This window comes from Streptomyces sp. P9-2B-2 (assembly GCF_030406865.1).
Lineage (GTDB): Bacteria > Actinomycetota > Actinomycetes > Streptomycetales > Streptomycetaceae > Streptomyces > Streptomyces platensis.
In genome coordinates this window covers 5,109,714-5,222,119 of sequence record NZ_CP129126.1, presented here as the reverse complement: position 1 = coordinate 5,222,119, position 112,406 = coordinate 5,109,714, and the positions used below count along the sequence as shown (strand labels likewise).

The window sequence follows — 112,406 nt, the reverse complement described above, 5'->3', positions numbered from 1 at the left end:
CCGCCCCGCTTGGCCTGCGCATAGTCCTCGGCGTCGGTGGCGTCGGGGGAGCCCTCCACCACCGGGGCCTGCTCGCCGTACGGGGGCGTGGGCGGAAAGGCGTACACCGAGTTGCTTGAGACGTACGCGTACCTCCCGACCCGCCCGGCCAGCAGCCGCGCCGTGTCCCGCACCGCCGACGGCGCACCGCTCCAGGTGTCGACGACGGCGTCCCACTCCCCCACCTCCAGAGCCGCGAGCCCCGCCGCGCTCCCACGGTCACCGTGCAGCGCCGCCGCCCCCTCCGGCGGAGCATGCTTCCCCCGGTGGAACACCGTCACCTCCCACCCCCGCGCCAGCGCCGCCTCGGTGACAGCCCGCCCCACGAACTCCGTACCGCCCAGCATCAGTAGCTTCATAACGCCGACTGTGCCGGACGCCGCCACCCGCGACCACCAACGCACGCTCTCAGCGGAATCCCTCTGGGCGGAATAAGGGGAGGGGACCCTTCCGCACCTGCGGCGGCCGGGCATTCAGCGCTGGTTGGCAGCGATCGGTGCTGGTCGGTGCTGGGCGGTGCTGCTCGGGACCGGCCGGTAGTGGTCGGCTTCGGTTGGTGCCGGTCGGGCTCGATTCGCGGCGGCGGCTCCGGTCCGCAGGGGCCGGCCGCAGCTCTCCGCCTCGGGCGCCGGTCTCAGCCGTCGATCTCAGCCGTTCTGCCTCAGGCGCGGGCCCGGCCGTTCTGCCTCAGGCGTGGGCCCGGCGTCTGCCACAAGCCCTCACCCGCAGCCGACCGCCTCAGCTCGCAGCCCTCAGCCCTCAGCCCTCAGCCCTCAGCCCTCAGCCCTCAGCCCTCAGCCAGGACGAACGTCGTACGGACCGCCTCCAGCCCTGGCACCTTCGCCTCGATCTCATACTTGCCGGCGGGCACCTTGGCCGAACTCGGCGTGGCGCACTGCGGGCCGCTGGCGCGCCGGTCCCACACGATGGTGCGCTGCACGGACCCCTTGGCCGGCACCTGCAACAGCGCGGGCGCGGTGCCCGACGGGCAGTCGTTCGAGGCCCACACCCGTTCGTCGCCCGCGGCGTCGCTGATGGTGAGCACCGCGGCCTTCTGCCCGAGATCCACCTTGCAGGCGGCCCCGTCCGCATTCTCGATCGTCAGCTCGAACTTCGGCCGAGTACCGGGCGCGTAGGAGTGCTTGACGCTACGAAGATCCAACTCGGCCTTGCCGGAAACGCAGTTGGGGAGCGACGAACCGGCCACGACCGCATTCTTCCCGGAGCCCTGCCCGATCGGCCCGCTCCCGGAACCGGAACCGCCGGACCCTCCACTGCCACCGGAACTTCCACTGCCGCCACCCGCGGCGCCCGACCCACCGGAACCGGAGCCCGACCCACCGTCGTCGCCCGACTCATCGCGCCCGCCCGGCTTTTGATCGCTCGCCGGTCCACTGCCGGAGGGCCCTGGCGTGATGGACGTCGCGGGACCATTGCCGTGCGACCCCTTGCCCTCATCGCCGCTCTTTCCGGCGCCCCCGCCCCAGTTGACGGCCCACACCACCAGGAGGGTGAGCAGGACGACGATGGCCAGCGCAACGGCCCTCCGCCGCCAGTAGATGGAGGAGGGAAGCGGCCCGATCGGATTGCGCAGTGATCCCACGCGGAAACTCTACGAGAGATCGGCACCCACACAGGCCAGTACCCGCCGCTTCCGGCTGCAACTTTTCCCATGATCGGCCCGGAGCCGACCCCCAACCGGCCCCCAACCGCATTTCCGACCCCAACGGGCCTGATACCCCACTAGCGCTCGACCTGCTCCACCCCCGCCTCACTTTCGTCAGCTCCACCCCTGCCGATCGTCAGCAGCCGCACAACCTGACCGGCCCATACGGCCGTTGATCATGAACAGCACCCCTCTCTACGGCGCCCTCACCAACCTCGCCCGCCCCAGGGGTTTCACCGCCCGCGGAGCTCACCGCCCGCGGAACTGACTGCCCCAGCGGCCTCAGCTCCGCGACCACTCCTCCTTGTGGCCGAAGCCCTGGCCGTTGTCGATCAGCCGCAGCCAGTCGGGGCGCAGCTCCCAGAGCGTGGTCCGCTCCAGGGCGGCGCGCAGCCGGTCGCTCGCCGCGACGAACGGAAAGCGCTCGATATAGACCTGCCAGCCGGCCGCCCGCTCGGCACCGGTCAGCGGACGGCAGCACCCCCGCCCCTGAAGCCCCGTCAGACCGCTCCACTCCTGCCCGTCCCGCTGCGCCGTGAACGCGACCCGCGCGCCGGGCTCGGCGAGGGCCCGTCCGTGCCGCGTCGTGGTCGCGGTGACGAAGTACAGCGCGGGCCCGGCACCAGCCTCCAGGCCGCCCGTCACACCAGCGGCCCCGCCGGCCGCCACGCCCGACACGCCGGGCGCGACCGACACATCGGCTCCGTCGGCATCGTCGGCCGCGCCGGGCGCCTCGGTCGCGCCGGCCGTGGCGGCCCCCTCGGCCCCCTCAACCGCCCCGGTCGCGTACAGCACCGCGCAGGCCTGCGGCCCGTCCTCGTCCACATACGCGAGCGTCATCGTCGTATGCGCGGCCAGCGCCCGCAGGATGACCTCCGGGCAGACCGCCCCGGCCGCCGCGGCGCCTTCCTGCCCCACGGCGCCACCCGCACCCGCAGCACCTCCCGAGCCCGCCACGCCACCCGGCCCCGCCGCAGCCCCCGCCCCCGCCGCGCGGTCCGCGTCGCCCGCACGCCCCGCGCCTTCCGCCTCGCCCGCGCCTTCCGCCCCGTCCGCTCCGCTCATCTCCGCCATGTCCGCATCCTCGCTTGTTGTCTCCTTGGCCTCGCTTGCCGCCTCCTTCTATTCCAGCAACGATTACGGAGCGTAACGAGTTCCTGGCGTAGCGTGGCCGCCGAGACGCCACGCCGACCCACACACCTCGCACCCCGCCCCACCCACCGCCGGCCCGCCCCCCCGGCCGAGGGCTCACCTCCCCCATGCCCCGCCCCACCCCTCCCTACCCCCAGTAGGCCCCACCCCGGAGTGGTTGGTCGTCCTGCGTGTGGGTGGGCGTGCGGCGGGGCGGGCCCGGTGCGTTTCCTGGGCGAGGCCGGACGTGCCAGGATCGGCATGCCATGACTTCGACGCCTGTCACCACCACTGCCACGACCGCCGCCGCCGAGACCGCTTCCGCCGCCGACGCGGCCGCGGAAGCCGCCGACGGGACCGCGCTGCACGGCCCGGTCACCGACTGGTTCGACGAGCACGCCCGCGATCTGCCCTGGCGCCGCCCCGAAGCGGGCGCCTGGGGTGTGATGGTGAGCGAGTTCATGTTGCAGCAGACCCCGGTCAGCCGAGTGCTGCCGGTGTACGAGCAGTGGCTGGCCCGCTGGCCGCGCCCCGCCGACCTGGCCGCCGAGGCGCCCGGCGAAGCGGTCCGGGCCTGGGGCCGGCTCGGCTATCCGCGCCGCGCGCTGCGGCTGCACGCCGCCGCGTCCGCGATACAGGAGCGGCACGGCGGCGACGTACCGCGTGAGCACGGCCAGTTGCTGGCGCTGCCCGGCGTCGGCGAGTACACGGCCGCCGCGGTCGCGTCCTTCGCGTACGGGCAGCGGCACGCGGTGCTGGACACCAATGTGCGCCGGGTGTTCGCCCGCGCGGTGGCCGGCCGCCAGTACCCGCCGAACGCCACCACCGCGGCGGAGCGCAAGCTCGCCCGTGCGCTGCTGCCCGAGGACGAGCAGCTGGCGGCGCGCTGGGCGGCGGCCACGATGGAGCTGGGTGCGCTGCTGTGCACGGCGCGTACGCCGGAGTGTCACCGTTGCCCGATCGCGGCGCAGTGCGCGTGGCGGCAGGCCGGGTCGCCGGCGCACGACGGTCCGCCGCGTCGTACGCAGACCTATGCCGGTACCGACCGGCAGGTGCGCGGCAAGCTGCTGGCCGTGCTGCGCGAGGCGGTCGCACCGGTGCCGCAGCAGGTGCTGGACACGGTGTGGGACGAGCCGGTGCAGCGGGCGCGGGCGTTGGACGGGCTGGTCTCGGACGGTCTGGTCGAGCCGCTGGCCGGAGGCCGCTACCGGCTGCCGCTGACGTAGCCCGGCTGTCATCTACCCAAGAGCGTCATCCCCCCAGCACCGCAACCGTCACAACCACAACAAACAGAAGGCGCGACCGCTTCGGCGGTCGCGCCTTCTGTCGTGACGGGTCGCGTCTTGTGGCTGCGACGGTTAACCACCTGATGTGGTGTCACTTTTAGGGCAGCCTGTCCGGAAGGTGCCGCGATCCGGCCTGAAGAAGGCGCTCGTCGGGCACGGTTGCCGTCGCGTCACGGCCGATCGGTCTTGTGGCGGGGGTGCGTCTCCCCCCGGAGTATGACGTGGACAGGCCTGCCATCCATCCGAAGTAGGACCCCTGGCGCGCTGTTACACAACCGAGGGTTTTCCGTGCACTCGCTGTGGGGCCCACGCACATTACGTCGCAACACCCCCTCCGTAGCGTCTTCCTCGTGCTGGAGATGACCGCCGGCACGGTCAACGTGGGGAAACGAAAGCGGATCGGAGGCGTCGAGATGGCGACCAGCGGCGGCAAGGTACTGGACTTCGAAGAGTACGTTCGTACGCGGCAGGAGGCCCTGCTGCGGAGCGCCCGGCGCCTCGTGCCCGATCCCGTGGACGCGCAGGATCTGTTGCAGACCGCACTGGTCCGCACCTACGGCCGCTGGGACGGCATCGCGGACAAGTCGCTGGCCGACGCCTACCTCCGCCGCGTCATGATCAACACCCGGACGGAGTGGTGGCGGGCGCGCAAGCTGGAGGAGGTGCCCACCGAGCAGCTCCCGGACGCGAGCGTGGACGACGGCACCGAGCAGCGCGCGGACCGTGCCCTGCTGATGGACATCCTGGGGGTGCTCGCTCCGAAGCAGCGCAGCGTCGTGGTGCTGCGGCACTGGGAGCAGATGAGCACGGAGGAGACCGCGGCGGCGCTGGGGATGTCGACGGGTACCGTCAAGAGCACGCTGCACCGTGCGCTGGCGCGGCTGCGTCAGGAGCTTCAGATGCGCGACATCGACGCCCGGATGCTGGAGCGCGGCGAGCGGGAGCGGGAGCGGTGCGCGGCCTGACGGGCGGCGCACGGCACGCGGGACACGGCACGACGTACAGCATCACGCCAGTTACCACACGAAAACTATCCTTACCGGTGAAAACGGGCAGAACGACAGGCGCCTTACGGCTCCGGGCTCGACGCGCGACAATCACTTCAGGAACAGCAGCGGGATCAGCGGCTGTGCGAGCAGCACGGTGAGCGGGAGCGGATTGTCCAGGTACAGGTTGACCAGGATCGGGTTGACCAGAGGCGGCGCGGCCACGGCAGGAGTGGCCGCCGTCGGCCTTTTGCTGGCCGGATGCAATCCCGGGGGCGAGGGTGTGCGCAGCGAGGGCTCCGCGACCAGCACCCCGGTGCCCCCGAAGGGCCCGGTGAGCAGTTCTCCCGGCCCGTCCTCGACCGCGGACTACAAGAAGGTCGACGCGGTCCAGCTGCTGAAGGACGACCCGAAGGTCGGCGCGTTCGTGAAGAAGTCCCTGGCCAAGCCGTGCGCCGCCGATGAGTACCCGGTCGAGGTGACCTATGCGTCGCTGACCGGCGGGAAGTCCCCCGATGTCATCGTCAACGTCATGACCTGCGCGGATTCCGTCGGGATCGGCTCGTACGTCTACCGCAAGCACAGCGGCGCGAAGCACGGGTATGACAACGTGTACACGAACGAACAGCCGTCGGTCTCCGCCGGGGTCAACAAGGGCGAGCTGGAGGTCTCCAAGCAGACCTATGACACCGGCGACAAGGTGTGTTGCCCTTCCGGTGAGGACGTGATGCCCTACCGCTGGTCGGGGGGCCGCTTCGTCGAGAACCACGGCTATCACACCGACTACAGCAAGACCACCGTCGACGGCGCCACGCCGGACGACGGCACGGGATCGGAGGGTTGAGACAACCGCATGGCCGAGACCCATGTGCTCTTCGTCGAGGACGACGACGTCATCCGCGAGGCCACCCAGCTCGCTCTGGAGCGGGACGGCTTCGTGGTCACCGCGATGCCCGACGGGCTCGCGGGGCTGGAGGCGTTCCGCGCCAACCGTCCGGACATCGCCCTGCTGGATGTGATGGTGCCGGGGCTGGACGGCGTCAGCCTGTGCCGGCGGATCCGCGACGAGTCGACGGTGCCCGTCATCATGCTGTCGGCGCGTGCCGATTCCATCGATGTGGTGCTCGGTCTGGAGGCCGGCGCCGACGACTATGTCACCAAGCCGTTCGACGGTGCGGTGCTGGTCGCCCGGATCCGTGCCGTGCTGCGCCGCTTCGGCCACGCCAGCGGGCCGGAGCGCGGCGGAGCCGCGGCGGCCGAGGCGGATGATCCCGCCGAGGCGGTGCTGCGGTTCGGTGATCTGGAGGTCGACACCGAGGGCATGGAGGTGCGCAAGGACGGCCGGAATGTCGCGCTGACGCCCACCGAGATGCGGCTGCTGCTGGAGTTCTCCAACGCGCCGGGCACGGTCCTCTCGCGCGACCGGCTGCTGGAGCGGGTCTGGGACTACGGCTGGGGCGGTGACACCCGGGTGGTGGACGTCCATGTCCAGCGGTTGCGCGGCAAGATCGGCCAGGACCGGATCGAGACGGTCCGCGGCTTCGGATACAAGCTGAGAGGCTGACACCTCCGGTGGTCAGACTGGCCCTGCGGACGGGGCTGAGATGGAAGCTCAGCGCCGCGATCGCGCTCGTCGGAGCACTGGTCGCGATCGCGCTGAGCCTTGTCGTACACAACGCCGCCCGGCATTCCATGCTCGACAACAGCCGGGATGTGCAGATCGAGCGGCTCAACTTCACGCAGAAGATCTTCGAGTCCACCAACCGGCTCCAGTTCGGCGCGAAGATCGATGATCCGTCGCTGCCGCCGCCGCTGCGTGACGAGGTCGCCGAGAACAAGCGCGCCACCTACCTCCAGGACACCGGGCAGACCGCCCCCGAGGTGTGGGCGGCCTCCCCGCTCAGCAACGGCCGGGTGCTGTCCATCCACGACAGTTTCCCGGACCGCTTCACCGTCCTGGACGATCTGGACCAGGCGCTGGTGATCGGCTCGACCGCGGTGGTGGTCGGCGGATGTGCGCTGGGCGTACTGGTCGGCGGGCGGCTCTCCAAGCGGCTGCGCAAGGCGGCCGCGGCGGCCGGCAAGCTCGCCGACGGCGACACCTCGGTCCGTATCCGCGACGAGGTCGGCATCGGCCGGGTGCGGGACGAGACCGATGATCTGGCGTGGGCCGTGGATGCCATGTCGGACGCCCTGCAGGAGCGGATCGAGGCCGAGCGGCGGGTCACCGCCGATATCGCGCATGAGCTGCGCACTCCGGTCACCGGTCTGCTGACCGCGGCCGAGCTGCTGCCGCCGGGCCGCCCGTCCGAGCTGGTGCGCGACCGGGCGCAGGCGCTGCGCACCCTGGTCGAGGACGTGCTGGAGGTGGCGCGGCTGGACGGCCATGCGGAGCGCGCCGAGCTCCAGGACGTGGTGCTCGGGGAGTTCGTGGCGCGGCGGGTGCGGGCCCTGGACCCGGACATCGTCGTCGACGTCGTACGGGAAGCCGATGTCACCACCGATCCGCGCCGACTGGAGCGGATCCTCGGCAATCTCATCGCCAACGCGGCCCGGCACGGCCGGCCGCCGATCGAGGTCACCGTCGAGGGCCGGGTGCTGCGGGTGCGCGACCACGGTCCGGGTTTCCCCGAGGCGCTGCTGCGGGAGGGCCCGAGCCGGTTCCGTACGGGCAGCAGCGACCGGGCGGGCCGCGGCCACGGGCTGGGGCTGACGATCGCGGCCGGTCAGGCCCGGGTGCTGGGCGCCCGCCTGACGTTCCGCAACGCGGATGAGCTCACGGATGGTTCGACGGGGGCGGTGTCCGTTCTCTGGCTGCCGGAGAACGCTCCTACCAATACGGGGAGCTTTCCGGTTATTCAGCTTCCTGAGCGGTAGCCGCGCGTTCGGCGGCGCTTCCCACGTTTTTGGCGTTCCCGCCGTGGTTGTTGCTCGCCGTTTTGTGGCCCGCTGCCGCGGTGCCCCCGCCGTTGCGCCTGCGGCGGGCCTTGTCCGCTGCGCGGGGCTGTTGGGGTGCGGTGACGGGCCGGAGCGGGTGGGGAAAGAAAAGGCCGGTGGGGGTGCGCGTGATGGTCACGGGCACCCCCACCGGCCTGTTGCTCAGACGGATTCGGGGACTGCTATTCGGTCTGCGGGAGCGTCGTTGTTCTGCGGGTTTTCCGCCGGGGTGGTGGGGGCGCCGCGGAGGGGGACCTCCTTGAGGAACCAGGCGGCGGCGAAGCCGGCGATGCTGATCACGGCGGCCCACAGGAAGACGTGGTGGGTGCCGGTGGCGACCGCGTGCGTGTAGGCGTCCTTGATCATCGGCGGGAGCTGGGCCAGGCCCTTCGGGTCCATCTGGGCGCCGCCGCTGGTCATCTTCTCGCCGGCCTTGCCGATCCGTTCGACCATCGTGGCCTGCACCTGGTGGGTGAAGATCGCGCCGAGGATGGCGACGCCGAAGGAGCCGCCGATCGTACGGAAGAGGGTGGCCGAGGACGAGCCGACGCCCATGTCCTTCATCTCGACGCTGTTCTGCGCGATCAGCATCGTGGTCTGCATGAGGAAGCCCATACCGGCGCCGAGCACCGCCATGTAGACGCCCGAGGTGAAGCGGGTGGTGTCGGTGTCCATCAGGGACAGCAGGGTCAGGCCGGCGGTGATCAGTCCGCCGCCGACCACGACGAAGATCTTGTACTTGCCGGTCTTGGTGGTGACCCGGCCCGCGAACAGCGACACCGCCATCATGGCCAGCAGCATCGGCAGCAGCAGCAGACCGGAGTTGGTGGCCGAGGCGCCCTGCACGGTCTGCTGGAACAGCGGCAGGAAGGTCATCGACCCGAACATCACGAAGCCGACCAGGAAGCCGATGAGCGTGACGAGCGAGAAGTTGCCGTTACGGAAGATGTGCAGCGGCAGCACCGGCTCGCTGACCTTGCGCTCGACGAACACGAAGAGGGCGAGCGCGACCACACCGAGGACGCCGAGGCCGATGATCTGGCTCGACAGCCAGTCGTACTCGGTGCCGCCCCAGGTGGTGATCAGCACCAATGAGGTGATGCCGACGGTGAGCAGCGTGGCGCCGACGTAGTCGATCCGGGTCTGCGACCGCTTCTTCGGCAGGTGCAGCACCGCGGTGACCATGATCAGCGCGATCGCGCCGAGCGGCAGGTTGATGTAGAAGCTCCAGCGCCAGCCGAGGTGGTCGGTGATGCTGCCGCCGACGAGCGGTCCGCCGATCATGGCGACGGCCATGACGCCGGCCATCATGCCCTGGTACTTGCCGCGCTCCCGCGGCGGAATCAGATCGCCGATGATCGCCATGACGCCGACCATCAGACCGCCGGCGCCCAGGCCCTGGACGGCGCGGAAGCCGATCAGCTGCCCCATGTCCTGCGCCATGCCGGAGAGTGCGGAGCCGATCAGGAAGATCACGATGGAGGTGAGGAAGACGCCCTTGCGTCCGTACATGTCGCCGAGCTTGCCCCAGATCGGTGTCGAGGCCGCGGTGGCGAGCGTGTACGCGGTGACCACCCAGGACAGATGTTCCAGTCCGCCCAGTTCACCGACGATGGTCGGCATCGCGGTGCCGACGATCATGTTGTCCAGCATCGCGAGCAGCATCGCGATCATCAGCGCGAAGAGCACCATCCGCACGCTGGCCGGCTGCTTTTCCTGCCCCTTGCCCGGTGCTGCGTCCTGCCTGGCCTTCCCGGCCGAGGTCTTTCCGTCCCCCGTCGGGGTCGCATGAAGCGACTTCCCCATCACTCACTCCCACTTACTTGCCGCCCGGCTAGTTCAGTACAGTGAGGAAGGTAGGCTACGAACTAGCCGGGCGTCAAGTAAGTTTCTCTGGTGCCCCGCTGGGCAGCCCTCTGACCAGTACCGACGACGCAGGAGAGCACCATGAGCACACAGGCGCGCAGGGGAAACACCCGCCAGCGCATCCAGGACGTCGCTCTGGAGCTGTTCTCCGAACGGGGCTATGAGAAGACGTCGCTGCGGGAGATCGCGGAGAAGCTCGAAGTCACCAAGGCGGCGCTGTACTACCACTTCAAGACCAAGGAAGACATCGTCATCGGCCTGTTCCAGGACCTGGGCCGGCCCATCGACGAGCTGATCGCCTGGGCCGAGGAGCAGCCGCGGACCCTGGAGACGAAGCAGGAGCTGCTCCGCCGCTACAGCGCGGCGCTGCACTCGGCCGCGCCTCTCTTCCGCTTCATGCAGGAGAACCAGGCCGCGGTGCGCGATCTGAGCATCGGCGAGACCTTCAAATCGCGCATGCTGACCCTCTTCGGGCTGCTCAGGGAGCCCGAGTCGGAGCTGACGGATCAGGTGCGCTGCATCACGGCACTGTTCTCCATGCATGCGGGCATGTTCGCGATGCAGAACCTGGAGGGCGACCCCGAGGAGAAGCGCAAGGCCATCCTCGAGGTCGCCACAGAACTGGTCACGGCGGCAAACCCGCCGAACCGCCGGCCAGCCCGGCCGGATTCAGCTCAGACGGCGTCGCCGTGAGCCCGCAGGAATCCGGTCGGCTCGATGCCCGTCCCGTAGTCAGGACCGGTGCGGACCTCGAAGTGCAGGTGGGGGCCGGTGGAGTTACCGGTGCTGCCGGACAGGCCGATCTTGTCACCGGTACCGACCTGCTGGCCGACGTTCACGCCGATCTGTGACAGGTGCGCGTACTGGGTGTACATGCCGTTGTCGTGCCTGATCACAATGGCGTTGCCGTAGGCCGGGCCGTCGCCGCCGCCGTAGGGACCGGCCTTGACGACGGTGCCCTTGTGGACGGACTTGACCGGGGTACCGGTCGGCACGACGAAGTCCTGGCCACTGTGGTTGTGCGACCAGTGGCTGCCGGCCAGACCGAAGGTCGAGCCCAGGGTGTACTTGTCGACCGGCTTGACCCAGGAGTCGGCCTTCTTGGCCGCGTCCTTCTTGGCCTTGGCCGCGGCGGCCTTGGCGTCGGCGGCGGACTTGACCTGTGCGTCGGCCTGCGCGGAGACGGTCGAACCGACGCCCGTGGTGAGGTTCTGCAGACCCGCGTCGGCGGCGGTGGCTATACCGGCGCCCAGGGCGGCGGTAACGCCGACACCGGCGGCGACAACGGCGACGCGATTGCGCAGCGCGAACTTCTTCGAATTGCGGAGAGCGGTGAACTTCGACATGCGGGTTTCCTCCAGTGAATTGATTGGTTTCCCGGCTGCGGACCGGGATCGCCATTCCTTGGTAACCCGCCTTCGCCGCCCCGCCAAGGGGCCTTTCTACTAACCCGGCCCGTACGAGAAGCCGGGTGACGGAGGCCCTTGCGTGCCCGTCGACGCTCTGCGCGAAACCCCCGAATTCGGACATCTCGCCACGCCCTTCGCGCCTGCCGCATACCCCCTGAGCAGCCCGTTTCCCCATGCGTCGCACGGGGCCAGCCTCCCCCGTGCCGCTCACTCGCCTCCAGCCCCTCGCCCGGCCCGGGGAACCCCCGCACCACCGCGCCCCCATTCCCCTAATTCTTTTAGTAGGCCCCAAAACGCTTGTGTGCCATGTCACCGATAACCAAGATCCAACCCCTTTTTCCACCCCTTCCGGACGCTCGATTCGGGGTTCCGGGATCTTGCGAGGCGGGCGACTCGGGCATTTGTGACGTGGCTTACCCAGCCTTTGTGACCCGGATTACCCGCTATTTGTGACCCGGGTTACTCGGCCTTTGTGACCCGGGTTACCCGGGCCCGCCAAATGTCCGAATTGGCCGGTAATGGCGCCCTGGAATCCGTGACCGCCACCACAGCGGGCCGCCCCGCAGGTGTACCTGGCCGATCACCATCCGCCGCCCCGACCGCCGCTCTAGCCTGGCCCGACGGCAGCACCGGCCAGGGGGAGGGCGGACCGCACGATGGACCCGTCAGCAGTGGGTGTCCGACTCGCCTCCGGCGTCGTCGCACCGCTCATCAGGAAGCTCTTCGTCAAGGAGGGGCCGGGCGCCGGCCTGGTGGCGAAGCCGGTACGGATCTCCGGGCTGGTCAGCTTCACGGGCGAACGGCGGACCCTGTCCGACAAGGACCTGCACAAGCTCGCGGCGGAGCTGGTCGACCGGGCCGTACGGAGCGCCGGTCCCGGCGAGCGCCCCCTGGCCACGGACGAGGACCCGGCGGTGGCCGAGGCCCTGGCCACCACGCTGCGCCGTCTGGGCGATCTCGACATGGACGACGTACAGGCCGTCCGCCTGGGCGCCACCGCCCTCGCCGAACGTCTGGAGGCGGCGAGCCCGCACGCCGTCCGCGGCCTCTCCCGGGACGCCGAGCTGCTGCACGCGACCCTGCTCGGCACCGCCTGCCTGCACATCGTGCACTTCTTCACCCAGCGGTCCGCCTTCGTGGCCCGCACCCTGGTCCAGCAGAGCAGGACCCTGGACACCCTGATCACGCTCATCGACGAGTTCCTGGCGCGGCATCCGTCCCCACGGGCCGCGGACGCCGCGTTCGAGCGCGGCTATCTCGCGTACCTCGCCCGTAAGCACGGCCGGCTGACCATCTACGGCATCGATCTCGCCCACTCCCCGGACCGGTGGCCACTGGACGCGGCGTACATGAGCCTGGAGGCGACCGCCCCGGCCGCCCGCGAGGCCACCGCCGCCGGCCCGTTCGACGAGGTGGGCGGCCCCGTAGGCGCCTCGCCGGTTCCGGCCCCCGTCCCCGTCCCCGCCGACCAGGCCCTGGCCGGCCGCGACCGGGTACTGCTGCGCGGTGTCGCCGGCTCCGGCAAGAGCACCCTCGTCCAGTGGCTGGCCATCTCCTGCACCAAGTCCCCCGGTGACACGGCCCTCCCCCACCTCTACGGCCGGATCCCGTTCGTCCTCCCGCTGCGCACCCTCACCCGCGACGGGGCGCCGCCGCCCACCCCCGACCAGTTCCTGGCATCCGTCGGCTGCCCGGTGTCCGGCTCGCAGCCCGAGGGCTGGGCCGACCGCGTGCTGTCCTCCGGGCGGGCGCTGCTGCTGGTCGACGGCCTGGACGAGATCCCCGAGCGTGAGCGCGAGCTGACCCGCCGCTGGCTGCGTGATCTGACCGACGCCTTCCCGGACAACCTGTGGCTGGTCACCTCCCGCCCCTCCGCCGTACGCGACGACTGGCTCGCCGCCGACGGCTTCGGCGAGCTGACGCTGTCCGCCATGAGCCGCACCGAGGTCGCCGCCTTCATCGGCCGCTGGCACGCCGCGGCCCGCTGCGACGCCGACGACCCCGCACTCCTCGACGCCTATGAGCAGTCCCTGCTGGCCGCCGTCCACACCAAACAGGACCTCGCCCGGCTCGCCACCAACCCCCTCATGTGCGGCCTGATCTGCGCACTCCACCGGGACCGCCGCGGCTATCTGCCCACCGGCCGCAAGGAGCTGTACGACGCCGCCCTCGGCATGCTGCTCTCCCGCCGCGACCGGGAACGCGATATGGCCGCCCCCACGGGCATCGAGCTGAGCGACGGCCCACAGATCCAGCTGCTCCAGCGGCTCGCCTACTGGCTGATCCGCAACGGCCGCAACGAACTCGACCGGGAACGCGCCGAACGCATCCTCGGCGAGGCACTCCCGGCCGTGCCCGCCGCGGCGGAGCAGGGCGATGCGACGGCGATTTTCCGCCATCTGCTGCTACGCAGCGGCCTGCTGCGCGAACCGGCCCCCGGCTCCGTCGACTTCGTCCACCGGACCTTCCAGGACTACCTGGGCGCCAAGGCGGCCGTGGAGGACGGCGACTTCGGACTACTGGTGGCGCATGCGGAGGACTCCCAATGGGAGGACGTGATCCGGATGGCGGTGGCACATGCGAGGCCGCGGGAACGGGCGGAGATCCTGCGGGGGCTGCTGGAGCGCGGGGACGGCCTCGACGACCGCGCCACGGGACTGCGGGTCCACCTGCTCGCCATGGCCTGTCTGGAGCATGCGACGGAGGTCGACCCACGGGTGCGGGACGAGGTGAACGCACGGGCACGGGCGATTCTGCCGCCGCGCAGCCGCGAGGAATCACAGCTGCTGGCCGAGGTGGGACCGCTGGTGCTGGAACTGCTGCCGGGGCCGGAGGGGCTGGAGGAGGACGAGGCGCAGGAGGTGGTGGCGACTGCTGCGCTGATCGGGTCGGATGCGGCGCTGGAGGTTTTGAAGCGGTTCCGGGAGCATCCGGCGAGCGGCGTGGGGATGCAACTTGCCGTGTCCTGGCCGCAATTCGATTCCGAGACGTATGTCCGTGAGATCGTCCAGCACCTCGGCTCAAAGGTGACCGTCACCGCGACGTCCACCGCCGAACTGCATGCAGTCCGGGCACTCGGCCGACAACGCGTCTCGGTGAGCGGACCCTTCACGGCTGCGGAACTCCTCGGTGCCTTGCCGCTCGGCCTGATCGAAAGCCTGACCCTCACGGAGAACCCGGAGATCGCTGATCTCTCATTCCTCCGTGAGTTCCCCTCGCTGGAGTGGCTGTCGCTCTTGGACTGCCCGGCGGTCGAAGACGTCGCCCCGCTCGCAGACCTTCGCCTCCATACGCTGGGCATCTCCGGGCCGTATAAGAAGAGCGTGCCGATTCCGCACGGGCTTCATCGTCTGCGCCACCTCCGCACCCTGCTGCTCCACGGCACATTTCCGCCTGAGGGCTTGGCAGCACTCCCCACAGATGCCGCGTTGAGGCACTTGACGCTCAGCCTCCCCGTGGGCGCCGAATTCACCGGTATCACGCGCTGGCCCCGCATACGCGGCATGCAACTGCAGCGCCTCACCCATGGCTTCGGCGCGAACCAATGGGACGCGTTGGCGTCACTGAGTGAGCTGGAGGATTTCTCGTTCGGTCTGGCAGAAGAAGGCACCCCCTTGCACCGGCCGGCCGGCCTTCAGCTTCCACAGGTGAAAACACTCAGCCTCATCAACGTGGAGCGCCTCCCCCTGTCCGAAATGGGCCGCCTCCTGCGCACGGCCCTCCCCGCTTTCCCAGGTGTCCGCAAACTCCAGCTCTACGGCCTCCGCGATGGCTCCATCGACCTCTCCCCCGCGTCCCTCCTGCCAGAACTCCAAGAGGTCTATCTCTCCTACCTCCGCCCGGACCCCGGCCACTCCCCCCCTCCCCACATCAAACTCACCCACTACCCCCGCCCCCGCACATAGGCTGGCCGACAGCGCACCCCCTCAACCCCCCATATTCAGCACCGCAGTTACGGGGAACCCATGGATCCCACGAACATCGTTGCCCGCCTCACGCCCCAGATCGTCGATCCGCTGATCCGCAGGCTCTTCGCCCCGGACGGGCCGGTCTCCGAGCCGGTCGACCGGCCCGTCCGGATCTCCCGGCTGCTCTCCTTCACCGGCGAGAAGCCGACCCTGAGCGAGAAGGAACTGCACGGCCTCGCCGCGGCCCTCGTCGAGCGGGCGTCGGCCGGAAGGACCGACGCCGAGAACCAGGCCGTCGCCGCCGCCCTGGCCCGTACCCTGCACGCCCTCGCCGAGATCGAGATGGACGATCTCGATGCCGCCCGTCTCCTCCCGGCCGAGTTCGCCCGGCGACTCTGCGGGACGGTGCCCGAGGCCACCCGGGAGCTGACGCACGACGGCGCCCGGCTGCACGGCCTGCTGCTGGATGTCGCCGCCCTGCATCTGCTGTACCTCTTCACCGAGCGGTCGGCCTTCGTCGCCCGGACGCTCGTGGAGCAGACCCGTACTCTCACCGAGCTGATCCACGGCCCGGACGCCGCTCCCGCCGTCGCCCTGCCGCCCCGTACCGCCGGAGCCCCGGCCACCGAGGCCACCGAGGCCACCGCAGAAGACGACGCCTTCCAGGACAGCACCACTCCCTCACCGGATCTCGCCTCCCAGGACTCGGCGTTCGAAGCCCGCTACGCCCAAGACACCGCCGCCCTCCACAACCACCTGACGATCTTCGGGATCGATCTGACGCACTCCCCCGACAGCTGGCCGCTGGACGCCGCCTATCTGGGGCTCCAGTGCGAGCCCGGTCCCCCGGAGGCCGAGGGTTCGCCGGACGCCTCCGGGCAGGACGACCCGCCGCTTCCCGCGGAGCAGGCGCTGTCCGGCCGCGGGCAGGTCCTGGTGCGCGGGGTGGCCGGGTCGGGCAAGACGACCCTGCTTCAGTGGCTGGCCGTCGCCACCGCCCGGGACGAGCTGCCCGAGGCGCTGGCGGGGCTGCGTGGCCGGGTGCCGTTCCTGCTGCCCGTACGCCGCTTCGCCCGTGAGGGCCTGCCGTCCCCGGGCACGTTCCTGAGTGCCGTCGGCCACCGGGACGCCGAGGCGGCGCCGGCCGGGTGGACGGAGCGGGTGCTCGGCGCGGGGCGTGCGCTGCTGCTGATCGACGGGATCGACGAGGCCCCGGAGAGCGAGCGCGAGCAGGTGCGCCGCAAGCTCGCCGAGTGGACCGCGCGCTATCCGGAGAACGTCTGGATCGTCACGTCCCGGCCGTCCGCGGTCCCCGGCAACTGGCTGGCCGGTGAGGGGTTCAGCGAGCTGTCGCTGGCGCCCATGGGCCGCGAGGACGTCGCCGCGTTCATCCAGCGCTGGCACCGTGCCGCGGCCCAGCGGTGTCCGGCCGACCTCGACCGGCTCGGCCAGTACGAGCGCACGCTGCTCAATGCCGTACGGATCACCCGCGATCTGGGGCGGCTGGCGACCAATCCGCTGATGTGCGGGCTGCTGTGCGCCCTGCACCGTGACCGCCGGGGCTATCTGCCGCACGGTCGGAAGGAGCTGTATGACGCGGCGCTGTCGATGCTGCTGGAGCGCCGGGACCGGGAGCGGGCCATGGTCCCCACCGACGGGGTGGAGCTGACCCGGCAGCCCAAGATCCAGCTGCTGCAGAAGCTCGCCCACTGGATGCTGGTCAACGGCCGCTCGGAGATGGACCAGGCGACCGCCGTCGACACCCTCGCCCGGCATCTGCCCTCGATACCGGACGCGGCCCGGCAGGGCGGCCCCGAGGACGTCTTCCGGCATCTGCTGAACCGCACCGGGCTGCTGCGCGAGCCCACCCCCGGCACCGTCGACTTCGTCCACCGCACCTTCCAGGACTATCTGGCCGCCCGCGCGGCCGTGCAGCGGCACGATTTCGGGCTGCTGCTCGATCATGCCCATCACGACGACTGGGAGGACGTGATCCGGATGGCGGTGGCGCTGGCCCGCCCCGATGAGTGCGCGGCGCTCCTCGACGGCCTGCTCGCCCCGCACCCCGGCGTACGCGCCGCCGAGGCCCGGCACCGCAAGCTGCTCGCGGCGGCCTGCCTGGAGCACGCCACGGAGCTGGACCCGGCGGTCCGGGCCCGGGTGCAGCGCTTCACCCGTGACATGGTCCGGCCGAGTACCCCGGCCGCGGCCCGTGCGCTGGGCTGGATCGGGCCGATCGTGCTGGAGATGCTGCCCGATCCCGCCCAGGTCTCCGACCATGAGGCGTATCTGCTCGCGATCACCGCCACCTCGATCGCCGACGACATGGCGATCGACTATCTGACGGGACTGCGCGACCGGGCGCATCACGACGTACGGGCGCAGCTCGCCGGGGCCTGGCGGCGCCATGACACCGCCCGCTACGCCCGCGAGATCATCGCCCACCTCGAACCGGCCGAGCTGTATTTCCCGGTCGCCGACCTGGAGGAGCTGCATACGCTGCGCCGGCTGGGCGGCCGCCCGCATCTGCGGATCGCCGGGCCTTTCACACCGGACCAGCTGGTGGAGGGCATCGCCCCTGCCGGGGGTCTGACGCGGCTGTGGCTCGCCTATGACCTGGGTGTTTCCATGGAGTGGCTGTCTGCTTTTCCCCAGCTGGACACCCTGCGGATCGGCCGCCGTATTCCGCCGGTGAGTGGTGTTCCCGAGGGCATTCGCGTCGTGGAGATGTAGGTCGTGCAGATGTAGTGCGCGGCCGGTGTACGCGCGGCATCTGCCGTACGCCGCCTGTGCACGAATGACCGAAAATGATCCTTGGCGAATATGTGCTGCTTTTCCGGCGCCTAAAGAACGGGGCGGGAAAGCGCGGACTCCTTACGGAACAGCACTGCCCCGGAACCGTAAGAAACGATTCCGGGGCAGTGCCTCAGGCGGTTATCCGCGTGTGGTGCGGTGCCGCTCAGGCGTCCTTGCTGAGGTTCGGACCCGAACCTCCGGCGGTGGACTCGATCGGCGGGGCATCCGGCAGGGCCGACTTCTCCTCGCCGCGGAAGGTGAACTTGGCGGTCTCACCCTCGCCCTCGACATCGACGACCACGATGTGGCCCGGACGCAGCTCGCTGAAGAGGATCTTCTCCGAGAGGGCGTCCTCGATCTCGCGCTGGATCGTGCGGCGCAGCGGACGGGCGCCGAGCACCGGGTCGTACCCGCGCTTGGCCAGCAGCGACTTGGCCTCGCTGCTGAGCTCGATGCCCATGTCGCGGTCCTTGAGCCGCTCGTCCACCTTGGCGATCATGAGGTCGACGATCTGGATGATGTCTTCCTCGGTCAGCTGGTGGAAGACGACGGTGTCGTCGACACGGTTGAGGAACTCGGGGCGGAAGTGCTGCTTGAGCTCTTCGTTGACCTTGTTCTTCATCCGCTCGTAGCTGGACTTGGTGTCGCCCTGGGCCGCGAAGCCGAGGTTGAAGCCCTTGGAGATGTCCCGGGTGCCGAGGTTGGTCGTCATGATGATGACCGTGTTCTTGAAGTCCACGACCCGGCCCTGGGAGTCGGTCAGGCGACCGTCCTCCAGGATCTGCAGCAGCGAGTTGAAGATGTCCGGGTGGGCCTTCTCGACCTCGTCGAAGAGCACGACGGAGAACGGCTTGCGGCGCACCTTCTCGGTGAGCTGGCCGCCCTCTTCGTAGCCGACGTAGCCGGGAGGCGAACCGAACAGCCGCGAGACCGTGTGCTTCTCGCTGAACTCCGACATGTCGAGGGAGATCAGCGCGTCCTCGTCGCCGAAGAGGAACTCCGCCAGCGTCTTGGACAGCTCGGTCTTACCGACACCGGACGGGCCGGCGAAGATGAACGAGCCACCGGGACGCTTGGGGTCCTTCAGGCCGGCACGGGTACGGCGGATGGCCTGGGAGAGCGCCTTGATGGCGTCCTTCTGGCCGATGACGCGCTTGTGCAGCTCGTCTTCCATCCGCAGCAGCCGGGAGGACTCCTCCTCGGTGAGCTTGAAGACCGGGATGCCGGTGGCCGTCGCCAGAACCTCGGCGATCAGATCCTCGTCCACCTCGGCGACGACATCCATGTCGCCGGCCTTCCACTCCTTCTCCCGCTTCGCCTTCGCGGCCAGGAGCTGCTTCTCCTTGTCGCGCAGGCCCGCAGCCATCTCGAAGTCCTGCGAGTCGATCGCGGACTCCTTCTCCCGGCGCACATCGGCGATCTTCTCGTCGAATTCGCGGAGGTCCGGCGGCGCGGTCATCCGGCGGATGCGCATCCGGGAGCCGGCCTCGTCGATCAGGTCGATCGCCTTGTCCGGCAGGAAGCGGTCCGAGATGTAGCGGTCGGCCAGGGTGGCGGCGGCGACCAGGGCGGAGTCCGTGATGGAGACGCGGTGGTGCGCCTCGTAGCGGTCCCGCAGGCCCTTGAGAATCTCGATGGTGTGCGGCAGCGACGGCTCCGCGACCTGGATGGGCTGGAAGCGGCGCTCCAGGGCCGCGTCCTTCTCCAGGTGCTTGCGGTACTCGTCGAGCGTGGTGGCACCGATGGTCTGCAGCTCGCCTCGCGCCAGCATGGGCTTGAGGATGCTCGCGGCGTCGATCGCGCCCTCGGCGGCGCCCGCACCCACCAGGGTGTGGAGCTCGTCGATGAACAGGATGATGTCGCCGCGGGTGCGGATCTCCTTGAGGACCTTCTTCAGGCGCTCTTCGAAGTCACCGCGGTAGCGGGAGCCGGCGACCAGGGCACCGAGGTCGAGGGTGTAGAGGTGCTTGTCCTTGAGGGTCTCGGGCACCTCGCCCTTGACGATGGCCTGCGCCAGGCCCTCGACGACCGCCGTCTTGCCGACGCCGGGCTCGCCGATGAGGACCGGGTTGTTCTTGGTACGGCGGGACAGCACCTGCATGACCCGCTCGATTTCCTTCTCGCGCCCGATGACCGGGTCGAGCTTGGTCTCGCGAGCGGCCTGCGTCAGGTTGCGGCCGAACTGGTCCAGAACGAGGGACGTCGAGGGCGTGCCCTCGGCGGGGCCGCCTGCGGTGGCGGCTTCCTTGCCCTGGTAACCGGAGAGCAGCTGGATGACCTGCTGCCGCACCCGGTTCAGATCGGCGCCCAGCTTCACCAGGACCTGGGCGGCGACGCCCTCGCCCTCGCGGATCAGGCCGAGCAGGATGTGCTCCGTACCGATGTAGTTGTGGCCGAGCTGGAGGGCCTCGCGGAGCGAGAGCTCCAGGACCTTCTTGGCACGGGGGGTGAAGGGAATGTGCCCGGACGGAGCCTGCTGGCCCTGCCCGATGATCTCCTCCACCTGCTGGCGGACCGCCTCGAGCGAAATCCCGAGGCTCTCCAGGGCCTTAGCGGCGACACCCTCACCCTCATGGATCAGGCCCAGGAGGATGTGCTCGGTGCCGATGTAGTTGTGGTTGAGCATCCGGGCTTCTTCCTGAGCCAGGACGACAACCCGCCGCGCGCGGTCGGTGAACCTCTCGAACATCGTTAATCGCTCCTCAGAGCGGTCAGGCAGTTAGGGGTCGGTCCCCTCCCTGTCCTTCCGCATGCTAGTCCCGCGGGGCGGGACAGCTCATTCCAACTGCCGACACCCGTCCGGATCACCCCCGCTCCGGCGGGGAAATTTACTGCCGAACAGCTGACATCTGCTCCAACTCGATGGTGCGAGACGATGTTCCCGCAGGCCAGGCATATACGCCCTCTGCCACTACGCCCGTGGCGAACGCGCCCGTCACCGACACGCCGTCCGCCGTCGGTCATCGGCCGGGGCGGAGCGCCTCGGGCGCCGGTCACACCGTCTCTTCCCACTGAGACTGTCTTACCCGCTGCCACTGACACTCCATGCGGCGCGGGCCGCTTCCATCCGCTACGGGCGAACATCCGCACGCCGTCGAGTACCGCTCCGCGCCCCTACTGCCGCGACGGTGCGTATCCATGGCTCTACCCAGCGTAACTTCCTGGGTTTTCGGGAGTTGCACCGGGCATGGCCCGCGTGCTTCCGCGCCCCCGCAGCCCCCTCGCCGCCGTTCTCCGGTGGTACGAGGAAGAGCTGGGCTGGCCGACCACCGGAACGGAGCCGGTGGAGCTGCTCACGGGGCGGCGCTTCGATGTGCTGGAGATGCCGGCCGGGGCGGGAAGTGCCGTACTCCGGCGATTGCCGCACACCGGCCCGGTGGCGCTCGTTCGGGCCGGATGCGACGGGAATCACCTCGGTGATCGGCCGAAATTGCTCATGCTCATCGCGGCCGGCGGCGCCGAGGAACTCCCGGGAATCCTGGAATGGCTGGAGTGGGGTGCGCTTGTCCCGGATCTCACGGCGCGTGGGACCGGAGACCGGATGCCCGCGCCGGCGTTCCCCACTGGCGCAGCACCGTCATACGGATTCGGTTCCCGGGAGGCCGCGCGATGGGTGCGACCTCCCCGGCCCGGGTACGAAGCGGAGAATTCCCTGCCCACCACGGGGTTCGGGGCGGGAAACGGGGACGACAGGGGCGTCCCCGACCTCGTACGACTCGTGAGCGCGGCGGCGACGGAGTGCCACCGTGCCCGGTTGATGCGTGCTGGTAATACCCAATCGGACCGCGCGTACAGCGATCAGCCGTTGGCCTTCTCGAATGCCTCGCGAATGTCGGCGGGGACACGGCCACGGTCATTGACGTTGTAGCCGTTCTCCTTGGCCCAGGCGCGGATCTTCGCGGTGTCCTGGCTGCCACCGGAGGCCGCACCACGCGACTTGCCGCGACCCGAAGAAGCGCGGCCACCGGTACGGCGACCCGCCTTCACGAAGTCGGCGAGGGAGTCGCGCAGCTTCTGGGCGTTGCTGTCGGAGAGGTCGATCTCGTAGGACTTGCCGTCGAGAGCGAACGTCACCGTCTCGTCCGCCTCGCCACCGTTGAGGTCGTCGACAAGAAGAACCTGAACCTTCTGTGCCACCGGTTTCCCTTTCATCGAATGCGGATTACGACGGAAAGCAAACCGCTTTTCCGGGAAAAACACAAACCCTTGGGTAGGGTTCACTTGCCCACACAGCGGGGAACGCATGCTTCCGTACCCATGAGATAGGGGAGCGATTCGGACATAGAACACCCATCACAGGTGCAGAAGCATCCGGCTGTTACCCAGGGTGTTGGGCTTCACTCGTTCGAGGCCCAGGAACTCCGCAACGCCCTCGTCATAGGAACGCAGCAGCTCACTGTAGACATCACCGTCTACCGGAGCTTCGCCGATCTCTACGAAGCCGTGCTTGGTGAAGAAGTCGACTTCGAAGGTGAGACAGAAAATGCGCCGCACTCCGAGCCAGCTCGCGGTGCGCACCAGCTTGTCGAGGACTTGGTGGCCGACTCCGGAGCCCTTCAGCCGCGGATCCACGGCCAGGGTGCGGACCTCCGCCAGGTCTTCCCACATCACATGGAGTGCTCCGCAGCCGACGACCTCGGCGTCTTCGTCGCGCTCGGCCACCCAGAACTCCTGGATGTCCTCGTAAAGCGTGACGGTGGCTTTGTCGAGCAGGATCCCGTCGCGTGAGTAGGAGTCGATGAGGCGGCGTACGGCCGGTACATCGCTGGTCCTGGCCCGGCGGACGGTGAGGCCTTTTGAATGCGGGGGCATGCCGGGACGCTATCGCCCCTTGCCGGTGGCACTCGCCCCGGGTTCATCCCCTTCGGCGGGCCCGGCTTCCGCTGCCGGTTGCGGTGCCGCTTCTGCCGCGGGTTCTTCCGCCGGCGTGCTCTCTTCCGTCTCTTGTGCCGGTTGTTCCGCGTCTTCCGCCGGTTCGTCGACTTGGACCATCCGTACGGCGTCGCGCAGGGCATGTCGCTGTTCCGGCGACATCATGCCGAAGAAGGCGACCAGAGCGGCCGCGGGGTTGTCGCTGGCGGACCATGCCTCGTTCATGAGTGCGGCCGCGTAGGCGGCGCGTGTGGAGACCGCCTCATATCGATAGGCGCGGCCTTCTGCTTCGCGGCGCACCCAGCCCTTCTGGTGAAGGTTGTCCAATACGGTCATGACCGTGGTGTAGGCGATGGACCGTTCCTTCTGCAGATCTTCCAGGACTTCGCGAACGGTGACCGGGCGGTTCCACTCCCAGACCCGCGTCATGACCGCGTCTTCCAGATCACCCAAGCGTCTCGGCACACAAGAACAATAGTGGGAGATGTCGCGAATGCCCGTTGATCTCGTTGCGTTTGGGCCGGAAAAAGGATGTACGACCCGGGACGGTCAATCCCGGGTCGTACGGTGCGCGCGGGCCGCCGAAAAGGCGGCGGGCGGCTCAGGCGCCGTGCGCGGTGGGCTCCTGACCGGCGGATTCGGCGCGCGCCAGGGCAGCGTCCACCGCGGCGTCCTCCTTGGCCTTGTTCTCGCCGCCCTGGCTCTTGATGATCGTCACGATCAGGGCGGTGAAGGCCACGGCCATCACTACGGGCGGGAGCAGCGCTGCGACGTAATCCATGGCGTTCGGCCTCCTTTGGGGCGTGAGATTCCAGAGTACGCAGCGCTCAGGCGGTGCGGCTCTCGGGGGGCGGGGCGGGCTTGCGGCGGGGCGGGAAGACCTCGCCCGGCGTGGGGATGGGGCGGTCCCGCTGCGGGCGCTTGGGCCGCGGTGCCGGCGCGGGCTCCGGTTTGCGCTCCGGCTTCGGCTCCCGCTCGGGCTCCGGCTCCCGCCCGCCGCGGGTGACCGAGCGCCCGCCTGGCAGCGCGCGCAGCCGGGTCCGTACGGAATGTTCGGCGAGCTGCTCGCAGTGGCGCAGCAGGGCGCTGCGGCGCTCACACTCGGCCTTTGCGCCGGAGCGCGGCAGTGAGCGAAGTGCGGCGAGATCGTCGGGGCCGGGGACATGGCCCACTGCCAGCGCCTCCTTGAGCTGCGCGAGATAGCCGGTGGCCGAGCCGGGCAGGGCCTCGCGGTAGCGGGCGAGGTCGGCGAGGAGGAAGGCGCGCAGCCGGCCGCCTTCGCGGACCGCCTCGTCGACCGCCTCGGCCAGCCGGAGGTATTCCTGGATGTCCTGGGACCAGTCGGGCCCGAGGGCGCCGAGCGGGGCGGACGGGGACGTCGTCTGCAGGGCATGGGCGAGGGCGCGACGGAGCACACGCAACTCATCGGCGCTGAACGCCATGCCGCCGCGGGTTCCGTTTGGCATTGGCATGTGGCGACTTTACGACCAATTCCGACAAAAGCCGCTTAATTCGTGAACGGTGGCGCGGCCGCGAGCCGCACCACCGATCATCCGGCGCGGGAATGCCGTCCGCGGACCGGGCGGCGTTCCGCCAGGAGTGGGTGGTGTTCCCTCGGGAGCGAGCGGCGTTCCCTTAGGAGCGGGCGATATTCCGCTCGTAGACCAGCCGCAGGCCGATCAGGGTGAGCCACGGCTCGTGCTCGTCGATCTCCGACGACTCACCGAGCACCATCGGCGCCAGCCCGCCGGTCGCGATCACGGTCACGTCGTCCGGGTCGTCGGCCAGCTCCCGCGCCATGCGCTGGACCACGCCGTCGACCTGGCCGGCGAACCCGTAGAGGATGCCGGACTGCATGGCCTCCACGGTGTTCTTGCCGATGACGCTGCGCGGCCGGGCCAGTTCGATCTTGCGGAGCTGGGCGCCCTTGACGCCCAGCGCGTCCACGGAGATCTCGATGCCCGGGGCGATCACGCCGCCGACGTACTCGCCGCGCGCGCTGACCGCGTCGAAGGTGGTGGCCGTACCGAAGTCGACGACCACCGCGGGACCGCCGTAGAGCTCGACGGCCGCCAGGGCGTTGATGATCCGGTCGGCGCCGACCTCCTTGGGGTTGTCCATGAGGATCGGCACGCCCGTCTTGACGCCCGGCTCCACCAGGACGGCGGGTACGTCGCCGTAGTAGCGGCGGGTGACCTCGCGCAGCTCGTGCAGGACGGAGGGCACCGTCGAGCAGATGGAGATGCCCTCGATGCCGTCGCCCAGGTCGTCGCCGAGCAGCGGGTGCATGCCCATCAGGCCCTGGAGGAGGACGGCGAGCTCATCGGCGGTGCGCCGGGCGTCGGTGGAGATCCGCCAGTGCTCGACGATCTCTTCGCCGTCGAACAGGCCGAGGACCGTATGGGTGTTTCCTACGTCGATGGTCAGGAGCATGGCGGTCAGCGGTCCTCACGCACATCGTCGGCTGCGCCCCGGTCGTCCTCGTCCTCGCGCAGGTCGAGGCCGATGTCGAGGATCGGGGAGGAGTGGGTGAGCGAGCCCACCGCGAGGTAGTCGACGCCGGTCTCGGCGTAGGCGCGGGCGTTGTCGAGGGTCAGCCGGCCCGACGACTCCAGCATCGCCCGGCCGGCGACCAGGGCCACGGCCTCCCGGGTCTGCTCGGGGGTGAAGTTGTCCAGCAGGATCAGGTCGGCGCCCTCGGCGAGGATCGGCGGGATCTGGTCGAGCCGGTCGACCTCCACCTCGATCGGCACCCCGGGGAACTCGGTCCGTACGGCCGTGAACGCCTCGGCGACGCCGCCCGCCGCGACCACGTGGTTGTCCTTGATCAGCGCCGCGTCGGACAGCGACATCCGGTGGTTGACGCCGCCACCGCAGCGCACCGCGAACTTCTCCAGGGCGCGCAGCCCCGGCGTCGTCTTACGGGTGTCGCGGACCTTGGCCTTGGTGCCTTCGAGGACGTCCGCCCAGGCCCGGGTCGCGGTCGCGATACCGGAGAGCCGGCACAGCAGGTTGAGGGCGCTGCGCTCGGCGGTGAGCAGGTCGCGGGTGCGGGTGGTGACGCTCAGCAGCTTGGTGCCGGCCGCGACCCGGTCGCCGTCCTCGACGTGCCGCTCGACCGCGAACTCCTCGGTGCACACGAGGGACAGCACCGCCTCGGCGATCCGCAGACCGGCGACCGTACCGGCCTCGCGGGCGGTGAAGTCGCCGGTGGCGACGGCGTCCTCGGGGACGGTCGCCACGGTCGTCACGTCCACGCCCTGGTCGAGGTCCTCCTCGAGGGCGAGATGGGCGATGTCCTCGACCTGGACGGGGTCGAGACCGGCGGCCACCAGGAGCGCGGCCAGGTCGGGGTCGAGACCGCAGCTCAGCGGGTCGAGCTCGAACGAGCCGTCGTCGCCACCGCAGCCACAGGCATCGCCGCAGCCACCGGCGGAGGCGCCGCCGGTGGGCCCGCCGATCTGGAGGAGGGGGAGGTCGTCGGGGGTGCTGCTCACGGGGTGGGCTCCGTATTCGGGGAGGTGGGGTGTGCGGTGCGGTCTGTCTTGGCAGGCGGTGGGAGCGGTGGCTACGAGGTGGCCGTCGGCGGGAACTCGGCGGTCTCCGTCGTATGCAGGGTCAGCGCGCGGTCCGCACCCAGGGTGATGCGGAAATGGCGGCGCCAGGAGACATCGTCCCGGTCCGGGTGGTCCTCGCGCCAATGACAGCCGCGGGTCTCCGCCCGGCGCTGCGCCGCGGCGACCAGCACCCGGGCCACGCACAGGAGGTTGGTGGCCTCCCAGGCTTCCACCCCGGGCTCGGGGGTCTTGCGGTCGGCGAAGCCGGCGGCGCTCCCGGTGGCGGCCGCACCGGCCGGTTCGCCGCCGACCGTGGGGCCGGCCGCCACGGTCGCCTCCCGGTGGAGACGGTCCAGTTCGGCGGCCGCACGGGCGAGGCTCTCCGCGCTGCGCAGCACACCGGCACCGGCGGTCATGATCCGCTGCACGGCCGTACGGGTCTCCGGGGCGAGCAGCGGAAGGGTGGTGCGGGGCGCGGACACGGCGGGCTCGGGCGCGGGGCGCGCGCCGTCCGCCGGTGCGCCGTCCGCGCCGCTCGCCGCTGCCTGCGGGACGGGGGTCGCGGCGATGTCCGCGGCGATCCGCTCCGCGAACACCAGGCCCTCCAGGAGGGAGTTGGAGGCCAGCCGGTTGGCGCCGTGCACGCCGGTGCAGGCGACCTCGCCGCAGGCGTAGAGACCGGGGACGGTGGTGCGCCCGCGCAGATCGGTGCGGACGCCGCCGGAGGCGTAGTGCGCGGCCGGGGCGACCGGTATCGGCTCGGTGACCGGGTCGATGCCATGGCTGCGACAGGCGGCGAGGATGGTCGGGAAACGGGTCTCCCACATCTGGGCGCCGAAGTGCCGGCCGTCCAAATACATGTGCTCGACGCCCTGTTCGTGCGCCCGGCGCATGATCTCCTTGGCGACGATGTCGCGCGGGGCCAGCTCGGCGAGTTCATGCCGGCCGACCATGAAGCGGGTGCCGTCGGCGTCGACGAGGTGGGCGCCCTCGCCCCGTACGGCCTCGGAGATCAGCGGCTGCTGGCCTTCCGCTTCCGGACCCAAATACAGGACGGTGGGGTGGAATTGGACGAATTCCAGGTCGGAGACCTCGGCGCCGGCACGCAGCGCCAGGGCCACCCCGTCCCCGGTGGAGACCGCCGGGTTGGTGGTCGCGGAGAACACCTGCCCCATGCCCCCGGTGGCGAGCACCACCGCCGGGGCGTGTACGGCCCCGACCCCGTCGTGCTGGCCCTCCCCCATGACGTGCAGGGTGACACCGGCCGTACGGCCCTCGGCGTCCGTGAGCAGGTCGAGGACGAGCGCGTTCTCAATGGTGCGCAGCCCGGCGGCGCGGACCGCCTCGACGAGCGCGCGGGAGATCTCGGCCCCGGTGGCGTCACCGCCGGCGTGCGCGATACGACGGCGGTGGTGGCCGCCCTCACGGGCGAGCGCTATCTCGTCGCTGCCCGGTGCGGTGTCGAAGCGGGCGCCGGTGCCGATCAGCCGGTGGACGGCGTCCGGGCCTTCGGTGACCAGGGTGCGTACGGCGGCCTCGTCGCACAGTCCGGCGCCCGCGACGAGGGTGTCGGCCAGATGCTGCTCCGGGGTGTCGCCGTCGCCGAGCGCGGCCGCGATCCCGCCCTGTGCCCAGCGCGTGGAGCCGTCGTCCAGACGGGCCTTGGTGACGACGACGGTCCGGCGGCCGGCCGCGGCGCAGCGCAGCGCGGCGGTCAGTCCGGCCACCCCGGAGCCCACCACGACGACATCCGCCGCGATGGACCAGCCGGGGGCGGGGGCGGCCAGGCGTATACCGGTGCCTGCTGCGGGGCCGGGGCCGGTGCCTGTTCCGGTGGCGGTCATCGCGTCGCTCCGAGGGGGCCTTGGGGGGTGGTGGAGGGAGGTGTGGCGGGGGCGTCGGAAGGGGCGGCGGCCGTGCGGGTGCCGTCCTGGTGGGCGGGCGCCGGGCCGGAGCGCCCGGCTCCGAAGACGAGACGGATGTTGTCGATGAGCCTTGTGGTGCCGACCTTGGCCGCGACCGCGAGGATCGCCTCGCCCTCGTAGCTGTCCGGGATCTCGGTGAAGTCGGACGGGTCGACCAGCGCCAGGTAGTCGAGGGTGAGCGGCGGTTCGAGCCGGGCGGCGTCGTCCAGGACGGCCTGGGCGGCGGCGCGGGCCACGGAGGGGCCGTGCGGGGGTCCCGCGGCGGCGTAGGCGACGGCGTGCGCGTCGGCGGCGGCCCGGTCCTCGCCGAGGGCGGCCAGCGCCGCGGCCCGGTCCTGGGCCGCGTGGCCCGTGGAGGCGGCGCGGGCACGCAGCGCCTCTTCGGCGGCGAGCCGGTCGCGGGCCGCGAACAGCGCGGCGGACAGCGCGAGCGCGGTACGCCGCTCCGGGAGGGAGAGGTAGCGGTTGCGGCTGGAGAGGGCGAGGCCGTCCTCCTCGCGCACCGTGGGGACGCCGATGATCTCGACGGGGAAATTGAGGTCGGCGGCCATCCGGGTGATGACGGCGAGCTGCTGGGCGTCCTTCTGCCCGAAGAAGGCGAGGTCCGGCGCGGTCAGATGCAGCAGTTTGGCGACGACGGTCAGCACCCCGTCGAAGTGCCCGGGGCGGCTGGCGCCTTCCAGGAGGGTGCCCATGGGGCCCGCGGCGACCCGGATCTGCGGTTCGCCGCCCGGGTAGACCTCGTCGGCGGACGGGGCGAAGACGACGTCCGCGCCGGCGGCGGCCGCCAGCTCCGTATCGGCGTCCAGGGTGCGCGGATAGCGGTCCAGGTCCTCGCCCGCCCCGAACTGGAGCGGATTGACGAAGACCGTGACGACGACCTGGCCCTGCGGGCCGACCCGGCGGCGGGCGGCGCGGATCAGGGTGGCGTGGCCCTCGTGGAGCGCGCCCATGGTCATGACGACGGCGCGGGCGCCGGTGCCCCTGGGCTGTTCACGGAGGGCGGCGGCGGTGTGGAGGAGCTGTACGGGCCGGGTGCGGGCCGGCGGGGTGGGGCGGCTCTCGTCCATGGGCTGGTCCGGCTCCTGGTCGACGGGCTCCTGGTACACGGACATGTGCGGTGCCGGAGTGGCGTCCGGGTGGGGGCCCGGTTCGGGCGGCGGGCTCAGGGGCGAGGCGGTCATCGGTCGCCTTCCTCAGGGCCGTGGCCGGGGGCGTCGGGGTCCGGGCCGGAGGCGTCGGGGGCGTCCGGGGTGGTGCCGGGGCCGTCGCCGGAGTCGGCGAGCACTTCGAGCAGGTCCTCGGCCAGCTCCGGCTTCAGCAGTCCGTGGTCCAGCGCCCGGTCCGCGGTCGTACGGGCCATGGCGAGGTACCCGGCGACGCTCTGCGGTGCGTGCCGGCGCAGCTCGGCGATATGGGCGGCGACGGTGCCGGCGTCGCCCCGGGCGACCGGGCCGGTCAGCGCCGCGTCACCGGACCGGAGCGCGTTGTCCAGGGCGGCGCCGAGCAGCGGTCCCAGCATCCGGTCCGGGGCCTGCACCCCGGCCTCGTGGAGCAGTTCCATCGACTGGGCGACGAGCGTGACCAGGTGATTCGCGCCGATGGCCAGCGCCGCGTGGTAGAGCGGACGGGCGGATTCCGCGATCCACTCGGGCTCCCCGCCCATCTCGATGACCAGCGCCTCGGCGGCCATCCGCAGCTCGTCGGGCGAGGTCACACCGAACGAGCAGCCGGCCAGCCGCTGCACGTCCACGGAGGTGCCGGTGAACGTCATGGCCGGGTGCAGGGCGAGCGGCAGGGCGCCGGCGCGGGTGGCCGGGTCCAGGACCGCCGTTCCGTACCGCCCCGAGGTGTGCACCAGCAGCTGGCCGGGCCGTACGGCACCGGTCTCGGCGAGGCCGCTCACCAGGCCGGCCAGGGCGTCGTCGGGGACGGTCAGCAGCACCAGGTCGGCGCGGGCGAGGACCTCGGCCGGGGGGACCAGCGGAACGTCGGGCAGCAGCTCGGCGGCGCGGCGTACGGAGGTGTCGGACACGCCCGACACGGCAACCGGGCGATGGCCTGCGAGCTGGAGCGCAGCGGCCAGGGCGGGCCCGACACGGCCCGCACCGACGACCCCGATGGTCAGCCGGGCAGGGCGATCCTGGGCCTCGAGGGGTGGGAGTGCATTCACGCGGCGATGGCCTTCCGTTCCAGTCCGCGGGGGGTACCGGACGATTCCTCGCCATGCTACGCGAGTGTTTCCGGTGACTTTCAGAGCTGTACGGAAGGTGAGACCGGGGTCTCTCCCGGGAGTTATCCACAGGGGTCGCGGGGCCGCGCGGGGCTGGGCGACCATCGATGCGACGGCACGCGAAGGGCGCGGGGCGCGGCAGGACCGGGGGGTGTGAGGCGGATGAGGGAAGCAGGCGGACGCGGCACGGAGGAGGGCTCGCGGAGGGCTTCGGGCGGGGCGCCGGGCGGCACGCCGGGTGACGCTTCGAGCGGGGTGGCGGGCGGCGCTTCGAGCAGGGTGGCGGGCGGCGCTTCGAGCGGGGTGGTGGGGGGGGGCTGGGGGGGGGGCTCGGGGGGCGGGGGGGGCGGTGCGCCCGGGGGCGCTGCGGCAGGCGGCGCCTCGGCCGGGGCCGGTGGCGCTCGCGTGGGGCGGGAGCGGATGCGTGCGGCGTTCCGCGGCGCGCGGCGGGTGCTGCCGGCCGGCGCCCGGGAGACGGTCCGCGAGCGGCTGGACCGCCTGGTGGCCGAGGCCCCGGCCGCCTACGACCTGGACGACTGGACGGACTTCTACGGCAACGACGACGGCATCATCGGCGAGCTGGAGCGCCGGACCGCCGACGCCCTGGGCACCGAGGCCGCCGTCTTCTTCCCGACCGGCACGATGGCCCAGCAGGTGGCGCTGCGCTGCTGGGCGGGGCGTACGGGCAATACGACGGTCGCCGGCCATCCGCTCTCGCACATGGAGGTGCACGAGGGCGATGCCTGGTCGGTGGTCAGCGGGCTGCGCATGGTGCATCCGACCCACGCGCCGCGGCCACCGACCGCCGCGGAGATCTACGACCTGCCGGAGCCATTCGGGGCCCTCGCCCTCGAACTCCCGCTGCGGGACGCCGGCTTCGTGCTGCCGACGTGGGACGAGCTGACCGCGACGGTGGAGGCCGCGCGGGACCGTGAGGCGGTGGTGCACTTCGACGGCGCGCGCCTGTGGGAGTGCGGTCCGCACTTCGGCCGCCCGCTCCCGGAGATCGCGGCCCTCGCGGACAGCGTGTATGTCTCCTTCTACAAGTCGCTGGGCGGCATATCGGGGGCCGCGCTCGCGGGCACCGAGGACTTTGCCGACGAGGCGCGGGCCTGGCGGCACCGGTACGGCGGCCGGCTGTTCCAGCAGTGGCCGGCCGCGCTGGCCGCCCTGGCCGGGCTGGACCGTGAGCTGCCGCGGCTGCCCGAGTACGTGGCTCACGCCAAGGTGGTGGCCCGCGCGCTCGGCGAGGGCCTGGCCGAGGCCGGTGTGCCGTGGTTCCGCGTGCACCCTGGGGTGCCGCACACCCACCAGTTCCAGGTGTGGCTGCCACACCCGCCCGAGCTGCTCAACGAGGCCGTCGTGCACCAGGCGGAGCAAACCGGCACAGCGCTGTTCAGGGACTGGGCCGAGCCGGGCCCGGGCGGCCCACCCGGGGTGGCGATGACGGAACTCACCGTCGGCGCCGCCGCCCTGGACTGGACGGAGGAGGAAATCCGGTCGGCGACCGGGGAGTTCGTGGACTTCGTGCGGCGTGCGGGAGGGAGTGCGGCGGAGGGACGTGGTGAGAGCTGAGGCGGGTGGGCGGCGCGGCTAGGGGTGAGGTGGGCGTCAGGAGCTGAGGCGGGTGGGCGTGGCAAGGGGGAGGTGGGCGTCAGGAGGCGACGCGGGCGGGTGCGCCGTCCCGGGGTCCGGTGGCGTCGGCATCGCGGCGGAGCAGGGCCGTGGCGGCTGAGCGTACGGCGCGGCGGATGCGGGACGGCAGGCGGTCGGCGGGGGCCGTGACGACGGCTCGGAAGTGGTGCCACTGCTGGATCTCGCGGGCGGTGCGGACGGTGTGGGTGCCCGGGGCGGGGGGCGCGGCTTCGCCTCGCTGGGCGGCGCGGTAGAGGTCGAGGAGGTGCTGCTGACCGGCGTTCATGTCCTTCACTGTGCGGCGGTCCGGCCGCTCGGGGCACGTCGATTGACGAGAGCCGTCAATTGGCGTCCGCGCAGGTGGGAGCCTCGCGCATGATGTGCGCATGGCCAACGTCATCGACATCACCGGACTGCCGCCGGAGCGGGTCGTCTTCACCCCGTCCCCCTTGGCGGAGCTGGGCGCCGCGCTGCATGCGCTGTCCGAGCCGGGACACCACCCCGGGCTGCACGGCTGGGTCACCGCCACCAACGCGGCGCTGAAGACCGACCTCGCCGACCGGCTGTGCGAGGCGGACATCCTGTGGCGGTCCTCCCGTTCCGACATCCTGCTGCCGGCCCGCCCCGGGGCGACGCTGGCCGAGGACCTGGACGAGCTGGACAAGATCGACGACGAGCGGTTCGTGGCCGCCGCGTTCGAGATCACCTGCTCGCCCCGCTACACCCGCCTCACCCCGTCACCCCTGGTCGACGCGGGCGAGCGGGCACGCATACGGGAGATGGCCGCCGCGCGCGGCCCCCGGCAGGCGGCCTTCACCGACCGGATGCTCACCGACCCCGACGGCCTGCGGGTGTGGCTGCGCCGGCTGTTCGAGGACTGCGAGGAGGCGTTCTTCGGGGACATCTGGCGGCGGGTGAGCATCCAGCTGGCGGCCGATGCCCGGCACAAGACCGAGTTGCTGCGCCGCAAGGGTCTGGCCGAGACACTGTCCGCGACCTCACGGGCGTTGTGGCTGGAGGACACGCAGGACCACAGCGGCAGCGGCAGCGGCAGCGGCAGCACCCGCATCGTCCTCGACAAGCTGGCCCAGGGGCGTACGACGGCGTTCGCGGACCCCTCGGATCCGGGCGTCACCTTCCTGCCGACGTCGTTCGGCTGGCCGCATCTGGTGTTCGCCCATGCCCAGGGCTGGCGGCCGGTGCTCCAGTACCCCGTCGCGAGCCCGGAGTTGCCGGCGCCGGCCGCGCTGGAACTCGTCCAGCAGCGGCTGGAGGCGCTGGGCCACCCGATGCGGATGCAGCTGTGCCGGACGCTGTCGCGGGGGCCGCATTCGACGGGGGAGCTGGCGGAAGCGTTCGGCATCACCCCGCCGGAGGTGTCCCGGCATATCGCGACGCTGAAGAAGGCCGGCCTGATCCAGACCCGGCGCCGCGGGCGCTACGTACTCCACCAGCTGGACCTCCAGGTGGTGGCCCGCCTGGGCAGCGACTTCCTTGAGGGCGTGCTCCGCTGAGGGCAGGGGCCTAACGGCTCCGGCCCCGGGGCCACGCCCAACTGGTACCGCTCCCGGCCTGCCGCTCCCGGCCCGCCGGTTGCCAGCCACCCGACGGCCCCGGCTCCCGGGACACGCCCGGCCGCCCACTACCCGCCGGGCCAGTACCGCCAGCCCCGCACCGCCGAACCCACGACCACCGAGCCCCGACCGCTCCCAGCCGCCCCACGCCCCGCGCCCCACGCCCCACGCCCACCCAGCGTCAGCCCCCAACAGGCAGCCCCTAAGCCCCCGAGCCCCCCGCCCGCACCAGTCCCGTCTCATAGGCCAGTACCACCGCCTGGACCCGGTCGCGGAGGCTCAGCTTGGTGAGGATGCGGCCGACGTGGGTCTTGACCGTGGCCTCGGAGAGCACCAGGCGGGCCGCGATCTCGCCGTTCGACAGGCCCTGGGCGACCAGCAGCAGGACCTCCCGCTCGCGGTCCGTCAGCCGGTCCAGTTCGGGGCGGGAGGGTTCGCCGGAGGTGGCGGGCAGCATCGGCGTGAAGCGGTCGAGGAGCCGGCGGGTGGTGGACGGGGCGACGACCGCGTCGCCGCTCTCCACCGCCCGGATCGCGGCGAGCAGTTCGCTCGGCGGCACGTCCTTGAGCATGAAGCCGCTGGCCCCGGCCTTCAGCGCGGAGAAGGCGTACTCGTCGAGGTCGAAGGTGGTCAGGATGAGCACCTTCGGGGCGTCCTTCTTCTGCCCGCCCTCACAGATCCGGCGGGTGGCCTCGACCCCGTCCAGATGCGGCATACGGACGTCCATGAGGATCACGTCGGCCTGGACGCCGCGCAGCACCTCCAGGGCCTCCACACCGTTGCCCGCCTCCGCGACGACCTCCATGTCCGGCTGTGCGGCCAGCACCATCCGGAAACCGGTGCGGAGCAGCACCTGGTCGTCGACGAGCATCACGCGGATGGTCATGTGCAAGGGTCCCTTCGGACAGGAGTGGGGCTGAGCGTACGGGGTGGATGCGGGTGGCGGGTGTGCCGGTGGTCCGCACCCAAGGACGCCGTCCCGGCCGCCCCGGTTGGCATCCTCACCGGCCCGATTTCAGCGGGAGCACGGCGCTGACCCGGAAGCCGCCGCCCGGCCGGGGCCCCGCGGCCAGGGTGCCGCCGACCATGCCGACCCGCTCGCGCATCCCGATGAGGCCGTGGCCGAGGCCGTCCGACCCGCCCTCCTCGTAGAGCTCGCGCTGCGCGCCGCGTCCGTCGTCCTCGACGAGCAGATCGAGATCGTCGTCCCGGTAGGAGAGCCGGACGGTCGCGCCGACATCGGGGCCGCCGTGTTTGCGGGTGTTGGTGAGCGCTTCCTGGACGATGCGGTACACGGTCAGTTCGACGCTGCTGGGCACCTCACGGGGTTCGCCCTCCCGCCGGAAGTCGACCGGCAGTCCCGCGCTGCGCACCTGGTCGATGAGGTCGGTGAGCTGCTCGACGCCCGGCTGGGGAACGTATTCGCCGCTCTCGGGCTGTTCGCCGGTGCGGAGGACACCCAGCAGGCGGCGCATTTCGGCCAGCGCCTGGCGGCCCGTGCCGGAGATCGTCTCCAGGGCCTTCCGGGTCTGTTCGGGGGCGGCGTCGAGCACATAGGCGGCGCCGTCGGCCTGGACGACCATCACCGAGACGTTGTGGGCGACGACATCGTGCAGTTCGCGGGCGATACGGGCGCGCTCGGCCGCGACCGCGATCCGGGCCTGTGCCTCGCGCTCCTTCTCCAGGCGGGCGGCCCGCTCCTCCAGCTGGGCCCAGTAGGCGCGGCGGGTGCGCATCGAGTCGCCGAGCACCCAGGCCAGCACGAAGGGCACGGTGAGCAGCACGGTGACGAACAAGTTCGCCCCCACCCGCTGGCCGCCGACGGAATCCCCGAAGCGCCAGAAGGAGAGCGCGGGGCCGAATATGGCGCCGACGAGCGCACAGCGGGAGGCCCAGCGGGGGACCGTGGGCCCGGACGCGACGGTGTAGGTGATCACGAACATCGCGGCGTCGCCGAGGTTGGCCTCGATGCCGAAGGCCAGTTGGCCGACGCCGATGGCGGCCGTCAGCAGCAGCATCTTCACCGGGGCCTTGCGGCGCAGCGCGACGACCAGGCACAGGCCGATCGTGAAGATCGCGGCGACGGGCCGCTGGCCGCCGGAGAGCTGGAACACGACCCACAGGCTGGTGAACCCGAAGAGGAGGACGGCCCAGAAGGTGTCCACCCCTGTCGGGTGCCTGCGGAGGAAGTCATAGAGGCGCTGCACGTAACCCAGCGTAGGCACTCTGGATACGTGTACGAGTCAACCGAGCGAGCGATCCTGGGCGCCGTGCCTACTCCCCAAGGTGGAGGCCCTCTGCATCAAATGTGGCGGACCGCTGGACGGGCGGCACCTCGTGCCGCCCGTCCGGCCGGGGCCCGCCCGTACCGTGGGGCAGATGACGAACGAGTGGTGCGGGTGGCGCGAGGCCACGGAGCGGGCGCTGTACGGCCCGGACGACGGCTTCTACACCCGGCCCGGCGGCCCCGGCCCGGCCGGCCACTTCCGCACCTCCGTACATGCCTCGCCGCTCTACGCGGGCGCCGTCGCCACGCTCCTGTGCCGCGTCGACACCGCGCTCGGCCGGCCGGACGAGCTGGCGCTGGTCGACGTGGGCGCGGGGCGCGGCGAGCTGCTCACGGGCGTGCTGGCCGCGCTGCCCGCGGACGTGTCCGCGCGGGTGCGCCCGTACGCCGTCGAGCGCGCCGCGCGCCCCCGGGGGCTCGATCCGCGGATCGACTGGCGGGGCGAGCTGCCCGCGCCGGGTGCGGTCACCGGGCTGCTGTTCGCGAACGAATGGCTCGACAATGTGCCGGTCGAGGTCGTCGAGACGGATGAGGACGGTGTGCCGCGCCGGGTGCTCGTCCGCGCCGACGGCACGGAGCGGCTGGGCGAGCCGGTGGACGGCGCGGACGCGGACTGGCTCCGCCGCTGGTGGGCACCGCCCCTCACTGCCGACGCCGCCGGTGGCGGCTCCCCCGGGCTGCGCGCCGAGATCGGCCGCCCCAGGGACGAGGCCTGGGCACGGGCCGTCCGTACGCTGCGCGCCGGACTGGCCGTCGCCGCCGACTACGCGCACGAACGGGGCGACCGCCCGCTGTTCGGCACCCTCACCGGTTTCCGCGACGGCCGCGAGGTGCCGCCCGTACCGGACGGCAGCTGCGACATCACGGCACATGTGGCGCTGGACGCCTGCGCCGGGCCGTCGGCGGAGCGGCTGACCCAGCGCGCGGCGCTGCACGCCCTGGGGGTGGCCGGCCGCCGCCCGCCGCTCACCCTGGCCGCCACCGACCCGTCCGGGTACGTACGGGCCCTCAGCGCGGCCGGCGCGGCGGCGGAGCTGACGGACCCGGCGGGCCTGGGCGGTTTCGGCTGGCTCATGGAGCCGGTGGGCGGGGAATGCGCGGGGCTGCTCAAGGGGTGGGACGCCTGAGGGCCATGGCTTCCGCCCGGCGGGCGTCCTGCAAGACTGTTCCCATGACGGAGACGACGGTCGGCATCGGCGGCGCGGCGGAGAGCACCGACATGGTGCTGAACATCGGCCCGCAGCATCCCTCGACGCATGGCGTGCTGCGGCTGCGCCTCGTCCTGGACGGCGAGCGCATCCAGCACGCCGAGCCGGTGATCGGCTATATGCACCGCGGCGCCGAGAAGCTCTTCGAGGCGCGCGACTACCGCCAGATCATCATGCTCGCCAACCGGCACGACTGGCTGTCGGCGTTCTCCAACGAGCTGGGCGTGGTGATGGCCGTCGAGCGGATGCTGGGCATGGAGGTGCCCGAGCGTGCCGTCTGGACGCGGACCCTGCTCGCCGAACTGAACCGCGTGCTGAACCATCTGATGTTCCTCGGCTCGTACCCTCTGGAGCTGGGCGGCATCACCCCCGTCTTCCACGCCTTCCGCGAGCGGGAGGAACTCCAGACCGTCATGGAGGAGATCTCCGGCGGCCGGATGCACTACATGTTCAACCGCGTCGGCGGCCTCAAGGAGGACCTGCCGGCCGGCTGGCTCGGCCGGGTCCGGGAGGCGGTGGCCGATGTGCGCTCCCGGATGGACGTCTACGACAACCTGGTTCTTGGCAACGAGATCTTCCGCGGCCGTACCCGCGGCGTCGGTGTACTCGCGCCGGAGACCGTGCATGCGTACGGGGTGTCCGGGCCGATCGCCCGCGCCTCCGGAGTCGACTTCGACCTGCGGCGCGACGAGCCGTATCTGGCATACGGGGAGCTCGGGTCCACCCTTGAGGTCGTCACCCGCCAGGAGGGCGACTGCCTGGCCCGCTTCGAGTGCCTGCTGGCGCAGAGCCACAATGCGCTCGACCTGGCCGACGCCTGCCTGGACCGCATCGCGGAGCTGCCGCCGGGCCCCGTCAACCAGCGGCTCCCCAAGGTCCTCAAGGCCCCCGAGGGCGCGACCTACGCCTGGACCGAGAACCCCCTCGGCATCAACGGCTACTACCTCGTCTCCAAGGGCGACAAGACCCCCTACCGCCTCAAGCTGCGCTCGGCGTCCTTCAACAACATCCAGGCCCTGGTGGAACTCCTCCCCGGCACCCTGGTCGCCGACATGGTCGCCATCCTCGGCTCGCTGTTCTTCGTGGTCGGGGATATCGACAAGTAGGCGGGCGGCGCGCTCGCTATGCCTCCTTGCGGAGGGTCCGCAGATGGCGGCGCAGGACGTTCCGGAGGGTTTCCGGTGTGATGCGTTCCGGTTCCAGCGTCGCCTGGAGCGTGAGGCCGTCGAGCAGGGCTGAGAGCCGTAGCGTCTCCAGTTCCGGATCCAGGTCGTCCAACAGGCTGCCCGCCTCCTGAGCGCCGCGCAGCACCCGCTTCACCAGGTCCCGCATACCGGCTTCCAGCTCGACCGCATGCGGCCGCAGGACGGGCCGCGTACGGGCCGCGGTCGTGAACGCCTGCCAGAGCATGGCCTCCTCCCGCCGCTCCTCGTCCAGCGGCAGGAATTCGCTGAGCAACTCCTCCGCACGGGCCCGGTGTTCGCCGGCCGCCCCGGGGTCGAGCAACCGCTCCGCATGGATCCGCACACGGCCCTCGATACGGGCACTCAGCTCCGTCATCGCGAAGATCAGCACTTCGTCGTGGCCGGCGAAGTAGTGGCGGACCGATCCGACGGCCAGCCCCGCCTCCTCGGCGACGTTGCGGAGCGACGCGCCCTCCACCCCTTCCCGCTGCACCACGCGGAGCACGGCCTCGGCAACGGCCCGGCGGCGGGCCCCGGGATCGACGATCTTCGGCATATTGCGATTGTGGCACGCCCGGGCTAAATTATTTTTTGGCACGAGTGAGCTAAATAATGCTGCCGCTCGGCCGCCGCGCCGGCGTGCCCGTACGCCCGCCCCGTCGCACCACACACCCAGGGGGACCCATGAATGGCTGGCTGCTGACCGCGCTCATCCTTGTCGGCGTCATCGCCGTGATCATCAAGCGACTACGGGGCGAAGCGGTCAACGCCCGCGAGCTGTTCGCACCACCGGCCGTCCTCATCACCATCGGCGTCTTCACCCTGGCCAGGACCGAGGGCGTGACCGGCACCGATATCACCTGGACCACCGCCGGCGCCCTCCTCGGCGGTGCGCTCGGTGCGCTCCGGGGCGCCACCGTCCAACTGTCCGCCCGGGACGGCGTCCTGTGGCAGCGCTATACGGGCCGTACCTTCCTCGTCGCCCTGCTCTCCCTGCTCGCCATGGCCGGTTTCGGCCTGCTGGCGGCGAGAATGGGGATGCATGAGTACGCCCGCCCCGTCCAACTCGCCATCGGCGTCAGCTTCCTGGGCGAGGCGCTCGCCATCGGGTGGCGGGGACTGGCGAGCGGCACCCCGTTCGCACCGGAACGCCGCAAGGTCTAGCACGCGGTCTTCCCGCTCGCACGCAGGCCATCCACACCCTGTGGACAGCGAGCCGCCGCCACCCCACGCGACAGCCCCCGGAAAACGGTCCGGCCCCGGAGCTTCGGAACGCTCCGGGGCCGGGTGACGTCGGGGCCGCTGTGCGGTCGACCTGTGTGGTCGGGTCAGGAGATGGCGGTGCGCAGGGGGGCGAGGTCGAGTTGTTCGGTTTCGTCGTGGGCGGTCAGGTCGATGACCTCGCCGCTGCCGGTGGTCGTCGCCCCGTCGGTCTGCGTGTCCTCCGCCGCGGCGGGCTCCGCGGGCTGCGTGCGGGCGGACTGTTCGGCGAGGGCCTCTTCGCCGACGACGTCCGCCAGATCCTCCTCCAGCGGGGCGGTCAGCTGCTGGGGTCCTGCGTCGGTCGCGTTGCCGAAGAAGTCGAAGCCGCCCGTCGCACGGGACGCGGCGGGGCGGGACGGGGCGATGGCAGCGGCGGTGGCCGGCACCGGGCGGAGCGCGGGTCCGGCGGCGGTGGCCGTACGGGCGGGACCGGCCTCGCCCGTGCGCGGTGCGGCTGCCGCCGAGGTCTTCCCCCGGCCCTTCTCACCGTCCTGGCCGCCCCCGTCACGGGGGGCGGGCGGTCCGGAGCGGGCTGCCCCGGCACCGTTCTTCGACAGCTGCGCGGCCTTCTGTGCGGCGCGCTGCCGGGCGGCGTTGCGCGCCAGCCGGCGCAGCGCCTGGTCGGCCTGCGCGAAGGTGGCGGGGGCCGGGCGGTCCGGGGTCGTGGCGGGCGCGCGCCGGGCCGGGACGGTGGCCGCCCCCGTACGCGGCGCTCCGCCCTGCGCGGGACCGTCGCCCTTGTCCGAGCGCAGGGGGGAACTGGGGTGCGGGGTCGCGAGCTTGGGGGACGCGTGCAGCGCCAGGGAGAGACCGGCGACGGCCGGCAGGGCCTTGGCGGGGGCGGCGGCCTCAATGGCGAGCAGCCGGCGGCCCTCCAGGGCGCTGGCCCGCTCGGTCTCGGCGGTGGCGTATCGGCGGAGCAGATCGGCGTGTTCGCTGCGCAGCCGGGCCAACTCCGCGCGCTTGGCGCGCAGTTTGGCCTCCAGGCCGGCCCGGATCTCGCGGGATTCCTCGACGTCCGTTTCGAGCTCGGCTATCCGCTCCTCGGTACGCCACTCGTCGCGCACCCGGGCGCGGTTGAGTTCGGCGACCTGCCGGCCGGCCGTACGGTCCCAGGTCCGCAGAAGGACGGCGCCGGTCAGTGCGGCGGCGGCCGCGCCCGCGGCGAGCACCCGTTGCACCAGATCGTCGCCGACAAACCACGCGCCCGCGGCGCAGGCGAGTGACGCACCGGCGACCGTCGCGGGAGGAAGCAGCCGGTGGAGGGGTGGTGATTGGCGGTGGCGTCCTCGTGGCATGGCCAGAAACTTACCGTGCGTGCGGGACCTATGGGGGCGCGCACGCCGATCCGTTTCACGCTGGTTACTTCTTCACCAGATTCCCGCACTCCGCATAAGCCTGCGCGACATCCGCGGACTTGAGTCGTTCGCCACCGACCTTGCTGATCAACCTGAACAGCGTCTTCTTCGCGTTGCGGAATTCGGCGAGGGTGGAGGCGTATTCCGGAAGGACATCGACCTGACCCTTCTCCAGGGCCGGTTCATACGGCTCGCGATGGGCCGGGGTCTGCACCCGCGTGCGGTATCCGGGGCGCCCCCGGCCCCGCCCGGCGTCACACCGCCGCGTCGACCCCGCCGTTCCCGTTGCCGTCGTCGTCGGGCAGCTTGCACACCCGCTCCAGGAAGATCGCCGCGGCGATCACCGCAGCCCCGGCGAGCACCGACAGCCCGGCGTAGATCGCCTGGTCCCGGCGCGGCGCGACATCGAGCCCGGCGGTCAGCAGGAAGACGCCGACACCGCCGTACAGCCCCGCGACCAGTGCCGCCACCAGCGCGCTGGCCTGCCCGAAGACCACCGCACGGGCGGCCACCAGCGGCTCGACGCCCTTGGCGTCCGGCCGGCGCTCGCGCTGGGCGCGCAGCCGCGAGCGGAACGAGAACCCGGTGGCGGCGAGCACCGCGGCGATCAGTCCCAGCACGATCGGGGCGGCCACCGGAACGCTGGGCAGGGTGCCGAACGAATCCCACAGCCGGGCGCCGCCCCAGGCCAGCACCCCGGCCGCCAGAAACAGCCCGACCAGCACCTTGATATGTAGCTGCTTCACCGAGCGATCGCCCCTCGCGCCGTCATGACCTTCCCTGCCGTCACGGCCGTCCTTGTCGTCCTGGCCGCCTCGTCGGGTCCGTACGGATGCATCCCGCAGAGAGCCGACCCGCAACCTTAACGACTACTCCGGCAGCCGCAGTTCCAGGTCCGCCCGCGGTTCCACGCCGTCGGCGCCCACCGCGGACAGCAGTTCGGACACCGCACCGCGCCCGGGGACCACGGCCTCGGGGTCGATGTCGTGCCACGGCACCAGCACGAACGCCCGCTCATGGGCGCGCGGGTGCGGCAGCGTCAGCCGCGGGTCGTCGGAGACCACGTCCTGATAGGCCAGGATGTCGACGTCGATGGTGCGCGGGCCCCAGCGCTCGTCGCGGACCCGCTCGAAGGCCTCCTCGATCGCCTGCCCGCGCTCCAGGAGGGAGGACGGCGGCAGCGTCGTCTTGATCAGCACCACGGCGTTGAAGTACGACGGCTGGGAGCCGGGGTCCACGCCCCACGGCACGGTCTCGTAGACCGGGGAGACCGCCTTGACCCGCAGCCCGGGGGTGTCCTCCAGCGCGTCGACGGCGCCCTGGAGGGTCTCCAGGCGGTTGCCGAGATTGCTGCCGAGGGAGATCACGGCGCGTTTGGGGTTGGAGAGCGTCACATCGGCGGCGTCCACCTGCTCCACAACGGAGGCGGGCACCGGCTGCACGGTCGGGTCACCCATACCGGGATGCCCGGCGGCGGCCCCGTGCGGAGTGGTGATCGGGTGGCGGGTGGGCTTCATACTCGGCTCCGAGTGATGGTGATGGTCACGTCGTCGAAGGGGACGGTGATCGGCGCGTCGGGCTTGTGCACCACCACCTCCACCTCCTGCACGCCCTCGTGCTTGAGGCACTGCTCGGCGATGCGCTCAGCCAGGGTCTCGATGAGGTCGACGGGCTCGCCCTGGACGACGGCCACCACCTCCTCGGCCACGACGCCGTAGTGCACGGTCTTCGCGAGATCGTCGCTCGCCGCGGCCTGGCGGGTGTCCAGACCGAGCACCACGTCGACGATGAAGGTCTGGCCCTCCTCGCGCTCCCGGGGAAACACCCCGTGGTGACCTCGGGCCTTCAGCCCACGCAGCGCGACACGATCCACGCGAATCACTCCCACTGGTCCACGGCACCTCTGGCGCCACTGTTCGTCGGATTCCGGGCAGCCGCCGGAGCGATCCGGCAACACTGCCCCGCCGTCGAATCTACCTTCGAGTACCGGCAGTCCTCGCCCACGGGGGCTATGGACAAGACCCCGTCCTGCTGCTAAGCGCTGCCTGGCGGGGCAACAGCCAGCGGGCCGGGAGATCGTCCGCGCGGCCCTCTTACCCCCCTGCCCACGCCCCACCCCTACCCGTGCCGCACTTGGCTCGAACGGGTGCGCCCTCCGCCGGATGGCTGACGCCCGCCTCCGACGGCCGCGCAGGCCCTCACCCCGGACGCAAGGGCGGGGGTCCATGGCAAGGCTCACACCGGCCCGCGAGGGGGCCGCCCGTCGCGATCCCAGGCTCCCGCCCGGCCAGGGCCCCCGGCTCCCGGGAAGGCGCTCAGAGGGCCTCCTCGCCGCCCTCGCCGGGTCCCCCGCCCTCGTCGTCCTCGTCCTCGTCGTCGCGGTCCGCCAGCACCGGCGAGCCGTGGTGCGACCACACCCGCCAGCCGTCCTCCGTACGCCGGAAGACATTGGTCGCCACGACCAGCTGGCCGATCAGCGGCCCCACCGAGCCGTCGTCCTCGGCGGGCCCGCCGCTGAGGATGTTCTCGGTACAGGTCACCAGGGCGGTGTCCCCGACGACGTCGATCTCCACGTCCGTGAGGAAGAACTGGATGTACTCGGTGTTCGCCATGATCAGGGCGTACGAGCGCAGCACCTCGCCGCGCCCCCGCAACACCGGCCACCCGGGGTGGACCACACTCACCTGGCCGTCCAGCCACAGTCCGGACAGCGCCTCGTGATCACCGCGCTCGATGGTCTCGTACAGGGTGGTGTTCGCCTGCTCGACCAGTTCGATGTCCGTCTGCGGGCCCAAGCCGCTCACACCGTTCCCGTCGTGTTCGCCGTCGTCCCGCTCGCTTCACTACTGCCGGACGCTGCCGCGCTCTCCACGGCACGGGCCACCCGTACCGCGTCCGCGCTCGCCCTGACCTCGTGCACCCGCACCGCCCAGGCCCCCTCTCGCGCCACGATCGCCGACACCGCCGCCGTCGCGGCATCCCGCTCCCGGGCCGGCGGTGGGGCGGCTCCCTCGCCACCTGCCAGCACCCTGCCCAGGAACCGTTTCCTCGATGCCGCCACCAGCAGCGGGCGGCCCAGCGCCCGCAGCCGCGCCAGCTGGGCGACCAGCGCGAGATCGTGCCCGGCCTCCTTCGCGAAGCCCAGGCCGGGGTCGATCACGATCCGGTCCGGGTCGATACCGCCGGACACCGCACGCTCCATGCTCTGCCCGAGCTCGTCCACGACCTCGGCGACCACGTCCCCGTAGACGGCACGGTTGTTCATGTCGATGGACTGGCCGCGCCAGTGCATCACGACGAACGGGACCTGATGGGCGGCCACCACCGGCACCATCGCCGGGTCGGCGGCGCCCCCGCTGACGTCGTTGACCAGCCGCGCCCCGGCCGCCACGGCCTGCTCGGCGACCGCGGCCCGCATGGTGTCCACGGAGACCACGACACCGGCCGCGGCCAGTTCCCGGACGACCGGAACGACCCGGCGCAGCTCCTCGGCCTCGTCCACCCGCGCCGCGCCCGGCCGGGTCGACTCGCCGCCCACGTCCACCATGTCGGCGCCCTGTGCCACCAGGTCGAGACCGTGTTTGACGGCGAGTTCGGTATCGAACCAGTCACCGCCGTCGGAGAACGAATCGGGCGTCACATTGACGACGCCCATCACCGCGCAGCGTTCCCAGTCCGGCAGTCCGGCCACCCGGCCACGCAAGGTACTCATGGCACCAGCGTAGGCCGTGTGCCGACCGGCCGGATTGCGGCCGCCGCATGCGGGGACTTCAGGGGCGCCGGCCCGTCGGAGGCCCTCCGGGAGGGCCCGGCCGACCGGCCGGCGGGGCCTTGGTCAGGCCGCCCGCTCGACCGCTTCCGGCGCGGTGGCCGGCCGCGGCACATGGGCGCACGGCCGCGGCTCGACGGTCTTCCGGCGCCGCAGTACGCGCGGCAGGCTCAACTCCAGATAGCCCTCGGCCTGGAGCGCCGCCAGGCCGATCCGGGGGATGTCGCGGCTGTTGCGGAAGACCACGAAGCGGGGCTCCCAGCGCGGCCGGAACTTGTCGTTGAACTTGTACAGCGACTCGATCTGGTACCAGCGGGACAGGAAGATCAGCATCCCGCGCCAGACCCGGATGACCGGCCCGGCGCCGAGCTTCTCGCCGCGCTCCAGAGAGGAGCGGAAGACCGCGAAGTTCAGCGAGACCTGCTTGATCTTGAGGTCCGGGGCGGCCTGCAGCGCGGCGACGATCAGCAGCTCGTTCATCCCGGGGTCGGCGCTGCGGTCGCGCCGCATCAGCTCCAGGGAGATCCCGCTGTCGCCCCACGGCACGAAGTGCTGCATCGCCTTGAGGTCGCCGTACGGGCCGGGCTCCTCGCCCTCGGCCGGTTTCAGATGCGCGGTGGCGATCACCGCGTCACCGTCGGCCACCGCGTCGATCCGGCCCAGCGCCATGGAGAAGCCGCGCTCGGTGTCGGTGTCCCGCCAGGCGTCCGCGGCCTTCTGGAGCTGCGCCAGCTCGTCCGGCGCCAGGTCGCGCACCCGCCGCACCCGCGTCTCGTAGCCGTTGCGCTCGATGCGCTTGACCATCTGTCGTACGTTGCGCATCGCGCGGCCGGTGAGGGTGAAGTCGGCGACGTCCACGATCGCCTCGTCGCCGAGCTCCAGCGCGTCCATGCCGGTCTCCCGGGTCCACACCTGGCCGCCGGTCTCGCTGCAACCGGTGACCGCCGGGGTCCAGGAGTGCGCCTTCGCCTCCTCCATGAAGCGCTCTATGGCGCCCGGCCAGGCCTCCACATCGCCGATCGGGTCGCCGCTGGCGAGCATCACCCCGGAGATCACCCGGTAGCAGACCGCGGCCTTGCCGGTCGGGGAGAAGACCGCGCCCTTGTCGCGGCGCAGCGCGAAGTAGCCGAGCGAGTCCCGGGCGCCGTGCCGGTCGAGCAGGGCGCGCAGCTGCTGCTCGTCCTCGTCGGTCAGCCGGGCCGCCGGGTGCTCGGGGCGGAAGGCGAGGTAGGCGGTGGTGGCGACGGTCAGCAGGCCGAGTGCGCCGAGCGAGTAGCCGACGGTGTAGTCGACGTGGTGGGTGTAGGCGACCGGGCCCTCGAAGCCGAACAGGCCCCACAGGACGTGCTCGGCGCGCTCCCAGAGGGAGGGCGAGCCGATGGTCTTGTGGGGGTGCGAGCTGACGATGACCAGGCCGATGCCGAAGCTGACCCCGCCGAGGACGACGAGGTTGGCCAGCGCCTTCCAGCGGCTGCGCGGGTCGGGCAGGGCCGCGAACTCCCGCCGGTGCCACACCAGGAACACCAGGAGCGCCAGCGAGAGCACCGCCCCGAACACGGAGTGCCGGTAGACCAGCTGGGCGGCGATCCCCACCGGCAGCAGCGCCACGGCCGCTCCCCAGGCCCGCCGCTTACGCCGCTTGAGCCCGTGGGCCAGTAGGAGCAGCAGGATGCCGACGACGATGGAGGCGGCGGCCGCCAGCGGGCTCACCGCGCCCGGCAGCACCTCCGCCAGGGCGTGCATCCGGCTGTGCCGGAACCGCGGGAACACCCCCGCCGCCAGGTTCAGCAGGCCGACGACCACGCCGGCCGTACCGACGATCCGCGGCACCGCTTCGGGCCGCGGTCCACGGAGCCAGCGTGGTCCACGCCACGCAACCGTCTCCGACTTTTCGCCATCTAGCCTGTCAGACATCACTTTCCCGTCGCCCCGGTCGAGAGAACGTGCGAGCCTTGTCGCAGCATCTGGACTTTTTGCGCCCTGTATGACGGCGTTTCAGGGCTCGGGGTTCCACTAGCGGTACGGATGGCCCGGCCGCCCGGAAGAAAGCACCACATGGGTCTCACCAGTCAGAAAGTGCTGCTTCTTGCCGTCCTCGTCGCGGTGGCACTGTTCGTCCTCACCATTTGGCTCTGGCCGCGCCTCTCCCAGGGGAACTGGCGCACGGTGCTCGGGCGTATCGGGCTCCTGGTGGCGACACAGCTCTCCCTTTTCGCCGCGATCGGCCTGTACGCCAACAATTCCTTCGGTTTCTACGCGTCCTGGGCCGACCTCTTGGGCCAGGAGCAGGAGCCGGGCGTGGTGACCGACTACCAGACCGGGCCGGGCGGCACCAAGCTGCGGATGCTGGGAACCGAGCGGGTCAGCGTACAGAACGGCTCCCGGCCGGCGACCGGCGGCCGGATCGACAAGGTGCTGGTCCGCGGCGAACACTCGCAGATCGCCAGCCCGGCGTATGTCTATCTGCCGCCGCAGTACTTCCAGAAGAAATACGCCCAGAAGAAATTCCCGGCGGCCCTGGTGCTCACCGGCTACCCGGGCACCGCCGAGGCGCTCTACAAAAAGCTGCATTTCCCGCAGACCCAGCACGACCTGCTCAAGAAGCAGAAGATGCGGCCGACCGTCCTGGTCATGATGCGCCCGACCGTCGCACCGCCGCGCGACACGGAGTGCATGGACATACCGAACGGCCCGCAGACCGAGACCTTCTTCACAAAGGACCTGCGCGCAGATATCTCCGAGCACTACCGAATAGGCAGCGAGGCCAAGAGCTGGGGTGTCGTGGGTGACTCCACCGGCGGCTACTGCGCGCTGAAGATGACCATGCGCCACCCCGAGGCGTACTCCAGCGCCGTCGCCCTCTCCGGCGCCTACAAGGCCCCGCGGGACGCCACCACCGGCGACCTCTTCGGCGGCAACCGGCAGCTGGAGCGCGAGAACAATCTGCTGTGGCGTCAGCGGCACCTGCCCGCGCCCCCGGTGAACCTGCTGGTCACCAGCAGCAAGCAGGGCGAGGGGAATTACCAGCAGACGCTGCGGTTCATCGAGCAGACGAAGTCGCCGAGCCGGGTCTCGTCGATCATCCTCGACAGCGGCGGCCACAACTTCAACACCTGGCGCCGCGAGATCCCCGCCGCCCTGGAGTGGCTGGGCAACCACCTCAGGGCCTGACGGGCCGGCGCCTCGGCGCCCCCGGCACCGGCGACGGCCGGGTCCCTCCTGCGAGGGGCCCGGCCGTCCTGTTGTCTGTGCCGCCGGCCGTATGGGAGACGCGCGACGGGGCGGCCCTACGGGCCCGGGGCCCGCGACCTCAGCGGGCGAGTATCAGGCTCATCGCCTCGGCGCGCGTGGCGGCGTCCCGCAGCTGGCCGCGCACGGCCGAGGTCGTCGTCTTGGCACCCGGCTTGCGCACCCCGCGCATGGTCATGCACATGTGCTCGCACTCGATGACGACGATCACGCCGCGCGGCTCCAGGATCTGCATCAGGGAGTCCGCGATCTGCGTGGTCAGCCGCTCCTGGACCTGCGGGCGCCGGGCGAACACATCGACCAGCCGGGCCAGCTTGGACAGGCCGGTGATCTTGCCGTCGGTGGACGGGATGTAGCCGACATGGGCCACCCCGACGAACGGGACCAGGTGGTGCTCACAGCTGGAGACCACTTCGATGTCCTTGACCAGCACCATCTCGTCGTGGCCCAGGTCGAAGGTGGTCGTCAGCACGTCTTCCGGCTTCTGCCACAGCCCGGCGAAGATCTCCCGGTACGCCCGTGCCACCCGCGCCGGCGTCTCCAGCAGCCCCTCACGGTCCGGGTCCTCGCCCACCGCGATGAGCAGCTCGCGTACGGCGTTCTCGGCACGCTTCTCGTCGAAAGTGCCGATCTTGCCGCCGACGTCCAGCGTCACAGGGTCCGTCATGTGGTGCCTCGTTCCTTCTGCGCCCGCTCGAATCGCGGTGGAAACACGGAATGCCGCGCCCCCCAGGCTAAACCTGGGGGGCGCGGCATTTATTCCGGGGCCCCTGAAGGCCCGCGGGATCAGCTCTCGGGACGCTGCTCCTCGGGTGCTTCCGCCTTCTTCTCCGTGGAGACGGTGGCGGTCGTGGTCACCGCGCCGTTGGCCGGGGCCAGCTCCTTCGGCGACAGCACCGGCGGGCGGCTGGAGGGCGTACGGCGCGACGAGCCGGTCCACGCCGGGCGGGCCGGGCGCTTGACCACGTGCTTGAAGAGATCGGCGATCTCCTCCTTGTTGAGCGTCTCCTTCTCCAGGAGCGTCAGCACGAGGTTGTCGAGCACATCGCGGTTCTCGACCAGGATCTCCCACGCCTCGTTGTGCGCGGTCTCGATGAGCTTCTTGACTTCCTCATCGACCAGCGCGGCGACCTCTTCCGAGTAGTCGCGCTGGTGACCCATCTCACGGCCCAGGAAGGGCTCGGAGTTGTCGGTGCCGAACTTGATCGCACCGAGCCGCTCGGTCATGCCGTACTGCGTGACCATCGCGCGGGCCGTGGCGGTGGCCTTCTCGATGTCGTTCGCGGCGCCCGTGGTCGGGTCGTGGAAGACCAGCTCCTCCGCCGCGCGGCCGCCCAGCATGTACGCCAGCTGGTCGAGCATCTCGTTGCGGGTGGTGGAGTACTTGTCCTCGTCGGGCAGGACCATGGTGTAGCCCAGGGCCCGGCCGCGGGACAGGATCGTGATCTTGTGGACCGGGTCGGAGTTCGGTGAGGCCGCCGCGACCAGGGCGTGTCCGCCCTCGTGGTACGCGGTGATCTTCTTCTCCTTCTCGGACATGATCCGGGTCCGCTTCTGCGGGCCGGCCACGACGCGGTCGATCGCCTCGTCCAGGAAGTGGTTGCTGATCAGCTTCTCGTCGCTCCGGGCCGTCAGCAGCGCGGCCTCGTTCAGGACGTTCGACAGATCAGCACCGGTGAAGCCGGGGGTGCGCTTGGCGACGGCCTTGAGGTCGACGTCCTGGGCGACCGGCTTGCCCTTCTGGTGAACCTTGAGGATCTCCAGACGGCCCTGGAGGTCCGGACGGTCGACGGCGATCTGCCGGTCGAAACGGCCGGGACGCAGCAGCGCCGGGTCGAGGATGTCCGGGCGGTTCGTGGCGGCGATCAGGATCACGCCGCCCTTGACGTCGAAGCCGTCCATCTCGACCAGGAGCTGGTTGAGGGTCTGCTCACGCTCGTCGTGGCCACCGCCCAGGCCCGCACCGCGGTGCCGGCCGACGGCGTCGATCTCGTCGACGAAGACGATCGCCGGGGCGTTCGCCTTGGCCTGCTCGAAGAGGTCACGGACCCGGGAGGCACCGACACCGACGAACATCTCGACGAAGTCGGAACCGGAGATCGAGTAGAACGGGACGCCCGCCTCGCCGGCGACGGCACGCGCCAGCAGCGTCTTACCCGTTCCGGGCGGGCCGTACAGCAGCACACCCTTCGGGATCTTGGCGCCGACGGCCTGGAACTTCGCCGGCTCCTGGAGGAACTCCTTGATCTCGTGGAGCTCCTCGACGGCCTCGTCCGACCCCGCGACGTCCGTGAAGGTCGTCTTGGGGGTGTCCTTGGTGATCAGCTTCGCCTTGGACTTCCCGAAGTTCATCACCCGGGAGCCGCCGCCCTGCATCTGATTCATCAGGAACAGGAAGACGACCACGATGAGGACGAAGGGGAGCAGCGAGAGCAGCACACCGACGAACGGGTTCTGCTTCGACGGGGAGACGGTGTACCCGTCCTTGATCTCGCCGGTCTGGTACTTGGCCTGAAGGTTCTTGGCCACGTCGACGCCCTGGTCGCCGATGTAGCTCGCCTGGAGCTTGTTCGAGCCCTCAACCTTGTTGGAGCCCGACAGCTCAATCTTGATCTTGTTCTCGTCACCGGTCGTCAGCTCGGCGGATTTCACCTTGTTGTCAGCGATCGCCTTGACGACCTGACCGGTGTCCACCGTCTTGTAGCCGCCGGACGAGCCGACGACCTGCATCAACACGACCACGGCGAGGACGGCCAGCACGATCCACATGACCGGCCCACGGAAGTATCGCTTCACGTCCATCCATACGGAGCCGTTGAGGCCCCGTCCCTCCTGCCACAGTGAGGCACAACGCCCTTGGGAGGGCTGGTCGTGCGTACGGTGTATTACTGGCCCGAAAAAGAACTGCCTTCGGACGGTACCCCAGCATTGTCACCCGGCGCCTGCGCCGACGGTGAACATGCAGCCGGGGATTCCGCTCTCCCTGCTCCAACGGCGGGAGGCCCCGAAGGGTTCCCGCCGGGCCGCAGCGGACGGTCCGAGGCCCGCCCGGCCACCGCGGCCGGACGAGCGCGGGACGCCCTCAGCCGCCGTAGACGTGCGGCGCGAGGGTACCGACGAACGGCAGATTGCGGTACTTCTCCGCGAAGTCGAGGCCGTATCCCACGACGAATTCGTTGGGGATGTCGAAGCCGATCCACTTCACGTCGATGGCGACCTTCGCCGCGTCCGGCTTGCGCAGCAGCGTGCAGACCTCCAGCGAGGCCGGCTCGCGCGAGCCGAGGTTCGACAGCAGCCACGACAGCGTCAGACCGGAGTCGATGATGTCCTCGACGATCAGGACGTGCTTGCCCTTGATGTCGGTGTCGAGGTCCTTGAGGATGCGGACCACGCCGGAGGACTGGGTGCCCGCGCCGTACGACGACACGGCCATCCAGTCCATCGTGACGGGGGTGGACAGCGCGCGCGCCAGATCCGCCATCACCATCACGGCGCCCTTGAGCACGCCGACGATGAGCAGGTCCTTGCCCGCGTACTCCGCGTCGATCTTCGCGGCCAGCTCTGCCAGCTTCGCGTCGATCTCTTCCTTGCTGATGAGTACCGACTGAAGGTCGGAACCCATGTCCTTGTCGTCCACCCGTGCCACTCTCGCTCTGTTCGGTGTTCGCGTCAGTCGTGAGACTTCGGTGCGGGGCAGCGTCTGCGGCTCAGCCCTGCCGAATGACCAGTCTGCCACCCTGCCGTCGCACACCCACTCGCCCGGGGAGGTTGATGGCCCCCTGTCCCCGCCAGGCGGTGATCAGCCGGTCCACTTCTTCGATGTGGCGGGCGAAGAGCGAACCGGCCGGTGAACCGGCGCCGATGACCGCCCGGCGCAGCACCCGGCGGCGCACCGCGGGGGGCAGGGCGAACAGGGCGGCGATGTCGAGGGAGCCGCTGTCGTCGAGGACCGAGCCCTCGGCGTCGGCGGCCCAGGCGTCCAGGGCGTCGGCGTCGTCGCGGGAAAGCTGGGCGGTACGGGCCAGCGCCTCGACAACGCCCTTGCCGAGCGCCTTCTCCAGGGCGGGCAGGCCCTCGTGGCGCAGCCGTGAGCGGGTGTAGGCGGGGTCGGCGTTGTGCGGGTCGTCCCAGACGGGCAGCGCCTGGATCAGACAGGCCTTACGGGCGGTCTGGCGGTCCACGTCGAGGAAGGGCCTGCGATAGCGCCCGTCCCGGCCGCTGGTCGCGGCCATACCGGAGAGCGAACGGGTCCCGGAGCCGCGGGCGAGGCCGAGCAGCACCGTCTCGGCCTGGTCGTCGCGGGTGTGGCCGAGGAGGACCGCGGTGGCGCCATGGCGTTCGGCGGCGGCGTCCAGGGCGGCGTAGCGGGCGTCCCGGGCGGCGGCTTCCGGTCCGCCGGACTGCCGGCCGCCGCTTCCGCGGTACCCGGTGCCGTGCGCCACCCGGTTCGGTTCGTCCACGTCGACGGCGACGGCCTCTACGGGGTCGAGCCCCAGGGCCCGCAGCCGCAGGGCGACCTCGGCGGCGCGGAGGTCCGAGCCCTCCTGGAGACCGTGGTCGATGGTCACGCCCCCGGCGCGGACCCCGAGCTTGGGGGCCTCGAAGGCGAGGGCGGAGGCGAGCGCCATGGAATCGGCGCCGCCGGAGCACGCGACGAGCACGAGCGGGGGCTCGTGCCGGTCCTGCGCGCAGTGGTGGGTGAGCACGTCGTGGAGTACGCGGCGGACCGCCAGGCGTATCGCGGCGACCGCTGGATGGGGACCCATGTCCGTTTCCAATCGTTCAGCTGGGGAGCCTCGAGCCGTGGACGACTTCGTCACACAGAGTGCCTAGATGGTGACAGAGGCGAGCGGTTCCCCGAGCATTGCACGCCTATCCCTCGGTAACGGTCCCTCAGACGGGTGATTGAAGGGGCGCTCTACTGCCACGTGGCGTGCCCAGCTCACACCATTCGCTTACGGTGCCCCGTCCGCTTTGCGGTGCACCCGCGCGATCCAGTCCGCCGGTTTGGCGATCTCTTGTTTGGTCGGGAGAGTGTTCGGCGACGTCCAGACCCGGTTGAAGCCCTCCATGCCCACCTCCTCGACGACCGCGCTGACGAACCGCTCGCCGTCGCGGTACTGCCGCAGCTTGGCGTCCAGGCCGAGCAGCTTGCGCAGCGCCTGGTCCAGCCGCCCGGCGCCGCTGGCCCGGCGCTTTTGGAACTTCTCCCGGATCTCCGCGACCGACGGCACGACATCGGGCCCCACGCCGTCCATCACATAATCCGCATGCCCCTCCAGCAGGGACATCACCGCGGTCAGCCGGCCGAGGATCTCGCGCTGCGCGGGCGTCTGCACGAGATCGACGAGGGAGCGGCCCTCGTCCTCGCCCTCCTCGCCCTCGGGCTTCGCACCGGCCAGCGACTGGGCGGCCTCACGCAGCCGCTCCAGGAGGGCGCCCGGGTCGATGTCCGTCTCACCGAGGAACGACTGGATCTCGCCCTCGATGTGGTCCCGCAGCCACGGGACGGCGGTGAACTGGGTGCGGTGGGTCTCCTCGTGGAGGCACACCCACAGCCGGAAGTCGTGCGGGGCCACTTCGAGCTCGCGCTCCACGTGCACGATGTTCGGCGCGACGAGCAGCAGCCGGCCGCCCTGCGCCGCGGCCGGCAGATCACGGGAGGCCGGAGCGAACGTCTCGTACTGGCCGAGGACCCGGGACGCCAGGAACGACAGCAGCATGCCCAGCTCCACGCCGGTCACCTTGCCGCCGACCGCGCCGAGCACCGCGCCCCCGGGGACCGTCGAGCGGCGGTCCTCCATCTTGGCCAGCAGCGGCTTGAGCACCGCCCGGAACCCCGCGACATTCGCCTTGATCCAGCCGGGCCGGTCCACGACGAGGACCGGCGTGTCATGCGGCTCCTCGCCCGTCGCGTCGGGCTGTGCCATCCGCGTGAACGCCCGGACATGCGCCTCGGAGGACTTGGCGTGCTTGCGCAGCTCGGCGACGATCGCGCGCGCCTCGTCCCGGCTCACGTCCGGGCCCGGCCGCACGAAGCGGGTCGCGGTCGCGACCGCGAGGTTCCAGTCGACCATCTCGGTTCCACCGATGCTCGTCATGGGTTCACCGTACGTGGGGGCGTGGCGTCGGGGTAGCCGACTGGTGGGCTTCCCACGTTTTCGGCTTTCCCACCGTTGCGCCTGCGGCGGGCGGTGCGCTGCGCTTTGCCTTCGGGCCGACGCTTTCGGCTTTCCCGCCGTGGGGGTTTCTCGCCGTTGCGCCTGCGGCGGGCCTTGTCCGCTGCGCGGGGCTGTTGGGTGCGGTGACGGGCCGGAGGGGCAGGGGTGTGGGACTGCTTCGCTTTACGTCCCACACCCCTGCCCCTCCGGCCCGTCACCTCCCGTTGGGGGTGGGTGGGAAGAAGGCCGGTGGGGGTGGGCGTAGGTGGTTTGTGTGTCTTCTGGCTTAGCGGCAGCCGCAGTTGGCTACTGCTGAGGCGAGTTTGTCCAGGGCGTTCTGGGCGCCTTGGGGGTCGGTGGTGCCGGTGGTCATGAAGGAGAAGGTCAGGAGGCGGCCGTCGGCGTCGACGACGGTGCCGGCGAGGGTGTTCACGCCGGTGAGGGTGCCGGTTTTGGCGCGTACGGCGCCGGCGCCGTACGCGCTCTGGCCGCGGTAGCGGTTGCTGAGGGTGCCGGTGAAGGCGGCGACGGGGAGGCCGGTGACGACGGGGCGCAGGGCCGGGTGGTCGGGCGAGGAGGCGTGCAGCAGGAGGCGGGAGAGCAGGGCGGCGGTGACCTTGTCGTCGCGGTCCAGGCCGCTGCCGTCCTCGAAGACGGCGCCGGAGAGCGGGAGGTGCTCCCGCTGGAGGGCGGTGCGGACGGCCTTGCCGGCCCCGGCGAAGCTGGCCGGCTGCCGGGAGGCGAGGGCGGTCTGACGGGCCAGTGCCTCGGCGATGTCGTTGTCGCTGTAGGTGAGCATCCGCTCGACGAAGGCGGAGAGCGGCAGGGAGTGCACGGCGGCGATCCTGGCGGCCTTCTTGGGGGCCTTGGCGCCCTCGGGGTCGCCGTCGACGGTGATACCGCGGTCGTGGAGCAGATCGGCGAAGGTGCGGGCCGCCGTGTGGGCGGGGTCGGCGTCGCGGGGGGCGGTGCCGTGCTCGGAGTCGTCGAGGCGGGCCTCGTCGGTCATCAGGGCGGTGACGGGGGCGATGTTCTCGTTCGGGCCGATGGGGTGCTCGGCGGGGCCCGAGTAGGCCGCGGTGTCATAGCCCAGGCTGATCTTGGTGAGGTGGCGCTTCCTGAGGGCGCGGGCGGTGGCGTCGGCGAGGGTGCGCAGGTTCGCGGGCTGTTCCTCGGCGCCGTGCCGCGGGGCGCGGGCGGTGAGGGTGGGGTCGCCGCCGCCGACCAGGACGAGGCGGTTCTTGCCGGTCAGGACGACGGTGGTGTCGATGCGGTGGTCGGGGCCGAGCGCGGAGAGCGCGGCGACGGCGGTGGCGAGCTTGACGGTGGAGGCGGGGGTGGCGGCCTTGCCCTGGCCTTCGCCGAAGACCTCCCGGCCGGCGGCCACGTCCAGGACGGAAGCCGTCCGCAGCGGGCCGAGCGCCGGGTCCTTCAGCAGCGGCGCGAGCGCGTCGGCCAGTCCCGCGTCAGTGGGGGCGGGCGCCGCGCCACGGCCCGCGGCACCGGGCACCCGGCCGCCGAGCGCGGGCAGTACGGGCGGTGCGCTGGGCGCCGGCCGGGCCTCCGGAGCGTGATGCTCGCCACTGGCGCCGTCCATCTCGGCCGCCTGCGCCCGCTCGGCCGTACGCTGACCCGAGTCCCACGGCCCGGACGCCGCCACCGCGACGATCGCGACCGCGAGGCCGGTAGCTGCGGAAACCGCCGTCAGCCGCCAGGTCTGCTGGGTCTGGCGGGGTGTGGCCTGCCAGGTCTGCCGCGTGGCATGGATGGCCGTCTGCACCGACCGGACCGCCGCGCGCGTCGCCGCCCGCGCGGACCGTTCCGCCGACTGCCATCTGACCTGCCACTTTCCGGTCTCGGGCACCTCGGACCAGCCCCTTTCGCCACCACACACCTGCGTGGGGGACACTTAATCACCAGACGTATGTGTTGATCATGGAGGAGCCACCCGTGGAGTTCGACGTCACCATCGAGATCCCGAAGGGTTCGCGGAACAAGTACGAGGTGGACCACGAGACCGGTCGGATCCGCCTGGACCGTCGACTCTTCACCTCGACCAGCTACCCGGCCGACTACGGCTTTGTCGAGAACACCCTGGGCGAGGACGGCGACCCGCTGGACGCGCTGGTCATCCTGGACGAGCCGACCTTCCCCGGTTGCCTCATCAAGTGCCGCGCCATCGGCATGTTCCGGATGACGGACGAGGCCGGCGGCGACGACAAGCTGCTGTGCGTGCCCGCGTCCGACCCGCGCGTGGAGCACCTGCGGGACATCCACCACGTGTCGGAGTTCGACCGCCTGGAGATCCAGCACTTCTTCGAGGTCTACAAGGACCTGGAGCCCGGTAAGTCCGTCGAGGGCGCCGACTGGGTCGGCCGCACCGAGGCCGAGGCCGAGATCGAGGCCTCGTTCAAGCGCCTTGAGGCGCAGGGCGGCGCGCACTGACGCAGCGTCGTCGGCCCAGCGCCCGGCGGGGTTTCCCTGACCGCGGCGCCCGGGTCGGCGCGCGCTGATTTTCGTACGCGAACGGGCGGCACCCAGTCGGGTTGCCGCCCGTTCGTGCGTGCCGGGGCCGGGTCGGCGGCCCCGGCACGACCGCTCAGAAGCCGCGGGTGCGCTTGGCGGCCCGGCGTCCGCCGGCCTCCTCGACCCCGGGGGCACGCAGGAACAGCCGGGCCACTTCGGCACCGAGGTTGACGCCCACGGCGATGGCGAGCGCCAGCGAGGCGGCCTGCACCAGGGAGGTGAGGCCCTCCGGCAGGTGGCCCTGAGCGAAGTTGAGCAGCCCGAAGTACGTGGCACTACCGGGCAGCAGCGGGCCGATGGCCGCGGTGACGTACGGCAGGGCCGACGCATAGCGGTAGCGGGAGAGCAACTGACCGAAGAGACCGACCAGTCCGGCCGCGATCGCGGTGGCGGGCACCGGGTTTATCTCGGCGACGTAGTGCAGGGCGCCGTAGACGACCCAGGCGACGCCGCCGTTCAGGGTCGCAAACGCCACGGTGTGCCGCTCCTGCTGGAGCAGCACACAGAACGCCAGCGCCAGCAGCATGGACGCGGTGATCTGGACCAGCGGCTCGTTGTACGCCCCCAGCGCCTCCTCGGGGTTGAGCCGCCGCAGGCCGGGGTTCAGCTGGAGTCCGATGTAGAGCACGCTGAGGACGCCGACGACGATGCCGACGATGAGGTAGCCGACCTCCAGCAGACGGGCGGCGGCGGTGATGTAGTAGCCGGTCAGCCCGTCGTGGACGGCGGCGACCAGCGCCCGCCCCGGGATCAGCGCGAACAGTCCACCGGTGATCACCGCGGACGCCGACACACTGGCGTGCGCCAGACCGAAGGCGACACCCACCGCGGCGGGCGGCATCGCGGCGACCACGAACTGGTAGAACTCCGGCAGCCCGCGCGCGGACGCGAGCCAGGCCAGCCGGTCGCCGAGCATCGAGCCCACCGCGGCCGCGACGAACACCAGCAGCTCGCCGCCGACCAGCATGGAGGCGGCACCGGACAGCAGCCCGGAGGCCACCGTCAGCGCCCAGCTCGGGTACGGGTGGCGGTTACGGCGGATCTCGGCGAGGCCGCGGTAGGCCTCTTCGAGGGTGATGCCCTCGGAGGCGATGTCGTCGACGAGCCGGAAGACCGCGGACAGCCGGTTGTAGTCGACGCCGCGGCGCCGCACCGTACGGCTGGCGGTGACCGGGTCCTCGACCAGCGACGGCTGATAGGAGATCGACAGCAGGGTGAAGGTGACGGTCGGCTCGACCCGCTCCAGCCCGTAGGCGTGCGCCACACCGAACATCGCGGCCTCGACGTCCTCGGCGCCCTCACCGCCGGCGAGCAGGATCTCGCCGATACGGAGCGTCAGGTCGAGTACGCGGGGAACGGCCGGGCCGGTGTCCTCCTCGCCGCGCTCCGGACGCTCGGGGACCGGGCGCTCGTGGACCGGCATCCGGAGCATGGTCCGCATCCGGTCCTGCCAAGGGGCTTCCTTGGTGAGGCTGACGGCCGGTATGCCGTGCGGCGGGGTGAAGGCGACACTCATCGCCGTGGCGCCCACGGGAGCGGGCAGTGGGGTCTGGCCGGTGGTACTGCTCGGCGGGGTGAAGGCCGAGCCCTCCTGCTCGGCCGGCGTCTCCGGGCGCAGCCCCGCGGGCAGCGCGAACTCGGAGGTGGGGTGCTCGTCCTCGGGAAGCGGCGGGTAAGGCACGCCCAGGGGCGGAGTGAAGGCACTGTGGGCCTCGTCCGACTGGGGCTTGCGGTCCTCGGGACCGGTCTGATCCGAGGCACCACTGCCGCCACCGCTGCCATTCATGCCGCGCTGGCCGCGCTGGCCGCGCTGTGGGTCCGACACCACGGGTCTTCGCTCTCCTCGTACGCCTCCTGACGGATGTCAAGGACACGATGCCTGATGAGGATGCGGGGTGCTTGCACGGGGGGCGCGAATTTCGGGCGGACCACGTTGTCGGCTGTCCCGCCGTTGCGCCTGCGGCGGGCCTTGTCCGCTGCGCGGGGCTGTGGGGTGCGGCGACGGGCCGGTGGGGCCGGGGTGCAGGACTGCTGCGCTTTACGTCCTGCACCCCGGCCCCACCGGCCCGTCGCCTCCCGTTGTGGGTGAAGGGGAGGGGTGTGGGGGTGCAGCTGTGTGGTCTTCTTCCGGCGTGTGGGAAGGCTGCTCGCGCCCCTTGTCAGCGCTTGGCGTGGCGGCCGCGGCGGGGTTCTGCGGGGGTGCCGTGGGGGTGGTCCGTGGGGTGGGGCGGGGTGGGCTGGTCCTTCTTGGCCTTGCTGCGGGCGCGGAGGAACTCGATGGCGATCGGTACGACGGAGATCAGCACGATCGCGACCAGGATCAGCTCGATGTGCTTGTGGACGAACTCGACCTTGCCCAGGGAGGCGCCGAGCAGCGTGACTCCCGCGCCCCACAGGGCGCCGCCGATGAGGTTGAAGGTGATGAAGGAGCGGTAGTTCATCCGGCTCACACCGGCGATGATCGGCGTGAAAGTGCGCACGATCGGGACGAAGCGGGCCAGGATCAGCGACTTGGGGCCGTGCTTCTCGAAGAACTCATGCGCCTTCTCGACGTTCTCCTGCTTGAAGAGGCGGGAGTCGGGGCGCTTGAAGAGCGAGGGGCCGACCTTGCGGCCGAAGAGATAGCCGGCCTGGTCGCCGAGGACGGCGGCCAGGACGATCAGCGAGCACACCAGCCACAGCGGCTTGTCCAGCTTGTTCGTCGTCACCAGCAGACCGGTGGTGAACAGGAGCGAGTCGCCCGGCAGGAAGAAGCCGATCAGCAGGCCGGACTCCGCGAAGACGATGACCAGGACGCCGATCAGGCCGAATGTCGCGATGAGATAGTCCGGGTCCAGCCACTGGGGGCCGAGCGCGAGAGTATTCACGGGGTGAAGGCTCCTGGGTCGAGGGCGCCGGATCGTGCGGTGCGTGGGGGCGAAGCGACGGGATGATGAAGGCGCGTGTGCGGCCCAAACTATCAACGCCGGGTGGCCCGCCTTGGTTCCAGGCGGGCCCCGGACCCGCCCGATCCCCCCACCCGACGGCCCCCGACCGCTGGCCGCCCCCAGGGAGCCGGGTGATGCTGGCCCGTAAGGAGGTGCGCGTCATGGGCATCGAGGAATACGGCGGTGGACAGCATGCGCAGTCCGACGTCCTGGTGGTGACGACCAACGACGTCCCGGGGTTTCACGTGGAACGGGTGATCGGCGAGGTCTTCGGCCTGACGGTGCGCTCACGGCACCTCGGCAGCCAGATCGGCGCGGGCCTGAAATCGATGATCGGCGGCGAGCTGCGGGGCCTGACCAAGACCCTGGTGGAGACCCGTAACCAGGCGATGGAACGGCTGGTGGACCAGGCCCGCTCGCGCGGTGCGAACGCGGTGCTGATGTTCCGCTTCGATGTCACGGAGGCCGCCGACGTGGGCACCGAGGTGTGTGCCTACGGAACGGCCGTGGTGCTCTCCCCGCAGAGCTGAACCCCCGTAGCGCGCTCCCTACGGGCCGGGGCGCGCTCCCCGGCCCGTACGGATCACTGGTGGCGGGCCGCGTTGGCCACGATCGCGTCCCGCAGGTACCCGGCGAGGCCGGCCCGGATCGCCTCGTAGGTGGCGGTGAAGCGCTCGTCGGTGACGTAGATCTCGCCGAGGCAGGTGTGCAGCTCGAGCGAGCATGCGTAGTAAGCAGCGCAGATGAACTGCCGGTGCTCCTCGGCGACGTCCATGGCCGTCGCGGAGTCCGCCGGCACCCCCTCGGCGAGCAGGTCCGCCATCTTCCGGTGGAGGGCGTCGAGCTCCGCCGTCAGCCGCTTCCAGTCCTCCTTGGTGTACGCGGCCGTCCTGCGCTGCGACTCCTTGTAGGCGTCGGTGTGGCCCCAGCGCTCCTCGACCTCCGCCGCGTGCTCGTCCGGGTCGAAGTCCCCGAAGACCTCGAATTTCTCCTCCGGTGTGAGCCGTACGTTCATCCTGCGTGCCTCCATCGCGTGTTGGACGGCGGCGGCCATCTTCTGGAGCTTCTCGATCCGGGTGGTCAGCAGGTCGTGCTGGCGCCGCAGATGCTCCCGCGGGTCCGCGTGCGGATCGTCCACGAGGGCCGCGACCTCGTCGAGCGGAAAACCGAGCTCCCGGTAGAACAGGATCTGCTGCAACCGGTCCAGGTCGTCCTCGCCGTAGCGCCGGTGACCTGCGTGATTGCGCTCGCCGGGCTGCAGCAGCCCGATCTCGTCGTAGTGGTGCAGGGTGCGCACCGTCACACCGGCGAAGGCCGCGACCTGCCCTACCGAATAGCTCACTTCCGCTCCCTTCTGGGTACGCGCACCACGATGCGGCCTCACGCCGCGTGAGGTGCAAGTCCGCATCATGAAAACCCGTGAGGCGCCGGAGCGGCGGGTGAGATCCTGCGCCCCATGCTGGGGATAACGGATCTGTCCACGTATCTGGTGGGACTCGCGCTGATCATTCTGCTGCCGGGCCCGAATTCGCTCTACGTCGTCTCGGTGGCGGCCCGGCGCGGCCCGCGGGTGGCGTACCGGGCGGCGGCCGGGGTGCTGTGCGGTGACACGGTGCTGATGACGCTGTCGGCGGGCGGGGTGGCCTCGCTGCTCCAGACCACCCCGGTGCTGTTCACCGTGGTCAAGTTCGCCGGTGCGGGCTATCTGACGTGGCTGGCGGTCGGGATGCTGCGCGGCGCCTGGGCGCTGTGGCGGGGCCGGGAGGCCCGCCGGGCCGAGCGGGGCGAGGAGACGGCCGGGGCGGCGAAGGAGGCCGTGGAGCGGCCGTACCGCAGGGCGCTGGTGGTCAGTCTGCTCAACCCGAAGGCGATCCTGTTCTTCATCTCCTTCTTCGTGCAGTTCGTGGACCCGTCCTATGCCCATCCGGTGCTGTCGTTCCTGACGCTGGGCGCCTGGGCGCAGCTGTTCAGCTTCACGTATCTGACGGTCCTGATCTTCAGCGGGACGTATCTGGCGGCGACCTTCCGCCGCCGCAAGCGGCTGACCGCCGGGCTGTCCGCGGGCGCCGGTGCGGCGTTCCTCGGCTTCGCCGCGAAGCTGTCACTGGCGAGCGCGAACTGAGCCGGCGCCGGGCAGCCGGCGCGCACCCACGGGCGGGTGGCGGTCCTCCGGGGCGGCCGCCCGCCCGTGGCGCTTCCACTGGGTGAACCCTGGAGGCCATGTACCACCTATGCCCTTATTGTCGGGTTCAAGGAGGTATGCGATGCCCGTGCACGACGTCCATGTCGCCGTCATCTACTACTCGTCGACCGGTACCGTCGCCGAGCTCGCCCGGCTGATCGCGGACGCCGCCGAGCACGCCGGGGCGGACGTACGGCTGCGCCGGGCCACGGAACTCGCCCCGCAGACCGCCATCGACGCCAACCCGGCCTGGGCCGCCAACGCCGCGGCCACCGCCGACATCATGGAGGCCACCCACGAGGACGTGCTCTGGGCGGACGCGGTGATCTTCGGGACCCCCACCCGCTTCGGCAATGTGACCTCGCAGCTCAAGCAGTACCTCGACACCCTGGGCGGGCTCTGGCAGCAGGGCAAGCTGGCCGACAAGGTCTACAGCGGCTTCACCGCGAGCGCCACCAAGCACGGCGGCCAGGAGTCCACGCTGCTGGCGCTCTACCACACCGTCCACCACTTCGGCGGCATCCTCGTGACGCCGGGCTACACCGACCCGGCGAAGTTCTCCGACGGCAATCCGTACGGCACCTCCCACGTCGGCGGCCCCGACACCCCGCTCGACGACGACGCACGCACCGCCGCCCGCATCCAGGCGGAGCGCGTGGTGAAGTTCACCAAAGCCATCAAACACGGCCTGGCACAGGCCAGTTGACGGGTAGGCGCGACAGATGACTCTGCACAAAGGCGCATCACCAGCCGACCGCAAGCAGACCGGGCACCCGGTCAACCCCTTCTACGGGGAGGCCGACCCGGTCGCCGGGATGGAGACCGCACCGCCGCAGCACACCCTGCCCGACGGCCCCATCTCCCCGCACACCGCCTATCAGTTCGTGCACGACGAGCTGATGCTGGACGGCAACTCCCGGCTGAACCTGGCGACGTTCGTCACGACCTGGATGGAGCCGCAGGCCGGGGTCCTGATGGCGGAGTGCCGGGACAAGAACATGATCGACAAGGACGAGTACCCGCGCACCGCCGAACTGGAGAAGCGGTGTGTGGCGATGCTCGCCGACCTGTGGCACGCCCCCGACCCGTCGTCCGCCGTCGGCTGCTCCACCACCGGGTCGAGCGAGGCCTGCATGCTCGCCGGGATGGCTCTCAAGCGCCGCTGGATGCAGCGGAACAAGAGCCGCTATCCGGGCAGCGCCCGGCCCAACCTGGTCATGGGCGCCAATGTCCAGGTCTGCTGGGAGAAGTTCTGCAACTTCTGGGAGGTCGAGGCACGCACGGTCCCGATGGAGGGCGACCGCTTCCATCTGGACGCGGCCTCGGCCGCCGAACAGTGCGACGAGAACACCATCGGCGTCGTCGCGATCCTCGGCTCGACCTTCGACGGGTCGTACGAGCCGGTGGCCGACATCTGCGCGGCGCTCGACGAGGTCCAGGAGAAGCGGGGCTGGGACATCCCGGTCCATGTGGACGGCGCCTCCGGCGCCATGATCGCGCCGTTCCTCGACCCGGAGCTGATGTGGGACTTCCGGCTGCCCCGGGTCGCCTCCATCAACACCTCGGGGCACAAATACGGGCTGGTCTACCCGGGCGTCGGCTGGGCGCTGTGGCGCGACACGGAGGCGCTGCCCGAGGAGCTGGTCTTCCGGGTCAACTACCTGGGCGGCGACATGCCGACCTTCGCCCTCAACTTCTCCCGGCCCGGCGCCCAGGTCGCCGCGCAGTACTACACCTTCCTGCGGCTCGGCCGGGCCGGCTTCCGCGCCGTACAGCAGGCGACCCGCGACGTGGCCGGCTCGATGGCCGAACGGATCGGCGCACTGGGCGACTTCAGGATGCTCACCCGCGGCGACCAGCTGCCGGTCTTCGCCTTCACCACCGCGGACCACGTCACCGCGTTCGACGTCTTCGACGTGTCCCGGCGGATGCGGGAACGCGGCTGGCTGCTGCCCGCCTACACCTTCCCGCCGAACCGCGAGGACCTGTCCGTCCTGCGGGTGGTCTGCCGCAACGGCTTCTCCATGGACCTCGCCGATCTGTTCCTCGAAGACCTGGAGCAGCTGCTGACCGAACTCCGGCAGCAGTCGGGCCCGATGCAGCGCCCGGAGAGCGTCGCCACGGCCTTCCACCACTGACGGACGTGCGGCCCCTGCCGCCGGGCAGGGGCGCAGCCCGCCCGGCGGAGCCAGGGCGCGCGGGACGCGGTCAACGGGCCTCCGTGCCGCCGTCGCCCGCGCCGTCCCCCGGATCCTGCGCGTCCGCCGTCGCGTACGGGTTCTCCTGCCCCTCCGCGAGCACGCCCACGAACGGCTCCCCCTCGCCGGCGAAGACATACGCCCCGCCCTCGATCCGCTCGATCAGCCCCTGGGTCCACGCCGCGCCGCTGTCCGCGGCGTCCACCCACATATGCATGATCTCGCCGATATGACCGAGCTGTTCGGTCCCGCCCTCGGGGGTGTAGTAGCCGGTGACCGTGCCGCGCCACTCCCGCAGCCCCCGGACGCGCTCCGTGAGCAGCGCCACCGCCTCGGCCCGCGGCAGATCGACGACGAAGCCGATGCCCGCGCTGAGCATGTCGATCTTCTGGTCGTACTGGGAGAGCGCGGCCCGCAGCAGCGCGAAATACTCCGTCTCGCCCGCCGCGGTCAGCTCGTACTCGGTACGCGGCGGGCCGCCGACGGTGCTGGGCGCGATGTCATGCGCCCGCAGCAGCCCTTGCTTGGCCATCTGCTTGAGCGCGTGGTAGATCGAGCCGGGTTTGGCGTGGGACCACTCATGGGCGCCCCAGTACTCCAGGTCGTTGCGCACCTGGTAGCCGTGCGCCCGGCCGTGCTGCCGCACGGCGCCCAGTACCAACAGCCGGATCGCCGACATCGTCTCCTCAATCCCTCGCGCGCCCCTTCCGCCACCCTAGAGCGCGCGCAGGCTCGCCCCGCTACCCCTCCCGGGCGGCGCGCTCCTCGTCCACCAGCTCGAAGGCCGTCTTGCCGTCGAGGGACTCGCGGATGACGTCGGCATGGCCGGCGTGCCGGGCCGTCTCCTCGATCAGGTGCAGCAGCAGCCAGCGCATCGACTGCCGGGCCTCCGGCGGGAACCACGGCGCCGGCGGCAGCGGGAAGGTGTCGTTCAGGCTGGGCACGGAGCGGATGAACTCCTCCGTCCGCTTCGCCACCCGCTCCCAGAAGGCCAGCATCTCGGCCAGGGTCTCGCCGTCGGCCGGCTGGAAGCTCAGATGCCAGGTGTCCTGGTTCCGCTCGATGGAGTGCGGCAGCTCCTGGGCGGTCTCGACCCAGCCCTGCTCGGTCTCCGCGACATGCTTGACCAGTCCGGCCAGCGACAGCTCACTGGCGCTCGGCCGCTGGTTCGCCCGGTCCTCGGTCAGCCCCAGGACCGCCCGGCGCAGCCCGCCGCGCTGGGCCTCCAGGAAGGCCAGCAGCGCGCCGGTCTCGTCGCCGTGTGCCTCGGCAAGAACGTGAGTGGGCATGGGGTCCACCTTTCGTGACGTGCCTCGGCGGCCGGCCCGTCGCCGTCCGCCTTCCGACAGCACTCAACGTAGGAGCCCTTGCGGTCAGCTTCTGTCCGCAACGCGCCACGGGTCGTCCCCGATCCCTCCGGACCGGGCGGCCCGCCTCAGAACGGGAACTGCGACCGCCCGTGCTGGATGGAGATCCACTTGGTCGTGGTGAAGGCCTCCACCATCGAGTCGCCGTTCAGCCGCCCCACCCCGGAGCTCTTCTCACCGCCGAAGGGCACGATCGGCTCGTCGTGCACGGTGGCGTCGTTGACGTGGAACATCCCGGTGTCGATCCGCTTGGCGAACCGCACCCCGCGCTCGATGTCACCGGTGTGCACGGCGCCGCTGAGCCCGAACGAGGTCGCGTTGGTCAGCCGTACCGCCTCCTCGTCACCCTCGAACGGCACCAGCAGCACGACGGGCCCGAAGATCTCCTGCCGCAGCAGCGGGGAGTCCTCCGGCAGCCCGCTCAGCACGCTCGGGGCGACCAGCGTGCCCCGGGTCTCGCCATGGAGGAGCGCCGTGGCGCCGTCCTCGACCGCGCGGTCCACCAGCGCGGAGATCGCCTCGGCCTGGCCCTCGTTGATCAGCGGGCCGATATGGGTCTGCGGATCGGTGGGGTCCCCCACCTTGAGCGAGGCGACCTTGGCGACGAACTTCTCGGTGAACTCCCGCTCCACGGCGCGGTCCACGAGCACCCGGTTCGCGGCCATGCAGACCTGGCCCTGGTGGACGAAGCGGCTGAAGACGGCGGCGTCCACCGCGTAGTCGATATCGGCGTCGTCGAGGACGACCAGGGCGCTGTTGCCGCCCAGTTCCAGCACCGTGTGCTTGAAGTGCGCGGCGGCGACCGTCGCGACATGCCGGCCGACCTTCTCGGAGCCGGTGAAGGAGATGGTCTTGGGCACCGGGTGCTCGATCAGCGCGTCACCGATCTCCGCGATGTCCGTGACGACGACGTTCAGCAGCCCGGCCGGCAGCCCGGCCTCCTCGAAGATCCTGGCGACCAGACCGCCGCCGCAGACCGGGGTGTTCTGGTGCGGCTTGAGGACCACGGCGTTGCCGAGCGCGAGGGCCGGCGCGACGGACTTGAGCGACAGCAGGAAGGGGAAGTTGAAGGGGCTGATGACGCCGACGACTCCGACCGGAAGACGGTAGAGGCGGTTCTCCTTGCCGTCGATGGGCGAGGGCAGTATGCGGCCCTCGGCACGCAGCGCCAGCTGAATGGCCTCGCGCAGGAACTCCTTGGCCAGATCCAGCTCGAAGCCCACCTTGGCGAGCGTCCCGCCCACCTCCGCGGCGATCGCTCCGCCCAGCTCCTCCGCACGGTCGTCGATGATCCGCAGCGCGCGCTCGAAGACCAGCCGCCTGGTGTACGGATTGGTGGCGCCCCACTCCCGCTGCGCGCGTTCGGCGGCACGGTAGGCCTGGTCGATCTCCGCTACCGTGGCGACGGGTATGGAGGTCAGTTTCTCGCCGTTGTACGGATTGAAATCGACGATGTCCCACGAGCCGCTGCCGGAGCGCCACTCACCGTCGATGAACTGATACGCCAACTCGTCGAAGTAGGACATGCCATCCCGATCTGGAGAACAGGGCGCTCAGGGCGCCGCATGGGGGGGTGCTGACTCCTGATGGTGCGCCATCCTACCGACGCGTCACATCAGTTGGAGCAGCCCGCGCAAGAGGTCCCTGGTCTCCGACGGATTCGGCCCCTCTTCCTGGAGGCGGTCCATCACCCGTGCGTACTGGGCGACTTCCTCGGGCTTGTCCAAATACAGCGCGCTCGTCAGCTGCTCCAGATAGACGACGTCCGGCAGACCCGACTCCTGGAAGCCGAGCATCGTGAACGCCCCGCTCTCCCCCGCGTGCCCGCCCAGACTGAAGGGCATCACCTGGAGCCGCACATTCGGTCGCTCGGACACCTCGATCAGATGCTTCAGCTGCTCGCGCATCACCGCGCGTTCGCCGTACGGGCGCCGTAGCGCGGCCTCGTCCAGCACACAGTGGAACTGCGCCGAGCGCTCGGCCACCAGCAGCTTCTGCCGCTCCATCCGGAGCGCGACCCGTCTCTCGATCTCCGCGGTCCCGGCGTCCGGCATGCCTCGTCTGACGACCGCCTGCGCATAGCTCTCGGTCTGCAACAGCCCGTGGACGAACTGGACTTCATAGACCCGGAGCAGCGACGTGGCGCCTTCCAGACCCACATACGTCTGGAACCACCCGGGCAGCACATCGCCGTAACTGTGCCACCAGCCGGCGACGTTCGCCTCCCGCGCCAGGGAGAGCAGCGCCTCACGCTCCTGGGCGTCACCGACCCCGTACAGGGTGAGCAGATCCTCCACATCCCGTGCCTTGAAGCTCACGCGGCCCAACTCCATGCGGCTGATCTTGGATTCGGACGCACGGATCGAGTAGCCGGCCGCCTCGCGGGTTATCCCACGCGATTCACGCAGCCGGCGGAGCTGCGACCCGAGCAGGATTCGCCGCACCACCGACCCGCTCGACTCACTTGCGGACACCTCTCAGACCCTCCTGTGACCCCACCCCGTCCAACAGAGGGCCGCAAGTCTGCCACGTCCGGGCTTCGTTGAGTGCTCATCCGGTTACGGATATGTGAGGCCCCCGCAAGCCCTCCACAAGAAGTGGTAGGAAGAATTCCGCGCAAATCGGTGCGCGCCCCCGCAATCACGTCACGTGCACGTGCATCTGCCCTTGCATCTGTCTCGCGCATTGGGAACCATAGGCGTCGCACGCATGCACGCTCGTGAAAGATCCGCCAGACCCGGCTGCCCGGCCAGGGTCATGACGTCCGCGAACGCCAGGAGTGCCTCGCATGGGGACCAAGGCTTTGACCATGCTCGAGCCGTTATGGCAGGGCTTTCCTCCCGTCGACCCCCTGGCCGTCTCCGGATCCGCATCCCGCACGCTCCCACCGCGCTATGAATCGGTGCGCTGCGCACGGGCGTTCACCCGGGAGACCTTGCAGGGCTGGGAGCTGGACGAGCTCTTCGACTCGGTCGCCCTGGTCGTCTCCGAACTCGTCACGAATGCGCTGCGGCACGCGATCCTCGCCGCCCCGGAACACCACGACACCGCCCCGGAGCACCCCGACGCCACCCCGCCCGCCCGGCTGCATCTGATGCGCTGGTCCTCCCGGCTGGTCTGCGCCGTACGGGACCCGAGCGATGACTCACCGGTCGCCGGCGAGGCGGATTTCGCCGCGGAATCCGGGCGCGGGCTGTATCTCGTGGACTCCTTCAGCGACAGCTGGGGCTGGCATCCGCTGGCCGGCGCCACGCACGGCAAGATCGTGTGGGCGCTCTTCCGGCTGCCGTAGCCGTTGTGCACACCGGGCGTACCGCGAGGGGCGGGCGCCCGGTCGTTCTGTGTGGGCGGGACGGGCGGTCAGTCCCGGACGAGATGGTCGAACTCCCCGTCCTTGATGCCCAGCAGCATCGCCCGCACCTCGGCCGGCGTGTAGATGAGCGCCGGGCCGTCCGGGAAACGGGAGTTGCGTACCGCGATGTCACCCCCGGGCAGCTTGGCGAACTCCACGCAGGAGCCCTGGGAGTTGCTGTGCCTGCTCTTCTGCCATGCCACATCACGGAGATCTGTGGCGGCCATGCCGTTGTATGCGTGGGGCACAGGGGTCTCCCGGTGATAAATGGTGTCAACTGCCCGGGATCATAGCTGCGTTCACATGCGGATGCATGCGCAGATGCACGTGCACGACAGCCGGTGCAGAGGCCGTCACAGCTCGTCGAACGCTGTCACCGAGCCCTCACGGAGAGTCGGTCACCGGCCGCCACTCCTGACGTGATGTGCTGTCACCTGGTACGGATCGGCGGGCCGACACTCTCAGGCACAAGGACGAGACGTGTGCCACGCCCTCCGGGTTCCGTGACCGGGCGCTCCGTCCGCCCGGCACGAGGGCCCTCCCCCTGCGCACACCCCCGGACAAACGAAGGAGCTCCCCTACGCACCGGACGTAGGGAAGCTCCTGCCCGTCACCGGACGGCGGCCGTCACCGCGACGCGTAGGGCAGCAGCGCCATCTCCCGGGCGTTCTTGATCGCACGGGCCAGCTGCCGCTGCTGCTGGGAGGTGACCCGGGTGATCCGGCGGCTGCGGATCTTGCCGCGGTCGGAGAGGAACTTCCGCAGCAGATCGGTGTCCTTGTAGTCGACGTAGGTGATGCCGGCCGCGTCGAGCGGATTGCGGCGGGGCGTGGGCGTCCGGCGCGGGTCGTGCCGTCGGGGCATGGGGAGCTTCCTTGTGCGTGCTGAGGGCCGGGTCCGTGCGTACGGAGGCGGCCCGTCTTACGAAACGGGGTCGAGGAGGGCGTCGAAGGCGGGCGGCAGGCTCTTCCAGGCCGGCGGGCCGCCCGCGAACTCGGCGTCGGTGAGCAGACAGGAGTCCAGCAGGGACCGCAGGCCCTCGCGGTCCAGGCCCGGCGAGGTGAAGACCAGATGCTGGGTGCGGTCACCGTGCTCGGGGTGCCAGTCCAGCGCGGCGGCGGCCCGGCGCGTCGGCGGCACCATCTCCCAGGCGGCGTCCGGCAGCGAGGCCAGCCACGGCCCGGCGTTCTCCACACACAGCGCACCGCCGGCCGCGTCCCAGGACAGCAGCGTGTCCGGGCGGTCGGCCAGCCAGAACCGGCCCCGGCTGCGGGCGGCCGCGCAGGTCAGGTCCTCCAGCGCGGCATAGAGCCGCTCGGGGTGGAAGGGCCGGGCCTGCCGCCACACCAGCGTGCCGACCCCCTCCGCGTCGGCCTCCTGCGGCAGCAGCGCACAGGCCGGGTGCTGACGGTCCGCGGCCGCGGCCACATCGAACCCGGCCAGCGCGGCGGCCGCCAACTCCCCGGACTCCACCGGGACCTGGTGTGCCATCGGGTGCAGCTGGCCGAGCAGCGCCAGGTCGGCGGGCTCCGCCGGCTCCTCCCCCGTCGCGATCGCCAGCACCGGCGCGTACTCCAGCTGCCGCGCCCAGGTGTCGGCGACCGTGCGCTGGTCGGAGGCCGCGGCGGCGAGGCCCGCCTCCGCGAGGTCGTCGCCGCAGCCCAGGTAGGGCAGCAGCAGCGCCGGGTCGACGGCGGTGAGCACACCGGTCAGTGCGAGGTTGTCGCTGCCGCAGGCGGTGACCACTTCGGCCATCGCCTTGGGCTCGACCGAGTCCCACAGTTCGACGATCGCCAGCCGGCAGGTCCGGCCGGCCGCCAGCCGCTCCAGCTCGGGCACCAGGTCCTCGCGCAGCGCACAGCAGGCGCAGTCGTTGACCAGCGGCGCGTCCCCGGCGTCGAGCGTGCCGCCCGCGTCCCGGACGGTGCGCCGCACGGTGCCTTCGGCGGCCGAGGCGAGGTCGTGGTGGAGGGCGACGCTGCCGGGGACGGTCCGCAGCAGCCGCTCGACGGCGGCCCGCCGCGCGTCCGCGTGCAGGCCGCCCACCAGCACGACGTTGAGCCGCTCCATCAGCGGGCCCGCCTGCCGTAACGGCGCTCGAACCGCTCGACGCGGCCCGCGGTGTCCAGCACCCGGGCGGTGCCTGTGTAGAACGGGTGGCTCGCCGAGGAGATCTCGACGTCGATGACGGGATAGGTGTGGCCGTCCTCCCACTCCACGGTCTTCTCGCTGGTCGCGGTCGAACGGGTCAGGAAGGCGTAGTCGGCGGCCCGGTCGCGGAAGACGACGGGCCCGTAGGCGGGGTGGATTCCAGGCTTCACGGTGCTCAGCGCTCCTCTCGGAAGGCGACGTGCCGGCCGGCCACCGGGTCGTACTTGCGCAGTTCCAGGCGGTCGGGGTCGTTACGGCGGTTCTTGCGGGTCACGTAGGTGTAGCCGGTGCCGGCGGTGGACCGGAGCTTGACGACCGGGCGTAGTTCGTTGCGGGCCATGGGGGCTAGTATACGGAAATGGTTTCCATTTTCAATAGGCTCTGACCAGGGGCCCCGACCGGAAGGACCGCACCATGTCCGCCCACTGCCAGCTGACCGGCCGCGCGCCGGGCTTCGGCAACGCCGTCTCCCACTCGCACCGGCGCACCCCCCGCCGCTTCGACCCCAACATCCAGCGCAAGCGCTACTGGCTCCAGAGCGAGGGCCGGCACATCCGGCTCACCCTGAGTACCAAGGGCATCCGGACCGTGGACACGATCGGGATCGAGGCGGCCGTCGCCCGCATCCGCGCACGAGGAGGAAAGGTCTGATGGCCAAGCAGAGCAAGATCGCCAAGAACGAGAAGCGCCGCGCGACGGTCGCCCGCTACGCGGCCCGCCGCGCCCTCCTCAAGGCCGTGATCCGCAGCCCGCACACACCGGAGGAGGAGCGCACCGCCGCCCGCCGCGAGCTGTCCCGCCAGCCGCGGGACGCCAGCGCCACCCGGGTACGCCACCGCGACAGCGTCGACGGCCGCCCGCGCGGCTACTTCCGCGCCTTCGGCCTGTCCCGCGTACGGCTGCGCGAACAGGCCCACGCGGGCTATCTGCCGGGCGTCCGCAAGTCCAGCTGGTAGCCACCGCACCGGCCGTCCGGCCCGGGCAGCCCCTGGACCGGACGGCCGGACCCTTCGGGTCATACTGGACAGAACGTCCGTCGCCCCCCCCCCCCACGAAAGCGAGGCGCCCGTGCTCCGCAACGCCTTCGAACCCTGGCATCTGATCCTGATCATCGCGGTCCTGGTACTGCTCTTCGGCTCGAAGAAGCTGCCCGACATGGCACGCGGCCTGGGCCGTTCGATGCGCATCCTCAAGTCCGAGGCGCGGGCCCTCCAGGACGACGAGCGGACCGAGACGCCCCGTACGGCCGAGGCGCCCCACCAGGAAGCCGGAACACCCCGCCAGGAATCCGCCGCCCGGCACTGACCCGGAGGGGCCGCCCCCTCAGTGGTCGCCGCCCTCGTCGATCAGCCGCCGCACCTCGCGGTCGATCAGCCCCAGCCGGGCCTCGGCGACCAGCGGCACCGCGCGCCGCTGCCGCCGCGCCTCGGCGAGATCGATCTCCACGGCGACCAGCGCGGGCTCCCACTTGGGCGCCTGCGCCACCACGGCACCCCGCGGGTCCACCACCCGCGAGCCGCCCCAGAACGCCGCCCCGTGCTCATTGCCCACCCGGTTCACGAAGACCACCCAGCACTGGCACATCTTCGCCGTATAGGACAGCAGGGTGTCCCAGTACAGCCCGGTGTCCATCGCCTCCGGGTCCAGGCTCGCCGCGCTGTTGGTCGGCACGAACAGCACCTCGGCGCCGTCCTGCACCGCCAGCCACGGCAGCGCCGGCTGCCAGGCGTCATTGCACACCAGCGTGGCGCCCCGGCCGCCGCTCCTGTCCCGCTTCAGCTCGTACGCCCGCAACGACTGCCCCGGACTGACGTGCTTGCGCTCCTCCCACGCCAGGTAGTTGGGGAGATACAGCTTGCGGTGTGCGTGCACCAGCTCACCGGCCGCGTAGTGGGCCGCGGTGTTGTACGCCCGCAGACTGGTGTGCTCGTGGAAGCCGACCAGCACATCGGGGCCGCGGGTGCTGAGCTCCAGCAGCCGGGGGTCGCTCGCCTCCAGGGACGCATCGCGGTGCAGTGCGCCCAAGTGATAGCCGTGCAGGCTCAGTTCGGGGAAGACGACCAGGTCCGCGCCCTGCGCCGCCGCCTGCTCGATCTGCTCGCGGGCGATGTCGAGGTTCTCCTCCACCTCACCCAGGACACAGTCGGTCTGCGCCAGCGCAATGAGCATGGCCCCACCTCATCGACTCATCACCTTTGCGGCCTTCACCCCAATTTTGCCAGAGGCCGGAGATCGCGGCACGGCCCAGCGGAACATCCGGTTCCGCCCCGCTTCAAACACCCGGAAGACGGGTCCCCACCAATGAGCGAAAGAACGATCCTTCCCGTGCCGGACACGGGTTTCACCCGTTGATCCACACGATCCGTCGTACCTCCGCGGGGCCGCTTCCAGCCGCAGCGCGCCCGGCGACACAGCGGTACGACGGCGCGCGGTCGAACCGTCCGGCGATGCCGACGGGCGGCTCGACCGGGCGGCCGGGGCCGAGCGGCCCGCCGGACCCGCTCGGCCGGCCGCCGAGCCCCCGGGGACCGCCGGCCCACCCGCTCATCTGCGACACGTACGGGACCGGCGCAACAGCAGCGCCCCGCCCACCAGCAGCCCGCCGCCGACCGCGGCCACCGCGCCCAGCTCATCCGCCCCGGTGGCCGCCAGCAGCGCGGAACCCGCCGACGCCCCGGCCCGCGCCACCGCGTCCACCCGCTCCTCCTGCGGTGCGGGCCGCGGGACGGGCCCGCGCACGTGCCCCGCCAGGTGCCCCGGCGCGTGCTCCCCGGCGCCGTGACAGGGCGCCCGGCCCGCTCCGGGACCGGTCGCCGCACCGGCTCCGCGCGGGGCTCCCGCTCCGGGGCCGTCCAGTGCACGCCCGGCGCCTGCTCCGCGCCCGCCGGCGGCCGGGCCACCGGAGCGTGCTGCGCCGGCGGCGCCTGGCGCAAGGCCGGTGCGCCGTTCCCGCACGCGTTGCCCATGGCCGGGTTCAGCGCCGCACCCGCGTCGACCGAATTGCCGCACGCGTTGACCGGCGCGTCCACGGTCACCTGGATGCTGTTCCCGGACAGCACTCCGGGAGAGTTCCTCGCTCCTCCGCCGGCTCCGGCATCCGCGTACGCCGCGCTGCCGCTCGCACCGATCACACCCGACGCGGCCGCTACGAACACACACGCCTTCAGGCTCTGTCGCATCTCTCATCCCTCCTCTGCGGTGATGGCGTACGGGCCGCCGCCCGCACCCCTCCCCCGTGCCGCTCACACGACCGGGCGGCCGGCAGCGCATACGCGGCGCCGACCGCCCGGGGGCACAAGCGGTGGAACGGCCCGAGGCCGGTGGACGTCAGCGGTTGCCGACACCGTTCCCGGAGAGAACCGGGATGCCGTCGAGAATGTGCGACAGCGGCTCGTCGCCCTTGGCCTGCGTCGAGTTCTGGGTGCACTGCTGGTTCTGCGGGTTGGACAGCACGTTGATGTCCTGCGCCGCGAGCACGTGGAACACCTTGACGAGGTGCTGGACGCCCACCTTGCCCAACGCGACGCAGGGCTGGTTCAGCGAGCCCTGGACCAGCCCGAGCTGGGTGCTCAGATTGCCGCGCGTGGTGGAGTTGCCGTAAACCGAGCGCGCCCCGTTTCCGTTGACCGTCCTGGTGCCCTCATGGTCACCGATCGCCATGGCCTGCGGAGCGGCCGCAGCGGAAATGCCGACCAACGACGCCGCCACAGCCGCGCCCGCGATCATCTTCTTCATCACGAAACCCTTCAGGTGAAGGAACTCCCGATACGGGAGCCCTATTTGAACAACCCACCACACCGGCTGGAGTTCTGCATCATCACCCGAATAGCGGCGCCTCTCGCCAATTGCACCGCCGACCATGCGACTTGCCGCACCGGCCCAGCAGTACCCGTTACACGAATAAGGGCCCGCGATCCGAACAAACGGTTCGCGGGCCCTTATTCGTTACGGACGGCATGCCAATGCCCTGGCAGCCCCATCAAACCCGCAAGGGCATTGGCACGCTTCCCTCCACACACCATTCCTAACGATCCGGCCCACCGGAGTTCAGTCACGAGCGAATAACATTTCCGCCCCGGAGCTGGGCAGCGAAAACCCGGGCCGCCCGGAAGAAGGAGGGCCGGGCGGCCCGGGTCGCACTCAGCCGGTCAGTGGTTGCCGGCGCCGTTGCCGGAAAGGATCGGAATGTTGTCGAGGATGTGCGACAGCGCCTCGTCACCCTTCGCCTGGGTGGAGTTCTCGGTGCACTGCTGGTTCTGCGGCGACGAGAGAACGTTGATGTCCTGCAGCCCGGCCAGGCCACCTCCCAGGAGACCCTGGGCGGCCACCTTGCCCAGGGCGATGCAGGGCTTGTTGAACGAGCCCTGGATCAGGCCGATCTGCGGGCTCATGTACCCGTACGTGGTCGAGTTCCCGTAGAACTGCGTGGCGCCGTTGCCGTTGACGGAAGACGTTCCGTTGTGGTTTCCGATCGCCATCGCCTCGGGGGCGGCAGCGGCGCCCGCGCCGACAATGGACACAGCCGCGGCTGTGGTCGCCAGAACCTTCTTGATCATTTTGGTCCTTCGTGTTTCGGGGTGCCCTTGGGCCGGGCAGTCTGCCCAACTCACAAGGATGTTTTTGGTTGTTCTCATTCACTCAAACAGCCGCGTGCCCTGCACCGATTTTCCCGATCGGCGTCCGGTCACACCCGGCCGGTCGGAGTGAGAAATGACCGAGGTGTACTGCCGCTCCGGAAATTGCCGCCGACGGCCGCATCCACGCGTCTCGCGATTACTTGAGCGGAAGCCCACCGAGCAGCGAGGTCTTCTTCGTCGCCCCGGTGACGCCACGGAGCAGCTTCTTCGCGTTGGTCGACCTGACCTTGGCCTCGGTGGCCCTGACCGTCTTGATCAGCGGCGTGATCTGGTGGCCGTCCAGTTGCTTGCTGCTCAGCGCGTCATTCAGCCCGCCGTTGAGGCTCATGGCCGGAGCGCCGGGCTGCGCGGCGAAAGCGGGGGTGGCGGCCGCCAGTGCCATGACGGAACCGGCGACAACCGCAGCAGACTTTGCGTACTTCACTTCAACTTTCCCTTCCCGGGCGGTGCTTCACGGTCCGGCGACATCAGCGCCGCGCGAGCAATCGCTTTCACTGCTCGGCTCACCGCTTTCAGCGTGACTAACGAGTGCCTCCGCCCGGAGAAACCCCGAAGTGGTTTTCTTCTCGGCCATTTCGCCCGAAAATCAAGCGCGTTGTGCGTGTGCCCACCGGAGGCGAAGGGCGACCGGCCCCGGTTCGCAGCGGTCTGCGCACCGGGGCCAGTTCACATGGACACGTCTCGAATTTATTCGAGTCAGTGGTTCAGGCAGGTGTTGCCGAACGCCGGGTTCAGCAGAGCGACGATGTTGATGGTGTTGCCGCACAGGTTGATCGGGATGTGCACCGGAACCTGGATGGCGTTGCCGGAGAGAACACCGGGGGAGTTCTTGGCGCCACCTGCGGCACCCGCGTCGGCGAACGCCGGCGCTGCCGAGCCCACCGCCATGAGCGTTCCGGCAGTGATCGCTGCGACCTTTGCGTACTTCACTTTCAGCCCTTCCTTGCAGCGGGTCCGTAGCGAACACGACCGTCGTGCCGCTCGGGCGTTGAGCTGCTCGCCCGTAACGCCGCTGACGATATTGGTAACGATTGCCCCTCCTGGACGAAACTCTTGCCAGGAAGTTTTCGGAGGAATCGCCCGATGGGTGCATGACCGTTTCGGGAGATTGCCACCATGCATACGACGCGGAAAAATCACCGGAGTTCGAACGGACGAGGCACCCGCCGAATGTGAATTCCTGCCCGCAGGGGGAACGCGGAATTCCGTCCCTGCGATTCGTGACGGGGCACCGCAGGCCCCGGACCGCTCATGGAACGAGAGCCTGCGGTCCGGGTCTGCGGGCGATGGCCGGCTCAGTGGTTGCCGACGCCGTTGCCCGACAGGATCGGGATCTCGCTGAGGATGTGCGACAGCGGCTCGTCGCCCTTGGCCTGCGTCGAGTTCTCGGTGCACTGCTGGTTCTGCGGGTTGGACAGGATGTTGATGTCCTGCACCGCGAGCGCGCCCCACACCCAGGCGAGGCTCTGGGCGCCGACCTTGCCCACCGCGAGGCAGGGCTTGTTCAGCGAGCCCTGGATGAGCTCCAGCTGCGGGCTCATGTGCCCCACGGTGGTGGAGTTGCCGAACGCGCTCTTGGCGCCGTTGCCGTTCACCGTGGACGTGCCGTGGTGGTTGCCGACCGCCATCGCCTGGGGGGCGGCCGTCGCCGAGATGCCGACGACGGACGCGGCTACAGCCGTCGTGGCCAGGACCTTCTTGATCACGATTTACCCTTCTCGAAACGGAGTGCCCGTATCCGGAGCGCCCTGGTCAACTCCCTTCTGGGGGTGCGGTTTCGCCGTTTCACCCGAATGCCACGAAACCGTAGATACATATCACTGCGGATGGGCAACAGTGCGGCCCACAACGGTTTTTCCACGGCAAAGGCCGGTACGAATTCTTCGTACCGGCCTTTGCCGTGGAGCCCGCCGGCGGAAAGCGGCCGGGCCTCAAGAGCTATACGTTCATCAGACGTTGAGGCAGGTGTTGCCGAACGCCGGGTTCAGCAGGGCAATGATGTTGACGGTGTTGCCGCAGACGTTGACCGGCACATCGACCGGAACCTGGATGAGATTTCCGGAGATCACACCGGGGGAGTTCTGGGCGACTCCCGCCGCGCCGGCGCCGCCGTGCGCACTGGCCACACCGGCTCCGCCCACAACGGCGACACCCGCGGCGGCGGTCAGGACGGCGGCCTTGGAAACAAACTTCACGGTGAACCTCTTCACTGGGCAGCAAGCAGAAATCTGTACACGCCGCTTAGAGCGACAAGCTGCTCAACTCATCAAACCTGCCAAAAGTAGCGGTTCAATCGGGTGAATGCGCGAGTGGTGAGTACGGGGGCCGGAGGCATTGGTGGGAGGGATTTATCCCGTGGCACGTGTCAGCTCAACTTGCCTTCCCGTAAAGCAGATTGTCGGTGGCATCGTGGGCGATGGCTTCCTCAAGGGCGGGCAGGCGCGGGGCGGCTTTGCCGTCGAACTCGCGGTCGCGGTACGGAAGAAGAGGCCGTGCAGCGAGTTACCGCGCTTGCCGGTGGAGGGGGCGGCGGCGTATCCGGTGCTGCTCGGGGCGTACGGCGTACGGCGTGGTGCCTGGCGGGGCGTCGCGGGTCCGGCGCGGGTCCGGCGCGGGGTGGGCCGGGGCCGCCGTTCCGGGCGTGGAGGCGTCGGGCGGGGCCGGGCTCCGCGGGCGCCCGCTTCGTGTCGTCCGTACTGGTCAGGGCGATTGTCAGAGGCTGGTGCGAGACTCAGGAGCATGAGATGGGCGGTGGTGGAGACGGGTGACGGGGGTGCTCGTCTCTGCCCGCTCGACGGGGACGGACGGGCGGCTGGTCCGGTGCTGCGCGAGCCGTCGCTCGCGGCGGCGGTGCGCTCGCGGCCCGAGGTCGAGCGGTGGGTGTGGCGGTCCACCTCGGAGATCTACCGGCGGCTGCTGGCGGCGGGGGTGCGGGTCGAGCGCTGCTATGACGTGGAGGCCGCGGAGGCGCTGCTGATCGGCCATGAGGAGGGCCAGTCGGGGCAGCCGCGTTCGCTGGCCGCCGCCTGGGCGCGGCTGCACGGCCTGCCGGTGCCCGTGGACGCGCCTGTCCGCACGGCCGAGACCCAGCCGTCGCTCTTCGATCCGGGGCCGGTGCCGCTGCCGCCCGGCACGGACGAGCTGACCGCGCTGCTGGAGGTCTACGCGGGGCAGGTGGCGCGTGCGGAGAAGGCCGCGCACCCGGACCGGATGCGGCTGCTGCTGGCCTCGGAGTCGGCGGGCCTGCTGGTCGCCACGGAGATGGGGCGGGCCGGGGTGCCCTGGCGGGCGGATGTGCACCGTGAGCTGCTCGACGGGCTACTGGGCGAGCGCTATCCGGGCGGGCTGGAGCCGCGCCGGATGGTGGAGCTGGCCGATGAGGTGTCCCGGGCGTTCGGGGCGGGTGCGCGGGTGCGCCCGGATCTGCCCAACGAGATCATCAAGGCCTTTGCCGGCGCCGGGATTTCCCTCACGTCGACCCGCAAATGGGCGCTCCAGCAGATCGATCACCCGGCGGTGGCGCCCCTGCTGGAGTACAAGAAGCTCTACCGTCTGCACACCGCCCATGGGTGGGCCTGGCTCCAGCAGTGGGTGCACGACGGCCGGTTCCGTCCCGAGTATCTGCCCGGTGGCGCGGTATCCGGCCGCTGGACCGCCAACGGGGGCGGCGCGCTCCAGATCCCCAAGGTGATCCGGCAGGCCGTACGCGCCGATCCGGGGTGGCGGCTGGTGGTGGCCGACGCCGACCAGATGGAGCCGCGGGTGCTGGCGGCCGTCTCGCGTGACCGGGGGCTGATGGAGGTGGCCGGCAGCGGCGGGGACCTGTACGCGGATCTGGCGGCCCGGGCGTTCGGCGGGGACCGCGACCGGGCCAAAATCGGGCTGCTGGGCGCCATTTACGGCCAGACGTCCGGCGACGCCCTCAAGCACATGGCCGATCTGCGCCGCCGCTATCCGGCCGCGGTGGCGTATGTGGACGAGGCGGCGCGCGCGGGCGAGGAGGGACGGCTGGTGCGCACCTGGATGGGCCGTACCTGCCCGCCCGCCTCCGTGGCGCCGCCCGACGAGGCGGGTCTGCCCCAGGAGGAGCCCACGGGGTACGGCGGCGGTGCGGCGGCCGCCCGGGCCCGTGGCCGGTTCACCCGCAACTTCGTCGTACAGGGCAGCGCCGCCGACTGGGCGTTGCTGATGCTGGCCGCGCTGCGGCACTCGCTGTGGGCGGGCGGACTCCGCGCCGAGCTGGTCTTCTTCCAGCACGACGAGGTGATCGTGCACTGCCCGGCGGAGGAGGCGGCGACGGTCTCCGGGGCGATCGCGGCGGCGGCAGATACGGCGGGGCGGATCGCGTTCGGGGAGACTCCGGTCCGCTTCCCGTTCACCACGGCGGTGGTGGAGTGCTATGCGGAGGCGAAGTGAGGCGGGGCGGGGGGTGCGGCGTGCTGGGAAGACACCGGTGAGGTGGGGCGGCCGCCCCGGGAGCGGTGCGTGCGGACTGAAGGTCGCGCGCAGACGGCCGTTGTCCATTCGTCCATTCGTCCATTCGTCACGAACGAGGAGTGCCCGTATGAGCGTTCAGCCCGAGATGCCGCCCCGGACCGCGATGCAGCACGGAACCGCGATGCAGCGCCGGACCGCGATGCGGGTGCATCCCGAACTGCGAACGGCCTTCGAGTCGTTGCCGCAGTTCTCCGATCCGTACGAGGACATCGCGGCAACGCGGGAGGGGTTCCACGCGATGCTGACCGCCGTTCCGGCCGACCGTACGGGCGTGGACAGCGAGCGGTTCGAGATCCCGCGGGCGGACGGCAGTGCGCTGATGGTCGAGGTCTACCGTCCGGAGGGCGGGGCGGGCAGCGGCGGGGGTGAGGATGCCGCACCGGGACAGGACGCGCGGACGGCCGACGGCGGTGCCGGGCGCGCCCTGCCCGCCGTACTGCACTTCCACGGTGGCGGGTACGCCCTCGGCCGCTCGTTGCCGGGGCAGGACCGCGCGGCGATCGCGCTCTGCCGGGAACTGCCCGCCGTCGTCCTCACCGTCGAATACCGCCTCGCCCCGGAGCACCGCTATCCGGCCGGGGTGGAGGACTGCTATCTCGCCCTGGAATGGGCGGCGGAGCGAGCCGCCGGGCTGGGCATCGATCCCGCCCGGATCGCCCTCACCGGCAAGTCGGCAGGCGGCGGGCTCAGCGCCGCGGTCGCGCTGATGGCCCGGGATCGTGGCGGCCCGGCGATCGTCCACCAGTCGCTGTGTGTGCCTGATCTGGACGACCGGGTCGGGGCGGTCGGGGCGGCGGATGGCGAGGCGGCAGATGGCGGGGAGACGTATGCCGGGTGGGCGGATGGCGAGGCTGCGGATGGCGAGGCGGCGGATGCCGGGTGGGCAGGTGGCGAGGGGGCCGATGGCGACGGGGCGTTGGGCGCGCGGGTGACCACCGGGCGGAGCGTGCAGAGATCGTGGGCGCACTATCTGCCGGAGGGGATGGCCGCGGCTGATGCGTATGCCGCGGCGGCCCGCGCCACCGATCTGTCGGGGCTGCCGCCGGCCTATGTGCTGGTCTGTGACCTCGATCCGATGCGCGATGCGGGGCTGGCGTATGCCCGGCGGCTGATGGACGCCGGGGTTCCGGTCACCGTCCGCAATGTGCCCGGTGCCTGGCACGGCTTCGAGCTGTTCGCACCGGAGACGCGGGTGGCGAGGGAGATGACGGCGCACTGGACGGGGCAGTTGAGGGCGGCGCTGTATCCGGTGGTCGGCTGACTCTTCAGCTGGTGGTGGGCTGAACGCCCTCTCCGGTGGTGGGTTGAACCGGGCGCCGGGACCTGTCCCGCGCGGAGCGCTGGGGCTCAGCCTGCGGTGCCCGGCGCCTTGGGGCTCGATGTCTCGGGACTTGATGCCTCGGGACTTGGTGCGTCGGGGCTCGGCGCCTCGGGGCTCGGGCGCTCGACGGTGGAGATCAGGCCCCGGGTGATTCGCGTCATCGTCGCGACCAGCAGCTCGCGTGGCTGCTCGGGGCGCTCCAGCCACCACAGGGCGAGCCCGTAGAGCGCGCTGCGGATCGCCTCGCCGAGGGGTTCCAGCTCGGCCTCGGGGAGGCCGGGCACGAACTCCCGGAGCAGCGCCATGTCCGTCTCGCGCTGCCGGCGCTGGAGCTCGCGGTGGAAGGCCGCCACCTCGGCGTCCCCCGTGGTGTCGCGGAACATCATCCGCCAGGTGTACGGGTGGCTCTCCACGTACCCGAACCACGCGTCGTACATCGCCGTCATGCGGGTGTCCAGATCGCCCGCGCCGTGCAGGAGTTCGCGGACCGGGGCGGCGGCCAGCTCGTCGCGGTGCCGCTCCAGCAGGGCGAGGTGCAGCTCCTGCTTGGAGTCGAAGTGGCGGTAGAGCATCGGCTTGCTCAGGCCCGCCTCGGCGGCGATCTCCCCGATGGTCGTGCCCGCGAAGCCGCGCTCGGCGAACAGCCGGGCCGCGGCGTCCTCGATACGGGTCCGGGCCTCGGCGCGCGCGGCGCGGTTCCGGTCGATCTCGCTCATGGGGTCCCCTCCCTGCGATCTGGCTCATTTTCGATGGCGTATTCGACTCGCCATGGCCGATGCGATGAAGGATACTGGGTCGTGTACCACTTGGTATACGCAGCAGTAAGTTCGCGATGCGGGGGCTCGTAATGATCGTTTCCGTACACTTCGCCGACGTCGGCGTCCGCGCCGTGCGCAGCGTGCTCCGTGAACGCCCACGGCCGGGCGAGACCCCCGGCCTCCGGTATGCCGAGACCACGCTCACCGGCGCCATCGCGGCAGGTCCGCCCAAGGTGCGCCCCGGCCGCGCGGCGCTGCTCGCCGCGTGGGACGACGATGCCGCGCTCGACCGCTTCCTCGCCGAGGCCCCGCTGGCGCGGCGGCTGGCCGGCGGCTGGCATGTGCGGTTGCGGCCGCTGCGGTTCTCCGGTTCCTGGGGTCCGATGCCGGTCGAGATCGAGCCCGGCATCGCGCGCGACGAGGAGGACGGGCCGGTCGCCGTGCTCACCCTCGGGCAGCTGCGACTGCGCCGCGCACTGCCGTTCCTGCGCGCCAATTCCCGGGCCGCCGGCCGGGCCGCCGACGACCCCGCGATGACCACTTCGGTCGCGCTGGCCCGACCGCCCCGCTTCGTCGGCACGTTCTCCCTGTGGCAGAGCGCCTCGGTGATGCAGCGCTACGCCTACGGCTCCACGCAGCCCGAGCACAAGAACGTGATCACGGACCACCAAGCGAAGCCGTTCCACCATGAGGCCGGGTTCCTGCGCTGCCGCCCCTACGCCGCCCAGGGCACGCTGGACGGCCAGGAGCCGGTGTCGGCGGCGGTGATGGGCCCGCGCATACCCTGACCCGCGCCCATGGGTCGGCCGGGTCCTACGGGGGTGGGTCCGTGGGCCTGGGGGCGCGGTTCGCAAGGGCGCGGTGCGCGGGGTGGGGGCGTGTCCGGTCTGGGTCGGCGGGCGGTGGCGATCTCTGCCGTGCCACGCCATGCCATGCCGGGTGGTCCGTACCGGGCCGGGCCTTCCGTGTCGGGCCGGGGCTCCGTGCCGAGCCAGCCGGCCATGTCGTAGCCCACGCCAATCTGCGAGGCAGACCCTAAACTCGCCGGAAACTGCTGACGCCGGTCGGCGGTCGGCGGTCGGCGGTCGGCGGTCGGCGGTCGGCGGTCGGCGGTCGGCGGTCGGCGGTCGGCGGTCGGCGAGACGATCTTCATGCTGGAAGAGGCGTGAGGGGCCGTGCCCGGGCGGGTGCTCGCCCTCTCGGAGCGGGGCTTCCCCAGGAGGAGCGGAACGCGCTTCAATCCCTGGACGGGCGGGAAAAGTTGGCAGCGGAGGGAGTCGGCCGGGTGAGTGCCGGGACCGGGGCGAGCGCTGGATCAGAGCGGCCTGCCGAACATGGCGTGGGTGCGGAAGCAGGCACGGACGCGGACGTAGGCGCGCGTACGGACGCGGAGGCACGCACGGGCACAAGCAGGCACGCGAACGCAGGCACGGGACCGGAGGCACGCATGGACACGGACGCAGGCACGGCCGCCGACGCAGGCCTCGCCGTAGGCGCTGGTCGGCTGGAGCGGGTCAACCCTGCGCATCTTGCGCCGCCGACCGGGTTCAGCCATGGGGTGCGGGCGGCGTTGGGAACGATGGTCTTTTTGGCTGGGCAGACCGCTTTGGATGGGGCGGGGCGGATCGTTGGCGACGGGATTGTGGAGCAGTTCGAGCGGGCGTTGGGGAATCTGCTGGATGTCGCGGCGGCGTCCGGGGCCGGGCCGGGCGATCTTGCCAAGCTCACTGTTTTTGCCGTCGATGTCGCGGACTACCGGCGGCATGCCCGGGAGATCGGCCGGGTGTGGAAGCGGCTGGTGGGTGGCGAGTATCCGGCGATGGCTGTGATCGGTGCGACCCGGTTGTGGGACGAGGCCGCGCTGGTCGAGATCGAAGGTATCGCCGTCGTCCGCTGATGCGGCTGGATCCCGCTATCCCTGCAGTCCGAGCCGGGCCAGCCGACTCCAACCCGGGCCACGCAACTCCGCCCCGAGCCGGACAGCCCCGACCCGGACAGCTCTGCTCCCGACCCAGCCGGCCCCGCTCCCGACACACACCAAGGGCGCCCGCCCCGCCGTCTTGCGGCGGAACAGGCGCCCCTGGCGCTGTTCGTGGACGTACGCCCCGTTCTGGCGTGGTGACGCGTCAGCCCGTGTGGTGTGGAGCGTGGTCGTTCAGTTGCGGCTGCGGGCCATTCCTACCGGGTCCTTTTTGAAGGCCCAGGTCATCTTGGGTTCCATTGCCCAGCGGAAGGCCCGTTGGACGGGTGGTGTGCACAGGGCTGTGACCACGGTGCCCGCGATCAGGGTCAGCACGATCGCGCCCCACGGGGTGTGCATCCACGGGTTGTCGTACCAGTTCCAGAAGCGCGAGCCCTTGGCGAGGAAGCCGTGCAGGAGATAGCCGTAGAGGGTGCCCGCACCCAGCGCCGTGCACCACATCGTGCGGCCGGGGATCCAGGCGAAGAAGCAGGCCACGAGGACGAGGGAGCAGCCGAACATCGCGAGCGTCATCACCGCACCGCTCCACCACGGGGCGGCGAGTTCCTGTGCGGCGTCGCGGTGGTAGAACCACGCGGCGTTCATCCGCGGGGCCGCCCAGTACGCGAAGACCAGTGCGGCCGCGAAGACCGGTACGGCCAGGATGCGCGCCTTCTTGCGGCGTACGAGCTTGAAGTGCTCCGGCCGCAGCGACAGCCCGATCACGAAGAACGGCAGGAACTGGAGCACCCGTTGGAGGTCCATGTCGTCGCCGATGTCCGGGGAGACCGACGCGAGGACGGCGATGGTCAGTGCCAGCGGGACCGGCCAGCGCACGATCTTCCACAGCGGGGTGGTCAGCCGCCAGACGAACAGCGCCAGCAGGAACCAGGTCAGATACCAGGGGTCCGTCAGGCTTATCGGGTAACCCGGATCGTCGTCCGCCCACTTCTTGAAGAGCGTGTAGGCGACTTCGAAGAGGATGTACGGCACGGCGACGCCGGTAATGAGCCGCTGTAGCCGGTCCTTGCGCATATCGAAACTGCGCGAGAAATAGCCGGAGATGATGATGAACGCCGGCATGTGGAAGGCGTAGACGGTGATGTAGAGCGCCGCAGCGGAGCGGCTGCCGTCGCGCAGCGGCTCCCAGGAGTGCCCCATCGCCACCAGCACGATGGCCAGATACTTCGCATTGTCGAAGAAGGCATCGCGCGGCTTCGCCTTGGCATCGGCCTTCGCGTCGGTCTGCGCATCGGGCTTCGCGCCGGTCGTCGCACGGCCCTTGCCCCGGCCTCTGGCATGGGCTCCGGGCTTGGCGTGCGCGCCGCCGCCCGCAGCAGGCCGGCCGGCCGTCGCCGTACCGGAGGTGGTCCGGGCCGGTGCCATCGTCGCCGTGGCTCCGCCGGTCTCCGACGGCGCCGGTGTGCCCGTCCGGTTCAGCGTGTCATGCGACATCTGCCGCGGCGGGGGAAGCGGCACCCGCCGTTCACCGTACGCCGGAAATTCGTTGTTCAAGGAGCCTCCCGAAAGGATCCCAGGGGAGGAACTGGAGCCTGGCCCGCGCCGGGCCGCAAATCGGAACCCAAAAGCCAAATCCTGCGTCTTAGTTCTTTTACGGGGAGTGTGGCGGCGTCGAACATCTCAGGCACCTTAGCCCCGCGGTGGGAATCACGTAAATCCCCGCCGGTCGCGGCCACACACGGCGCATCCGCCCTCCACAGCTCCTTCACGCACCGCGGGCGGCAGGGCGGGCCGCAGCACGGCCCGGCACCCGCGGAGATCTGGACAATGCCGCCTCAATCTCCGGCCGTTGCCCGCTATTCAATAACACCCTCGACCCCTCTGGCCCGCACGGACCGGGCGGTCGTGTTCTTCGCCACGTCCCACGCATAGACCTCCAACGTCCGTCCGTGCGGCCCGCGGAGCCGGTGCACGGCCGCCAGCCAGCGTGAACTGAGCGCAGAAACACGGGGATTGATCTGGTCGGCGAACCGCGCATAGGCCACCAGTTTCCGCACATCGGGCGCGCCGAGAATACCCGTACGCACCTGCGGCGCCAGCTCATGGACGGTTTTTACGCACATCACACAGAAGCTCTGGACCACCAGCCGGCTCCGTACATGGGCGTGATCCAGCCACCCCCGTGTCCGTAGTTCACGGAGGACCTGGGCCTCGATTCCGGGATACTTCTCGGGGGCCTTGATCTCCAGCAAAAGACGCTGCCCGTTATGGTCCAAACGGCGCAAGTAGTCGGCGAGTGTGGGCACCCGCTCCCCCTTGAAGCGCTTGCCGAACCAGCTGCCGGCGTCCAGCCGGGCGATCTCGGCGGCGGTGAAATCCCCTACCCGCCACGGTGCCCGCCCGGGGAACTGCCGGGCGGCGTCGGTCGTCCGCCGCAGCGTGGTGTCGTGAAGCACCACCAGCCGGCCGTCCTTGCTCCGCTGGACATCGTTCTCGACCCAGATGAAGCCGCGGTGGTGGGCGGCGTCGACGGCGGCGAGGGTGTTCTCGGGGGCGTAACGGGAGGCGCCGCGGTGGGCGATGACCCGGGTCGCGGCGGTGCCGGGGCCGGCCCGGGTCCCGCTGCTCGCGAACAACTCGGCGAACTCGTCCGGCGCGAACACCATCGCGGAGGACGAGACCGCGGCCGTCAGCAGGTAGGCGGCGCCGGCGGCGGGGAGCCGCAGTGATCTCCGAAGCATGCGGCCGCCTCCTGGTCCGCTCGCCCGACGGCGCCGGCCGCGTCAGGCATGCCGCTGTCACCTCAACATGCCCGCATCCCGCGCCACCCGCCACGCGAGCCACCGCCGGGCCGGGTCCTCGCCCCCGCCCCAGCAGTCGACTTTTCGCAGGTGAGGTGGGGTGGGAGGGGAGGCGGAGCGGGTGGGTGGCGGCTCCCCGGGCGGCCCTCCATCCGTGCGGTCGGCGGCTTCCGGGGCGGCTTTGGGTGGCGGTACCGGGGGGCCCAAACTGGCGGGCGGCGACTGCTCGGGCGGCCCCCCATACGGGCGGGCAGCTCCCCAGGCCCCCCGCACAGCACCCTCCCCGAGCCAAGCCCCCACTCCGCCCCGCCCCGTGCGGCAGAATTTCTGCCTGTGACGATTCGCTTATTGATCGCCGACGATCAGGAGATGGTCCGTCGGGGGATACGCCGCATCGTGGAGAGCCAGCCCGATATGGAAGTGGTCGGGGAGGCGGCGAACGGGCTGGACGCCGTGGCGATGGGGTGCGCGCTGAAGCCGGATGTGGCGCTGGTGGACATCCGGATGCCGCGGATGGACGGCCTGGAGGTGACCCGCCGGCTGACCGATCCGGCGCTGGCCGACCCGGTCAGGGTCGTCGTGGTGACCACCTTCGACCTCGATGAATACGTCTATCCGGCGCTGCGCTTCGGCGCTTCGGGGTTCCTGCTCAAGCGCTCGGGACCGACGCTGCTGATCGAGGCGGTGCGGGCGGCGATGGCCGGCGACAGCCTGATCAGCCCGTCGGTCACCGTGCGGCTGCTGGAGCATGTCACCGGCCCCGCGGCCGGCCGCCGCCCCCGCCGTCGCGATGCGGTGCTGACCCGGCGGGAGGTGGAGATCGCCGGGAAGGTCGCCGAGGGCAAGACCAATGCCGATATCGCCCGGGAGCTGTTCATCTCCGCGGGCACGGTGAAGACCCATGTGGCGAGCATCCAGCGCAAGCTTCAGGTCCGGAACCGGGTCGGAGTGGCGGTGCGGGCCTGGGAGTTGGGCTATGCGACGGGGCGGACTCCGGGGTGAGGGGCGGGCAGTGGCGGCAAACGGCCGGGCCCGAGGTGCCGCCGGGCGGCGCGGGTGGCGTCGCCGCGAGGGCGGGTGAGGTTCCGGTGCGGCGTGGGCGGCGCAGGGGGTGGTGCGGGGCGGCCGTGGCGGCGATGCTGCTGCCCGCCCTCGTCTCGCCGCCCGGTGCCTGTCTCCCGGCGGTCGTGGCGGCGCTGGCGCTGGGCGTGGCGATATCGGTGTGGCCGGTGGGGCGGGTTTCGCTCGCGCGGGCGGCTTCGGGGCTCGCGGTGCTCTCCCTCGCCGCGGACACCGTCTCCTTCGGGAAGGCCGGTCTCGCCCTCCTCTGGCTTCCGTTCGAGGCGGTCGCGCTGCTCGTTCTCCTGGAGCGGGTGGTACGGCATGTGCCGGGCCCCCGGGTGGGCCTCGTCGGCGGGCTGACCGGCGCCGCCACGGTCCTGCTGCCGCTGCGCTTCAGCCTGCACGCGCCCCAGACGGGGCTCAAGGAGTCGGTGTTCCTGGCCGCGCTGGCCTTCGTCCCGGCCGCCGGGGCGGCGGGCGTCGGGCTCTATCTGCGGTCGCTGGACCGGCGGCGGGCCGATGCCGTGGCGCTGGCCCGGCGTGAGCAGCGGCTTGAAGTCGCCCGCGATCTGCATGACTTCGTGGCCCATGAGGTGACCGGGATCGTGCTGGAGGCGCAGGCGGCCCAGTGGGGCGAGGACGGCGGGCCCGGGGAGCACCGTGCGCTGCTGGACCGCATCGAGCAGGCCGGGCTGCGGGCGCTGGACTCCATGGACCGGACGGTGGCGACGCTCCGAGAGTCGGACGGCCGTACGGCGGAGCCGCCGCCCACCCGGCTGCACGGGCTGGCCGATCTGCCCGAACTCGTGGACCGCTTCGGCTCGATGGCGGCGGCCGAGGTCACGCTGTGCCTGGAGGACGAGGTCGCCGGCGCGCTTTCGCGGGAGGCCGAGGACACCGCGTACCGGGTGGTGCTGGAGGCGCTGACCAACGTACGGCGGCATGCGCCGCGGGCCGGGCGGGTCGAGGTGCGTGCCGCCCGGAGCGCCGACGGGGCGGTGGAGGTCTCGGTCACGGACGGCGCGCCCAGCGGCCCCCTCCCCCGCGCTCCGCGGGAGCCGGGCGGACGCCCGGGCGGCGGCACCGGGCTCGCGGGTCTGGCCGAGCGGGCCGTCGCCGTCGGGGGTGTTCTGGAGGCGGGCCCGTACGGGCAGGGGTGGCGGGTCAGTTGCCGGCTGCCGGTGCCCGTCGTGCGCTGACCTGAAATCGCCGTCTGTGCGGCCGCGTTCACGGCCGGGGTGCCGAGGGCCACGCCGTGAACGGGACGGAAACCCGACCGGACCTCCGGGTGCCGCCCACGCCAACGCCCTGACCTGGGCTTTCCCTTGAGCCGGCGGCTCAACCGGGGCCGCTCTCCCGTATGTAGATCAGGTAACAGCGGTCGATGGGCTGCTGTTACACGGCTGACAGGCCACCGAGAAACGTCGCTCCTAGCTTCATGTGTGCCCCAATGATCAACACGATGGAGCGAGAGCTATGAAGCGCACGAGCACCCCCCGGCGTCACCGGACGGCCATCGCCGCGGCCCTGGCCTGTGCCGCCGCCCTCGGTACGGTCGCCACCGCCGCCGGGGCGCAGGCCGCCGCGCCGCAGCACACCGTGAAGGCCGACACTCCCTACGTCATCAACCACGTCGGCGAGGAGAACGCGGACAAGGGCAAGGCCGAGCGCAAGCCCGAGAGCCTGGTGCTCTCCGAGTTCACCTCGGCCGGGGACCTGCACTGGAAGCAGTGGGACAACAAGAAGGCCGTCGCCACCGGTGACGTCACCGGCATGTGGTGCCTGGAAACCTGCCAGGACAAGCCGCTGAAGGGGACCATCACGCTCTCCGACCCCAAGACCGTGCACGGCAAGAAGGTGTACTCCTCCTTCACTGTGAAGCTGGCCGGCGGCAACGGTGCGTACGATTCCGAGGACCTCAAGGGCAAGCACCCGCTCGCCACCAGCTGACGGAGAAGGCTCCCGATGAACAAGCCCACGGCCCTGGCCACCTTCTGCGTCATGGTGCTGGCGGCCGTGGGCCTCTCGGGGTGCGGCGATCCGGGAAAGCCCCAGGTGGAGGGCCCGGCCCCCAGCCCCATCCAGGCCCGGGGCCCGGTCTATGTCTCCGACAGCCAGGGCCATCCGCTGACCCGCCCCACGGGTTTCGGCCTCACCGAGTTCTCCTCGGTCTCCGGGCTGAGCTGGCGCTCCTGGGGAGCGGCGAAGGCCGAGGCCACCGGCAGGCTGCGCGGTATGTGGTGCATTCCGCACTGCCCCCGCAACGGCTATCCGGCCACCATCGAACTCAGCGGCCTCCAGCGCCGTGAGAACGTCTCGTATTACACCCGCGCCACCGTACGGTCCGCCCATCTCCCGCCGCGCGACACGGATGACCTCAGCGCGGTGCGGCTGCACCTCCCCGAGCCCTAGGACGCCCCGATGACCGACGTGCTGCTCGTGGAGGACGACCCGCTGCTGCGGGAGGCCACCCAACTGTCGCTGGAGCGCTACGGATACGAGGTGCGGGCGGTCTCCGACGGGCAGGCCGGGCTGGCGGAGTTCCGGGACCGGGTGCCCGATGTCGCCGTGCTGGACGTCATGTTGCCGCGGCTCGACGGGGTCGCCCTGGTGCGCCTCATCCGGGCGGAGAGCCGGCTGCCGGTGCTGATGGTGTCGGCGCGCACCGATCCGGTGGATGTCGTCGTCGGCCTGGAGGCGGGTGCCGACGACTACCTCACCAAGCCGTACGACATCCCGGTGCTGGTCGCACGCATACGCTCGGCGCTGCGGCGCGTCTCGAACACCGCCCGGAGCGAGCCGCCCGAGGACGATCCGGTGCTGCGGTTCGGTGACCTGACTGTGGACACCGCCTCCATGGATGTCCACCGGGCGGGCAGGCTGCTCGACCTCACCCCCACCGAGCGCAGGCTGGTGCTGGAGTTCGCGGCCGCACCCGGTGTCGTGCTGTCGCGGATGACCCTGCTGGAGCGGGTGTGGGACTACGCGTGCGGCGGTGACTCCCGGGTCGTGGACGTCCATGTGAAGCGTCTCCGCGTCAAGATCGGCCACGAACGCATCGTGACCGTCCGCGGGTTCGGCTACAAGCTGGCGCCCTGACCCCCATGGGACTCCGTACCAAGACCGCCCTGGTCATCGCCGGTACCGCGGCGATCGTCGCGACCCTCATCGGGCTGCTGGTGCATCAGCTCAGCGCCGGGGACCAGCGGAAGAACGCGGCCCACGCGCTGGACGCCCGGCTCGTCGAGGCGGTGAGCGCCTACGCCTCCGGTGTCGACAACGGTGCCCTGGTGAATCCGCGGCAGCTGCCCGCCGCGCTCCGCAGGACCGTCACCGAGCGCCCCGTACGGGCCACCTGCCTCCAGCACGCCGACGGGCCGAAGCCGGTGCTGTGGGCCGCCACCCGCAGCGGCCGGGACGTTCTCGCGGTCCGGCGCTCCTACGTGCCCCAGGTCCGTGCCCTCGCCGAACTCGACCGGGTGCTGGTCGGCTCCGGTGCGGCCGTCACCGCGCTCGGCTGTGTGCTGGGCATCGTCGCGGCGGCCGGCGCGGGGCGGCGGATCACCGCGTCCGCGCGCACCGCGCAGCGGATCGCGGACGGCGATCTGACCGACCGGGTGGAGCCCCGTGGCAAGGACGAGATCGCCCGGCTCGGCGCCGCCGTCAACACCATGGCCGATGCCCTGAGCGCCCGCCTGGAGGCGGAGCGGCGGGTCACCGCCGATATCGCCCATGAGCTGCGCACCCCGGTGGCCGGTCTGGTGACCGCCGTCGGACTGCTGCCGCCGGGCCGCCCGGCGGAGCTGGTCAGCGGCGGTGTGGACACGCTGCGCAGCGTGGTGGAGAACGTCCTGGAGGTGGCCCGGCTCGATGTGCCGGGCGTCGAGCAGGCGCAGTGCGAGGAGGTGCTGCCGAGCGTCCTGGCGCACCGGGCGGCCGCGCTGGCGGACGGGGACGTCAAGGTGCTGGTGCGGGACGAGTCGGCGGTGACGACCGACCACCGCCGGGTCGAACGGATCCTGGTCAACCTGGTCGCCAACGCCCGGCTGCACGGCGCCCCGCCGGTGACCCTGGAGGTGGCGGGGTCGGCGGTGCGGGTGCGCGACCACGGCCCCGGCTTCCCCGCCGAGCTGCTGGACCACGGCCCCCAGCGCTTCCGGACCGGTGCCCGCGAGCGCGGTGCCGGGGTGGGGCTGGGCCTGACCATCGTCGCCGGCCAGGCGCGGGTGCTGGGCGCCCGGGTGACCTACGAGAACCCGCCGGACGGCGGCGCCCTGGCCACGCTGGATCTCGCTCCTGACAGCTGACGGGCCCGGCCTCCGTCTCCCCGCGTCGAACGCCCGCCCGTAGGCCAAGCGGCCGTACCCGACGCCCTACCGCGGTACGGGTGCGGGGACACCGCCGGGGAGTGACGCGGGTGGGCGCGGGGCGAACTTACTGTCCCGGCATGACGAACCGACCCCCTGCCGCCGTACGGCGCCCGGACGGCTCCGCGGGCCCGCCCCGGCTGGCCGCGGCGGCCCGGCACGCCGGTCTCGCGGTGACCCTGTTCCCCGCCGGTGCCCTGGCAGTCTGCTCCACCCTCACCGGCCACCGGGAGGCCGCCCGGCGGCGGTGGCTGCGCGCCGGGCCGCTGCCGCTCGGCGCCCCCGCGCCGGGCGCCCTCCGGCTGGTGCTGCACGGCGCGCTGACCATACTTCTCGGCGTGCTCGCCCTGCTGCTGGCCGCCGCGCTCGCGCTGGCGGTCGCCCGGGGGCTGCTGTACGGGTTCGTCGACCGGGCCCCGCACGACACGTCCTGGGGCGGCCCCTCACTGGCGGGCGCCTGGCTGGCGCACTTCGCCGTCTCACTGCCCTGCGTCGCCCTCGCCCTGGTCATACTGACCGGCCTCACCCGGCTGAACCGCCATACGACGGCTCCGCTGCGCGGCGAGCGCCGCCCGGTCTGGGCGCTGCCCACCGCGGCCGTGTCCTGCGCACTCGGCCTGCTCCTCGTCGTCGCCTTTGTGCGCCAGCTGCCGTAGTCGCGCCCGGAGCGCCCCGCACACCACGAAGTCCCCCTCCCGGCGCCGGGAGGGGGACTTCGTCAGTTACCGCGAACGGGCTCAGCTCTGCGGGAGGTTGAAGTAGATCATCGGGTTGTGGCGGCTCTCGCGGACCGGCTCGCTGAGGTTCAGTTCCTTCTTCACCTCGGCCAGTCGCGCCGTCACCTCGGGTGCCTTCGCCACGGACGGGGTGAAGAACTCGACGTTCTGGGCGGCCAGCCACTTGATGATGACCGAGCCCTCGCTCATCGGCTTGGGGCGGCGGCCGTGGAAGACGTCGTGGACGCTGGTCGGGGTGCCGGGGCGGACCACCGGGAAGAGGTTGTCGATGTACCAGCGCGCGAAGCGGGCGCCGTGGTCGGCGTCGATGAAGAGGTAGTCGGTCTCCGTCGGGACCTTGGCGAGGTTGTCCCGCAGGTCACCCTTGGTGAACGTCCAGCGGCCCTCGGAGAGTTCGGCCGGCACGTTCTTGACGACGTTGTCGACGATGTCGAACGAGTACAGGTGGCCCGTGCCGTTGTCACGCAGCGCGCTCAGGATCCAGGTGGTGGACCAGCCGCGGAAGGTGCCCACCTCCACGACGACCTCGGGCGCCAGATCGCGCAGAAGCAGGTAGGTGATCTCCGCCTCGTAGTCGTCGAGCTGCGCCTTCACCGTCTCCTTGTTGTCCAGGAGGAACTTCCGCTGCTGGTCGCGCACCGCCCTCAAGTCGTCCGCGTACTTCACGTAAAGCGTGCTTATGGATTCGATTGTGAGGGTGGACATCAATCCTCCGGAGGGAGACGAGTGCGGGTAGTGCTGACGTACGGACAGAAAAGCTTCGACAGGCCGACGCGGTGGCGAACTACCTTCTCATATCTCGTTATTGTTCAGTTATTGCTGCGGTGCGCGCGGGCGGCGTCCCGGTCCCGGAAGGCCGTTCCGAGGACGGCGAGGACCACCACGAACACCGGAATCCATCCACACCGCGCCGCGAGCCAGCCCGCGGATTCCGGGCTGGTGTGCAGACCGGGGAAGGTGTGCCCCAGGCCCAGCGAGACGACGGTGGTGGTGAGCATCGCGGTCTGGTGCCAGAGGAAGACCGTGATCGCCGAGAGGTTGAGCAGGGCCACCGCCGCCCAGAGGAACTGCGCCGGGGTCGCGCGGGTCCGGGGCGCCGCGGTGGCCGGAGCGGTCACCGCGCTGCGCAGAGGGGCGCGCAGCAGCAGGGCCGCGCCGGTCTGTGCCAGGCCGAAGGCGACCGCCGCGACGGTGGGCGGGTTGAGGTTGGAGAGGGCGGAGCCCGGGACGCCGACCATGCTCGCCGGGTAGCCGCCCCAGAGGATCAGCGCCGCCAGGACACCGCCACCGCCGAGCAGCAGCGCCACCGCGCTCCGGCGGCGGGTGAATCCGCCGGCCGCCCAGACCGCGCCGAGGCAGTACGGGACCAGCCAGCCCGCCGGGATGTTCAGCAGGCGGAGGGTGTCGACCCAGCCGCTGTCCGGGAATACCAGGCGCGCGGCGTCCAGCGCGGCCACGACGAGGCAGGCCGCCACCGCGAGGCGGGCTCCGGCCCGGTGTACCAGCGGAGTTGCCGCGAGCAGCAGCGCGTAGACGCCGAGGAACCAGAGGGGGGAGTACGCCAGCCACATCAGGGTGTGGATGGTCTCGTGCGCGGTGCCGGCCAGCACCAGGCCCAGCCAGACGAGTCCCCAGGTGAGGGCGAACGCCGTCGCCGGGCGGAGCAGACTCCGCAGGCGTTGCCTCAGCCAGGTCCGGTAGCCGGTCCCACCGGCGAGCGCCGCCTCGTAACTGCGGGCGCTGACCCGGCCGCCCACCAGGAAGAACACGGCCAGTGGCTGCAATAACCAGGTCGCCGGGGCGAGTCCGGGCCGATGGCCCAGCGGGCTGTCCCCGACCAGGTGGCCGCCGGCCTGGAGGACGACGCCGCTGACCAGCCAGTGGCCCAGGACCACCCCCGTGATCGCCAGCGCGCGCAGCACATCCGCCGCGCGGTCCCGTCCGGCCGGGGTCGCCGCGTCGAGGCGCAGTACGGCCGCGTGCACGCGCTGCCAGGGGGTGCGCCGCGGGGAGAGCGGGCGCAGGGGGCCGGTGGGCGGCAGGGGCGTGCGGGCCGGTGCCGGCGGGCGCAGTTCCAGGTCAGTCATCGGAGACCTCCGTGCCCCGGCCGAGCGCGATCAGGGATATGTTGCGCAGCGGGAGTCCGCCGGGGCGGAGGTAATCGCTGTGGCTGCCGGGGCCCGCGGGGAAGATCCGCGCGCCGAATGCGGCGGTGACGGGGTCGGTGCCGAACCCGACCTGTTCGCCCAGCAGATCGAGGCTGACGTGGGGCACGCCCTCGATCCAGTCGGTGGCTCCCCGGCCCGCCCACACGGGAACCCGGGTGCGCAGTTCGGCCCGGGAGCGGACGCCCGTGCCCGGGCTGCCGAAGAGCACCACGTCCGCGAGGGAGGACTCGGCCGGCGCGTCCATACGGCGCAGGGCGGTCGCGCACACCACGGATCCGTAGGAGTGGCAGAGCAGGGACACGGGGGCCGCGGCGTTCACCGTCCGCAGGTCCCCGATCAGTCCGGCCAGCCGGCGGCCGCCGTCCAGGGCGCGGTCGGTGGACACGATGTCCCGGCTCATGGTGCGCGGCGCCGGGTAGCCGTACCAGGCCACCACCGCGGTCTTCCGGTCCGGCTGGAGCCTGGTCATCTCGGCGTGCAGCGCACTGGCGCCGCCGTGCAGCGAGGCGTAGACGGTGCCCAGTTGGTCAAAGGTGTCGACGGTGGTGTCCGAGCCGGGCACCACGACCGCGATCCGGTCGGCCTGGGCGAGGTCGCCGAGCACCTCCACGACCTGGCCGTCGCCGCGCGGGCTGAAGGAGAGGAAGTGCCTGTCCTCCCGCGCCAGTTGGCCGAGGACCTTGGCCCGGCCGTCGTCGCCCATGTCGCGGGCCGCGCGCCCGGACTCGGTGATGAAGCGGTGGTTCGCCGCGTACCGCGCCGCCAGGTTGTCCCCCCTTACGGCGGGGAGTTCGGGCTGCACCGGCGTGCCCGGCACGGTGGACCGTGCCGCGGCGGCGACCGTCACCACGATGGAGCATGCGGTGAGGGCCATCGCCAGCCCACGCCTGAGACGTGCAGCGCGCATCGCCGGTCGTCCTTCCTGTCCGTTCGGGGAACTGGAAGAGGAGGTTAATGACATGACCGGCGAAAAGAATCACGCTGAGGAGCGCTCTTCGCAGTAGCTCTCAGGTAGGGGGTCGGCTACCCGGTGCGGGCCGGGGCCGCCCCGGCCGGGGCGCGGACGGGCCCGGCGAGCGAGCCCCGGGCTCCCCCTGCCCTGCTGTCAGACCCAGTCCTGGTTGCCCAGGGGATGCGTGGAGACGGCCTGGTGCGAGACATGGGCGGTATCGGGAAACTCTAAGGCGGCGCAGGCGATAAGGGCCGGTGCCAGCACGAGAATGACACGCTGGGTAGTGGCGCCAAGTATCGCAGTCATGATTCCCCCTAGTGAAAACGTGCACGGACGGTGGTCGACCGTCGATGCCATGAGGCATGAATTTATCCGGAGACGGCTTCACTTCGTTATTGGCCGGCTTTTCCGGGTCGGCGGGCGGAAGCCGGGGGCCGTCAGTCCGACAGGCCGGGGCTGCGTGCGGGTGTCGGTCCGGTGAACTCCGGCACAACGAGGCCGGATTCGGAAATCGATCTGCCCAATGCCCCTTTTGTCAACCGGTTTTGATTGTCCGAAAGAGAGGTGCAGCCGGTCTGCCACCTCCGGGCGGTCACCCCGTCCGGCGCCCGCAGGACACCCTCCCCTCATCGGGGGTGCTCCGCAACGGCGGTTCCCGGCCACCGCCCCGCCGCCGCGATGCCCCGTTCGGCAACAAAAATCACGGCGCGAAAGCCCGCAAAAGTGGTGGAGTAGACCTCTGCTCAGGCCCTCGGCAGGAGCCACGCTCAGTGATCGCGTTACGATCCCTATAGTGGCTGGATCACGGGCCTAGCGGTCGTGCTACACGGGGGGTAACACAGCCATGCCAGAAGACCGTTCCATACCTCGCGCCGTCAAATACTCCGTACTCCGACCGCTATTGGTCATCACTGACAGTGGCCGGATCGTAGGGGTCCACGGTCCACGACAGCGCACCATTCTCACCATGCTGATCCTCGCCTGGGGTCGCGTCGTATCGGTCGACAGCCTGGTCGACGCGGTATGGGGCGATGAACCTCCGGCCACGGCCAGGACCCAGGTGGCAATTTGCATCGGGGCGCTGCGCAAGTCCTTCAAACAGACGGGCCTCGACAGCGATGTCATTCTGACGACCCATCCCGGATATCGGCTGGAGACCGCCGGGAGTGAACTCGACGCCCTTCAGTTCACCTCCCTCGTCGCCGAGGCCGCCGCGCAGGTCAAGCAGGGCCGTCACGAACAGGGCCGGGTCCTGTACCGGCAGGCGCTCGACCTGTGGAAGGGGCCGGCGCTCGCGGGGGTGACGGGGCGGCCGGTCGAGGACGAGGCGACCCGGCTCGACGAGCGGCGCTACGCGGCCTATGAGGCCTGGTCAGAGGTCGAACTCGCGCTGGGCCACCACCAGGACATCATCTCCGAGCTGACCACGATCGCGAACAGTTCCCCGCTGCACGAACAGCTCCGGTACAACCTCATGCTCGCCCAGTACCGCGCCGGTCTCCGGGCCGAGGCCACCGAGGGTTTCCGCATGTGGCGGCGCAACTTCGTCGAGGAACTGGGCCTCGAACCGAGCGTGGCCATCAAGGAATTGCACGCGTCCATTCTTCAGGACGACCCGGGTCTGACCCTTCCGGTGCAGGTCAAGCCGATGGTGGTGCCCGCGCAGCTGCCGCCGGACGTGGATCTCTTCCAGGGCCGGGCGGCGGAACTCACCCGGCTCGACCGGCTGCTCGGGGAGAAGTCCCCGCGTATCGGCCTGATCACCGGAGTGGCCGGCGTCGGCAAGACCGGCCTCATCGTGCACTGGGCCCACAAGGTCGCCGCGGAGTTCCCGGACGGTCAGCTGTACGCCGATCTGGCGCAGTACGACGGCCGGGAGCCGGCCTTCGTCGCGGCCGCCCTACAGGGGCGTTTCCTCCGGGCGCTCGGTGTGCCCGGGGACCAGATACCGTCCGACCCCGCCGAACTCGCCTCGCTCTACCGCAGTGTGCTCGCCGACCGGAAATCGCTCCTCGTGCTGGACAACGTGCGTGCGATGCACCAGATCACGCCGCTGCTTCCGGGCAGCGGCCGCAGCTGTGTCCTCGCCGCCAGCCGGGAACAGCTCGCCGCCGATTCCGGCACGGTCCGGGTCGATCTGGGGCTGATGACCTCGTACGAGTCCCAGACCCTGATCACCAAAATCGCCGGTGAGGACCGGGCCACCGCGGAGAAGGCCGCGGTCAACGAGCTCTGCCGGCTGTGCGACGGGCTTCCGCTCGCCCTGCGGATCGCGGCCGCCCGTCTGGTCGCCAAACAGCACTGGTCCGTACAGCACCTGGTGGACCGGCTCCGTGACGAGCACCGCCGGCTCGATGAACTCAGCACCGGCGGCCTGGAGGTGCGGGCGAGCTTCGCCCTCAGCTACCGCGGGCTGACCGAGCAGACGGCGAGGATGTACCGCCTGCTGGGGCTGCTGGACGTACCGGACTTCCCGGCGTGGGTCGGCGGCGCGCTCCTCGATGTCTCGCCGGCCGAGGCCGAGGACATGATCGAGCGGCTGGTGGACGCCCATCTGCTCGCTCCGGTCGGCAGCGACGCCACCGGCACCATGCGCTACCGCTTCCACGATCTGCTGCGGCTCTACGCCCGGGAGCGGGCCGAGTCCGACGAGTCCGAGGACCGGCGCCGCGCCGCGCTGCACCGGGTCTTCCGTACCTATCTCACACTGGCGGAGCAGGGTCATATCCGGGAGTACGGCGGCGATTTCGCGATCATCCACGGGTCGACGCCGCGCCGGCACCTCGATGCCCCGCTCGTCGCCCGGCTCCTCAGGTCGCCGCTCGACTGGTTCGAGGCCGAGCGCCCGTCCCTGGTCGCCTCGATCCTCCAGTCCTGCACGCTGCAGATGGAGGAGCTCGCCTGGGACCTGGCGATGTCCAGCGTGGTGCTCTTCGAGACCCGGAACTACTACGACGACTGGCGGGCGGTCAGCGAGAAGGCGCTGGAGGCGAACCGGAACGCGGGGAACATCCGCGGTGAGGCGGCGATGTGCTACGAACTCGCCTCCGTGGAGATGTTCCAGCAGCGCTTCGACGCCGCCATGCCGCTCTTCAACCGGGCCTTCCAACTCTTCGACAGCGTGCGGGAGGTACACGGGCGCGCGCTGACCTTGCGCAATATGGCGATCACCGACCGGGTGCAGGGCGGTCTCCGGTCGGCCATGAGCCGGCTGGACGAGGCACGCAACACCTTCCGGGTGGTGGGCGACGCGTCCGCCGAGGCGCACACCCTGAACCAGATGTCCCAGATCGAGCTGGAGTGGGGGAACCCGGACGCGGCGGTACGGCTCTCGCTGGAGGCCGTGCGGATCGCCACCGCGCTGGGCGAGACCCGGGGCGCGGCCCAGGCGCTCAACCGGCTGGCCGCCGCCTATGTGAAGCAGCGCCGGTTCGAGGCCGCCAAGCAGTCGTACGACGGGGTGCTGCGGATCGTGCGCAGCAAGGGCGACACCCGCGGTGAGGCGTACGCCCTGATGGGCCTCGGGGAGACCCTGGTGGCCTGGGGGCAGTACGTCGAGGCGGAGAGCATTCTGGCGGACGCGCTGGAGATCGCGGAGCGGGTCGACGACCTCTTCCTCCTCGCCAAGGTCCATCTGGCGCTCGGCGCGTGCAGCCAGCAGCTGAACCAGCTCACCCGGGCGAGCCAGCATCTGCTGATCGCGCGCAACACCTTCCACGAGATCGGCTCCGTGTGGGGGGAGTTGCAGGCTAGCGCGGACATCAGCCGGCTGTCGGCGGAGACCTGCGGGGGGCGGACGCTGCCGGGGCGGTGACCGCGGGGGCGGTGGGCGTGGGGGCGGTGACCGCGGGGGCGGCGGTGAGTGTGGCGGGCCGATAACGCGCGGAAAACGGTGCGGCGTAGCGTCCGCTGCCGTTCGAGCCGGCACCACCGAGAGGTTCACATGACTGTGCGCGACGAGATCGCCGTCCCGGATGCCGACGGCAGCAACACGCTGTTCGACTGGCTCGGCCGGATGCGGTCCGAGCATCCCGTGTGGCAGGAGGGGGACGGGCCCTACCACGTCTTCCGCTACGAGGATGTGCAGCAGGTCATCTCCGACCCGAAGACGTTCTCCAACGACTCCAGCCGGGTCATGCCCCATCTGAAGCCGCTGACCGAGGGCAACATCAACTCGATGGACCCGCCGGACCACGGCAAGCTGCGCCGGCTGGTCAACCAGGCCTTCACCCCGAAGACGGTGGCCGGGCTCGAACCCCGCATCGCGGCGGTGACGAACGAGCTGCTGGCCGAGGTCGGCGCGGAGCGGTTCGACCTGGTGGACGTGCTGACGTATCCGCTGCCGGTGATCGTCATCAGTGAGCTGCTGGGGGTGCCCGCCTCGGACCGGGATCTGTTCCGGGTGTGGGCGGACCGGTTCATCGCGCTCGGCGACCAGCCGATCGCGCCGGAGGACTTCGTCGCCACGTTCCAGGCCGCGACCCGTGAGATGGACGAGTATCTGCTGGGTCATTGCCGGCAGCGCCGGACGGACCCGAAGGACGACCTGATCAGCCGGCTGGCCACCGCCGAGATCGACGGGGAACGGCTCACCGACGACGAAGTCGTGAAATTCACCGGAATCCTCTTTCTGACCGGGCACCTCACGACGACACTGCTGATCGGCAATGCCATGCAGTGTCTCGACAGCCATCCGGACGCCTATGCGGAACTCCGCGCCGACCGCTCACTGATCCCCTCCGCGATCGAGGAAGTGCTGCGGTTCCGCTCGCCTTTCACCACGGTCAGCCGGGTCACCGTGACCGATGTCGAGGTGGGCGGCCGGCTCATCCCGGCCGACCGGATGGTCACGCCCTGGGTGATTTCGGCGAATCATGACGAGGACCAGTTCCCGGACGCGCACCGCTTCGATATCCGGCGGACGCCCAACCGGCATGTCGCCTTCGGGCGCGGCGGGCACTTCTGTGTGGGGGCGCCGCTGGCGCGGCTGGAGGCGGAAGTGGCGCTCAATGCCCTGCTGGACACCTTCCGTGAACTGCGCGTCGACCACGGCCGGGATGTCGCCTATCACGCCCGTGGAATGTATGGCGCGAAGAATCTGCCGATGACGGCCCGGCGTTGACCAATATAGATCGCCCGTTTCCCGATAACGAAGTAAAAATGCACCTGTCTAACTTCTGTGCGTGAATCAGCCCACCCGCCCTTCGCAGGCCCGTTCACGAACAACAGGAGTCACAGCGTGATTAATTCAGTGGTCATTGTCGGCGGCGGCACTGCCGGATGGATGAGCGCGTCCTACCTCAAGGCGGCCTACGGTGACCGCATCAACGTCACTCTGGTGGAATCCGACCGCATCGCGACCATAGGCGTCGGTGAAGCGACCTTCAGCACGGTCCGGCATTTCTTCGACTATCTCGGCCTGGACGAGCGCGAATGGATGCCGGAGTGCTCCGGTTCGTACAAGCTGGGCATCCGGTTCGAGAACTGGCGGGAGCCGGGGCAGCACTTCTACCACCCCTTCGAGCGGCTGCGGACGTCCGACGGGTACACGCTGGCCGACTGGTGGCTCCAGGAGGGCGACCGCAGCGAGCCGTTCGACCGTTCCTGCTTCATCACGCCGGCGCTGTGCGAGGCCAAGCGCTCGCCGCGGCTGCTCGACGGCTCCCTGTTCGCGGGTGGTCTCGACGGCTCGCTGGGCCGCTCGACGCTGGAGGAGCAGCGGTCCCAGTTCCCGTACGCGTACCACTTCGACGCGGCCCTGCTGGCGAAGTTCCTGACCAAGTACGGCACCGACCGCGGCGTCCGCCATGTCGTCGACGACGTGACCCACGTGGGCCGCGACGAGCGCGGCTGGATCAGCCATGTCGCCACCCGTGAGCACGGTGACCTCACCGGCGACCTGTTCATCGACTGCACCGGCTTCAAGGGCATGCTGATCAACGAGACCCTGGAGGAGCCGTTCGAGTCCTTCCAGGACGTGCTGCCGAACAACCGCGCCGTCGCGCTCCGCGTCCCGCAGGACAACCAGGCCACCACCGGGATGAACCCGTACACCACGGCGACCGCGATGGACGCCGGCTGGATCTGGAACATCCCGCTGTTCGGGCGGAACGGCAACGGCTATGTGTACTCCGACGAGTTCTGCTCCCCGGAGGAGGCGGAGCGCACCCTGCGGAACCACGTCGCCCCCGGCCGGGACGACCTGGAGGCCAACCACATCCGGATGCGCATCGGGCGCAACCGCCGCTCGTGGGTCAACAACTGTGTGGCCATCGGCCTGTCCAGTGCCTTCGTCGAGCCGCTGGAGTCCACCGGCATCTTCTTCATCCAGCACGGCATCGAGCAGCTGGTGAAGAACTTCCCGGACGAGCACTGGGACCCGGCCCTGGCCGACGACTACAACAACCGGGTCGCCGAGGTCCTGGACGGGGTCAAGGAGTTCCTGGTCCTGCACTACAAGGCGGCGCAGCGCGAGGACACCCCGTACTGGAAGGAGGCCAAGACCCGCGCCCTGCCCGACGGGCTCGCCGAGCGCCTCGCCATCGGCACCTCGCACCTGCTCGACGAGCGCACCATCTACCAGCCGTACCACGGCTTCGAGCAGTACTCCTGGATCACGATGATGCTGGGCCTGGGCCATGAGCCGGAGCGGCCGCGCCCCTCCCTCGCGCACATCGACCCGACGAACGCGCGCGCCGAGCTCGCGCGGCTCCGGGCGGACGCGGACGAGCTGGTCGCCGCCCTGCCCAGTTGCTACGAGTACATCGCCTCGCTCAACAGCTGAGCCACCGGGCTCACTTCCGCTGCCGACGCCCCTACCCCCAGCCCCCCGGCGGGTACGGGCGTCGGCGCTTCACCCGCCCGTGCGGCCGGGAATCCGGGGCCGGCCCCGGGACGAACCGGCGCCCAACCGGAGGACGACCTCACCATGGCTAGCCTTCCCCCACCCCCGTCCGCACCGGACACGGCCACCCGCCCGGTGCCGGCCGACGACTTCCGTTCGCTGATGGGCGCCTTCCCCACCGGCGTCGCGGTGATCACCACCTACGGGGCCGACGACCGGCCCCGCGGGCTGACGTGCAGTTCGCTGTCGAGCGTGACCACCGCGCCGCCGACCCTCTCGGTCTGGCTGACCACCCGGGGCGAGACCCTGGGCGCGCTGCGCGCGTACGGCGCCTTCGCGGTGAACCTGCTGCACGACCGGGGGGAGCGAGCCGGTGAGGTCTTCGCGCACCGGGTCGCGGACCGCTTCGCCCAGGTCGGCTGGCGGCGCTCGCCGGACGCCGGTCTGCCGTGGCTGGCCGACGACGCCTTCGCGGTCGCCGAGTGCCGGGTGATGAAGCTGGTCGAGGTCAGCGACCACACCCTGGTGGTGGGCGCGGTCACCGGTGTCACCCAGCAGGCCGGGACGCCGCTGCTGTACGGGGCGCGGCGCTTCGCGTCCTGGCCCGGCGGCGAGGTCCCCGCCGCGCCGCTCCCCGTCGGCGCCCCGGTGACCTCATGCTGAAGGTCGTCGCAGGCGTCGTCCTGCTGCTCGGTGCCGTGGGGCTGTGGTGGGGCCGGCTGGGCTCCGGGGGGTCGTCGGCCGAGGTCGACACGACGGCCCGGTTCCTGCTCGCCGTCATGGTGATCATTCTGCTCAGCCATCTGCTGGGCGCGCTGCTGGGCCGGCTCGGCCAGCCCCTGGTGATCGGGGAGATCCTCGGCGGTCTGCTGCTCGGCCCCTCGCTGCTGGGCTGGGTGTGGCCGTCCGGGCAGGCCTGGCTGCTCTCCCCCGAGGTCGTCTCCGCGCTCAACACGGTGGCGCAGCTCGGGCTGATCGTCTTCATGTTCCTGCTCGGCTGCGAGTTGCGCATGGAGAGTCCCAGGAAGGCTGTCGGGACGCTCGGGGTGAGCGTGCTCGGCGCGATGGGCCTGCCGTTCGTGGCCGGGCTCGGGCTCGCGGCGGCGGCCCCCGAGATGTTGCAGGGCTCGTCCCCGCACGCCGTCGGCTACCTCTGCTTCTTCGGGCTGGCCCTGTCGGTGACCGCGCTGCCGGTGCTCGCCAGGATCCTCACCGACCTGCGGCTGGACCGCACCCCCATCGGCCAGTTCGCGCTGGCCAGTGCGGCGGTGGGCGACGGTATCGCCTGGCTCGCGCTGACCGTGATCCTCGCGGCGACCGGCTCCGGTGACGCCTCCGACATGGGCAGCACGATCGCGCTGGTGGTGGCCCTGGTGGTGTTCACCGCGCTGGTGGTGCGTCCGCTGCTGGCGACCGCGGTGCGCCGCGCTGAGGAACGGCCCGGCACGGGGACGCTGCTGCCGCTGCTGCTGGTCGGCGCCATCAGCTATGCCGTGCTGACGCATCTGCTGGGGCTGCACGCGGTCATCGGGGCGTTCCTGTTCGGTACGGCGATCCCGCGTGACTCCAAGGTCACCGAGCGGATGAACCAGCAGCTCCAGGGCTTCACGCTGACCGTGCTGCTGCCGCTGTTCTTCGCCGGTGTGGGGCTCAATGTCTCGGTCGGGGCCCTGGGGCGGGACCCGTGGCACTGGCTGGTTCTCGCCGGCGTCATCGTCGTGGCGACCCTGACGAAGCTCGTGGGTGCCGGAGGCGCGGCCCGGATGATGGGCTACCGGCCGAAGGAAGCGCTGCGCTTCGGTGCGCTGATGAACTGCCGTGGCGTCACCGAGCTGGTGGTCGCCGGCATCGGCTGGCAGCGCCATCTGATCAGCACGACGGGCCTGACGGTGCTGGTCCTGATGGCGGTCGGCACCACCGCGATGACCGGCCCGCTGCTCAAGCTGCTGGGCACCAAACCGCCGGAGCCCCCGCCCGGGGAGACCAGCGGCCCGGCCGGGGAATCCGACGGCCCGGCCGTGCCCGCTCTCCAGGGTGCGCCGGTCCGGGCGGACGCCTGACGCGGGCGTTTTCGCGGCCGGTCGCCCTTTCCCGGCCCGCGCCCTTCGGAATATCGCCCGCGGTCGGCGGCACGATATCTGGCCAATAAGCCGCCGACCTAGCGTCTTGTTCGCTCATGGACAGTACCGAGCCATGACAACCGGCATGGCCACAAGGGAGGTTGCGGTGACGGCTGCGGACCGCGCATTCTGGCAAAGAGTTCTCGGCGGCGGATACACCCCCTTGCCCCGGTGGCCGGGGAATACGGCGGATTCCGCTGCCGTATGCCGCACCGCGCTACCCGCCGGCACCGCGGAGGCTTTGCTTCTCCGGTCGGAACGGCAGGGATTTTCCCCCGACGCTCTGCTGCTGGCCGCCTTTGTGCGGGTGCTGGCGGCGGTCACGGGCGATTCCTCCGTGGTGACCGGATATCTGCCCGGAAAAGACGCGCAGAATGCTCCGGAGAAAGCTGCGGAGAAAGGCCCGTTGCCGCTCTGGGCCGCGCTTTCCGGCGGCTCGTGGGCGGAACTCGCCACCGAGGCCGCACAGTGGGCGGCCGAGGTGCGGCGGCACTCCCCGCGGGTGCTCGACGAGCTGCGCACCGAAACGGGCCGCACGGAGCCGCTGTTCGACACCGTCCTGGTCGGCGGCCGGGCGGCCGGACCCGAGGACCTGACCACCGGCACCGTGCTCGCCGCCGGCCTCTCCCGGACCGGCGACCGGCTGGACCTGGTGCTCAGCCACCGCCCCGGCGCACTGGACAGCGCGCAGGCCGGCCGGTTCGCGGGCTATCTGCTCGCCGCGCTGCATGAGCTGGCCGAGCGGCCCGAGGCGGACCACCAGGCGTGGAGCCCGGTGCCGGAGCGGGAGATCGCCCAGCAGCTGGCCGAGTTCGCGGGCCCGCGGCGGGAGCTGCCCGACCGCCGGGTGCATGAACTGTTCGAGGACCAGGTGCGGTTGCGGCCCGACGACCTCGCCGCCGTCCACGGCACCGAGTCCTGGAGCTACCGGGAGCTCAACGAGCGCGCCAACCGCGTCGCCCACGCGCTGCGCGAAGGCGGCCTGCGCGACGAGGACGTCGTCGCGGTGGTCACCGAACGCACGCTGCCGTGGCTGGTCGCCGTGCTGGCCGTGTTCAAGGCCGGCGGCGTCTATCTGCCGGTGGAGCCGCACTTCCCGGCCGACCGGATCGGCGGCATGCTGGTGCGCGCCGACTGCCGCCGGGTGCTGACCGAGCGGGACGTGTCCGCGGGCCTGACCGAGGCGCTGGCCGGGCTGCCCGGCGTCCGCGCGGACCATCTGGCGGAGCTGCTCGCCGGGGACCATCCGGTCACCGACCCCGGTATACCGGTGGCTGCCGGGCAGAGCGCGTACATCTACTTCACCTCGGGCTCGACCGGGGCGCCCAAGGGCGCCGTGTGTGAGCACGCGGGCTTCCTCAACCATCTGCTCGCCAAGATCGACGACTTGGAGATCACCGAGGGCCGGGTGGTCGCCCAGACCGCGCCGCAGTGCTTCGACATCTCCCTGTGGCAGCTGGTGGCCGCACTCGCCGTCGGCGGGCGCACCCTGATCATCGGGCAGCCGGACATCCTGGACACGGCACGCTTCATCGAGACCCTCGCCACCGGCGGTGTCGAGGTGCTCCAGGCCGTGCCGTCCTACCTCGAAGTGGTGCTGACGGAGCTGGAGCGCAGCCCCCGCGCGCTGCCCCGGCTGCGCCATGTCTCGGCGACCGGCGAGGCGCTCAAGAAGGAGCTGGTGGAGCGCTGGTTCGCCACGTTCCCCGGCGTCGCGCTGGTCAACGCGTACGGCCTGACCGAGACGTCCGACGACACCAACCACGAGGTGATGCGCCAGGTGCCCGACCAGGCCTCGGTGCCGCTGGGCCGGCCGGTCGCCAATGTGCGGATCCATATCGTCGACGAACGGCTGCGTCCGGTGCCGCTCGGCTCCCCGGGCGAGATCCTGTTCTCCGGCGTCTGCGTCGGGCGGGGGTACGTCAACGACGAGGAGCGCACCCGGGCCGCCTTCATGCCCGATCCGCTGCTGCCCGGTGAACGGATGTACCGCTCCGGCGACTTCGGCCGCTGGCTGCCGGACGGACGGCTGGAATTCCTCGGCCGCCGGGACGCCCAGGTCAAGATCCGCGGCTTCCGGATCGAGATCGGCGAGGTGGAGAACCAGCTGCTCCGGGTCGACGGGGTGCGCGACAGCGCCGTGGTCGTCACGGGCGAGGGCGAGAGCCGGCAGCTGGTGGCCTTCCACAGCGGTGCGGAGCTGTCCGACGAACGGCTCGTGGCGGCGCTCGGTGCGGCACTGCCCGGCTACATGATCCCCAGCCGGTTCCGCCGGCTCGACGTACTGCCGCTCACCGCCAACGGCAAGATCGACCGCAAGGCGCTGACCCGGCTCGCCGGGCAGGAGGAGGCCGCGGACGGCGGCGTGGAGCTGCGCACCGGCACCGAACGGCGGCTCGCCGAGCTGTGGTCCCAGGTCCTGAAGGTGCCGGCCGCCCGGCTCGGCCGGGACTCCCATTTCTTCGACAGCGGCGGGACGTCGCTGTCCATGCTGCGGCTGGCGATCGCGCTGGACCGCGTGGTGACGCCCGCCGAACTCCAGCAGCACCCGGTTCTCGCGGACTGTGCGGCGTTGCTCGACCGCCGGGCCGCCGAGGCTCCGAATCCAGGAAGGCAGCCAGTTGACAGCCACGTATGACGGCCCGGCCGTCCACGAAACCCTCAGCGACGGCGCCGAGTTGCTCCTCGGCGAGGGCCGGACCCCGGTCCTCCGTCTCACCGGTCCGGACCTCCCCGCGGAGACCGTCCGCGGTCTGCTCGCCCGGCACGGCGCCCTGCTCGTCCGGGGACTGGGTCTGGCGGCCCCCGCCGATCTGGGCCGGGCCGCACGGGCGCTCGGGGTGACCCCGATGACCGAGCGGGAGGGCTTCACCGGCCGGACCGACTTCGGCGACGGCGTGTACGGCGCCTCGGAGTGGCCGGCCGATGAGCCGATGTGCATGCACCACGAGCGGAGTTACGGCGACGAGGTGCCCGGCATCGCGCTGTTCGGCTGTCTGACGGCGCCCCGCTCCGGCGGCGCGACCGCGGTGGCCGACGCCCGGACGGTGCTGGCGGCGCTGCCCGCCGGCCTGGTGGAGCGCTTCGCCCGCGAGGGCTGGCGGCTGGCCCGCAACTACCGTGACATCGGCGTCAGCTGGACCGCGTCCTTCGGCACCGAGGACGCCGCGCAGGTCGACGCGTACTGCCGGGCGCACGCCCTGGAGCACGAGTGGCTGCCGGACGGCTCGCTGCGCACCGTGCAGCACCGCGCGGCGGTGGTGCACCACCCCGCCACCGGCGAGCGGCTCTGGTTCAACCAGATCGCCTTCCTCAACGAGCTGACCATGGACCCGGCGGTGCGCGAGTACCTGGTGTCCCTGTACGGGCCGGACTCCTTGCCGTTCACCACCTTCCACGGCGACGGCGAGCCGGTCCCGGCACAGGTCGTCGAGACCATCAACGAGGTGTACACGGCGGCGACCGTACGGGAGCCGTGGCAGGCCGGTGACCTGCTCGTGGTCGACAACCTGCGGATGGCGCACAGCCGCGAGGCGTACGAGGGCGACCGCGAGATCGTGGCGCTCTTCGGCGACCCGGTGCGCCTCGACGGACACGTCCTGCCGTCCGCCACCTGACAGGCCGGGCCGGTCCGGACGACCGGCCCTGCTTCCTCTCCTCTACGGTTCCACGGAGCTTCACATGCCCCAGCAGCACGCTGCGCCTTCGTTCTCCGTCATCTCCGGAGCCCAGGTGCACCGGGTCCTCGACGCGCACCACCAGGGCGTCGTCGACCTGATCGAGACGGCCTACCGGCTGCACGGCGGAGGCGAGACGGTGAACCCGCCGTCGTACTTCCTCCGCTTCCCCGACCGCCCGTCCTCCCGGATCATCGCGCTGCCCGCCTCGATCGGCGGCGAGCGGCCCACCGACGGCCTGAAGTGGATCTCCAGCTTCCCGGAGAACGTCGGGGCCGGCATCCCGCGCGCCTCGGCGGTGCTGATCCTCAACGACCATGACACCGGCTACCCGCTGGCGTGCCTGGAGAGCTCCATCATCAGCGCGGCGCGCACCGCGGCCTCCGCGGCGCTGGCCGCCGACCGGATCTCCGCCGCGCGCGGCACCCGGCCGGCCCGGATCGGGTTCTTCGGTGTCGGGCTGATCGCCCGCTACATCCACACCTATCTGGCGTGCACCGGCTGGGAGTTCGACGAGATCGGGGTGCACGACCTGTCCGCGGAGCACGCGGGCGGTTTCGCCGACTACCTCCGCCAGTCCGGCGAGTCCGGCACGGTCACCGTGCACGGCTCCGCCGAGGAGCTGATCCGCTCCTGCGACCTGGTGGTCTTCGCCACGGTCGCCGGCACCCCGCATGTCGCCGAGCCCGGGTGGTTCGCGCACAACCCGCTGGTGCTGCATGTCTCGCTGCGCGATCTGTCGCCCGAGGTGGTGCTCGGCGCGGCCAACTTCGTGGACGACGTGGAGCACTGCCTGAAGGCGGACACCTCGGTGCACCTGGCCGAACAGCTGCTGGGCCACCGGGACTTCCTCGACGGCACGCTGTACGACGTCCTCACGGGGAAGGCGCAGCCGCCGGCCGACCGGCCGGTGATCTTCTCCCCGTTCGGCCTGGGGGTGCTGGATCTGGCACTCGGCAGGCATGTCTACGAATCCGTGAAGGAATCCGGCGAGTTGCAGGTCGTCGACGATTTCTTTCACGAGATGCGCCGTTACGGCTAGGGCGGGAGGCACCCGTGCCGACTATCTCGACTCCGCAGGAGTTCAACGAGGAAGACCTGTACGTCGATCTCGACGCCGTACTCGGTATCCCACTCCACCTCAAGTGCGAGGGCTTCAACTTCACCGGGTCGGTGAAGCAGAAGGCCGCGCTGGAAATGGTCGAGGCCGCAGAGGAGGCCGGGCGGCTGTCCCCCGGTTCCGTCCTGGTGGAATCCTCGTCCGGCAATCTGGGCGTCGCGCTGAGCGTCATCGCGGCCAGCAAGGGCTACCGCTTCGTCTGCGTCACCGACTCCCGGTGCAATCTGGCCTCCAAGCGGCTGATGGAGGCTCTCGGCGCCACCGTCCACACGATCGCGGAGCCCGCGCCCGAGGGGGGCTTCCTCGGGGCGCGGATCGCCTACGTACGCAAGCTGTGCGAGGAGGACGCGCGGTACGTCTGGCTCAACCAGTACGTCAACCCCGCCAACTGGCGGGCGCATTACCGGTACACGGCCCCCGGCATCCACCGCAGTCACCCCGGGCTGGATGTGCTCTTCGTCGGGGCGGGGACCACCGGGACGCTGATGGGCTGTGCCCGCTGGTTCAAGGAGCACCGGCCCGGGGTCCGCATCGTGGCCGTCGACAGTGTCGGCTCGGTCGCCTTCGGCCACCCGCCGTCCCCCCGGATGATCCCGGGCCTGGGCTCCGGGGTCCGTCCGGCGCTGCTGGACGAGGACTTCATCGACGATGTGGTGCTCGTCCCGGAGCCGGACACCGTGCGCATGTGCCACCGGCTGGCCGGGCGCGGCTTTCTGTTCGGCGGCTCCACCGGGACGGTCGTCAGCGGCGCCGACCGGTGGCTGGCGGAGCGCGGCCGGCCGGCGGGGCTCTCCTCGGTCGCCATCTCGCCCGATATGGGCGAGCGCTATCTCGACACCGTTTACCACACCAACTGGGTGCAGGGCGTCTACGGCGAGGACACGCTCGGGCCCGCGCACCCCAGCCATGAGACGAGAGAGGCAATACGATGACCAACCCGTTCGAGGACACCGAGGGCCGCTACCTGGCGCTGGTCAACGACGAGGGCCAGTACTCCCTCTGGCCGGCGTTCGCCGAGGTCCCGGACGGCTGGAAGGCCGCCCTGCCGGAGACCGGCCGCGCCGAGGCCCTGGAGTACATCGCCGCGCAGTGGACGGATATGCGTCCGCTGAGCCTCGTCCGTGCGATGGAGGGCGCCGACCCCCAGAAGGCGGCGTCCTGATGACCGTGACACTCGATACCGGGGCGGCGGCGCGGGTCGCGTCGCTGACCCCGGACGAATCCGTGGCGGCGGAGCAGGCCGCCCGCGGGGTGATGGCCTCCGGTGCCGCCCTGGTGGACAGCGCCGGCTGGGTCGATGCCGCGCGCACCGGCTGGTCGGAGCTGCCGCTCGGGCTGCGCCGGCCGCTGCACGGGTTCCGCCGCGACTCCGGGCGCAGCGGCGTGCTGCTGCTGCGCGGTCTGCCGGTGGACGAGGCGGCGCTGCCGGACACACCGTCCGGCGCCGGTTCCGTACAGCGGACGGGCTCGGTGAGCGCCGCGATGCTGACGATGGTGGCCTGCGGTCTCGGCGATCCGGCCGCCTTCCGGCCGGAGAAGACCGGCGCCCTGGTGCAGGACGTGGTGCCGGTGCCGGGCAAGGAGGAGTTCCAGGGGAACGCGGGCTCGGTCCTGCTGACCTTCCACAATGAGAACGCCTTCCATCCGCACCGCCCCGACTTCGTCATGCTGCTGTGCCTGCGCGCCGACCACGAGAAGGTCGCCGCGCTGCGCACCGCCGGTATCCGTGCGGCGATGCCGCTGCTGAGCGAGGAGACCCGGGCGGCGCTGGCCGCCCCGGAGTTCGTCACCGCTCCCCCGCCGTCCTTCGGCGGCTCCGACGGCGGCACCGCACCGCACCCGGTGATCTTCGGGGCGCCCGAGGACCCGGATCTGCGGATCGACTTCGCGGCCACCGAGCCGGTCACCGACCGGGCCCGCCGGGCGATGGACGAGCTCGGGGACGCCTTCGAGCGGACCGGGCAGAGCACGGTGCTGGCCCCCGGCGATCTGGCGATCGTCGACAACCGGGTCACCACCCATGGGCGCAGCGCCTTCCAGCCGCGCTACGACGGCCGGGACCGCTGGCTGCAGCGCACCTTCGTCCTCACCGATCTGCGCCGCTCCCGCGGGTCCCGGTCCGGAGACGGTTACGTCCTTGACTGACAGCCTCCGTACCGCAACTCCTGAAAGGACCTGGAGCCCATGACCCCTGCCATCCGGATCGAGAATCTGGCGAAGAACTTCGGCAGTACGGCCGCGATCCGGGGGGTCAGCCTGGAGGTTCCGGCCGGCCGGGTGCTCGGGCTGCTGGGCCCCAACGGCGCCGGCAAGACCACGCTGGTGCGCATGGTCGCCACGCTCATCCGGCCGGACAGCGGGCGCATCCTGGTGCACGGGCACGATGTCGTGCGCGAGGCCGCCCGGGTGCGCCCGCTGATCG

Annotated in this window: 107 protein-coding genes and 2 pseudogenes (2 of these 109 cut by a window edge); 47 read left to right on the top strand and 62 right to left on the bottom strand. The window is 71.1% G+C overall.

Annotated features, from left to right (window positions below; genetic code table 11):
- From QT196_RS22895 to QT196_RS22885, 3 genes are all read right to left on the bottom strand, one after another.
- Positions 1–398: the beginning of an NAD-dependent epimerase/dehydratase family protein gene (locus QT196_RS22895; protein ID WP_168480795.1), read on the bottom strand. Its footprint begins 589 nt before the window's first position; the window shows 398 of its 987 coding nt (coding positions 1–398); its start codon is at positions 396–398; its stop codon lies beyond the left edge, outside the window.
- Between the two features lie 428 nt (positions 399–826).
- Positions 827–1,642 carry a hypothetical protein gene (locus tag QT196_RS22890; RefSeq protein ID WP_290355568.1) on the bottom strand — a complete coding sequence of 272 codons (816 nt, stop codon included), beginning with the start codon at positions 1,640–1,642 and terminating at the stop codon, positions 827–829.
- Positions 1,643–1,987: 345 nt separating this feature from the next.
- A complete protein-coding gene (locus tag QT196_RS22885; protein WP_290355567.1) occupies positions 1,988–2,779 on the bottom strand; it encodes a hypothetical protein in 792 nt (263 codons plus the stop codon).
- 323 nt (positions 2,780–3,102) lie between these two features.
- On the opposite strand from QT196_RS22885, the gene QT196_RS22880 reads away from it, so the two are divergent.
- From QT196_RS22880 to cseC, 5 genes are all read left to right on the top strand, one after another.
- Positions 3,103–4,062, top strand: coding sequence for an A/G-specific adenine glycosylase (locus tag QT196_RS22880; RefSeq protein ID WP_290355566.1), 960 nt, complete (start codon positions 3,103–3,105; stop codon positions 4,060–4,062).
- 473 nt (positions 4,063–4,535) lie between these two features.
- The gene (locus QT196_RS22875; RefSeq protein WP_037743322.1) at positions 4,536–5,087 is read left to right on the top strand and encodes a SigE family RNA polymerase sigma factor; all 552 of its coding nucleotides are present in this window, start codon (positions 4,536–4,538) and stop codon (positions 5,085–5,087) included.
- Between the two features lie 253 nt (positions 5,088–5,340).
- Complete coding sequence (locus tag QT196_RS22870) at positions 5,341–5,952, top strand: hypothetical protein (protein WP_168480792.1); 612 nt, start codon at positions 5,341–5,343, stop codon at positions 5,950–5,952.
- 9 nt (positions 5,953–5,961) lie between these two features.
- Positions 5,962–6,672 carry a two-component system response regulator CseB gene (gene cseB / locus QT196_RS22865; protein ID WP_168480791.1) on the top strand — a complete coding sequence of 237 codons (711 nt, stop codon included), beginning with the start codon at positions 5,962–5,964 and terminating at the stop codon, positions 6,670–6,672.
- 8 nt (positions 6,673–6,680) lie between these two features.
- Positions 6,681–7,985: a two-component system sensor histidine kinase CseC gene (gene cseC / locus QT196_RS22860; protein WP_168480790.1), complete on the top strand. Its 1,305-nt coding sequence runs from the start codon at positions 6,681–6,683 to the stop codon at positions 7,983–7,985.
- A gap of 222 nt (positions 7,986–8,207) precedes the next feature.
- On the opposite strand, the gene QT196_RS22855 is transcribed toward cseC, so the two are convergent.
- Positions 8,208–9,737, bottom strand: a complete 1,530-nt coding sequence (locus QT196_RS22855; protein ID WP_211117598.1) for an MDR family MFS transporter — start codon at positions 9,735–9,737, stop codon at positions 8,208–8,210.
- Between the two features lie 255 nt (positions 9,738–9,992).
- On the opposite strand from QT196_RS22855, the gene QT196_RS22850 reads away from it, so the two are divergent.
- Positions 9,993–10,604 (top strand): TetR/AcrR family transcriptional regulator, encoded by a 612-nt coding sequence (locus tag QT196_RS22850; RefSeq protein ID WP_168480789.1) that lies wholly within the window; start codon positions 9,993–9,995, stop codon positions 10,602–10,604.
- Here the strand turns inward: QT196_RS22850 and QT196_RS22845 are convergent.
- Entirely contained in the window at positions 10,586–11,257 is a 672-nt protein-coding gene (locus QT196_RS22845) for a M23 family metallopeptidase (protein ID WP_168480788.1), read from the bottom strand. The genes QT196_RS22850 and QT196_RS22845 overlap by 19 nt on opposite strands.
- Positions 11,258–11,976: 719 nt before the next feature.
- On the opposite strand from QT196_RS22845, the gene QT196_RS22840 reads away from it, so the two are divergent.
- Together QT196_RS22840 and QT196_RS22835 are read left to right on the top strand one after the other, a co-directional pair.
- Positions 11,977–15,225 (top strand): NACHT domain-containing protein, encoded by a 3,249-nt coding sequence (locus tag QT196_RS22840; RefSeq protein WP_290355565.1) that lies wholly within the window; start codon positions 11,977–11,979, stop codon positions 15,223–15,225.
- Between the two features lie 60 nt (positions 15,226–15,285).
- Positions 15,286–17,961 (top strand): NACHT domain-containing protein, encoded by a 2,676-nt coding sequence (locus tag QT196_RS22835; RefSeq protein WP_290355563.1) that lies wholly within the window; start codon positions 15,286–15,288, stop codon positions 17,959–17,961.
- 226 nt (positions 17,962–18,187) lie between these two features.
- Here QT196_RS22835 and QT196_RS22830 read toward each other — a convergent pair whose 3' ends face one another.
- On the bottom strand, positions 18,188–20,713 hold the full coding sequence (locus tag QT196_RS22830) for an ATP-dependent Clp protease ATP-binding subunit (RefSeq protein WP_168480786.1): 2,526 nt from the start codon (positions 20,711–20,713) through the stop codon (positions 18,188–18,190).
- A gap of 498 nt (positions 20,714–21,211) precedes the next feature.
- Between QT196_RS22830 and QT196_RS22825 the strand changes: the two genes are divergently transcribed.
- Positions 21,212–21,892: an SCO3374 family protein gene (locus QT196_RS22825; protein ID WP_266737766.1), complete on the top strand. Its 681-nt coding sequence runs from the start codon at positions 21,212–21,214 to the stop codon at positions 21,890–21,892.
- Here the strand turns inward: QT196_RS22825 and QT196_RS22820 are convergent.
- The 10 genes from QT196_RS22820 to QT196_RS22775 form a co-directional block, all read right to left on the bottom strand.
- Positions 21,823–22,161, bottom strand: a complete 339-nt coding sequence (locus QT196_RS22820; RefSeq protein WP_042150251.1) for an Lsr2 family protein — start codon at positions 22,159–22,161, stop codon at positions 21,823–21,825. The two genes, QT196_RS22825 and QT196_RS22820, sit on opposite strands and share 70 nt — an antisense overlap.
- A 156-nt stretch (positions 22,162–22,317) precedes the next feature.
- Positions 22,318–22,836 (bottom strand): amino-acid N-acetyltransferase, encoded by a 519-nt coding sequence (locus tag QT196_RS22815; RefSeq protein WP_085923352.1) that lies wholly within the window; start codon positions 22,834–22,836, stop codon positions 22,318–22,320.
- A 9-nt stretch (positions 22,837–22,845) separates the two neighbouring features.
- Complete coding sequence (locus QT196_RS22810) at positions 22,846–23,361, bottom strand: BlaI/MecI/CopY family transcriptional regulator (protein WP_266737769.1); 516 nt, start codon at positions 23,359–23,361, stop codon at positions 22,846–22,848.
- Positions 23,362–23,497: 136 nt separating this feature from the next.
- A complete protein-coding gene (locus QT196_RS22805; protein ID WP_042150260.1) occupies positions 23,498–23,677 on the bottom strand; it encodes a hypothetical protein in 180 nt (59 codons plus the stop codon).
- A 46-nt stretch (positions 23,678–23,723) separates the two neighbouring features.
- Positions 23,724–24,338 carry a hypothetical protein gene (locus QT196_RS22800; protein ID WP_290356702.1) on the bottom strand — a complete coding sequence of 205 codons (615 nt, stop codon included), beginning with the start codon at positions 24,336–24,338 and terminating at the stop codon, positions 23,724–23,726.
- Between the two features lie 193 nt (positions 24,339–24,531).
- Positions 24,532–25,329, bottom strand: coding sequence for a type III pantothenate kinase (locus QT196_RS22795; protein ID WP_042150267.1), 798 nt, complete (start codon positions 25,327–25,329; stop codon positions 24,532–24,534).
- 5 nt (positions 25,330–25,334) lie between these two features.
- Positions 25,335–26,393 carry a carboxylating nicotinate-nucleotide diphosphorylase gene (nadC, locus tag QT196_RS22790; protein WP_168480783.1) on the bottom strand — a complete coding sequence of 353 codons (1,059 nt, stop codon included), beginning with the start codon at positions 26,391–26,393 and terminating at the stop codon, positions 25,335–25,337.
- A gap of 71 nt (positions 26,394–26,464) precedes the next feature.
- On the bottom strand, positions 26,465–28,297 hold the full coding sequence (locus QT196_RS22785) for an L-aspartate oxidase (protein ID WP_168480782.1): 1,833 nt from the start codon (positions 28,295–28,297) through the stop codon (positions 26,465–26,467).
- Positions 28,294–29,448: a pantoate--beta-alanine ligase gene (gene panC, locus QT196_RS22780; RefSeq protein WP_248001639.1), complete on the bottom strand. Its 1,155-nt coding sequence runs from the start codon at positions 29,446–29,448 to the stop codon at positions 28,294–28,296. The genes QT196_RS22785 and panC overlap by 4 nt, the downstream gene beginning before the upstream one ends.
- A gap of 110 nt (positions 29,449–29,558) precedes the next feature.
- Positions 29,559–30,551, bottom strand: coding sequence for a DUF2520 domain-containing protein (locus QT196_RS22775; protein ID WP_168480780.1), 993 nt, complete (start codon positions 30,549–30,551; stop codon positions 29,559–29,561).
- A 480-nt stretch (positions 30,552–31,031) separates the two neighbouring features.
- On the opposite strand from QT196_RS22775, the gene QT196_RS22770 reads away from it, so the two are divergent.
- The gene (locus QT196_RS22770) at positions 31,032–32,186 is read left to right on the top strand and encodes a beta-eliminating lyase-related protein (RefSeq protein WP_266737775.1); all 1,155 of its coding nucleotides are present in this window, start codon (positions 31,032–31,034) and stop codon (positions 32,184–32,186) included.
- Positions 32,187–32,265: 79 nt separating this feature from the next.
- Here the strand turns inward: QT196_RS22770 and QT196_RS22765 are convergent, their stop codons facing one another.
- Positions 32,266–32,532: a hypothetical protein gene (locus QT196_RS22765; protein ID WP_266737778.1), complete on the bottom strand. Its 267-nt coding sequence runs from the start codon at positions 32,530–32,532 to the stop codon at positions 32,266–32,268.
- Positions 32,533–32,632: 100 nt separating this feature from the next.
- On the opposite strand from QT196_RS22765, the gene QT196_RS22760 reads away from it, so the two are divergent.
- Complete coding sequence (locus QT196_RS22760; RefSeq protein WP_266737780.1) at positions 32,633–33,760, top strand: DUF5937 family protein; 1,128 nt, start codon at positions 32,633–32,635, stop codon at positions 33,758–33,760.
- Positions 33,761–34,022: 262 nt separating this feature from the next.
- Here QT196_RS22760 and QT196_RS22755 read toward each other — a convergent pair whose 3' ends face one another.
- Positions 34,023–34,706, bottom strand: coding sequence for a response regulator transcription factor (locus QT196_RS22755; protein WP_290355561.1), 684 nt, complete (start codon positions 34,704–34,706; stop codon positions 34,023–34,025).
- A gap of 115 nt (positions 34,707–34,821) precedes the next feature.
- Positions 34,822–36,027 carry a histidine kinase gene (locus QT196_RS22750; protein ID WP_266737782.1) on the bottom strand — a complete coding sequence of 402 codons (1,206 nt, stop codon included), beginning with the start codon at positions 36,025–36,027 and terminating at the stop codon, positions 34,822–34,824.
- Between the two features lie 172 nt (positions 36,028–36,199).
- Here QT196_RS22750 and QT196_RS22745 point away from each other — a divergent pair, with 172 nt between their 5' ends.
- Positions 36,200–37,234 (top strand): SAM-dependent methyltransferase, encoded by a 1,035-nt coding sequence (locus tag QT196_RS22745; protein ID WP_290355560.1) that lies wholly within the window; start codon positions 36,200–36,202, stop codon positions 37,232–37,234.
- 44 nt (positions 37,235–37,278) lie between these two features.
- Positions 37,279–38,421, top strand: coding sequence for an NADH-quinone oxidoreductase subunit D (locus QT196_RS22740; RefSeq protein ID WP_168480774.1), 1,143 nt, complete (start codon positions 37,279–37,281; stop codon positions 38,419–38,421).
- A 16-nt stretch (positions 38,422–38,437) separates the two neighbouring features.
- Here QT196_RS22740 and QT196_RS22735 read toward each other — a convergent pair whose 3' ends face one another.
- On the bottom strand, positions 38,438–39,055 hold the full coding sequence (locus QT196_RS22735; protein WP_290355559.1) for a TetR family transcriptional regulator C-terminal domain-containing protein: 618 nt from the start codon (positions 39,053–39,055) through the stop codon (positions 38,438–38,440).
- Between the two features lie 128 nt (positions 39,056–39,183).
- Here QT196_RS22735 and QT196_RS22730 point away from each other — a divergent pair, with 128 nt between their 5' ends.
- Positions 39,184–39,663, top strand: a complete 480-nt coding sequence (locus QT196_RS22730) for a DUF1453 domain-containing protein (protein ID WP_290355558.1) — start codon at positions 39,184–39,186, stop codon at positions 39,661–39,663.
- 164 nt (positions 39,664–39,827) lie between these two features.
- Here QT196_RS22730 and QT196_RS22725 read toward each other — a convergent pair whose 3' ends face one another.
- The 8 genes and pseudogenes from QT196_RS22725 to QT196_RS22690 form a co-directional block, all read right to left on the bottom strand.
- Positions 39,828–41,060 (bottom strand): hypothetical protein, encoded by a 1,233-nt coding sequence (locus QT196_RS22725; protein WP_290355557.1) that lies wholly within the window; start codon positions 41,058–41,060, stop codon positions 39,828–39,830.
- A 166-nt stretch (positions 41,061–41,226) separates the two neighbouring features.
- Positions 41,227–41,349 (bottom strand): annotated as a pseudogene (locus QT196_RS22720) (amino acid ABC transporter substrate-binding protein); the annotation flags it as partial.
- A gap of 25 nt (positions 41,350–41,374) precedes the next feature.
- Entirely contained in the window at positions 41,375–41,866 is a 492-nt protein-coding gene (locus QT196_RS22715; protein ID WP_168480771.1) for a DUF3180 domain-containing protein, read from the bottom strand.
- Between the two features lie 123 nt (positions 41,867–41,989).
- Positions 41,990–42,577 carry a 2-amino-4-hydroxy-6-hydroxymethyldihydropteridine diphosphokinase gene (gene folK / locus QT196_RS22710; protein ID WP_168483907.1) on the bottom strand — a complete coding sequence of 196 codons (588 nt, stop codon included), beginning with the start codon at positions 42,575–42,577 and terminating at the stop codon, positions 41,990–41,992.
- A gap of 56 nt (positions 42,578–42,633) precedes the next feature.
- On the bottom strand, positions 42,634–42,993 hold the full coding sequence (gene folB / locus QT196_RS22705; RefSeq protein WP_042150312.1) for a dihydroneopterin aldolase: 360 nt from the start codon (positions 42,991–42,993) through the stop codon (positions 42,634–42,636).
- A 442-nt stretch (positions 42,994–43,435) separates the two neighbouring features.
- Positions 43,436–43,915 (bottom strand): nuclear transport factor 2 family protein, encoded by a 480-nt coding sequence (locus QT196_RS22700; RefSeq protein WP_235468818.1) that lies wholly within the window; start codon positions 43,913–43,915, stop codon positions 43,436–43,438.
- Between the two features lie 5 nt (positions 43,916–43,920).
- A complete protein-coding gene (gene folP / locus QT196_RS22695) occupies positions 43,921–44,832 on the bottom strand; it encodes a dihydropteroate synthase (RefSeq protein ID WP_248001267.1) in 912 nt (303 codons plus the stop codon).
- A gap of 123 nt (positions 44,833–44,955) precedes the next feature.
- Positions 44,956–46,803, bottom strand: coding sequence for a phosphatidylglycerol lysyltransferase domain-containing protein (locus QT196_RS22690; RefSeq protein WP_168480769.1), 1,848 nt, complete (start codon positions 46,801–46,803; stop codon positions 44,956–44,958).
- A 141-nt stretch (positions 46,804–46,944) separates the two neighbouring features.
- Between QT196_RS22690 and QT196_RS22685 the strand changes: the two genes are divergently transcribed.
- The gene (locus QT196_RS22685; protein ID WP_168480768.1) at positions 46,945–48,060 is read left to right on the top strand and encodes an alpha/beta hydrolase-fold protein; all 1,116 of its coding nucleotides are present in this window, start codon (positions 46,945–46,947) and stop codon (positions 48,058–48,060) included.
- 139 nt (positions 48,061–48,199) lie between these two features.
- Here QT196_RS22685 and folE read toward each other — a convergent pair whose 3' ends face one another.
- The 6 genes from folE to dacB form a co-directional block, all read right to left on the bottom strand.
- On the bottom strand, positions 48,200–48,805 hold the full coding sequence (folE, locus tag QT196_RS22680; protein ID WP_168480767.1) for a GTP cyclohydrolase I FolE: 606 nt from the start codon (positions 48,803–48,805) through the stop codon (positions 48,200–48,202).
- Positions 48,806–48,924: 119 nt separating this feature from the next.
- Positions 48,925–50,940: an ATP-dependent zinc metalloprotease FtsH gene (gene ftsH / locus QT196_RS22675; RefSeq protein ID WP_168480766.1), complete on the bottom strand. Its 2,016-nt coding sequence runs from the start codon at positions 50,938–50,940 to the stop codon at positions 48,925–48,927.
- A 280-nt stretch (positions 50,941–51,220) separates the two neighbouring features.
- On the bottom strand, positions 51,221–51,760 hold the full coding sequence (gene hpt, locus QT196_RS22670; RefSeq protein WP_030077134.1) for a hypoxanthine phosphoribosyltransferase: 540 nt from the start codon (positions 51,758–51,760) through the stop codon (positions 51,221–51,223).
- A gap of 85 nt (positions 51,761–51,845) precedes the next feature.
- Complete coding sequence (gene tilS, locus QT196_RS22665; protein ID WP_168480765.1) at positions 51,846–52,904, bottom strand: tRNA lysidine(34) synthetase TilS; 1,059 nt, start codon at positions 52,902–52,904, stop codon at positions 51,846–51,848.
- Between the two features lie 189 nt (positions 52,905–53,093).
- A complete protein-coding gene (locus QT196_RS22660) occupies positions 53,094–54,239 on the bottom strand; it encodes a zinc-dependent metalloprotease (RefSeq protein ID WP_168480764.1) in 1,146 nt (381 codons plus the stop codon).
- 346 nt (positions 54,240–54,585) lie between these two features.
- On the bottom strand, positions 54,586–56,163 hold the full coding sequence (dacB, locus tag QT196_RS22655) for a D-alanyl-D-alanine carboxypeptidase/D-alanyl-D-alanine-endopeptidase (protein WP_290355556.1): 1,578 nt from the start codon (positions 56,161–56,163) through the stop codon (positions 54,586–54,588).
- Positions 56,164–56,249: 86 nt separating this feature from the next.
- Between dacB and QT196_RS22650 the strand changes: the two genes are divergently transcribed.
- Entirely contained in the window at positions 56,250–56,744 is a 495-nt protein-coding gene (locus tag QT196_RS22650) for an inorganic diphosphatase (protein WP_085923328.1), read from the top strand.
- Positions 56,745–56,898: 154 nt separating this feature from the next.
- On the opposite strand, the gene QT196_RS22645 is transcribed toward QT196_RS22650, so the two are convergent.
- Together QT196_RS22645 and QT196_RS22640 are read right to left on the bottom strand one after the other, a co-directional pair.
- Complete coding sequence (locus tag QT196_RS22645) at positions 56,899–58,611, bottom strand: threonine/serine exporter family protein (RefSeq protein WP_168483905.1); 1,713 nt, start codon at positions 58,609–58,611, stop codon at positions 56,899–56,901.
- A 373-nt stretch (positions 58,612–58,984) separates the two neighbouring features.
- Positions 58,985–59,692, bottom strand: coding sequence for a VTT domain-containing protein (locus tag QT196_RS22640; protein ID WP_168480762.1), 708 nt, complete (start codon positions 59,690–59,692; stop codon positions 58,985–58,987).
- A 221-nt stretch (positions 59,693–59,913) separates the two neighbouring features.
- Here QT196_RS22640 and QT196_RS22635 point away from each other — a divergent pair, with 221 nt between their 5' ends.
- Positions 59,914–60,282: a YbjQ family protein gene (locus tag QT196_RS22635; RefSeq protein ID WP_042150344.1), complete on the top strand. Its 369-nt coding sequence runs from the start codon at positions 59,914–59,916 to the stop codon at positions 60,280–60,282.
- Between the two features lie 53 nt (positions 60,283–60,335).
- On the opposite strand, the gene QT196_RS22630 is transcribed toward QT196_RS22635, so the two are convergent.
- Complete coding sequence (locus tag QT196_RS22630) at positions 60,336–61,094, bottom strand: MerR family transcriptional regulator (RefSeq protein ID WP_290355555.1); 759 nt, start codon at positions 61,092–61,094, stop codon at positions 60,336–60,338.
- A gap of 114 nt (positions 61,095–61,208) precedes the next feature.
- Here QT196_RS22630 and leuE point away from each other — a divergent pair, with 114 nt between their 5' ends.
- The 3 genes from leuE to QT196_RS22615 all read left to right on the top strand — a co-directional run bounded on the left by leuE (position 61,209) and on the right by QT196_RS22615 (position 64,072).
- Positions 61,209–61,874, top strand: a complete 666-nt coding sequence (gene leuE, locus QT196_RS22625) for a leucine efflux protein LeuE (protein WP_168480760.1) — start codon at positions 61,209–61,211, stop codon at positions 61,872–61,874.
- A gap of 142 nt (positions 61,875–62,016) precedes the next feature.
- Positions 62,017–62,640, top strand: a complete 624-nt coding sequence (gene wrbA, locus QT196_RS22620; RefSeq protein ID WP_266737804.1) for an NAD(P)H:quinone oxidoreductase — start codon at positions 62,017–62,019, stop codon at positions 62,638–62,640.
- Positions 62,641–62,656: 16 nt separating this feature from the next.
- Positions 62,657–64,072: a glutamate decarboxylase gene (locus QT196_RS22615; protein ID WP_290355554.1), complete on the top strand. Its 1,416-nt coding sequence runs from the start codon at positions 62,657–62,659 to the stop codon at positions 64,070–64,072.
- 70 nt (positions 64,073–64,142) lie between these two features.
- Here the strand turns inward: QT196_RS22615 and QT196_RS22610 are convergent, their stop codons facing one another.
- The 4 genes from QT196_RS22610 to QT196_RS22595 all read right to left on the bottom strand — a co-directional run bounded on the left by QT196_RS22610 (position 64,143) and on the right by QT196_RS22595 (position 67,973).
- Positions 64,143–64,811: a PadR family transcriptional regulator gene (locus tag QT196_RS22610; protein WP_168480757.1), complete on the bottom strand. Its 669-nt coding sequence runs from the start codon at positions 64,809–64,811 to the stop codon at positions 64,143–64,145.
- Positions 64,812–64,872: 61 nt separating this feature from the next.
- On the bottom strand, positions 64,873–65,421 hold the full coding sequence (locus QT196_RS22605; protein ID WP_168480756.1) for a DinB family protein: 549 nt from the start codon (positions 65,419–65,421) through the stop codon (positions 64,873–64,875).
- A gap of 146 nt (positions 65,422–65,567) precedes the next feature.
- On the bottom strand, positions 65,568–67,025 hold the full coding sequence (locus QT196_RS22600; protein ID WP_290355553.1) for an aldehyde dehydrogenase family protein: 1,458 nt from the start codon (positions 67,023–67,025) through the stop codon (positions 65,568–65,570).
- Between the two features lie 84 nt (positions 67,026–67,109).
- A complete protein-coding gene (locus QT196_RS22595) occupies positions 67,110–67,973 on the bottom strand; it encodes a helix-turn-helix transcriptional regulator (RefSeq protein WP_168480754.1) in 864 nt (287 codons plus the stop codon).
- A 314-nt stretch (positions 67,974–68,287) separates the two neighbouring features.
- On the opposite strand from QT196_RS22595, the gene QT196_RS22590 reads away from it, so the two are divergent.
- Entirely contained in the window at positions 68,288–68,791 is a 504-nt protein-coding gene (locus QT196_RS22590) for an ATP-binding protein (RefSeq protein WP_168480753.1), read from the top strand.
- Between the two features lie 68 nt (positions 68,792–68,859).
- On the opposite strand, the gene QT196_RS22585 is transcribed toward QT196_RS22590, so the two are convergent.
- From QT196_RS22585 to rpmG, 5 genes are all read right to left on the bottom strand, one after another.
- The gene (locus tag QT196_RS22585; protein ID WP_042150368.1) at positions 68,860–69,099 is read right to left on the bottom strand and encodes a DUF397 domain-containing protein; all 240 of its coding nucleotides are present in this window, start codon (positions 69,097–69,099) and stop codon (positions 68,860–68,862) included.
- Between the two features lie 379 nt (positions 69,100–69,478).
- Complete coding sequence (gene rpsR / locus QT196_RS22580; protein WP_168480752.1) at positions 69,479–69,715, bottom strand: 30S ribosomal protein S18; 237 nt, start codon at positions 69,713–69,715, stop codon at positions 69,479–69,481.
- A gap of 57 nt (positions 69,716–69,772) precedes the next feature.
- The gene (locus QT196_RS22575; protein ID WP_266737812.1) at positions 69,773–70,921 is read right to left on the bottom strand and encodes a GTP-binding protein; all 1,149 of its coding nucleotides are present in this window, start codon (positions 70,919–70,921) and stop codon (positions 69,773–69,775) included.
- A complete protein-coding gene (locus tag QT196_RS22570) occupies positions 70,921–71,172 on the bottom strand; it encodes a type B 50S ribosomal protein L31 (RefSeq protein WP_168480751.1) in 252 nt (83 codons plus the stop codon). The genes QT196_RS22575 and QT196_RS22570 overlap by 1 nt, the downstream gene beginning before the upstream one ends.
- A 5-nt stretch (positions 71,173–71,177) precedes the next feature.
- Positions 71,178–71,342 (bottom strand): 50S ribosomal protein L33, encoded by a 165-nt coding sequence (gene rpmG, locus QT196_RS22565; RefSeq protein WP_006604069.1) that lies wholly within the window; start codon positions 71,340–71,342, stop codon positions 71,178–71,180.
- A gap of 74 nt (positions 71,343–71,416) precedes the next feature.
- Between rpmG and rpmB the strand changes: the two genes are divergently transcribed.
- From rpmB to tatA, 3 genes are all read left to right on the top strand, one after another.
- Positions 71,417–71,653: a 50S ribosomal protein L28 gene (gene rpmB / locus QT196_RS22560; protein WP_168480750.1), complete on the top strand. Its 237-nt coding sequence runs from the start codon at positions 71,417–71,419 to the stop codon at positions 71,651–71,653.
- Entirely contained in the window at positions 71,653–71,958 is a 306-nt protein-coding gene (rpsN, locus tag QT196_RS22555; RefSeq protein ID WP_168480749.1) for a 30S ribosomal protein S14, read from the top strand. The genes rpmB and rpsN overlap by 1 nt, the downstream gene beginning before the upstream one ends.
- Before the next feature lie 112 nt (positions 71,959–72,070).
- Entirely contained in the window at positions 72,071–72,307 is a 237-nt protein-coding gene (tatA, locus tag QT196_RS22550; RefSeq protein WP_168480748.1) for a Sec-independent protein translocase subunit TatA, read from the top strand.
- A gap of 18 nt (positions 72,308–72,325) precedes the next feature.
- Here the strand turns inward: tatA and QT196_RS22545 are convergent, their stop codons facing one another.
- From QT196_RS22545 to QT196_RS22505, 9 genes and pseudogenes are all read right to left on the bottom strand, one after another.
- Positions 72,326–73,171: a nitrilase-related carbon-nitrogen hydrolase gene (locus QT196_RS22545; RefSeq protein ID WP_085923310.1), complete on the bottom strand. Its 846-nt coding sequence runs from the start codon at positions 73,169–73,171 to the stop codon at positions 72,326–72,328.
- A 375-nt stretch (positions 73,172–73,546) separates the two neighbouring features.
- A complete protein-coding gene (locus tag QT196_RS22540) occupies positions 73,547–73,741 on the bottom strand; it encodes an LPXTG cell wall anchor domain-containing protein (RefSeq protein WP_248001721.1) in 195 nt (64 codons plus the stop codon).
- Positions 73,742–74,007: 266 nt separating this feature from the next.
- A pseudogene (locus tag QT196_RS22535) lies at positions 74,008–74,181 on the bottom strand (chaplin family protein); the annotation flags it as partial.
- Between the two features lie 148 nt (positions 74,182–74,329).
- Entirely contained in the window at positions 74,330–74,737 is a 408-nt protein-coding gene (locus QT196_RS22530; RefSeq protein ID WP_290355552.1) for a rodlin, read from the bottom strand.
- A 413-nt stretch (positions 74,738–75,150) separates the two neighbouring features.
- Positions 75,151–75,558, bottom strand: coding sequence for a rodlin (locus QT196_RS22525; RefSeq protein ID WP_168480745.1), 408 nt, complete (start codon positions 75,556–75,558; stop codon positions 75,151–75,153).
- A gap of 217 nt (positions 75,559–75,775) precedes the next feature.
- On the bottom strand, positions 75,776–76,063 hold the full coding sequence (locus tag QT196_RS22520; protein WP_168480744.1) for a hypothetical protein: 288 nt from the start codon (positions 76,061–76,063) through the stop codon (positions 75,776–75,778).
- 272 nt (positions 76,064–76,335) lie between these two features.
- Positions 76,336–76,569, bottom strand: a complete 234-nt coding sequence (locus QT196_RS22515) for a chaplin (protein WP_129283113.1) — start codon at positions 76,567–76,569, stop codon at positions 76,336–76,338.
- 365 nt (positions 76,570–76,934) lie between these two features.
- Complete coding sequence (locus QT196_RS22510) at positions 76,935–77,345, bottom strand: rodlin (protein WP_168480743.1); 411 nt, start codon at positions 77,343–77,345, stop codon at positions 76,935–76,937.
- A gap of 243 nt (positions 77,346–77,588) precedes the next feature.
- On the bottom strand, positions 77,589–77,834 hold the full coding sequence (locus QT196_RS22505) for a chaplin (protein WP_085923303.1): 246 nt from the start codon (positions 77,832–77,834) through the stop codon (positions 77,589–77,591).
- A gap of 544 nt (positions 77,835–78,378) precedes the next feature.
- Here QT196_RS22505 and QT196_RS22500 point away from each other — a divergent pair.
- Complete coding sequence (locus QT196_RS22500; RefSeq protein ID WP_168480741.1) at positions 78,379–80,055, top strand: bifunctional 3'-5' exonuclease/DNA polymerase; 1,677 nt, start codon at positions 78,379–78,381, stop codon at positions 80,053–80,055.
- A gap of 148 nt (positions 80,056–80,203) precedes the next feature.
- Entirely contained in the window at positions 80,204–81,397 is a 1,194-nt protein-coding gene (locus tag QT196_RS22495) for an alpha/beta hydrolase (RefSeq protein WP_266737826.1), read from the top strand.
- Between the two features lie 86 nt (positions 81,398–81,483).
- Here QT196_RS22495 and QT196_RS22490 read toward each other — a convergent pair whose 3' ends face one another.
- Positions 81,484–82,173: a TetR/AcrR family transcriptional regulator gene (locus QT196_RS22490; RefSeq protein ID WP_266737828.1), complete on the bottom strand. Its 690-nt coding sequence runs from the start codon at positions 82,171–82,173 to the stop codon at positions 81,484–81,486.
- A gap of 131 nt (positions 82,174–82,304) precedes the next feature.
- Here QT196_RS22490 and QT196_RS22485 point away from each other — a divergent pair, with 131 nt between their 5' ends.
- Together QT196_RS22485 and QT196_RS22480 are read left to right on the top strand one after the other, a co-directional pair.
- Complete coding sequence (locus QT196_RS22485; protein ID WP_290355551.1) at positions 82,305–83,003, top strand: spheroidene monooxygenase; 699 nt, start codon at positions 82,305–82,307, stop codon at positions 83,001–83,003.
- A 659-nt stretch (positions 83,004–83,662) separates the two neighbouring features.
- Positions 83,663–84,112 (top strand): RidA family protein, encoded by a 450-nt coding sequence (locus QT196_RS22480; RefSeq protein ID WP_290355550.1) that lies wholly within the window; start codon positions 83,663–83,665, stop codon positions 84,110–84,112.
- Between the two features lie 258 nt (positions 84,113–84,370).
- Here the strand turns inward: QT196_RS22480 and QT196_RS22475 are convergent, their stop codons facing one another.
- The gene (locus QT196_RS22475; protein ID WP_290355549.1) at positions 84,371–85,690 is read right to left on the bottom strand and encodes an acyltransferase family protein; all 1,320 of its coding nucleotides are present in this window, start codon (positions 85,688–85,690) and stop codon (positions 84,371–84,373) included.
- Between the two features lie 302 nt (positions 85,691–85,992).
- Positions 85,993–86,877, bottom strand: a complete 885-nt coding sequence (locus tag QT196_RS22470) for a glycerophosphodiester phosphodiesterase family protein (protein WP_168480736.1) — start codon at positions 86,875–86,877, stop codon at positions 85,993–85,995.
- 393 nt (positions 86,878–87,270) lie between these two features.
- Between QT196_RS22470 and QT196_RS22465 the strand changes: the two genes are divergently transcribed.
- The 7 genes from QT196_RS22465 (at position 87,271) to QT196_RS22435 (ending at position 93,022) form a co-directional block, all read left to right on the top strand.
- A complete protein-coding gene (locus QT196_RS22465) occupies positions 87,271–87,939 on the top strand; it encodes a response regulator transcription factor (RefSeq protein WP_168480735.1) in 669 nt (222 codons plus the stop codon).
- A gap of 134 nt (positions 87,940–88,073) precedes the next feature.
- A complete protein-coding gene (locus QT196_RS22460) occupies positions 88,074–89,198 on the top strand; it encodes a histidine kinase (protein ID WP_290356701.1) in 1,125 nt (374 codons plus the stop codon).
- A 277-nt stretch (positions 89,199–89,475) separates the two neighbouring features.
- Positions 89,476–89,949 (top strand): hypothetical protein, encoded by a 474-nt coding sequence (locus tag QT196_RS22455; protein ID WP_168480734.1) that lies wholly within the window; start codon positions 89,476–89,478, stop codon positions 89,947–89,949.
- A 15-nt stretch (positions 89,950–89,964) separates the two neighbouring features.
- Positions 89,965–90,411 (top strand): hypothetical protein, encoded by a 447-nt coding sequence (locus tag QT196_RS22450; RefSeq protein WP_290355548.1) that lies wholly within the window; start codon positions 89,965–89,967, stop codon positions 90,409–90,411.
- Positions 90,412–90,420: 9 nt separating this feature from the next.
- Entirely contained in the window at positions 90,421–91,098 is a 678-nt protein-coding gene (locus tag QT196_RS22445) for a response regulator transcription factor (protein WP_290355547.1), read from the top strand.
- A 5-nt stretch (positions 91,099–91,103) separates the two neighbouring features.
- A complete protein-coding gene (locus tag QT196_RS22440) occupies positions 91,104–92,306 on the top strand; it encodes a HAMP domain-containing sensor histidine kinase (RefSeq protein WP_290355546.1) in 1,203 nt (400 codons plus the stop codon).
- Positions 92,307–92,446: 140 nt separating this feature from the next.
- A complete protein-coding gene (locus QT196_RS22435; RefSeq protein WP_290355545.1) occupies positions 92,447–93,022 on the top strand; it encodes a hypothetical protein in 576 nt (191 codons plus the stop codon).
- A gap of 81 nt (positions 93,023–93,103) precedes the next feature.
- Here QT196_RS22435 and QT196_RS22430 read toward each other — a convergent pair whose 3' ends face one another.
- From QT196_RS22430 to QT196_RS22415, 4 genes are all read right to left on the bottom strand, one after another.
- Positions 93,104–93,808 carry a class I SAM-dependent methyltransferase gene (locus QT196_RS22430; protein WP_190143764.1) on the bottom strand — a complete coding sequence of 235 codons (705 nt, stop codon included), beginning with the start codon at positions 93,806–93,808 and terminating at the stop codon, positions 93,104–93,106.
- A 104-nt stretch (positions 93,809–93,912) separates the two neighbouring features.
- Positions 93,913–95,190 carry an acyltransferase family protein gene (locus tag QT196_RS22425; protein ID WP_266737845.1) on the bottom strand — a complete coding sequence of 426 codons (1,278 nt, stop codon included), beginning with the start codon at positions 95,188–95,190 and terminating at the stop codon, positions 93,913–93,915.
- The gene (locus QT196_RS22420; protein ID WP_266737847.1) at positions 95,183–96,178 is read right to left on the bottom strand and encodes an alpha/beta hydrolase; all 996 of its coding nucleotides are present in this window, start codon (positions 96,176–96,178) and stop codon (positions 95,183–95,185) included. Before QT196_RS22420 ends, QT196_RS22425 begins: the two co-directional genes overlap by 8 nt.
- 198 nt (positions 96,179–96,376) lie before the next feature.
- Positions 96,377–96,529, bottom strand: a complete 153-nt coding sequence (locus tag QT196_RS22415) for a hypothetical protein (RefSeq protein WP_168480726.1) — start codon at positions 96,527–96,529, stop codon at positions 96,377–96,379.
- Positions 96,530–97,067: 538 nt separating this feature from the next.
- Between QT196_RS22415 and QT196_RS22410 the strand changes: the two genes are divergently transcribed.
- The 12 genes from QT196_RS22410 to QT196_RS22355 all read left to right on the top strand — a co-directional run.
- Positions 97,068–100,037: a BTAD domain-containing putative transcriptional regulator gene (locus QT196_RS22410; protein WP_266737849.1), complete on the top strand. Its 2,970-nt coding sequence runs from the start codon at positions 97,068–97,070 to the stop codon at positions 100,035–100,037.
- Between the two features lie 129 nt (positions 100,038–100,166).
- Positions 100,167–101,345 (top strand): cytochrome P450, encoded by a 1,179-nt coding sequence (locus QT196_RS22405; RefSeq protein ID WP_168480724.1) that lies wholly within the window; start codon positions 100,167–100,169, stop codon positions 101,343–101,345.
- Positions 101,346–101,462: 117 nt separating this feature from the next.
- Entirely contained in the window at positions 101,463–103,007 is a 1,545-nt protein-coding gene (locus tag QT196_RS22400; RefSeq protein WP_168480723.1) for a tryptophan halogenase family protein, read from the top strand.
- A gap of 144 nt (positions 103,008–103,151) precedes the next feature.
- Positions 103,152–103,730: a flavin reductase family protein gene (locus QT196_RS22395; RefSeq protein WP_168480722.1), complete on the top strand. Its 579-nt coding sequence runs from the start codon at positions 103,152–103,154 to the stop codon at positions 103,728–103,730.
- Entirely contained in the window at positions 103,724–105,127 is a 1,404-nt protein-coding gene (locus QT196_RS22390) for a cation:proton antiporter (RefSeq protein WP_290355544.1), read from the top strand. The genes QT196_RS22395 and QT196_RS22390 overlap by 7 nt, the downstream gene beginning before the upstream one ends.
- 301 nt (positions 105,128–105,428) lie before the next feature.
- Positions 105,429–107,825, top strand: a complete 2,397-nt coding sequence (locus QT196_RS22385; protein ID WP_356948478.1) for an amino acid adenylation domain-containing protein — start codon at positions 105,429–105,431, stop codon at positions 107,823–107,825.
- On the top strand, positions 107,809–108,804 hold the full coding sequence (locus QT196_RS22380; RefSeq protein WP_290355542.1) for a TauD/TfdA family dioxygenase: 996 nt from the start codon (positions 107,809–107,811) through the stop codon (positions 108,802–108,804). Before QT196_RS22385 ends, QT196_RS22380 begins: the two co-directional genes overlap by 17 nt.
- A gap of 64 nt (positions 108,805–108,868) precedes the next feature.
- Positions 108,869–109,906 carry a 2,3-diaminopropionate biosynthesis protein SbnB gene (sbnB, locus tag QT196_RS22375; RefSeq protein WP_168480720.1) on the top strand — a complete coding sequence of 346 codons (1,038 nt, stop codon included), beginning with the start codon at positions 108,869–108,871 and terminating at the stop codon, positions 109,904–109,906.
- 14 nt (positions 109,907–109,920) lie between these two features.
- Positions 109,921–110,916 (top strand): 2,3-diaminopropionate biosynthesis protein SbnA, encoded by a 996-nt coding sequence (sbnA, locus tag QT196_RS22370; protein WP_168480719.1) that lies wholly within the window; start codon positions 109,921–109,923, stop codon positions 110,914–110,916.
- On the top strand, positions 110,913–111,146 hold the full coding sequence (locus QT196_RS22365) for an MbtH family protein (protein ID WP_290355541.1): 234 nt from the start codon (positions 110,913–110,915) through the stop codon (positions 111,144–111,146). The genes sbnA and QT196_RS22365 overlap by 4 nt, the downstream gene beginning before the upstream one ends.
- Positions 111,146–112,129, top strand: a complete 984-nt coding sequence (locus tag QT196_RS22360; RefSeq protein ID WP_290355540.1) for a clavaminate synthase family protein — start codon at positions 111,146–111,148, stop codon at positions 112,127–112,129. Before QT196_RS22365 ends, QT196_RS22360 begins: the two co-directional genes overlap by 1 nt.
- 39 nt (positions 112,130–112,168) lie before the next feature.
- Positions 112,169–112,406: the 5' portion of an ATP-binding cassette domain-containing protein gene (locus QT196_RS22355; protein WP_168480716.1), read on the top strand. It continues 731 nt past the right edge of the window; 238 of the gene's 969 nt are visible here — the first part of the coding sequence; it begins with the start codon at positions 112,169–112,171; the stop codon falls past the right edge of the window.

Excerpts from the sequence above, each read along its gene's own strand:
- QT196_RS22845 (WP_168480788.1), bottom strand. The coding sequence starts at position 11,257 with ATGTCGAAGTTCACCGCTCTCCGCAATTCGAAGAAGTTCGCGCTGCGC.
- QT196_RS22450 (WP_290355548.1), top strand. The coding sequence starts at position 89,965 with ATGAACAAGCCCACGGCCCTGGCCACCTTCTGCGTCATGGTGCTGGCG.
- QT196_RS22440 (WP_290355546.1), top strand. The coding sequence starts at position 91,104 with ATGGGACTCCGTACCAAGACCGCCCTGGTCATCGCCGGTACCGCGGCG.
- wrbA (WP_266737804.1), top strand. The coding sequence starts at position 62,017 with ATGCCCGTGCACGACGTCCATGTCGCCGTCATCTACTACTCGTCGACC.
- QT196_RS22575 (WP_266737812.1), bottom strand. The coding sequence starts at position 70,921 with ATGGAGCGGCTCAACGTCGTGCTGGTGGGCGGCCTGCACGCGGACGCG.
- sbnB (WP_168480720.1), top strand. The coding sequence starts at position 108,869 with ATGCCCCAGCAGCACGCTGCGCCTTCGTTCTCCGTCATCTCCGGAGCC.
- QT196_RS22785 (WP_168480782.1), bottom strand. The coding sequence starts at position 28,297 with ATGACCGCCACCGGAACAGGCACCGGCCCCGGCCCCGCAGCAGGCACC.
- QT196_RS22460 (WP_290356701.1), top strand. The coding sequence starts at position 88,074 with ATGCTGCTGCCCGCCCTCGTCTCGCCGCCCGGTGCCTGTCTCCCGGCG.
- QT196_RS22500 (WP_168480741.1), top strand. The coding sequence starts at position 78,379 with ATGAGATGGGCGGTGGTGGAGACGGGTGACGGGGGTGCTCGTCTCTGC.
- QT196_RS22745 (WP_290355560.1), top strand. The coding sequence starts at position 36,200 with ATGACGAACGAGTGGTGCGGGTGGCGCGAGGCCACGGAGCGGGCGCTG.
- QT196_RS22430 (WP_190143764.1), bottom strand. The coding sequence starts at position 93,808 with ATGTCCACCCTCACAATCGAATCCATAAGCACGCTTTACGTGAAGTAC.
- QT196_RS22765 (WP_266737778.1), bottom strand. The coding sequence starts at position 32,532 with ATGAACGCCGGTCAGCAGCACCTCCTCGACCTCTACCGCGCCGCCCAG.
- QT196_RS22455 (WP_168480734.1), top strand. The coding sequence starts at position 89,476 with ATGAAGCGCACGAGCACCCCCCGGCGTCACCGGACGGCCATCGCCGCG.
- QT196_RS22600 (WP_290355553.1), bottom strand. The coding sequence starts at position 67,025 with ATGTCCTACTTCGACGAGTTGGCGTATCAGTTCATCGACGGTGAGTGG.
- ftsH (WP_168480766.1), bottom strand. The coding sequence starts at position 50,940 with ATGGACGTGAAGCGATACTTCCGTGGGCCGGTCATGTGGATCGTGCTG.
- QT196_RS22725 (WP_290355557.1), bottom strand. The coding sequence starts at position 41,060 with ATGCCACGAGGACGCCACCGCCAATCACCACCCCTCCACCGGCTGCTT.
- QT196_RS22395 (WP_168480722.1), top strand. The coding sequence starts at position 103,152 with ATGGCTAGCCTTCCCCCACCCCCGTCCGCACCGGACACGGCCACCCGC.
- QT196_RS22615 (WP_290355554.1), top strand. The coding sequence starts at position 62,657 with ATGACTCTGCACAAAGGCGCATCACCAGCCGACCGCAAGCAGACCGGG.
- QT196_RS22435 (WP_290355545.1), top strand. The coding sequence starts at position 92,447 with ATGACGAACCGACCCCCTGCCGCCGTACGGCGCCCGGACGGCTCCGCG.
- QT196_RS22855 (WP_211117598.1), bottom strand. The coding sequence starts at position 9,737 with ATGGTGCTCTTCGCGCTGATGATCGCGATGCTGCTCGCGATGCTGGAC.
- QT196_RS22525 (WP_168480745.1), bottom strand. The coding sequence starts at position 75,558 with ATGATCAAGAAGGTTCTGGCGACCACAGCCGCGGCTGTGTCCATTGTC.
- QT196_RS22635 (WP_042150344.1), top strand. The coding sequence starts at position 59,914 with ATGGGCATCGAGGAATACGGCGGTGGACAGCATGCGCAGTCCGACGTC.
- QT196_RS22760 (WP_266737780.1), top strand. The coding sequence starts at position 32,633 with ATGGCCAACGTCATCGACATCACCGGACTGCCGCCGGAGCGGGTCGTC.
- QT196_RS22405 (WP_168480724.1), top strand. The coding sequence starts at position 100,167 with ATGACTGTGCGCGACGAGATCGCCGTCCCGGATGCCGACGGCAGCAAC.
- QT196_RS22875 (WP_037743322.1), top strand. The coding sequence starts at position 4,536 with ATGGCGACCAGCGGCGGCAAGGTACTGGACTTCGAAGAGTACGTTCGT.
- panC (WP_248001639.1), bottom strand. The coding sequence starts at position 29,448 with ATGGACGAGAGCCGCCCCACCCCGCCGGCCCGCACCCGGCCCGTACAG.
- QT196_RS22830 (WP_168480786.1), bottom strand. The coding sequence starts at position 20,713 with ATGTTCGAGAGGTTCACCGACCGCGCGCGGCGGGTTGTCGTCCTGGCT.
- QT196_RS22770 (WP_266737775.1), top strand. The coding sequence starts at position 31,032 with ATGCGTGCGGCGTTCCGCGGCGCGCGGCGGGTGCTGCCGGCCGGCGCC.
- QT196_RS22690 (WP_168480769.1), bottom strand. The coding sequence starts at position 46,803 with ATGTCTGACAGGCTAGATGGCGAAAAGTCGGAGACGGTTGCGTGGCGT.
- QT196_RS22825 (WP_266737766.1), top strand. The coding sequence starts at position 21,212 with ATGGCCCGCGTGCTTCCGCGCCCCCGCAGCCCCCTCGCCGCCGTTCTC.
- QT196_RS22685 (WP_168480768.1), top strand. The coding sequence starts at position 46,945 with ATGGGTCTCACCAGTCAGAAAGTGCTGCTTCTTGCCGTCCTCGTCGCG.
- QT196_RS22840 (WP_290355565.1), top strand. The coding sequence starts at position 11,977 with ATGGACCCGTCAGCAGTGGGTGTCCGACTCGCCTCCGGCGTCGTCGCA.
- QT196_RS22740 (WP_168480774.1), top strand. The coding sequence starts at position 37,279 with ATGACGGAGACGACGGTCGGCATCGGCGGCGCGGCGGAGAGCACCGAC.
- folK (WP_168483907.1), bottom strand. The coding sequence starts at position 42,577 with ATGGGTGACCCGACCGTGCAGCCGGTGCCCGCCTCCGTTGTGGAGCAG.
- QT196_RS22850 (WP_168480789.1), top strand. The coding sequence starts at position 9,993 with ATGAGCACACAGGCGCGCAGGGGAAACACCCGCCAGCGCATCCAGGAC.
- QT196_RS22420 (WP_266737847.1), bottom strand. The coding sequence starts at position 96,178 with ATGCGCGCTGCACGTCTCAGGCGTGGGCTGGCGATGGCCCTCACCGCA.
- rpmB (WP_168480750.1), top strand. The coding sequence starts at position 71,417 with ATGTCCGCCCACTGCCAGCTGACCGGCCGCGCGCCGGGCTTCGGCAAC.
- folE (WP_168480767.1), bottom strand. The coding sequence starts at position 48,805 with ATGACGGACCCTGTGACGCTGGACGTCGGCGGCAAGATCGGCACTTTC.
- QT196_RS22805 (WP_042150260.1), bottom strand. The coding sequence starts at position 23,677 with ATGGATTACGTCGCAGCGCTGCTCCCGCCCGTAGTGATGGCCGTGGCC.
- QT196_RS22485 (WP_290355551.1), top strand. The coding sequence starts at position 82,305 with ATGATCGTTTCCGTACACTTCGCCGACGTCGGCGTCCGCGCCGTGCGC.
- QT196_RS22415 (WP_168480726.1), bottom strand. The coding sequence starts at position 96,529 with ATGACTGCGATACTTGGCGCCACTACCCAGCGTGTCATTCTCGTGCTG.
- QT196_RS22815 (WP_085923352.1), bottom strand. The coding sequence starts at position 22,836 with ATGCCCCCGCATTCAAAAGGCCTCACCGTCCGCCGGGCCAGGACCAGC.
- hpt (WP_030077134.1), bottom strand. The coding sequence starts at position 51,760 with ATGGGTTCCGACCTTCAGTCGGTACTCATCAGCAAGGAAGAGATCGAC.
- QT196_RS22425 (WP_266737845.1), bottom strand. The coding sequence starts at position 95,190 with ATGACTGACCTGGAACTGCGCCCGCCGGCACCGGCCCGCACGCCCCTG.
- QT196_RS22795 (WP_042150267.1), bottom strand. The coding sequence starts at position 25,329 with ATGCTCCTGACCATCGACGTAGGAAACACCCATACGGTCCTCGGCCTG.
- QT196_RS22885 (WP_290355567.1), bottom strand. The coding sequence starts at position 2,779 with ATGGCGGAGATGAGCGGAGCGGACGGGGCGGAAGGCGCGGGCGAGGCG.
- folP (WP_248001267.1), bottom strand. The coding sequence starts at position 44,832 with ATGAGTACCTTGCGTGGCCGGGTGGCCGGACTGCCGGACTGGGAACGC.
- QT196_RS22545 (WP_085923310.1), bottom strand. The coding sequence starts at position 73,171 with ATGCTCATTGCGCTGGCGCAGACCGACTGTGTCCTGGGTGAGGTGGAG.
- QT196_RS22495 (WP_266737826.1), top strand. The coding sequence starts at position 80,204 with ATGAGCGTTCAGCCCGAGATGCCGCCCCGGACCGCGATGCAGCACGGA.
- QT196_RS22360 (WP_290355540.1), top strand. The coding sequence starts at position 111,146 with ATGACCGTGACACTCGATACCGGGGCGGCGGCGCGGGTCGCGTCGCTG.
- QT196_RS22480 (WP_290355550.1), top strand. The coding sequence starts at position 83,663 with ATGGACACGGACGCAGGCACGGCCGCCGACGCAGGCCTCGCCGTAGGC.
- QT196_RS22735 (WP_290355559.1), bottom strand. The coding sequence starts at position 39,055 with ATGCCGAAGATCGTCGATCCCGGGGCCCGCCGCCGGGCCGTTGCCGAG.
- QT196_RS22605 (WP_168480756.1), bottom strand. The coding sequence starts at position 65,421 with ATGCCCACTCACGTTCTTGCCGAGGCACACGGCGACGAGACCGGCGCG.
- QT196_RS22490 (WP_266737828.1), bottom strand. The coding sequence starts at position 82,173 with ATGAGCGAGATCGACCGGAACCGCGCCGCGCGCGCCGAGGCCCGGACC.
- cseB (WP_168480791.1), top strand. The coding sequence starts at position 5,962 with ATGGCCGAGACCCATGTGCTCTTCGTCGAGGACGACGACGTCATCCGC.
- leuE (WP_168480760.1), top strand. The coding sequence starts at position 61,209 with ATGCTGGGGATAACGGATCTGTCCACGTATCTGGTGGGACTCGCGCTG.
- QT196_RS22470 (WP_168480736.1), bottom strand. The coding sequence starts at position 86,877 with ATGCTTCGGAGATCACTGCGGCTCCCCGCCGCCGGCGCCGCCTACCTG.
- QT196_RS22390 (WP_290355544.1), top strand. The coding sequence starts at position 103,724 with ATGCTGAAGGTCGTCGCAGGCGTCGTCCTGCTGCTCGGTGCCGTGGGG.
- QT196_RS22410 (WP_266737849.1), top strand. The coding sequence starts at position 97,068 with ATGCCAGAAGACCGTTCCATACCTCGCGCCGTCAAATACTCCGTACTC.
- rpsN (WP_168480749.1), top strand. The coding sequence starts at position 71,653 with ATGGCCAAGCAGAGCAAGATCGCCAAGAACGAGAAGCGCCGCGCGACG.
- rpsR (WP_168480752.1), bottom strand. The coding sequence starts at position 69,715 with ATGCCCCGACGGCACGACCCGCGCCGGACGCCCACGCCCCGCCGCAAT.
- tilS (WP_168480765.1), bottom strand. The coding sequence starts at position 52,904 with ATGGGTCCCCATCCAGCGGTCGCCGCGATACGCCTGGCGGTCCGCCGC.
- QT196_RS22800 (WP_290356702.1), bottom strand. The coding sequence starts at position 24,338 with ATGGCGTTCAGCGCCGATGAGTTGCGTGTGCTCCGTCGCGCCCTCGCC.
- QT196_RS22660 (WP_168480764.1), bottom strand. The coding sequence starts at position 54,239 with ATGACGAGCATCGGTGGAACCGAGATGGTCGACTGGAACCTCGCGGTC.
- QT196_RS22645 (WP_168483905.1), bottom strand. The coding sequence starts at position 58,611 with ATGAATGGCAGCGGTGGCGGCAGTGGTGCCTCGGATCAGACCGGTCCC.
- QT196_RS22755 (WP_290355561.1), bottom strand. The coding sequence starts at position 34,706 with ATGACCATCCGCGTGATGCTCGTCGACGACCAGGTGCTGCTCCGCACC.
- QT196_RS22730 (WP_290355558.1), top strand. The coding sequence starts at position 39,184 with ATGAATGGCTGGCTGCTGACCGCGCTCATCCTTGTCGGCGTCATCGCC.
- QT196_RS22365 (WP_290355541.1), top strand. The coding sequence starts at position 110,913 with ATGACCAACCCGTTCGAGGACACCGAGGGCCGCTACCTGGCGCTGGTC.
- QT196_RS22610 (WP_168480757.1), bottom strand. The coding sequence starts at position 64,811 with ATGTCGGCGATCCGGCTGTTGGTACTGGGCGCCGTGCGGCAGCACGGC.
- rpmG (WP_006604069.1), bottom strand. The coding sequence starts at position 71,342 with ATGGCCCGCAACGAACTACGCCCGGTCGTCAAGCTCCGGTCCACCGCC.
- QT196_RS22590 (WP_168480753.1), top strand. The coding sequence starts at position 68,288 with ATGGGGACCAAGGCTTTGACCATGCTCGAGCCGTTATGGCAGGGCTTT.
- QT196_RS22835 (WP_290355563.1), top strand. The coding sequence starts at position 15,286 with ATGGATCCCACGAACATCGTTGCCCGCCTCACGCCCCAGATCGTCGAT.
- QT196_RS22880 (WP_290355566.1), top strand. The coding sequence starts at position 3,103 with ATGACTTCGACGCCTGTCACCACCACTGCCACGACCGCCGCCGCCGAG.
- QT196_RS22530 (WP_290355552.1), bottom strand. The coding sequence starts at position 74,737 with ATGAAGAAGATGATCGCGGGCGCGGCTGTGGCGGCGTCGTTGGTCGGC.
- QT196_RS22445 (WP_290355547.1), top strand. The coding sequence starts at position 90,421 with ATGACCGACGTGCTGCTCGTGGAGGACGACCCGCTGCTGCGGGAGGCC.